Here is a 111,178-nt window from a genome sequence, read left to right as displayed (position 1 = left end):
GCTGGACAGAACAACGCGAAGACAGCCCAGCAGGGCGTCAGTCAGTGCCCGGGTCACGACCACCGGAACCCGAGTATCAGCATCAATGTCAGTGCCTGCTGTCACCATCAGAGGACCCATGACGGTCAGCTTCCATCGGCGACTACGACGCCTGCCGAACAGCAGCACCGGCAGCGCCGATAGACACCGTCAGAACCGCAAGGGTTGCGTTGCTCCAGGCCCAAGGGGACGTGCGAGGCTTTCCCGGATCACGTTGTCACTGGCGCGCAGAGCTGCTGTCAGTTCTCGTCGCGGTTCGTCCGGGAGGATCCCTGCGCCGAGGGCGCAGGCGCGCACCAGCGCCCGACAGTCATGCACTTGCAGGTCCGTGGCGATCTCGGTGAACAGAGGGTGAGCCAAGTTCTCGCGGGCCGCGTAGCCGTCCTCAGCGTCCATCGTCCTGCGATGTAGGTCCTCGACGATGCGGTGCGCGGCGAGTGCCTCGGCGAGTGACGCGTCGGGCTCGAACACGTGGCGGGGTACGGTCCGCAACGCAGTCTCGACGGCGGGTGTGCGGGCGTGTCCGCCCGCGCGGAGCTGGTCGACCAAGGCGTTGCGGAGGCTGTCGGCGTCCGCCGTGGGGGTGGTGATCGTGTCGGTGTTCACCGCGCTGACGCTATCGGCGTCGGCCGTTGCCTCGGTGGACGATGCGGTGTGGTCACTCGTTCCCATGACTACCTCTCCGACGAGATCTCCTGGATCGAGGGGACCGTCGGCGACTTCGCACGCTGGGCCCTGGTGGGGCTGGGCGACCCCCGCGGCCTCCCCGGCCTGGTCGAGTCGCTCTGGGCGCCCTACCGGGAGCAGTTCGGGCGCAGCTGGGTGGCGGGCGATCCGCGTCGGCCGGAGATGCACGAAGTCCTCGCGCCGCTGCGCGAGCACGCGGACGTCCTGCTGGCCGGGCTGCTGGAGGAGGTGCGGCAGGACCACGAACGGCACGGCGACCACGGCGAGATCATGGGCACCTTGCTGCAGGTCGCCGAGGAGTGGGGGCCGGACGCGCTGCCCGTGCTCCCGGTCGCCCTGCCGCTCCTGAAGGACACGCGGTACTCGTTGCGCGTGGTCGACGTGCTGCTGGCCACGGGTCCCGGTGCCGCCTCGACGGCATCCGCCGTGCGCGACGCGGTCGTCCTCGACCACCTGGGCAACCACCACAGGACCGCGTGGGCCGCGTGGCGCATCGCGGGGGGTGACGACGGCACCGCCCTGCGGCTCCTGGGCGAGGCGGTGCACGACGAGCAGGCGTCGCCGTACGGACCGGTTCTCCTCCTGTCCGACTTCGGCCCCGCCGCCGCGGCGCATGCCGGACGGGTGCGTGAGGTCATGGAGAACGCCGAGCATGGGAGGGTGACGGCGGCGGTCGCCCTGTGGGCGATCACCGGCGATCCGGGTGCCACCCTGGCGGTGTTGGAGCAGGTCGTCGTGCGCTTCACCGGGGACGACGACCGCTACGGCGACCTGGCCGAGGCACTCCGCGGGTTTTTGCGCATCGGCACGGTCACGCCGGCCGCATGGCGGGCACTGCGCCTCGTCGGCGCAGTGGATTCGCTATCGATCGACCGTGTCGTAGGCCGTGCGATCCGGCACCTCGTCCTTCCGGCCCAGGAGGGCTTCACAAGCTGCGTCCGCGCTGTCGAATATCTGGCAGGTCATGCCGACCCCGGTCAGGTCGAGCACACGTCGCACCACTTCGCTGGGCGCGGCCAGGGACACGGATCCGTCGATGCTCCGCATTTCGCTGACGGTCCGTACGATGACACGCAGCCCGGAGGAGTCCATGAACGGCACGTCCGCCAGGTCCAGCACGAGGTGACGTCGTCCGTGCACCACCTGACCGGCCAACTGGTGCTGAAGGGCGAGGCCGGTGTCAGTGTCGAGCTCTCCGCAGACGGTGATGACCGCGGCGTCGGAGCTGATCACGGCCACCTCAACACTCAGACCTGCTGGTTCGCTCACAAGTTCTCCTCGGATACGGGGTCTACACGGCCAGCAGCCCAGCTACCCCGTCCTGTGACGTTCATCCGCGCTGGACGCGGTTTCCTTCGGGGTTCCGGCCGGCCCGATCCGGCCGGGGACCCGCCAGTCCCCGGCGGCCGCACGTCCGGCCGTGTCAGGCGTCATCGCCGAGTACTCGCTTGATCACCTCCCGCGTGACCGCCGACGCCACGGCGCCCATCACGGTCAGGGCGCCCTTCTTCACGAACTTCCGGCGCGGGTCGCTCCGCGGGGCAGGCGCCTGGGTCGGCTGGTGCTGTTCGCGCTGCTCGGTGCTCACTGGTCCTCCAGGCCTCGAAAAAAAGTCCTCCCGTCCCGGACAGGGCGGCCGGGTGGTGACGGGGGAGGAGGTACGGTCAAGCCGCGCAAGCCCCTCCACCTCTTGAGGAGGGCTCGACTCGTGACCGACAGGACCGGATGCGAAAAGGGCCCCGTTGGGTAGCACCCAGGACGGGGCGACGAACATTTCGGATACCGCCGACGCAGCCGACGCGCTCGCCTTGACTGCTGAGGAGGGATGCCGGGCTGCTGGAGTCCGCGTCACCGACGCGGGCCGCGACGGGCCCGACCGGAAGAGGGAGCGGTGGACGTCACCGTGCGTACCGTAGGCAGGCTCGTCGTCAAGCTGCTGCCGGGCAAGGGCCGCCACCGCAGCAGCCGGTAGAGCCTGTCGGCTCTAGCCTTGACGCCGGGCGGGGGGCAGCCTCACCGGCTCAGGGTTCTGGACTTGCTGGCCCCCTCTACGCGCGCGAGAGCCTGGCCGGCCGCCCTGTGTTGGCGACTGGCCAGGGCTGGGTGATCAACTACTGAACGGAACCACTGATCACTGCGGTCCAGAGCGCTCTCGCCCCGGCTCACTGAGCTGCGGAAAGGTACAGCGGAGCCGCTACGCGGCACGACCCCATCGAGCCGCGCCGTCACTACGACCGAGCCACGGGCAAGCTCCATCGCGAGCCCAGCTACCGCATGCAGGAAGAACTGGCTAAGGCCACGGAGAGCGCCCGCACCTACCGCCCTGCGCACCGTCCTTGCCGCGACCGTCGATGCGGTCGGACACGGCCAGGGCCCCCACGATCGATCTGTGGGTGAGGGGCGGCATCGACGAGCGGTGGTTCCTGGTGCCGTTCGCCGTCCAGGCCCTTCGAGGCGTGTTTCGCCGGGCGCGGCAACGGCGGCCGGAGGTGCTGTTGCCGGTTTCTTCGTCTGGTCGGTCAGATGACCCGGGGATGCGGCTATCCTGCCGGGTCGAGTGTGACTTCGATGTCGAGCGGAGTGGACCGCCACATCGCGCTGAGGAGGGGGTCCTGGTCGATGTAACGGCGTGTGGCGGCGAGTGCGTCGGCTCTGGGCTTGCCGATGGCAGCGTGATCGAAGCCGCTGTTTCCGCCACCGCCGCTGTGCAGGTCCGCCCAGGCGGGGTCCTCGGTGAAGCATGCTTGGAACTCCACCTTCCAGTACTGGGGCTGCCAGTACGGATCCTGCCGATCGCCGTCCTCGTTGACGGCCAGCAGTCGTCCAAGAGACAGCGCGGGCCGGTTCCCGGTCCAGTCCCAGACGCCCCACTCAACGATGAAGCCGTCCCCGTCGTCCTCGGGCCCCTCGATGCCCTCGACCGGTACCTGCACGAACTCCTCGAAGGCAGCCCACGCCGTCTCCATGGTGCAGGCACCAGCGGCGACGCCATGCCGACCCAGTATCTGCTCGAACGCTACGGCGCTGGACCGCCAGGAGATGGACATGCCGCCAGGCTAGCTGCACCGATCATCTCCTCCAGGCTCAGAACAGGGGTCCCCGCTTCGTGATCCACAGGAAACGCCCTGGGGCACGAGGACACCCGCCACCTGCCGCTATGACCCGCGTGCAGGGAGCTCTGAACCGGTCCTCGAGCTACGGCGTAGCGCTCGCCCTGGCGGCCGCGGTGGAGAGTGCCACCACCTGACCCGCTCCGCTCCGCAGAGGTCCGCCGGCATCGCCGCTGTGCGGGTCTCGCCCCTGCCTCGCCCCTCCCGGTGGCGTCGCACGCACGCCTGAGGCCGCCGGCGCCCTTGTTGTGCGGGTCTTGCTCATGTCGTGCTGCCTCCCTGCGGCGTCGTGTGCAGGTGTGAGGAAGGTCGTCACGGTCGCCTGCAGAGGGAGACACCAGGCCTCCCTCACCCCGAGCACAGGGAGCCCGTTGATCGCCCACCTTCTCCTGGACCAGCTCCACGCCGTCGTCACCTCGTGTGCCTTCCAGGACGCCAAGGAGCCGATGGAGATGCTCGCCGCCGTCACCGGCGTCGGCACGTTCGCCGTCAAGCTGCTGCTGCCGGGCAAGGGCCGCCGCCGCAGCCGGTAGAGCCCGCTGGCCCCCGTCCTAACTCCAGGACGGGGGCCAGCCTCACCGGCCGAGGTGTCTGAACGCACACGCGATGAACCAGCCGCCGTAGGCCCGTGTGATCGGCCTCCCGGCGCCCCAGTGCCCGCGACCGGATGGCCGACAGCCTTGGTGATCGAGTCCAGGCGCCTACGGCTCTCAACAGGCCTTGGCCGTGCCTGTCGGGCAGCCGCCCGGGGAAACATCGTCGCGCGGCGCGGCAGCGCGGTTCGGCGCAGCACGGCCACCGGAGGATCCTGCCGAGGAAGGCGTCGACGGCGCGCACCTACATGCGCAGGCGCTCCCCGGAACGCGGCATCCCGGTGCCCGAAGGCAAGTTGGACGGGAAGACCGTCCGCTCCACCGAGGACGAACTGACGATCTGGCGCACGGCCTGGCGGAAGCAGGCTGGCCCCACGACCGGCCGACCACCCGCGCCGCTGCCCACACCCACCTGCCGCCGGCGTCTTCCCGCCGGCCGCGCCGTCGAGTCAGGCTGTCTCTGGGTGGCCTGAGGCAGGCTGGCGACGGCTGAACAGTTGAGGCCGTGACGTCACACCTCAAAGGCGTGGCCGAAGCCTTTCTCGTAGAGGTGGGCCGTACTCGCGTCCCCCGGTGGCTGTGGGCCGTCTGGAGCAGGACAAGTTGCTGATGCTTGTCCTGCGGGATGCGCTGAGTGGAGGAGACGCGGACGGGACGTACGGCGGGAGCGTCCGGGACCTGCGTGCGCAGTCGCCCGACCGCCTCCCGCACCCCTGCGAGCAGCGCCTCGTGGCCGTCGGCGGCCGTGGCCTCCCCGCCCTGCCGGATCCGGACGCTCACGGCGCCGTGGGCGCCTGCGTCGAGCCAGGTCACCCGCTGGAGGTAGTACTCCCGCAAGGACACCACCGGCTCGGCGGGCACCGGATCCGAAAGCATCCCGGGCAGCGCGAGCTCCTGCCAGAACATGTGCCCGACCAGCCCTCGCACGCTGAAGTCCTTGAGCACGCCCGGCTCGTTCCACGCGGCGGCGACAGCGGGGTCGGCCGCGAGGTCGACGACCGTCCGCACGGCGTCCAGGAAGGCGTCCCGGATCCGCCCGCCCCGCCAGTTCCACGGCTCCGCGATGACGGTCACGGCCTCATCCCACCGGGCGCGCCTCGCGCTTACAAGCCGTTTTCACGAACCGGGGTTCAGGCCCTCGGAGCGCCGCTGCGCATGCCCGGGCGTCGGGTCCAGATACACCCGGCACACCGCCGGGAACGCCTCGTGCAGTCGCTGCTCGGCCCGCTCACAGGCCCACTCGACCTCGGCGGCGGTCGACAGATCACGGAAGTCGACCTTGGCCGCCACCAGGGCCTCTCCCGGCGCCTGCACCAGCGTCGTCAGCTCCAGCACCGCCTCGATGTGCTCCACCTGCAGCAGTTCCGCCCGGATCCGCTCCCGCACCGGCCGGGGCAGCGGCCGCCCGATGAGAAGCTCCACGTTCGACCGGCCGAGCACCCAGGCGACGTACAGCAGCAGCACGCCGATGGACAGGGAGGCGATGCCGTCCCAGACCCCGGATCCCGTGAGCTGCCCGCCCAGCAGGCCGCCCGCCGCCAGCACCAGGCCGATCAGCGCAGCCGAGTCCTCCAGAACCACCGCCTTCACGGCGGTGTCGGGCGTGTGCCGCAGATAGAGCCGGAAGGGCATCCCGCGGCGGTCCGCGTCACCGCGCGCCTGGCGCACCGCGGTCCGCAGCGAGAAGCCCTCCAGCACGAAGGCGACCGCGAGGACGATGTACGACACCCGCGGGTCACCGAGCGTCTCGCCCATCGTCAGGGTGTGGATGCCGTCGTAGAGGGAGAAGACCGCGCCGCCGACGAAGGTGGCGACTGCGGCGAGCAGCGCCCAGACGTAGCGTTCGGGGCCGTATCCGAGGGGATGGTCCTCGTCGGGGGGTTTCCGGCTGCGCTTGAGCGCCGTCAGCAGCAACACCTCGGTGACCGTGTCGGCGACCGAGTGCGCGGCCTCGGAGAGCATGGCGCTGGAGCCGCTGATGAGGCCGGCCGCCACCTTGGCCACCGCGATGCCGAGGTTGGCGAGGGCGGCGACGATGACCGTGAGGGTACTTCCGACGTCGGTATCCCGCCGGTCCGGGTGCAGAGCTTTCGCCATGCCCCTCAGTGTTCCCGCGGAACCCGTACCACGCCCTCCTGGATGACCGAGATGGCCAGGCGCCGGTCCTGCGTGTAGATGCGGGCCTGACCGAGGCCGCGGGCGCCGTATGCCGACGGGGACTTCTGGTCGTACAGCAGCCACTCGTCGGCCCGGAACGGCCGGTGGAACCACATCGCGTCTCGCCGAGCGCGGCAACGCCGGCCGGGTGGTGAGGGGCGGCATCGACGAGCGGGTGGTTCCTGGTGCTGTTCGCTGTCCAGGCTTTCGAGGCGTGTTTCGCCCGGCGCGGCAACCCCGGCCGGAGGTGCTGTTGCCGGTTTCTTCGTCTGGTCGGTCAGTGGCAGATTCGGCAGGTTCTCCAGCTCCTCGACAACGCCGAGGTCCTGGTCATCTCGCCGGCCGCGCACGCCGCCGTCATGGCCGCGGCCGCCACATGCGGTGGCGGATGCGACGCCCGCGAAGCCATGTCCGCAGGTGCGACCTGGCAAGACGGTGACCAGCTCGCTTTCGGGCCGCTCACCGGTGTTCCCCGTTTTTTTCCCGTCGGTCGTCGCCTCTGTGGGCTGGGGAGCCGCGTCGGAGCGCTGAAACGGGCCCCACGCCTCGGTCGCCGCTGGGACGAGAGGCGTGCCGGGGCCCGTTTCTGGTGATCGTTGACCAGGTGAGGGTTGGCCGTGGGGCTAGTTGCACCCGGGTCCGGTCGAGGGGTTGGCGCAGGCATTGCGGCCGGATCCGCCGTCGTTGGTATCGGCGCCGCCATTGAGAGCGTCGTTGCCGTTGCCGCCGGACAGGGAATCGTTGCCGGAGTCGCCGATGAGGCTGGCGTTGCCGTTGCCGCCCTCGATGCTGGAAGATCCTCCGCGACTGCCGCCTCAAAGGCGACGGCGTCCACCACGCCATGCTCGGCATCGCCCGGATGCACAACCTCGCCCTCGCCGGATAGGTCGCAGGTGGCACGATGGCCCGCCATGCCCGAGGCGGCTCCAAGATCTTTACGGAACACCCCTTACGGCACGGTGAAGAGGACCTTGTCCTCGTCCGCGGCGGGGTCCGCCTGCTTGAGCCTGGCCCTGATGCTGGATCCGAGGTGGAGATCCAGGCCGTTGTTCGAGACGACCTTGGCCAGCACGGCGGGGTCGGCCAGGAACACTTTGCCCTCGCGCGGCCTGCCCCGCTCCGCGTCGGTGTCGATGACCGCGGCGTCGAACACCTCGCCCACGCGGTCCTTGAGCACCGCGGCCTCGGCCAGGTCCATGGTCTGCCGGTCCGCCAGGCCGCCCTTCCCCCGTGCCATGTCGCACGGGATGCAGGACAGGGCGTCGAGCACCCAGTTCGGCGGGGCCTTGTCCGCGCACGCCATCACGCACAGCTCACCGGTGTACCGGTCGACCAGGCGCCGCAGCGGAGCCGTGCAATGGGTGTACGGGGCCGCGATCGCTGCGTGCATCGTGTACGCCGGCTTCTGGTTGTCGCGGAAGACGGTGTACTCCGCCTTGAGCATCGTGCTCGTGGCCTCGGTGAGGAAGGCCATGTGCTGCTGGTTCTGGGGATCGAGCTTGCGGACCAGCGTGGCGTACGAGATGCCGGGCCGCCAGACGATGCCCAGGGTCTTCGCGATGTCGTGCAGGCGCTTGATCACGTTCTGATCGGCCTGCTCCTTCTGGGTCCGCAGGATGCCGGTACCCGTGTCGAGCATGATCTGGGCCGCGGACATCCCGGTCATGAGGGAGATCTGCTCGTTCCAGCCCTCGACCGGCAGCGTCGCCACGTAGCGCAGCCGGAACGATCCGTCCTCGAGGGTGACCTCCTGGTCCGGCAGATTCACCGAGATGCCGCCGCGCGCGATTTCGACGGCCTCCCGCAGCTCGCCGATCTCGCGCAGCAGGGCGAGGGACTCCTCCGCCGTGCCGTTCTCGATGGCCTGCTGGGCGCCGGCGTAGTCGAGCTGGGCCCGACTTCGGATCACGGCCCGGCTCACGGACGAGTCGGTCAGATTGCCGTGGGCGTCGAGGTCGTGCTGCCACAACAGGGCGGGGCGGTCCTTGTTCGGCAGCAGGCTGGCCGCGCCCTCGGAGAGGACGGGCGGGTGCAGGGGCACCTTGAGGTCGGGGAAGTACAGCGTTTCGATCCTGTCGTGCGCCTCGATGTCCAGAGGGCTGCCCGCCCTGACGAAGGCCGCCACGTCCGCGATGGCGTAGTACACGCGGTAGCCGCCACCGGGCCGCCGTTCCAGGTGCATGGCCTGGTCGAGGTCCTTGGAGGTCGGCGGATCAATCGTGAAGAACGGCAGGTGGGTGGCGTCCTTGTCGGGCAAGCGCGCCTCACCCGCGGCCTTGTCGGCCGCTTTGAGTACGCGCTTGGGGAAGCTCAGAGGGACCTTCAGCTCCGCGCGGAGTTCCTCCAGCGCGGTGCGCAGAGCGTCCTGAGCCTCGGCAGACATGTGCATCGGGCGGCGTTGCATGCCCCGAGCGTAGGGCGGCGGTCACGAATCGGCGCGGCGAGCGGGGCCGGGCGGCGGAGGGGACCGGGGCGACGGCGGCCGCGCGAGGAGGGGACATCGCCGGAGGGCGCGCGGCGACAGCTACGGCACCTCGCCGCGTTGTCGGATCGCCCGAATACGCCCAGCATGAGGACGACGCTCCGCCTTGCGATGCACCGCATCTGACGCCGCGCGCTTATCCACCGGGGATTACGGGACAGCCCTTGGACACGCAACACAGCCCGCCCGGCCTCGATCGCTAGGCGGACGCGGCGGGTGCGGTTGGCGCCCGGGAACGGGCGGGCGCTGCTGCCGCACCTAGAACGAACGCATTGCGTCTGTCTTCCGTGCGGTGTGCGTACGCCCGAGGCAGTGCCTGCCTTCAACGGGTGCTGGTCCAGCGCGTGAGGAGGGCGAGGGCCTCCGCGCGGTCGTTGGAGTCGAGGCCGGAGATGGTGGCGTGGTGGTTGCTGCCGGGGGCCCATAGGACGCGGGAGTCGCGGGAGCGGGGGTGGAAGGACTCGGCTACGGCGGGATCTTGGGTGCCGTTGACGAACAGCAGCCGGTGGCCGTTACGGCTGACCCAGTGGTCGATGTCCGGCATCGCGGCGGGGTCGAAGCGCATCGGGATGTCGCGCGGGACGAAGGTGCGCGGCTGCATCGCGTCCGGGTGGCGCAGCAGATCGGCGAGGTGGGCGGTGGGGACGTCGAAGTAGCCGAGTCGGGCTCGGACCTGTTTGTGGTGGGCGACTACTTGCTCAACGGCGCGCACCCACCCTTCGCCCTTCCAGCCTGACCGGGAGGGTGACCGGTGCGGGGGCCGACACGACAATGATGGATGATCGCGGCATGCGTATCTCGGCGCGGCCACACCTACGCGGGCGCCGCGCAGACCGTCCTGTCGGCGCTCGGCGGACCGCGTACTGCCCCGTTCGCACTGCCCAACCCCACCGCGCCGGGCGTGACCCGGACCTACACCACCTGAAAGCCACTCTCGGACGAGAACGTCGACGCCCGGGTCTTCTTTAGGATTCATACGAGGTCGGCCGACGAGGCGGGGATCACGCTCGGCACGAACGTGGCGGTACGTCCTGCAGAACACGGGACGCCTCCCGGCCGCACCGCAGGTCCCGGTCACAGCGCCCGCGCCGCATAGGCCCTGACATCCGCGTCCGAGTCCGTCGTCGCGGTGGCCAGGGCGGCTCGGGCGCCCTCGACGACACGGTGCTTAGTCAGGGCCAGTACGGCGGCCTTGCGGACGTCAGCGTTCAGGTCGGTGAGGGCCTTGGCGAGGGCCGGGACGGCCAGGTCGGGGTCTGCGACGGACAGAGCGGTGGCTGCGCCGGCCCGGACCTGCCAGGCCAAGTCTGCCAAGGCCGCCTCGGCGCGTGTGGCTAGGGCTACCGGGCAGCCCGTCGTGCCCAGAGCTTCGTAGGCGGCCCCCCGCACCAGGGCGTCCGGATCGTCGACGAGCGCTGCGAGGGCCGAGCGGGCCATGTCTGAGCCTGTGCCCATGGTGGCCAGGGCCTTGGCGATCGTGACGCGGACCTCGCGGGACGGATCGACGGCCGCCGCGCGGGCCACCTCCACGGAGGCGTCGACCGACACCAGCGCGCGCACGGCCGCGATGCGTACGGCGATGTCGGTGTCCGACAGGGAGTGCGCGAACAATTCGGCGTCGCCGAGCCGCAGAGCACGCAGCACGTCCAGTGCGGCCGCGCGGACGGCGGGGTCGGCCTCGGACAGGGCGGCGGCGAGGCCGTCACGCAGGGCCGGTTCCGGCGACAGCGTCTCGACCAGTTCGCGCAGTGAGGCGACTGCGGCGGCGCGGACGCCGGCGTCGGGATCGGCGAGCGCCGAAGCCAGTGCCGGTCCGGTGCCCGGCGGCACGATCTCCGTCAGGACCGTGACGGCCGTCCGGCGCACGCTGGAATCGGGGTCCGTCAAGTAGTCGGCGAGCAGGGAAAGATCAGGCTCGTCCTCTGTGAGAGAGAGGAGTTCGAGCAGGCGAGGTGTGACTTGTGCGTCCGCGTCGGCCCGGGGGCGGGCGGCTGTGTCGGGCACGGTGGGCTCCTGCCGCAACGCCACCGGCGCCGCTTCCCGAGCCCCTGCCGTCGCCACACGTTCCGGGTGGACCTCGCCGATGTGCCGGGAAAGGCTGGCGGCCGGGGCGAAGCCGTCGACCGGGACCAGGTAGGGAGCCACTGGACGGGACGTGAACTCCATCGCCCCGGAGGGGGACTTGTGCAGGTCGAGGTGGTGGAACCAGGACGCGTCGTCGCGACGCGGGTGGTCGATGCGGTCGTGGTAGAGGCCCCAGCGGGACTCGGTGCGGGCCAGGGAGGCGCGTGCGGCCATCTCCGCGCAGTCGCGGATGAAGGTGACCTCGGCGCAGCGCATGAGTTCGTGCGGGGTTCCGGCGCCCATCGCGGCCAAGTCGTCCCGCATCCGCTCGAAGGCTTCCAGGGCGAGGGAGAGACGGGCGCCGGACTTCGGCGGGGCGACGTAGTCGTTCACGAAGCGGCGCAGCTTGTACTCGACCTGGGGCTGCGGTGGGCCGTCCGGGTTGCGCAGCGGGCGGTAGACCAGCTCGTGCGCCTCGCGCAGCTGGTCCTCCGGCAACTCGCCTTCGTAGGCCCGGTACTGGGACGCGTCCGCTCCGGCCAGGTCACCGAAGACGAATGCGCCGATCATGTAGTTGTGCGGTACGCAGGCCAGGTCGCCGGCGGCGTACAGGCGGGGGACGGTCGTACGGGCGTGGTCGTCGACCCGTACGCCGGAGGCCGAGTGGCCGCCGCACAGGCCGATTTCCGAGATGTGCATCTCGACGTCGTGGGTGCGGTAGTCATGGCCCCGGCCGGCGTGGAAGGTGCCGCGCGTCGGGCGTTCGGTCGAGTGGAGGATCGACTCCAGGGCTGAGATCGACTCCTCTGGCAGGTGGCTCAGCTTCAGGTAGACCGGGCCCCGGTCGCTTTCGATCTCGGCCGCGAACTCGGCCATCATCTGGCCGGACCAGTAGTCGGAGTCGACGAAGCGTTCGCCGTGCCGGTTGACCTGGTAGCCGCCGAAGGGGTTGGCGACGTAGGCGCAGGCGGGGCCGTTGTAGTCCTTGATCAGCGGGTTGATCTGGAAGCACTCGATGCCGGTGAGTTCGGCGCCCGCGTGGTAGGCCATGGCGTAGCCGTCGCCGGCGTTGGTGGGGTTCTCGTAGGTGCCGTAGAGGTAGCCGGAGGCGGGCAGGCCGAGGCGGCCGCAGGCGCCGGTCGCCAGGATCACCGCGCCGGCGCGGACGGTGACGAACGCACCTGTGCGGGTGTGGAAGCCGACCGCGCCCACGGCCCGCCCGGCGGCGGTGAGCACGCGCACCGGCATCACCCGGTTCTCGATGCGGATCCGCTCGCGCATCTCGCGCCGCCGCAGCTGCCGGTACAGGACCTTTTTGACGTCCTTGCCCTCCGGCATCGGCAGCACGTAGGAACCCGAGCGGTGGACCTGGCGGACCGCGTACTCGCCGTGTTCGTCCTTCTCGAACTTCACGCCGTACGACTCCAGCCGCTGCACCATCGCGAAGCCGCGGGTGGCGGTCTGGCGGACGGTGGACTGGTCGACGATGCCGTCGTTGGCGCGGGTGATCTCGGCGACGTAGTCGTCGGGCTCGGCACGGCCCGGGATGACCGCATTGTTGACGCCATCCATGCCCATGGCGAGGGCGCCGGAGTGACGGACGTGCGCCTTCTCCAGGAGGAGGACGTTCGCGCCGTGCTCGGCGGCGGTCAGGGCCGCCATGGTGCCGGCGGTGCCGCCGCCGATGACGAGGACGTCGCAGGTCATTTCCTCGGCGTCGGTGAGAGTGGGGATCCGCAGGGGCTCGGAGTGGGTGTTCGGGCGAGGGTTCACCGGGGTGCCTTTCATGTGCCGAGCGAGGTGAGGACGTCGCGGCGCAGGGCCATGCGGGCCGGGTCGCCGAGGGCCCTACGGTCGCGCGGGCGCGGTACGTCCCGTACGGCGAGCAGGCGGCCGGCGCCGAGGAGGGCCATGCGGTCGCCGAGGAACAGGGCCTCGTCCACGTCGTGGGTGACGAAGACGACGGTCGCGCCGGTGCCTCGCAGCACCTCCACCAGCAGGTCCTGCATGCCGGCCCGGGTCTGGGCGTCGAGGGCGCCGAACGGCTCGTCCATGAGTACGGCACGCGGACGCCCGGCCAGGGCGCGGGCCAACTGGGCGCGCTGGCGCTGCCCGCCGGAGACGCGGTGCGGCAGCTGGCGGGCGTGGTCGGCGAGCCCGACCCGGGCCAGCCACTCCTCGGCCTGGACGCGGCGCTCGGAGCGCGGGGCGCGGCGTATGGCGAGCGGGAGTTCGACATTGGCGCGCAGGGTGCGCCAGGGCAGGAGGGCGTCCTCCTGGAAGATCAGGGCGCGTTCTGCGGAGGGGCCGGCCAGGGGGTGCCCGTCCTGGCCGATCCCTCCGGCCAGCGGGGGCAGCAAACCCGCCAGGCTGCGCAGCAGGGTCGATTTGCCGCACCCGGAGGGGCCGACGACGGTGACGATCTCGCCCCGCGCGATGTCCAGGTCGACGTCGGCCAGGACAGGCGCGTCGGGGCGGCCGAGCGTGGCGGCGTGGAGGGTGAGCCGGGTGCCGCGAACGGACGACGGCGCCTGGTCCACCGTACGGAGTTCGGGCTTCAGGTCAGACGAGGTGCTCATCGTGGGCTTCCTCGGTGTCGGAAGGCTGGTGGGTGCTTACGGCGGCGGGTACCGGCCGGGCGGGCGCGAGCGTGCGCGGCGCCGTCGGCCGGGTTCCGGGGACGTACGACGTGCGGGGCAGCCAGCGGGTCAGGCGTCGGCCCAACAGCTCGACGGTCGTGGAGGTGAGCCAGCCGAGGACGCCGATCGTGACCATGCCGACGAAGACACCGGGGTAGTTGACGATCGTGTAGTCCTGCCAGGTGCGGTAGCCGACGCCGTACTGACCGGAGATCATCTCGGCCGAGATCACGCAGATCCACGAGACGCCGATGCCGACCGACAGGCCGCCGAAAATGCCGGGCAGCGCGCCCGGCAGGACGACCGAGCCGAGGATGCGCCACCGGCCGCCGCCCATGGTGAGCACGGCTTCCTCCCACACGGGGGTCAGCGCCCGGACGGAGTGCCGGGTGGAGACCAGGACCGGGAAGAAGGCCGCGGTGAAGGTGATGAAGACGATGCCCTGTTCGTTGGAGGGGAACAGGAGGATCGCGACGGGCACCAGGGCGATCGCCGGGATCGGGCGGACGACTTCCAGGATCGGGCCCAGCAGGTCCCCAGCCAGCCGGGAGCGGACCACGAGCACGCCGACCGCCACACCCAGCACCGCTGCCAGCAGGAAGCCGGTGACGATACGGGTCAGGCTGTCGGTGAGGTCCGTCCAGTAGTCCGCCCCGGAGAGGCGGTCGGCGAAGGCGTGGGCCACGTCGGTGACAGTGGGGAACTGCGAGAAGCGCAGCCACAGGTCGACGTCCAGGCTGGTCAGGAGCTGCCAGAGGCCGAGGGCGGCTGCGACGGCGCCCATTCGCAGCGCATACCGGCCGATAGGCGGGATTGGCTGCCGGTAGCGGCCCGCTCGCGGCGCGGGCTGGCTCATGCGGCACGCTCCAGGGCGTCGGCGTATGGGATGACGCGGGCGCCAGCGTGCCCGGACGCGTACGCCTGCGCGGTCGCCGGGGCGACGAACGGCAGGAGCTTCTCACCGTCGGCCACCCAGACAGCCTTGTTGGCGAACCACAGGGTGCCGGTGGTGGCGTCGGGCACGTAGGCGGCACGGATGCCGTCCGGGTGCGCGGCCACGTAGGCCAGCAGCTCCGCCGGGGAGTTGAAGGCCTTGGTCTCCTGGGCGCCCTTCGGCCATGCCTCGGTCGTGGCGGCGGCCGGCGTGGCGGCGAGTTGCTTCGCGTACGACGCCCCGAGGGCCTTTTTCACGTAGTGGTCGTCGACGAAGGAGTCCACGTCGATGTCCCCGGTCAGCTTCGCCGCCTTCAGGACCGACACGTCCTGCTTCAGCGCGGAGACGAGCTGCGGCCTGACGGCCGGGTCGAAGGTGGAGATGCCGTGGGCGCCGTTGTAGAGGTAGACGACCTCGGCGGGCAGGCCGGTGGCCTTCGCGACCTTCTCGGCGGCGGCCACGGGATGGGTGTTGAGGTAGTCAGTGGCCTCGGCCTGGGCCTTGAGGAAGGCCCCCAGCACGGCCGGGCTGTTCTTGGCGAAGTCCTGGCGGGCGGTGACGCCGTGGAAGGTGGGCAGGTTCAGCTGGGCGCCGTCGTAGAGGGCCTTCGCCTTGCCCTGGTAGGTGAGCAGGCCGGGCCAGGCGACGAACTGCGACAGCGCGTCCGCGCTGCCCGCGGTCAAGGCCGACGCGCCCACGGCGGGCTGCTGGTTGAGCTTCTGGATGCCGTCGTTCGGGTCGATGCCGGCGCGCTGCAGGGCCCGTACGAGGGTGCCGTCGGCGGCGGAGCCGACGCTGGTGGAGACCTTCTTGCCTTTCAGGTCCTGCAGGGAGGTGAGCTTGGAGGCGGGTGCGGTGACGATGGTGTTGAGGCCGCCGCGGAGGTTGTAGCCGGTGACGGAGACCAGGTGGGTGGGGCGGCCGAGCTGTTTGCCGCGTGCGGCGTTGATGAGCAGCGGGAAGTCGCCCATCGAGCCAATGTCGATCTTCCCGGCGGTCATCTGGGCGGTGATGGGGGCGCCGGTGGCGTAGTCCTGCCAGTCGACGCTGTAGGTGCGGCCGTCGTGGAGGGAGTTCAGCTGCTTCTCGAAGTAGCCGAGGGAGCGCAGGAGGGTTCCCGCGGTGACCGTGTTGATGGTCTTGGACTGGTAGCCGACGGTGACCGTGACGGTGGCTCCGTCACCGCCGGCCGCCGCATTGCCGCCGCAGGCGGTGAGCGGTGCGAGGAGCACGGCACCGGCTGCGACAAGGACTATGCGTTTCATGGAAGTTCGGCCTTTCACCGGAGCAGGTAGGGCATGTTCACCGTCACGGCTCCGGTGGGACAGCGGGCCGCGCACGGGCCGCAGTACCAGCACTCGTCGACATGCATGTACGCCTTGCCGCTGCTGTCGTCGATGGCGAGGGAATCCAGCGGGCACATGTCCACGCAGAGCGTGCAGCCGTCGATGCACTTCGACTCGTCGATGGTCACGGGCACGTCGGCCCGCTGGGGCGCCAAGGGCATGGCTGTCTCCAAAAATGTGGGCGAGCGGGGTGTTCACAGGGACCGGTGCAGCAGCCCGCTCATCGAGATGCGGTCGCCGCGGAAGCGGATGAATTCCAGGTCGACGGGTCGCCCGTCGGCGAGGTACGTGAGGCGTTCCAGCATCAGGACGGCCGCACCGCGCGGTGCCTGCAGTACGGCGGCGGAGTGGGCGTCGGCGCTCACCGCCTCAAGGCTGATTTCAGCGTGACCGAGCGGGGTGCCGGTGAGCGTTTCCAGGAGCCGGAAGATGTCCGTGTTCTCCAGGTCCTCGCCGAGCAGGTCGGTGCCGACGTCGAGCGGGATGTACGTGAGGTCGAGGGACAGGGGTAGGCCGTTCAGCCGGCGAAGACGTTCGATGTAAAGGACGTCGGTGCCGGGTGGGACGTGAAGGCGGTCGGCCACCGGGGACGGGGCGAGGACGGGGCCCACGGTGCGGACCTCGTTGGTGACATGGCCGTGTTCGCGCAGGGTTTCTGCGAGGCCCATCAGGCGGTCGAGTCCGTGGGGGTACTTCTGGGCCACGACGACCGTGCCGACGCCGGGGAGGCGTTCGACCAGACCCTCGCCGCGCAGCAGGTCGAGAGCCTGCCGGACGGTGTTGCGGGAGGCGCTGTAGTCCTTGGCGAGGGCCGTCTCGTGAGGAAGCGTGCCGTCCGGGAACCCCCCGGACAGGAGCTGGTGGCGGAGCAGGTCGGCGAGCTGGCGAGCCCGGTCCGCACGCAGCCGCCGCCGCGCACGGTGGGCGGCGACGGTGGTCGCGCCCTGGCCGGCGTGGTCTCGGACACGGTCGGTGGGTGACATGATTCGGACCATACCTACCTGGTAGGGAAAGCGGTGTTGCCGGAGTGTTGCGCCACCTGACACATGACCGGATGCCCAGCTGAACTGGGGTTTCATCGGACAGCCGGGGAGATCTGCCAGCGCCGGCGTCTACGGCCCACGAGAACCGACGGGTCGCTCAGCCGCGAGATTCCTTCGCAAAGCTGGTTCTCCCTACGCGCCCCAACGCGGGCAGGACCCGCCTCCGGCCGACTCCGCAAGCAGGGCATCACCTGGGCCGCCCAGCGCGTGCAGGAAGCGGTCGTGGTGCTGGGTGAGTTCCGGGAGATACAGGGCGCGCGCCAGTTGTGGTGTCGGTCTGCAGCGTCGATGCAATGCCGGAGCCGTAGTGGACGGCCTTCAGCGTCCTCGACGTCGTTCTGCGGGGACGCAGATCGCAGGACCTGTCACCTGCAGGGCCGAAGGGCCCAGGGCGCTGGAACGACAGACCTGCGGGTCGGGGCTGTCCGGCCCTTGGTCGCAATTCGGGATCGACCGAGAGTCGTGCATGTGGGGGCCACAGCGAGAGCGCGCTCTACCTGGCGCAGTCGGGAGTCCGGAAACATTCTTCGCACCATGCGGCACGCCTCGGACACGCCGCAAATCCACTACGGCGCGGCCATGGGTCTCTCGCGCTTTCTATCGCGTGAGACAGCGGATCGAAAGGCATGATCATGCGAACTCAGCTCACCAAGCGCCTCTTCGCGGTTTCCGCGGCCGGCGTCCTGCTGGCCGGCGGTGCTGCGATCGGCGCGGCCGGGACGACTGCGGCCGCCACCCCGGCTCACCTTTCTTCGTACTCCCACGGAGTCAACCGCGACGACGGTTGCGCTGACTGGTGGGACAACGGCTGCGACTATGGTGGCTTCGGCCACGGTGGGTTGACCACGGCGGTGGGGACCACGGTGGCCGCTGATACCAACCGATGAAAGTGGTGTGCGCCTTCCCCTCTAGGGCACGCCTAGGGCGCACACGCATTTCTCGACGCTCTCCGGCTGGGGTGCGGCTGGCCCGACGTTTGAGCAGACAGCCCGCCCGAGGACGCCATCGAGTGGTTTGAGGCCCTCGCTGCTCTCCGCTGCGAGGTGACCAACCCCAGGGTGGCTCCTTTCCGTGAGCACATCGCCCGTGCCGGGGAGAAGACCGCCGCAGCGTCGCGCCCAGCTGTCAGCGACCGAGTCCATCGCTGCGCTGCATCAGAACATCGGCGCGCCCGGTCAGCTATCCGCGGAGTTCGCCGAAGTCGCCGAGCGCGCAGCCACCGCCCGGCTGACCCGCTTGCTCAGGACGCCCCTGGCGCCGACCGGGCCGCGATGTTCCTGGCCGCCGACGCCTACCCGGCCCTGATCCGCGCGCTCACACTGTGGCGCACGCCGGGGCCGACCTGCCCCGCCTGCTGTGCTGGTTTCGGCTCCTGCATGACGTGCTCGCGCAGACTGCGGGGACTGGAACGAGACCGGCGTGTGGCAGCGGCTGCATGAGGTCCTGCTGGCCGAGCTGAACGCGGCCTCGCGGCTGGACTGCTCTCGCCGTCGATTCCTCGCACGTCGGGCCATTGCCGAGGGGACGACAGGCCCGCACCGAAAAGTTCTTCCATATCACTCGGCCACGGCACGCATCTGCCCTAAGGCCTAACGTGTGATGGCCGGCCTGCGAGGCGGGCCGGCCACGGTCGAGTTGGCCGGGATGCTGGAACCCGTCTACGACGTGGCCGGCGACAGCTCAGGTCAGCGGGTCGAGGAGGGTCAGCACCGAAGCGTCCTCCTCGATCAGCGGGGCGAGGGCGGCGTTGAACGGGCCGCCGTACGGGGCCTTCAGGTGGGCCTGGAAGGCGTCCTCGTCCCGGTACACCTCGAAGATCCAGTAGGCGCGGGGGTTCGACGCCTTGGTGTAGACGTCGAAGGCGAGGTTGCCGTCTTCCTCGCGCACCTTCTTGGCGTAGTCGCGGATCAGGCGGGCGACCTCGTCCTCCGCTCCCTCGCGTGCGGTGAACTCGGCGAGCAGGGTCTTTTTCACGGTGGGGTGTCCTTCATGGTCGGGCGTGATGTGAGGGTCAGTCGCGGTAGGAGTCGAGGGGCCAGACGCTGGCCCGGTCCAGCTTCACCGAGCCGTTCTCGGCGAAGACCTGTACTCCCTGGCTGGCGGGGTCGGGGAAGATCTGGTCGGTGATCACCGCTTCGCCGCTGCCGCCGAACACCTCGACGGACGACCAGTCGACAAGGATCCGCAGCTTCACCTTGCCGTCCTTCGCCTGCAGTGGAGCTCGCTGGACGCCAGGGAAGGAGCTGTTGAAGTCCACGGCGCCGGAGCGGGTGCGGTCGACGTACAGCTCCTGTGTCGTGGTGTCGTAGCCGATGACTGTCTCCTCGCCTCCGGCGCCGGTGCGCACCTTCAGGCCGAAGCGGTCGGCGTCCTCGAGGGAGAAGGCGGCCTCGATATCGAGTGCCCTGCCCTTGGCCGCAGGGCCGATCAGGGACTTTGTGGTGCTCTTGACGGCGACGTCGGCCGCCGTCGTCGGGCGCCCCTGCCGTAGGGACTCCAGGCTGCTCACCGGCTTGCTGGTCAGCCGGATTCGGCCGTTGATGGTGCGCAGGGCCATCTCCCGGGGGGCGCTCTGCGCGCCCCGCCAGGGGGAGGTGGGGATGGCACCGCCGTAGTCCCAGTTGTTCATCCAGCCGATCATGTAGCGCTTGCCGCCCGGCGCGTCTTCCCAGGACACCGCCGCGTAGTAGTCCTTGCCGTAGTCGGCCCAGTCGGCTCGCTGCACGACGGACTTGGCAGGTTGGTCAGCGGCGGTGAACCGGTCGGTCAGGATGTGGCCCCAGCCGGCGGTGTTCATGTCGACGACCTGGATCCGCGCCTTCTTGCCGGCGTAGGGGCGCAGGTCGAAGGAAGCCCAGTCGACGGTCTCGCTGTTGGAGCCGGTGGCGCTGCGGACGACCTGGCCGTCGACGATCAGGTTGACGGACGTCTCCTTGGAGACGGGCTGGGCCCTGGTGTCGGACAGCACGATGTGGTCGACGTTGATGTGGCCCCAGCCGCCGGTGTTTTCGTCGACGATCCTGATCTGCGCCTTCTTGCCAGTGAGGTCGCTGACGTCCCAGGAGGCCCAGTTGAGTGCCTCGGCGTCGTCTCCGGTGGCGCTGCGCACCACTTGGCCGTCGACTAGGAGTTCGAGGGCGGTGGGGTCAGCGGCACTGGTCGGGTGATGGCCGCCGCCGATGAGGAAGTTGATGTGGTTCTTGTCGATGGTGAATTCGGGTGAGGTGAGGGTGCCGGTGGTGGAGTCGCCGTTCAGGTAGGTGTTGACCAGGCCGCTGCCCAGGAATCCGGAGACTTCCTGCTGGTTGGGGAGGGTGCCGGTGGCCGGTGCGGTGCCGAAGGCGTCTCCGGTCTTCGTCCAGTCGCCGTAGGTGCCGCCTTCGAAGTCGGCGAGGACCGCGCCTGCGGGCGGCGGTCCCTGCACCAGGACGGTCCCGGGCTCGTGCGGGTGCCGTCCGCCGCCGACCTTGAAGTTCAGGTAGGGGCTGTCGACGGTGAATGCGGGTGAGGTGAGGGTGCCGGTGGTGCCGTCACCCGAGTGGAAGCTGTTGGCGAGGCCCTTGCCGTCGAAGCCGTCGACGGTCCCCTGCCCGACCAGTGCCCCGGTCGCCGGTCCGTCGCCGAACGCGGTGCCGGTGGTCGTCCACGTACCGAAGTTGGTGCCCTCGAAGTCCTGCACCACCGTTCCGGTGGGCGGGGTGTAGGTGCCCTTGTCCTCGGCGGTGAACTTCTTGCCGTCGAAGTCGCCGATGAAGTACTGGGCGGCCGAACCGCCCGCGATGCCGCCGGGGTTGATGTTGACGACGAGGACCCACTTGATGTTGTGCGGGTCCCCGTCGACCGCGAGGGGGAACAGGTCGGGGCATTCCCACACGCCGCCGGTCGCGCCGGCAGGGCCGAACTCGCTGAGCAGGTCCCAGCCCTTGAGGTTCTTCGACGAGTAGAACCGCACCTTGTGCTCGGTGGACAACGACACCGTCATCAGCCAGCTCTTGGTGGGTGCGTACCACTGGACCTTGGGGTCGCGGAACTCCGTGGAGCCGATGTCGAGTACGGGATTGCCCTGGTACTTGGTCCAGGTGCGGCCGCGGTCTGTGCTGTAGGCGAGCGACTGGGCCTGCTTACCGCCGTTCTTGTAGGCGCTGGTGTAGATCGCCACCATGGGCGGGTTCTCCTCCGTGCCGAACCCGGTGGTGTTGTTCCAGTCGACGATCGCGCTGCCGGAGAACACCATCTCCTCGTCGTCGTGCGAGAGGGCGAGCGGCAGCTCCTTCCAGTGCACGAGGTCCTTGCTCACCGCGTGCCCCCAGGACATGTCACCCCACGAGTTGCCATCCGGGTTGTACTGGTAGAAGAGGTGATACTCGCCCTTGTAGTACAGGAGGCCGTTCGGGTCATTCATCCAGTTCTTCTGCGGGGTGAAGTGGATCTGGGGCCGGTAGGTCTCGAAGTACGGCGGGGTGTCGGCAGCGACGGCCTGGGGGGCGACCGGGGCTGCGGACAGGGCGCAGACGGTTGCCACCGCCGCGATCATCCGTGTGCGGGCATGCCGGGATACACGTCCAGAGCTCATGGTGTCTCCTGTGCTGCGGCTGTTCGGGCAGCGGAGCCTGCTGCCCCGGCGCGGAACCAACAGAAAGTTGACGCCTTGCCAGATGCCGGCGTCCACGGCGCCCGACAAGGAGTGTCATCGTTGACTTGTGTCAGCGATGACAAGTGGCCCGATGATGAGGGCAGTCCGGCCGATGCGTCAACAGTCCGGGCGCGAGGTCACCTCCGGGCGGCTCGCCCGACCGTCATACGCGGCCGACGATGGCGAGCTGCTCCAACTGGCTCTGCCACGGCGGGTTCGGGCCGGCAACCGAGCAGGTCAGGGCCGCAACCCGGACAGCGAACAGGCACGCGTCCGCGACGTGGTCGAGACGGAGTTCTGTCAGCCTGCCACCGAGCAGTCCACGGGTGGCGAGGTGGTGCAGCAGCCCGGCGGTGAAAGAGTCGCCCGCCCCCACCGTGTCGACGACGCTCGTCGGCACGGCAGGCACCTCGATCCGTTCGCCGTCGAGGGAGGCCAGTACGCCGTCGGCACCGCGCGTGATCACGACGAGCCGCGCCCCGGCCGCATGCCAGATGTCGCACGTCTGCTCGGGCGGCGTGCCCGGCAGCAGGACTGCCAGGTCGTCCTCGCTCAGCCGCAACACATCGGCCAGCTCGCACCAGTGCGCCAACCGGACACGGTAGACCTCGGGATCCACCAGCAGCGGCCGGACATTGGGGTCGATGCTGATGGTCGCCCGAGGGGCCGATGCGGCCAGGAAGTCCTCCACCGCCGCCGCGCCGGGTTCCCGGACCAGGGCCAGGGAACCGGTGTGCACGCAGACGGTCTCGGACAGGTCCACCCCCGCCAACTCCTCGGCTGTCCACTGCCAGTCGGCCGTGTTCTGCGCATGGAAGGAGAACGCGGCCTGTCCCCGCTCGTCCAACTCCGCGACGGCCAGCGTGCTGGCCTCCGCGGCCGCGACGGCGCTCGACAGGTCCACCCCGGACGACTCCAGGTGGGCCCGGAACAGGCGGCCGAACACGTCGCCGGACAGCCGTGCGAGGAAGCGGGCCGGGGTGCCGAGACGCGCCAGGGCCACGGCCGTGTTCGCAGGCCCTCCGCCGGGCAGCACCCGCAGCGCGAGTGTGTTCGGGGTGCTCGCCGATTCGGTGAACGCGTCCGCGACGCACTCTCCCAGGACGGTGATCTGACGCGGGCTGCTCATGGGCGGCTCTTCTCTGCGAACGCACGGGCGGAAGCGGGCACGGATCGGGCATCCGTCGCCGCCGTTACGGACTTGTGTCTCGTGCAAGGCATTGACGTTGCCGGGAGCCGGAGTCCATCATCCTCGGCAAGCAGTGTCAACGATGACATAAGTCAACGCTGACATCCCGGGCGGCTTGCTCTGAACCCGCCCTCGTGCCGCTCGCTATCCCTCAGGAGTCGAACATGTCTCGCGCCACTCGCCTGTCCTCCTCCCTCCTCAGAGCCGCCGCTGTGACGGGCGTCGCGGCCCTCACCCTGACGGCCTGCGGTTCTGGCTCCGGATCAGGTTCGTCCAGCGCCGGTTCGGGTGACGTCAAGGTCGGTCTGATCACCAAGACGGACACCAACCCGTTCTTCGTGAAGATGAAGGAGGGCGCGGAGAAGGCGGCCAAAGCCGAGGGCGTGAAGCTCATGACCGCTGCCGGCAAGTTCGACGGGGACAACACCGGTCAGGTCACCGCCATCGAGAACATGGTCGCCTCCGGTGTGAAGGGCATCCTGATCACCCCGAGCGACTCCAAGGCCATCGTGCCGGCGATCGAGAAGGCCAAGGCCAAGGGCGTCCTGGTCATCGCGCTGGACACACCGACCGACCCGCAGAGCGCGGTCGATGCCCTCTTCGCCACCGACAACCTCAAGGCCGGCGAGCTGATCGGCGCGTACGCCAAGGCCGCCATGAAGGGCAAGGACGCGAAGATAGCCACCCTCGACCTCGCGCCGGGCGTCTCCGTCGGCGTCCAGCGGCACAACGGCTTCCTGAAGGGCTTCGGCGTCAAGGAGGGCGACTCCTCCATCCTCTGTTCCCAGGACACCGGTGGCGACCAGGCCAAGGGACAGACGGCGATGGAGAACTGCCTCCAGAAGGAGCCGGACATCAACGTCGTCTACACCATCAACGAGCCTGCTGCGCTGGGCGCGTACACCGCGCTGAAGGCCAAGGGCCGGGAGAAGGACGTGCTGATCGTCTCCGTCGACGGCGGCTGCACCGGGACCCAGGCGGTCAAGGACGGCAAGATCGCCGCGACTTCGCAGCAGTACCCGCTGAAGATGGCCGCCGAGGGCGTCAAGGCCGTCGTGACCTACGCCAAGGACGGCAAGAAGGCGTCGGGTTACACCGACACCGGCGTCACGCTGATCACAGACAAGGCGCAGGACGGGGTCACGTCCAAGGACACCGCCTACGGCCTGGCGAACTGCTGGGGCTGAACCGCCCCGAGGACCGCACGACACCGCATCAGCTCCTCAGCGCGGCGGCCGTCCCTCCTCCCCGACCGGGGACGGCCGCCCCCGTTCCCTTGTCCTCCGACGGTGACGGACAAGGACATCTGTCTTCCGACAAGGACTTCGCATGACAGCCACGACCACGCCCCCGGACACGTCCAAGCCGTACGCCGGGCTCACCGCACCGAGCACGGCCCGCAGACTGCTCACGCAACCGACCACCGGCCCGCTGGTCGCCCTTCTTCTGGCCTGCGCCTTCTTCTCGCTCTCGACCGACCAGTTCCTCACGGGCGGGAACTTCTCACTGATCGTGCAGCAGGTCATGGTCGTAGGCACCCTGGCCATCGGTCAGACCCTGATCATCCTCACCGCGGGCATCGACCTGTCGTGCGGGGCCGTGATGGCGTTCGGCAGCATCATGATCGCCAAGATGGCCGCCGAGGGCTCCCTGCCACCGCTCGCCGCCATCGCACTGGGCCTTGTCGTCTGCGGCGGCTTCGGGCTGCTCAACGGGGCGCTGGTGCAGAAGATCCCGCTGCCGCCGTTCATCGTCACCCTCGGCATGCTGAACGTGGCGTTCGCGCTGACCCACATTTACTCCGAGGAGCAGACGGTCACCAACCTGCCCGGACCGCTGACGGCTCTCGGGCAAACCTTCCCGCTCGGCAACACCGACATCACCTACGGCTCGCTGGTCACCATCGGCCTGTTCCTCCTCCTCGCCTACGCGCTGAGCAGCACCGGATGGGGCCGGCACGTCTACGCGCTGGGCAACAGCCCCGAGGCGGCGCGGCTGAACGGCATCCGCACCTCCCGCCTGACCATCGGCGTCTACACCGTGGCGGGTCTGCTGTACGGCATCGCCGCCCTCCTGCTCATCTCCCGGACCGGAGTCGGCGACCCCCAGGCCGGTCAGACCGACAACCTCGACAGCATCACCGCCGTGGTCCTCGGCGGCACCAGCCTCTTCGGCGGCCGCGGCTCGGTCCTGGGCACCTTCATCGGCGTCCTCATCGTCGGTGTGTTCCGCAACGGCCTGCAGCTGATGGGCGTCGCCTCGATCTACCAGACGCTGATCACCGGAGTCCTGGTGATCCTTGCGGTGACCGTCGACCAGATCTCCCGGAAGAAGACACGATGACCGCGACCCCCACCCCCGTGCTGCAGGCCCGCGGCCTCGTCAAGCGGTACGGACACGTCACCGCCATCGACGGCGCCGACTTCGACCTGATGCCCGGCGAGGTCCTCGCCGTCATCGGTGACAACGGCGCCGGAAAGACCAGCCTGATCAAGGCCCTCACCGGCGCGCTGACCCCCGACGCGGGCGAGATCCGCCTCAACGGCGAACCCATCACCTTCTCCGGACCGCAAAGCGCCCGCGCCCACGGCATCGAGACGGTCTACCAGGACTTGGCCGTGGCCGCCTCCATGGACATCGCCTCGAACATGTTCCTGGGACGCGAACTGCTCCGCCCCGGAGTCCTGGGAAGCGTCTTCCGCATGCTGGACAAGAAGCGCATGCGCCAGGAAGCCGCCGAGCACATGGCCGACCTCAAGATCGGCCTGCGCTCGCTGACCCAGGCGGTCGAAACCCTCTCCGGCGGACAGCGCCAGGCTGTCGCGGTCGCCCGGTCCGTCGCCTGGGCCCGCAGCGTCGTCGTCATGGACGAACCCACCGCCGCCCTCGGCGTCAAGGAGTCCGGACAGGTCCTCGACCTCATCCGCCGCGTCCGGGACAAGGGCATGCCGGTCGTCCTGATCAGCCACAACATGCCGCACGTCTTCGAGATCGCCGACCGCATCCACGTCCACCGCCTCGGCAAGCGCGCGGCCGTGATCAAGCCCTCCGACTACTCCATGGCCGAAGTCGTCGCCATCATGACCGGAGCACTCACCGTCGACGAGGCGGGAGGTACCGTCGTAGCGGATTCCCAGGCGGCGAAGGCCGCAGGAGTTCAGGCCAACTGACCTACGACAGACACTCATGGGTTCCGGCTGCGGGGCGGCACGCCGCGCCCACGCGGCCGGACCCGACGAGCAGGGGAGACTGTTTACTCCATGGCAGCGAACCGCCGCCCCACCCTCGCAGACGTGGCCCGGGAAGTGGGCGTCAGCGCCAAGACGGTCTCCCGCGTCCTCAACGAGGACGGCCCCGCCTCAGCCAAGACCCGGGAGCAGGTGCTCGCCGCCGTGGCCAGGCTCGGCTTCCAGCCGAACCTCATGGCCCGCAACATCCGCGTCGGCGGACCCGACACCACCATCGGGCTGGTCATCCCCGACCTCGGCAACCCCTTCTTCGGCGCCGTGGCCCGCAGCATCGAGGACACCGTCCGCGACCGGGGCCTCACCCTGCTCATGGGCTCCTCCGCAGACGACCCCGACCGCGAACGCGCGCTGACGGACAAGTTCCTCGCCCGCCGCGTCAGCGTCCTGATGGTTGTGCCGTCCGTCGGCGCCGACCACTCCCACCTCAGGCCCCACCGCGCCACCGGCCTGCCCGTCGTCTTCCTCGACCGTCCCGGAGTGGGACTGACCGCGGACAGCGTCGTCAGCTCCAACCGAGCCGGCGCCCAGGCCGGCGTCACCCACCTGATCAACCACGGCCACCGGCGCATCGGCTTCGTCGGCGACCTGCCCACCAAGCTCTACACCCGTCGCGAGCGCCTGGCCGGATACCGTGCGGCCCTGGACGAAGCCGGCCTCCCCTTCGAGCGCTCCCTGCTCACCAACGCGCACGACCAGCGCGGAGCCTCCACCGCCACCGCCCACTTGCTGAGCCTGGCTGATCCCCCCACCGCTCTGTTCGCCGGCAACAACATCGTCGCCCTGGGAGTCGTTACCGAACTCGCCCGCAGCAAACGCAAGGATGTCGCCCTCGTCGCCTTCGACGACGTCGCGCTCGCCGAGGTACTCGAACCGGCCCTGACCGTCGTCGCCCAGGACCCCGAAGAAATCGGCAGAGCAGCCGCCACCACCGCCCTGGCCCGCCTCGACGGCGACCGCTCCCGCGTCCGCACCATCACCGTCCCAACCCGACTGATCGTCCGCGGGTCGGGGGAGCACCAGCCCGCTCCGCAGCTGCTGCGGGAGGCGTAAGCCGGCAGCAGATAATCCTCGCCGCTGTCCCGGGCGGCGGCGGACGCCGACGATGACATCGACTGGACGGTGTCGGTGGGTTCCACGGTCATCCGGGCCCACCGGCACGCCGCCGGGCCACATAAAAGGGGGCGGCGCGATCCGGTGAGCCCGCCGATCACGCACTCGGACGCTCCCGCGGCGGGCTGAGCACAAGGTCCACCTGGCCGCAGCCGGCGAGGCACGGCCTCTAGCTTTCACCATCCCCGCAGGTCAGGCTGGTGTCGCACCCGCCTTCGAGACCGTGATGTTCCGCGTGCCCCGCACCGGCCCCGGAAGACCACGAACCCGGCCCTTTGCCGTGCTGGCCGACCGGGCCTACTCCTCCCGCGCCATCCGCAGCCACCTCCGGCGCCGGGGCATCCGAGCCGTCATCCCGCAGCCGTCCGACCAGATAGGCCACCGCTGAAGCAGTGGCAGCGCCTGGTCCTGTACGCCCTGACCGACGCCCTCGCCCACAACTCTCCTGGTCGGCACCTTGCCGCTCACCTGCAGCGCCAGTCGGTTACTCGTCGGGGTGGACGGCTTGGACGCCGGTGCCGGCGCAGGCCTTGGGGGTGAGGGTGAGCAGGTACCGGCCGGTGGGGTGGGTGGGGGAGGGGCGGGCGGCGTGGATGGCGTGGACGGCGGCCCCGGAGTGTCCGAAGCGGAGCAGTTCGGTGGCGGTGACTGCGGCGTCGGTGTCGAACGCTTCGATGCGGATGAACCGCAGGCCTTTGACGTGGCCGAGCAGGCCGGGCTTTTCGGTGTCGCCGGCCGTCAGGGAGAGCACGGGCGTACAGGTCACCGAGTCCGCCGGAGGCCTGGGCGTAGAACGCGGCGACCGCCTCGTTGAACGGATCCTTCGGGTCGTACAACGCACCCGCGGTCGTGTGGTCCCAGGACGACCGCGATGCCCGCCACTACGCGGCCGCCCGCGGACCGTGCGCGGGGCCGCCGAGGCGCTCCAGCAGCGTCCGAGCCTTCTCCTCCGCCTCCGGGCTCGGCGCGCTGCCGAGGGCGGAGGCGGGCTCGGCGCGGGCCGGCTCGGCCCGCTCGGCGTACTCGGCCTGTGTCGGCGTTATCAACCACTTGGTCGACGATCTTGGCGAACCGCAAGAGATCCTCACCTCCCTGGACCGACTGGCGGCCGCCACCAGTCAGGACGCCGACGATGTCCGCATCGCCCTCACCGAACTCGTGGCCTCCGGCGACGCCCAGGTGCAGCGGGGCCAGGAGCCGGCCGACGCCGAACGCCTCAAGGCGCATCAGCGCTTCCGCCTGGTCATGAACTGGGACCACTTCCACGAGAACCGCGTGCAGCTGAGCATCAAGGGCGACGACGCGTGACGGAAAGCGTGCCCGGCACGGTGGCACAGAAGACACGCGCCTGATCGTGATCCGGGGCAACAGCGCCTCGCGCTACGACGACTTCGTCCACGCCGATGGCACGTTCGCCGAGCTCCTCGCACTCTCCCAGGACCGCTGACGCGGCCGGGGCGACTCCCTCGACCAGCGGGGCGCCGCGGCGACGGCGATGCGGCAACCGGGGCGCGGTCGCCGGCCACCTGCCGGGTCACGGTGAGCGACGGGTGGCCGTGCCCGGGGTGAAGCTGGAGGTGACCGTCGGCCACTTGGAGGAGCCCGTGACCAACGCCCCTAACACGCCCCGGGCTTGGCGCCCCTCCTGCGAGCCGGGCCCGGCCCCTTCTCGCGCTCGGGGTCGCCCGGGACGCCTACGCGGTCGGGTGACTTCAAACCCGGGATCGGGGAACCGGAAGAGATGCCCCGCCCCATAAGGGGAGGGCCGGGTCTCCGGACGCCCGGCTCCCTCACCTGAAGGAGGACCATGATGGCGTACGAAGACGACGGTGGGCAGGCCGTGCCGAACACCCCGGGCAGGTGCTCCGACGGCGACGGCGTCACGCGCCGCCGTCCGCTGCGCGAGCGGCACGTCGAGGAGACGGTCGAGGTCGCGGTGCCGGTCCGCACGGCCTACAACCAGTGGACGCAGTTCAAGACGTTCCCGCGCTTCTCGACCGTGGTGCGCGACGTCGAGCAGATCAGGCCTACCGTCACCGCGTGGACCATCGGCTACGGCCCCCTGCGTCACCGTTTCGCGGTCGAGATCGTGGAACAGGACCCTGACGCCTACCTGGCCTGGCGTGGCCTGGAGCAGCACCCCACCCACCAGGGTGAGGTCGAGTTCAGGCCGACGGAGTCCGGTGGCACCGCGATCACGGTCCGGATGCTCCTCCAACCGCAGGGGGCCGCGAAGGTCCTCACCCGCTCGTCCAGGGTCGTGGGGCTGACCGTGCGACTGGTGCGCGGGGAACTGGTGAGCTTCAAGCACTTCATCGAAGGGCTCGGTCAGGAGGGCGGTGCCTGGCGCGGCACCATCCGCAACGGCCGGGTTCAGCACGACACCCCGGAACCGCCCAGGAGCCGTGTCGCCCAGTGGCCCGTCGGCTGACCCGGTACCGCACACGGCAAGAGAAAGGCCAAGCGATGCAGAACCCGCCCGGTGAGGAGCCGGAGACCTCCCTCTCCGTGACACCGCCGAAGAAGTGGGCGGCCGGGGTTCCCGCCGTCGTGCACGCGCTGGAGTACTCGCTGGAGCAGACCTCCCCGCGCAAGACCGGGGTCGACCTGCTCACCATGAACCAGGTGGGTGGGGTCGACTGCCCCGGCTGCGCGTGGGCGGACCCCGCTCCGGGCCGGCGCCATCGCAATGAGTACTGCGAGAACGGCGCTAAGCACATCAACGACGACGCCACGACGCGCCGGATCACCGCCGACTTCTTCCGCGAGCACAGCGTGTCCGATCTGGCCGCCCGCTCCGACATGTGGCTCAACCAGCAGGGCCGGCTCACCGAGCCGATGATCAAACGGCCCGGGTCGGATCGCTACGAGCCCATTGGCTGGAACGACGCCCTGGGCGTCCTGGCGCAGGAACTCCGGGGGCTGGACTCGCCCGACGAGGCGGTCTTCTACACCTCCGGCCGGGCCAGCAACGAGGCCGCCTTCGTCTTCCAGCTCTTCGCCCGCGCCTACGGCACCAATAACCTGCCCGACTGCAGCAACATGTGCCACGAGTCCAGCGGCTTCGCCCTGAACGAGACGCTGGGCGTCGGCAAGGGCACCGTGAGTCTCGACGACCTCCACCACGCGGACCTGATCTTCCTGGTGGGGCAGAACCCGGGCAGCAATCACCCGCGGCAGCTTTCGGCCCTGGAGGAGGCCAAGCGCAACGGCGGCCGCATCGTGGCGGTGAACCCGTTGCCGGAGGCGGGGCTGCGACGCTTCAAGAACCCGCAGAAGCCGCGTGGGGTCGTGGGGCGGGGCACCCAGATCGCCGACCGCTTTCTGCACATCAAGCCGGGCGGGGACCTCGCCCTGTTCCAGGCACTGAACCTGCTGTTGCTGGAGGCGGAGGACGCGCGTCCCGGCACCGTCCTGGACCACGACTTCATCAACGCCCACACCTCCGGTTTCGAGGAGTTCGCCCGGCACGCCCGCACCGTCGACTGGGACGACGTGCGCGCGGCGACGGGACTAACCCGCGAGGAGATCGAGAAGGTCCGCGACGAGGTCCTGCGGAGCGAACGCGTCACCGTGTGCTGGGCGATGGGCATCACCCAGCACAAGCACGGCGTACCCACCATCCGGGAGATCGTCAACTTCCTGATGCTGCGCGGCAATCTGGGGCGCGCCGGTACGGGCGCCTGCCCGGTGCGCGGCCACAGCAACGTCCAGGGCGACCGCACCATGGGCATCTGGGAGCAGATGCCGGACACCTTCCTGGACGCCCTTCAGGAGGAGTTCGGCTTCGATCCGCCGCGCCCGCACGGCTTGGACTCGGTGAACTCGATCAAGGCGATGCTGGAGGGTCGCGTCAAGGTCTTCCTCGCCCTGGCCGGGAACTTCGTGCGCGCAGCGCCCGACAGCGAGGTCACCGAGAAGGCGATGCGTTCGTGCCGGCTGACCGCCCACATCTCCACCAAGCTCAACCGCTCGCACACCGTCTGCGGCGACACCGCCCTGATCCTGCCGACGCTGGGGCGCACCGAGCGTGATGTCCAGGCCGACGGCGAGCAGTTCGTCACCGTCGAGAACTCCATGAGCGAGGTGCACACTTCCCAGGGACGACTCGAACCGGCCTCGCGCGTGCTGCTGAGCGAGGTCGCCATCCTGTGCCGGCTCGCCCGGCTGAGCCTCGGCGGCGAGGGGGACATCCCCTGGGTCAAATTCGAGGGCGACTACAACACCATCCGCGACAGCATCTCCCGGATCGTGCCGGGCTTCCACGATTTCAACGCCCGGGTGACCCGTCCGGGAGGCTTCCAGCTACCCAACCCGGTCAACGAGGGCGTGTTCAGGACCGAGACCGGCAAGGCCCGGTTCACCTGCAACGAGCGGGTGGTCCCCCGGGCCCCCGAGGGTCACCTGCTGCTGCAGACCTTGCGCTCGCACGACCAGTGGAACACCGTCCCGTACACCAACAACGACCGCTACCGCGGCATCCACGGCAGCCGCCACGTCGTCCTCGTCAACCCGGCCGACCTGTCCGAACTCGGCCTCGCCCAGGGCGATCGCGTGGACCTGGTGAGCGTCTGGGAGGACGGCACCGAGCGCCGGGCCGAGAACTTCGAGGTCGTGTCCTACCCGGCGGCCAAGGGTTCGGCCGCCGCCTACTACCCGGAGACGAACGTCCTGGTGCCGCTCGACAGCGTCGCCGACGTAAGCAACCAGCCCACGTCGAAGGGCATCGTCGTCCGCCTCGAACCCACGGGCGACCGATCCCGGCCGGCACCCGTCTGACCGAAACCGACGATGCCGCGGGCCCCGCTGACAGCAGCGGGGCCCCGCCGTCCGTCCAGGCGGTCTCGGTTGGAGCACCGGGCGGACCAGAGGAAGATGCCTGCGATGTGGAGTCCGGCCAGGTAGATGGTGGCGGTCTTCTCGTAGCGGGTGGCGATGCCGTGCCACTGCTTGAGGCGGTTGATGCACCGCTCGACGGTGTTGCGCCGCTTGTAGGTCGCGCGGTCGAAGGCCGGTGGCCTGCCGCCCCGGCTGCCGCGACGCAGCCGATGGCTCCGCTGGTCCGCTGGGACGGGGATCACTGCCCGGATGCCGCGCTTGCGCAGGTGTTCGCGGATCGCGCGGGAGGAGTGCTCCGTGTCGGCCAGGACCAGGTCCGGCCTGGTGCGGGGCCGTTCTCGCCGACTGGGAACGCGCAGGCGGGCCATGACGTCGGTGAAAGCAGGTGCGTCGCCGGCCTGGCCAGCGGTGAGAACGAATGGAGTCGGTCGGGCCGGGGGCGTCGGGGTTGTGGCGGGCGGGGAGTGGGATGCCGCGAGGTGGGCAGCCGCCCCACGCTCATCGCGCCGGGCCCGGTACCCGTCGAGGAGGCGGTGTGCGACCGGGCCGAAGCGAAGTGGCTCGCCGTGCGCAGCGGTGAGCTGCCCGCCCGGCAGGCGGAGGCGCTTCCGCTGAAGTGACGGGCACGTCGGTGTTCCTCAAGACGCTCGAGGGGCTGCTTAAGCCGCAGCGGCGCTCGGTGAAGGTCGCGGCCGGACCATCGCCCGCCTGCACGAGCACAACCTGTACGAGGTGCGGAAGCAGTTCGGCGCGCTGTTGGGCTCGATGAACCTGTACGACAACATCGCCTTCCCGCTGCGCGAGCACACCCACAATGGCAGTCCTGAAAGCGGGCATCGTGCGGTCTGACGGGCACTACCTGTAGGGGCGGCAGCCAGAGCAGGCCCGCGGCGAGGCCCTCGCGGCCGCGCGGAAGGCGGCGCCGGTCGTGCTGTCGTATGCCTACCGGCACCTGGACCGGGACTTCGCCCGGGCCCGCGCCCTGCTGACCGGCCACGAAACGTGCACATGCGCTGCTCACCAGGGGCGCACGGCCACGTGACCCTCGCCGGTGCGCTCGAAGCTGTCGTGGCACAGAACAAGGCAGATGTCGCCGCGGCTGATGGTGGTGCGCATCGCGGAGACGAGAGTTGTTCGCCGGTCTGGGCAGGTGCAGGGAACTACGCTCGTGATCAATACAACTAGGCCTGTCTGATAAATGATCTTGACGGCTCGTGCGCTGGCTGGGTCCTGTGTCAGGTGGTGGGGCGGGTGCCGGGGGTGTGGCCGAAGGTGCGACGGAAGACGTTGATGAAGGTGCTGGCGGAGGACCAGCCGCAGTGGTGGGCGACGGTGGTGACGGGGGTGTCGTCGGCCAGAAGGATCAGGGCGTGGTGGAGCCTGATCTGGGTGCGCCACTGGGGGTAGGTGAGGCCGAGGTCGTCGCGGAGGCGGCGGGAGAGGGTTCGGGCGCTGGCGCCGATCTGGCGTCCGAGGTCGTCGAGGGAGCGGTTGTCGGCTGGGGCGGTGCGCAGGATGTCGTGCAGTTCGCGGAGCAGGGGGTCGGTGGGGGCCGGCAGGTGCAGGGGCTGTTCGGGGGAGATGGTGAGCTGGTCGAGCATGACGGCGCGCAGGCGGTGGTGGGGTGGGCTGTCGTTGTCGGGGTCGCGGGTGTAGGCGACGATGAGTTCGCGCAGGAGGGGGCTGACGGTAAGGACTGCCGGTTTGTCCAGGCCGAGAGGGTTGTCGGTGGTGGGCAGGCCGACGAGGTGGAGGTCGAGTTCGCCGTGTGCCTGATGCCGGTGGACGGTGCCGGCGGGGATCCAGAGCGCGCGGGTGGCGGGGGCGATCCAGGAGCCGGCGTCGGTGGTAACCGCGATGGTGCCGCGGCTGGCGTAGGCGATCTGGTGGTCGTCGTGGCGGTGCGCGTCGATCTCGCCGCCGGAGGCCAGGCGCTGGGTCCGGGTCGGCGCGACAGGGGTGTGGCGGATTTTCTGCATCGCCTGTCAATCTATCGAAAGCGCGACACCGGGTGCTTCTCCCAGCATGGGAGGGGTGCGAAGGAATACATCGATCTCCCTGCTAGCCGTGGGGCACGCCTGCGTCGACATCTACCAGGGCGCCGTCGCGGCGCTGATCCCGTTCTTCGTGGCCGAACGGGACTACACCTACGCGGTCGCCTCCGGCATCGTGCTGGCCGCGTCCCTGCTGTCGTCGGTGGCCCAGCCGCTGTTCGGGGTGCTCACCGACCGGTGGGCGATGCCGTGGTTGCTGCCGGTCAGCACCCTGCTGGGCGGGGTGGGCATCGCGCTCAGCGGCCTGAGCGGCTCCTACGGGCTCACCCTGTTCTTCGTCGCCATCTCCGGTATCGGCGTGGCCGCCTACCACCCGGAGTCGGCCCGTGTGGCCCGGCTGGCCGGCGAAGGCAGTCACAGCGCGATGGGCTGGTTCTCCCTCGGTGGCAACATCGGCTTCGCGCTCGCCCCACTCATGGTGTCGGCCGCGATCGGACACGGCTCCCTGCACTGGACACCCGTCCTCGTCCTGCCCGCCCTCGCCGGCGCCACCCTGTGCGTGCCCGTCCTGCGGATGCTCGCCCGGCCGCAGGCCGGCACGGCCAGGACGCAGCCGCCCCGCGGCGCGGACGATGTGGCCTCGTTCGTGAAGCTGTCCCTGGCGGTCGTCTTCCGCTCCATCGTGTTCACCGGCCTGAGCACCTTCATCTCCCTCTACGCCCAGCAGCGCATGCAAGGCAGCACCACCGCGGGGACCGTCGCCCTGTTCCTGCTGTTCCTGGGCGGCGCCGTCGGCTCGGTCCTGGGCGGATCCCTGGCCAACCGCTACGACCGCGTTCGCGTGTCGTGCTGGTCCTACCTGCTCTCCATCGCCGCCGTCACCGGAGTGATCTACGCACCAGGCCCGGCCATGTTCCTCTTCGTGGCCCTCACCTCCGCCGGCCTGTACGTCCCCTTCTCCCTCCAGGTCACCCTCGGCCAGGACTACCTGCCTTCCCGCATCGGCACCGCCAGCGGCGTCACCCTCGGCCTCACCGTCAGCATCGGCGGCCTCATCAGTCCCCTGCTGGGGCACCTCGCCGACTCCACCACTCTCCGGACCGCCCTCACCCCCCTGATCGCCATGCCCGCTCTGAGCTGGCTCCTCTTCCGCGCCCTGCCCGAACCCACCGCCCCCGGCACCCGGGCCGCCACACCCGCGCCCGTATCCGCACGACGAGGCGCGTAGGCCCGCACGGACCAGTGATCACACGCATGGCCCGCCGGGCGGACGAGGACGTGTCCGAGCATGGATCCTGCCGTCCGCCGGGGCGAGCTGACGGAAACGGCGTGGGAGCGGATAGCGCCCTTGCTGCCGAGAGTTGACGGCGGGGGCGGCCGTGGTGGAACCACCGGCAGGTCATCAACGGCGTGCTGTGGCGCCTGCGGACCGGCGCGCCCTGGCGGGACGTGCCCGAGCGCTACGGCACGGTGACGGTCTGCGCCGCACTCCGGCGAACGAGCAGCCGAAGGCTACGGCTCGTTGACCGACCTCGCGGCTCCCCCATGATCGACCGGCAGGTCCCGGTACCCGGTGAACGATGGCTGTACGGCCGTGGCCTGTTCGGGGCGGGGGATTGCGGCGGTGAGGTTGTGCGGTGGCATTCACGCTCTTGCCGGGGATCACTGCGGTACGGACTCGATCCGGAGCGGGGCTGGCCCGCTCGGGCAGCTGGCCGGTGCTGATCACGCGCCTTTGTCCAGGTTGACGTGGGCGGGCAGCTCGCGGACCTTCAGCCCTTCGGTGCACATGAGGTCGTTGATCTGCCAGCAGGCTTCGGTGGGCAGGTAGACCGAGCGCAGCCGGACGGGGGGTGCGCATGTCGCCGACGGAGGCGACGGACACGCCCTGGGGCATGGTGCGGTCGGCGGCGGTGATGTCCAGTTCCCGGCGGTGGGGGAGAGGTGCAGGAAGTCCTTGACAGTGTCGACGCGGTGGCAGATCCGGGCGGATAGGTTGGTGCGCACGGCGGTGGAGCACGTCGGCGGAGGGCTTCTGGGTGAGCAGTCAGAGCCGTACGCCGAAACTTGGCGTCCTGGCTGGCGATGGCCAGCAATTCGGCCTCGAAGCGTTCGCGTGCCTTGCGGTCGGGGTGACGGGTGTATGTCCCGCATGAGCGAGGCGTGGGCGAGCAAGGTGTTGACGGTGATCGACTTGCCGGAGCGGGTGACGCCGGCGATAAGGGCGTGGGCGGAGTAGGCGAGGTTGAGCACCACAGGGGTGCCGTTCTCGTCCCAGCCCAGCAGCACGTCATCGGTGGAGACGAACTGCCCCGGCCGGCGCGCTCCACCTTCCCGTCCGGCCCAGGCTTGCGCGGGGCCGATTCAGGGGAGGACGGCTCCTGCGTGTCAGGCGCAGGCTTGTCTCGTCCGGGAAGATGCATTTTTGCCATACCGGCGTGAGTTTCCCGCAGCGGGTCCTTGAAGCACTCCTACACCGGCTCCATTCACGGGGCTGCCCGGACACCAACCGCGGGTCACTTGGGTCGGGGGGCTCGCTCGGGCTCGCCGGCGGCGTCGTCGCCGCGCATGGGAAGTTGTACCGGCCGGCCGTTGCGGTGTGCCCAGATGTCGCGGAGAACGACCTTGAGCATTCCGGCGATGGGAATCGCCAGCAGAGCACCAAGGATGCCGGCGACTTCGACAGCCAACAGGATGGCCAACAGCACGGTAAGAGGATTGAGCTTGACCGTCCGGGACAGGATGACCGGCTGCAGGAGATGATTCTCGACCTGCTGATAGACGATGAAGAACACTACGGCGGCGATGCCGGCCGGTAGGGAGTGGATGAATGCCGCCAGGGAGGCGACGACGGCTCCGAGCGTGGCTCCCACCAGGGGGATGAGGTCGGCGAGAGCGACGAACAGGGCGAGCAGGCCGGCGAACGGTACTCCGGCCAGCAGCAGCATGACGTAGGTGAGCACCCCGCAGATGACGCTGATCAGCAGGTTGCCGGTCAGGTAGCCGTTCACGGTACGTGCGCACGCGGCGCCCACTCGGCGGATACGTGCGGCACGCGCGTCATCCACGAGCGCCAGGGCCCCGTCGATGATCTTGGGCCCCTCAAGCACCATCAGATACGCCAGGACGAACATCGTGACGGCTCCGGCCAAGGTGGTGGCGGCACTGCGGACGAACGCCAGCGCGGGGGTGCCCAGCCCGGTGGCGAAGGAACGGATCTGCTCGTGATGCTGTTGGACGTACCGAAGAGCATGTGTCCGCTCCAGCAGATCCCCCACCGGTCCGCGGCCGGCCCGCGCGTCCGCGATCAGGTGAGGCAGCCGGCCGGCGAGCCGGGTCCCCTCTTGCGCCAGAGGGGTGACGAAAAGGGCGACCAGCGCCCCGACGGCCAGCACCGCCACCAGGAAGACCAACAAGGTCGCCACCGACCGGCGACACCGGGTCAACCGCCGCTGCACTACATCGACTGCGGGGGACAGAGCGACGGCGAAGAACAGTGCGATCACCGCCCAGATCAGAACCCGGCGTGTCTCGATCACCAACTGCAGCCCGATGTAGGTGGCGAGCACCAGACCGATGGTTGCAAGGATGGCCCGTACCGGCACAGGACGCGTCTGCATGCAGCCGGAGTGCCCGGCAGCACATAGGGGAAACGAACAGACCGGAATGCCGGCACTGAGGCCGGAGGTGGTTGGTGGACGGTACCCCCGCCTCGCCAAGCGCTTGTCACGGCCGCTGTCCGCGCCGCCCCACGGAGGATGACGGCACCGCCCCTGTTCTGGCCTCTGCGGCTGCGCATGATGCTCCGCGTCAGAGTCTGCTGAGTGTGCCCGGGCGCTGCCATGCGCTCGGCCCTGTCCATGGCCCGGCGAAAGCATCTGAATGGGAGCAACCGCCGGCGTAACGGCCGGACGGCTGCTGCCCCACCCGAGCGATGGCTGCGCCTTTCGGGTCCCACCGGCTCGGGTCGCGATGCGTAGACGGGCCGCCCGAGTATGGGGCTTGGACAGCCCTCCCCTTTGCCCGTGCGCGGGGCGAGGATTGTCAGGTCGCGTGGCGCCGGAGCAACGATGGTGTGCGCCGCGTCATCCAGGCGCAGGCCAGACCGATAGCGGCGCCACCGGCGACGTCACTGGGGTAGTGGGCGCCGGACTGGATCCGCTCGAGGCCGACCATCGCGGCCGGTATCGCGCACAGGGCTCCGGCTGCGGGCCAGATGGTAGTGATCGTCGCCGTGAAGGCGACCGCGGCAGCGGTATGCCCTGAGGGGAACGATGAGGACTCGGGCCGATCGTGCACTTCCTTGTGGGGGATCCACTCTTTGGGCGGCCGAGGCCGGTCGGCGAGACGCTTGCACAGGCCGTTCGACATGAACTGGGCGAGCGCCAGAGCCGACAGTCCGAAGCCGGCGGCCCCCCAGCCCCGTCGTCCGCCGACCGCGGCCATCACTACGGCCGCGCCCCACCACAGCTTGCTGTTCTCTGCCGCTTCCTCCACCGCCGACAACACCCTCCCCGCATGATTCGGAATGTGGGACGCCGCCCGCTGGATCAGGATCTGATCCACCTTTTCCACGTCAGCACGTATGGTCATAAACTGTGAGTTTCCCGCCGCATCGCGACCACGCGTAGAGCAACTCGCTGAGGAACGAAACGGCACCTCAAGAACCGACGAGACGCGCCGCTGGAGTCATCCAGGCGATGCACCCAGCGGATAAGTGGCGCCTTGATCTTCGCTCACCATGAGTGCTGGCTTGAGCGACTTGACGAGCGGCAGTGGCACCGCGCCCTCCCAGCCCAAGACGCGCGCCGCGGTCACCGCAGGGGAGACACGCACTTCAACTCCGGCCACCACCGTTTTGAGCCAATCCTGCTGCTCTGAAATCACGGACCCGGTGTATCGCCCCATATCCGCTCCGCCACACTGACACACCGTGTACGAGGGGCATCGAATGGTTGTCGGAAAACCGGTCACAAGCGGACAGGATCTGGCTGAGTGCGTCACGGCTGTCTCTTCGCGGCCTCCCACAGCCAAGACGCCGGTCGTTCCGCACCAAGTGATGGTCGTGGTGGTCCGGGATGGCCTGGCGCACTATGGGCAGGCAGGGAAGGAGGGTCCGCTGAGGATCGGCAGTCTTAAAGGAGCGTGATCATATGTCCACGCCCACCCCGAGCGACAACCTCCACCGGGGGCCCAGATCGAGGACGAGGCCCGCCGTACCTTCCGGCGCAACCTGGGCGGCCGCCGGGCCGTGGACGTGACGGGGACCCGACGGAGTCACGCCGGCCGCGGTGGGCACCGGCCACCTCACCGGCATCGACGCTCCCGCGCAGGGGGTCGCCGCGCGACTGCGCCAGGTGCAGCCGCTCGTCGAACTGCGTGTGCCCTTCAAGGTCGGCCGTGACGCGGTGGACGACGTCGAGCGCGGCGCACAGGACTCCGACTGGCAAGCCCGTCAAGGACGCGGCGCGCACGATGGCGTTCGCCGAGGACAGAGCCGTCTTCGAGGGGTACTCGGCGGCGGGCATCGACGGAGTGCGCACGCGCACCTCCCACCCGGTGATCGCTCTGCCGGCGGAGCCGCGCGACTACCCGGACGCCGTCAGTCGCGCTCTGACGACGTTGCGGCTGGCGGGAGTCGCGGGCCCGTACGCGCTGCTGCTGGACGCCGACGCGTACACCGCGGTGAGCGAGACGTCCGACCACGGATACCCCGTCGCCGAACATCTCGGCCGGCTGCTGGACGGGCCGCCGATCTGGGCCCCGGCCCTCGACGGGGCGTTCCCGCTCTCCACCCGGGGCGGCGACTTCGAGCTGCGTCTGGGCGAGGATCTCGCGGCTACACCGCGCACGACGCGAACGACGTCGCGCTGTACTTCCGGCAGACGCTGACCTTCCTGGTGTACACGGACGAGGCCGTGGTGGCACTCACGTTGCGAGGACACCGCCGGACGCCCAGAGCCGGCGAGTCAGCCCGAGGGCGTGCCCGACCGCGCCGGCACGGGTTCCAGGCGGACCACGATCCCCTTGGACGTCGGCTGGTTGCTGATGTCGGCCACGCTGTCCAGGGGCACCAGGACCTGGGTCTCGGGGTAGTAGGCGGCGGCACAGCCCCGGCTGGTCGGGTACGGGACCACCTCGAAGTCCTCGGCGCGGCGTTCGGTGGCGTCGCTCCACACACCGACCAGGTCGACGTGCTGTCCTTCGGCGAGGCCGAGTTCACCCACGTCGTCCGGGTTCACGAGCACCACACGGCGGCTGCCGTGGATGCCCCGGTAGCGGTCGTTGGGCGTGTACGGAATGGTGTTCCACTGGTCGTGCGAGCGCAGCGTCTGCAGCAGCAGGTGCCCCTCGGGCAGGTGCGGCATCTCCCAGGCGTTGCGTGTGAACATCGCCTTGCCCGTGGCGGTGGGGAACACGCCCTCGTTGACCGGGTTCGGCAGTTGGATGCCGCCGGGGCGGGCCACTCGCCGGTTGAAGTCGTAGAGTCCCGGCACGATGCGGGAGATCCGGTCACGGATCGTGCCGTAGTCGGCCTCGAACTGCTCCCAGGGGATGCCGGCTCCGCCGTCGAGGGTGCGACGGGCCAGTCGGCACAGGATGGCGACTTCGCTCAGCAGGAGCTTGGAGGCCGGCCTCAACCGCCCGTGGGAGGTGTGCACCTCGCTCATCGAGTTCTCCACGGTGACGAACTGCTCGCCGCCGGCCTGGATGTCCCGTTCGGTGCGGCCGAGGGTGGGCAGGATGAGCGCGGTCCGTCCGCAGACGGTGTGGGACCGGTTGAGTTTGGTGGAGATGTGGGCGGTCAGGCGGCAGTTGCGCATGGCGGCCTCGGTGACCTCGCTGTCGGGTGCGGCCCGGACGAAGTTGCCGGCCAGCGCGAGGAAGAACTTGATCCGGCCCTCACGCATCGCCCGGATCGAGTTCACCGAGTCCAGTCCGTGGGCGCGCGGCGGGTCGAAGCCGAACTCCCGCTGCAGCGCGTCCATGAAGACGTCGGGCATCTGTTCCCAGATCCCCATGGTGCGGTCGCCCTGCACGTTGCTGTGTCCGCGCACCGGGCAGGCTCCGGTGCCCGCCCTGCCGAGGTTGCCGCGCAGCAGCAGGAAGTTCACGATCTCCCGGATCGTGGGGACACCGTGCTTGTGCTGTGTGACTCCCATGGCCCAGCAGACGACGACCCGATCGCTGCGCAGCACGTCGTCGTGGACCTTCTCGATCTCCTTCCGGGTCAGTCCTGTCGCGGTGAGCATGTCGTCCCAGGACAGCGCACGCGCGTGCGCGGAGAACTCCTCGAAGCCGCTGGTGCTGGAGCGAATGAAGTCGTGGTGCAGCACCTGCCCGGGCCGGTTGTCCTCGGCCTCCAGCAGCAGCCGGTTGAGCGCCTGGAACAGGGCCAGGTCACCGCCGGCGCGGATGTGCAGGAACCGGTCGGCGATCTGCACGCCGCGCCCGACCACGCCGCGCGCCTTCTGCGGGTTCTTGAATCTCAGCAGGCCGGCTTCGGGCAGTGTGTTCACCGCGATGACGCGGGCGCCGTTCAGCTTGGCCTGTTCCAGCGCGGACAGCTGCCGGGGGTGGTTGGTTCCGGGGTTCTGCCCCACCAGGAAGATCAGGTCGGCGTGGTGGAGGTCGTGCAGACTGACCGTTCCCTTGCCCGTGCCCAGTGTCTCATGGAGGGCGAAGCCGCTGGACTCGTGGCACATGTTGCTGCAGTCGGGCAGATTGTTGGTGCCCAGCGCCCTGGCGAAGAGCTGCAGGACGAACGCGGCCTCGTTGCTCGCCCGGCCCGAGGTGTAGAAGACGGCCTCGTCCGGTGTGTCCAGGGAAGTCAGCTCGGCGGAGAGCAGTCCGAAGGCGTCGCTCCAGCTGATCGGCTCGTAGTGGTCGGACTCCGGCCGCTTCACCATCGGTTCGGTGAGCCGTCCTTGCTGGTTCAACCACATGTCGGACCGTCGGCTCAGCTCGGAGACGCTGTGCTCGCGGAAGAAGTCCGCGGTGACGCGTCGCGTCGTGGCCTCGTCGTTGATGTGCTTGGCGCCGTTCTCGCAGTACTCGTTGCGATGGCGGTGCCCCGGAGCGGGGTCCCCCCAGGCGCAGCCAGGACAGTCGATGCCGCCCACCTGGTTCATGGTCAGCAGGTCCACCCCCGTCTTCAGCGGGGACGTCTGCCGCAGGGAGTACTCGAGGGCGTGCACCACCGCGGGCACACCCGCGGCCCATTTCTTGGGCGGTGTCACGGTGAGCTCGTCCTGCGGCTCCTCGCCCGGGGGCTTGTTCATCGGGTCGCCTCTCGCTCGTCGTCGCGCACGCGGTCAGCCCACCGGCCAGCAGGGCACCTGGCTCCTCGGCGGTTCCGGCTCCGCGTGCCGCACGTGTCCGTTGCGGATCGTCCCTCGCCAGGAGCCGCCCGCCTCCCCCAGTCCCTCGATGTACTCCTTGAAGTGTTCGAGCTCCGATCGCACGACTCGCCTGGTCAGCCCGGGTACGACGGTGAGCCGGCCGCCCAGTCCGCGCGGCTCGACCTCCAGCCGCAGGCTGACCGACGTACCTCCCCGCGCGATGGACCGGAACGAGACCTCGCCACGGTGGGAGGGACGCCGTTCCAGGCTCCGCCAGGCCACATGAGAGTCGGGTTCCTGTTCGACGATCTCCGCCTCGAACTCGCGGCGCACCGGTCCCACGCCGATGACCCACGTGGTGACGTTGGGCTTGACCTGCTCCACGCGTTTCACCACGGTCATGAACCGGGGAAAGCTCTTGAACTGCGTCCACTGGTCGTACGCGGTACGCACCGGCACCGCGATCTCGATCGTCTCGTTGACGGTACTCATGGCTCACCCATCTCCCGGGCCCCGATGTCACCCAGTCTCGCCGCCCGGTGCAGGGGCTGCCACACGGCCGCTGAGCCGTTCGGGCCCCCGAGGCGCCGACCGAGCGGTCGGGCGGTCCGAGGCCGGGTGAGGGCGGGCAGCGCCGCGAGGCGGTTCCCGCCATGGCCGGGCGGTCCGAGGACTACGAGGCGACGGATCACCAGCCCGGCTGACGCGCCTTCCGCGGAGCGCTCAAGTAGGTCTCGTAACCCGCTTCCCTCAGCACCGCTTCGACTCGCGTCGTGACCTGCGCGGTGCTCTTCCAGGGCGCCGTGTACGACAGCCGCGGACGGAAGTCGATGATCGCCGCGGCCCTCGGCCACCTCGACGCGCCGCCGCTCAGCGGGCCCCTGCCCGACTATCCGGCTCTGCGCGGCCCCCTCGGCATTGTCCCCGCTTCCTACGCAGCACTGGATGCGCGCCTCGCGCGGCGCGCTCTCGCCGCGGTGCTCGCCGGCGAGCCCCTGCCCGAGGCATGGATGGAGGAGATCACCGCCCCGGGCGAAGGCGACGAGGACGAGCAGCGCGCCTATGAGCGGCCAAGTGCTACCTCAACGCCGGCCAGACCTGCATCGCTCTCACCCGCATGCTCGTCCCCGTGACAAGCTCGCAGGATACGGGTCCGCAGTCCCGCGTACTCCGCCCCGCCCCGCTCCCTCGAGCGGGAAGACGGCGAAGTCCGCGAGGGGCTCGGGGGCCGGGAACCTGTCCGGCTACCCCACCGTGATCCATCACCCGTGATCGTCGAAGCCGGACCTAGAGCAGGATGCGGAGGTCGAGCACGGGCCCGGTGGCGTCGAGCGGGGTCGCATCCAGTTTCCCCAGGACATGGAGCATCGGCTTGTTGCTCGCCACCACCGCGGCGGTCAGCGTGTGGTGTCCCTCGCGGCGGGCTGAGGTCGCCGCATGTTCGGCCAGCGCGGTGCCGAGCCAGCCGCCGCTGGAGAGAGGCCGGATGCCAGGTACTGGTGCTGGCCGCTTGCCGGCACCCGCGTTCTCTGCACCAGCGGGTGGAGTGGTGCACAGCCACTTGGAAGTGGGTCACTTATGCGAAGTGTGGACGTTCATCGGCCTGTCCTGATGGCGAGGGCCGGGCGGCCCTCCGTGTAAATCCTTGAGCGATGACGCAAGCAATGCCCAGCATCGGCGTCGACGAGGACCACGACTCCTCAATGTTTTCGCTTCGTTGCGTAGTTGAACGTATGTGCAGAGCAGTCAACGTGGCGCGAAGTCCTCTTGAGACGGCCTGCAGGCGGCAAAAGACTGCTGCGGTAGCAAGGCCGCGCCTGCATCCCGGGAGCCGCGCCACAGCAGTCACGATCGCAATGAGAGGAGAACGCCGATGCCCGACGCCAGCCGTCGAGACGCCGCACACTCGATCACGCTGACCGACGGCACCGCCACGCGAACCCGTGAGGCGGGCCCCGTCGACCTGGTGCCGGTCCAGGAACTGCACCGCCGCTGCTCGCCGGGCAGCCGAGCCCTGCGGTACCACGCGGGCAAGTCCGGGCTGTCACCTGCCGAATGGGGCCAGTTGTCCAGCCCTGAGCGCGGCACCACGCTGGTGACCGCTCCGGCCGAGCGTACGGACCACATCATCGCCATGACCAACGTCATGCGCACACATCAGCAAGGGGTGGGGGAACTCGCGATCCTGGTCGAGGACGCGTGGCAGGCCAGCCGCGGCCGTCGGCCGGGGAGAACGGCACGTCATCACGGAGACGGGCACTGTCACGTTGACTGACCGGGTGGGATGATCTTCGGGTTGATCATGGTGGAGGAGGGACCGTCCGTGGACAGCGCGCCGCCGTACAAGGGGCACCGGTACCCGGTCGAGATCATCTCCCACTGCGTGTGGCTGTACTTCCGCTTCCCGCTCAGCTTCCGCGAGGTCGAGGAGCTGATGTTTCAGTGCGGCGTGATCGTCTCCTACGAGACCGTCCGCCGCTGGTGCGCGAAGTTCGGACAGGCCTACGCCAACGGACTGCGTTGCCGCCGGCCTCGGCCCGGGGATAAATGACACTTGGACGAGGTCTTCATCAAGTGTCAACGGAGGATTGAAGTACCTGTGGCGGGCCGTCGACCAGGACGGGGACGTGCTCGACATCCTCGCGCAGAGCCGCCGGGACAAGGCCGCGGCCAGGCGTTTCTTCCGCAGGCTGATGAAGAAGACACGTTCGGTGCCCCGGGTGGTCGTCACGGACAAGCTGCGCTCCTACGGCGCCGCCCACCGCGAGGTCATGCCCTCCGTGGAACACCGCTCGCACAAGGGCCTAAACAACCGGGCGGAGAACACCCACCAGCCCACCCGGCAGCGCGAGCGTGCCATGAAGGGCTTCCGCTCCGCCGGCGGAGCCCAGCGGTTCCTGTCCGCGTTCAGCGGCATCTCACCCCACCTCCGACCCCACCGCCACCTGCTCACCGCCCCCGACCACCGAGCCGAAATGACCGTTAGCTTCGCCATCTGGGACCACGTCACCGGAGTCGTCGGCGCGGCCGCAACGGCCTGAACGCGGACCAGAACCGCAAGCCCCCACGCCCCGACACACCGTCAGACGCCCACAAGTCCAACAACGTGACAACGCCATTCGGGCCGCTGGGCGTCCGGCCCACCGCGGGCTCGTGTTGGGCCAAGCAGGGCAAGCCCAACCGCCTGCCGGCGACTTACCACCGAACCCATGGCGTCACCTACTTCCGTGGCTGCTACTCCGTCGGCGATTACTGGTGAAGAGGCAGTATTCCGAGACTGCACTATTCGCAAGCAGACTCACTCTGCGTCGCTGGTCGGTGCGCAGCGCATCGCCGACGGATGTCGGTGCACCCGTAGGACACACTCCGGCGCTCAACCAGAGGCGGTACGAGCACGGGCACGCCACCGAAGGCGACCACGGGGAGAACCACGTTCGGCCTACAGCAGTTGAGCGTCACCCAGGGGTGTCACCTAGCGTCATGTGTGAGTGACTTTTCGCTGCAATCTCGGAGGTGGACTGCGCGCCGGCCTTCGTCGCGTAATGCGAGAACCAGCCGAATACAGCGCGCACAGGGCGGCCCGGTGGCACCAAGGCCACCCTGGCGGGACAGTCGGTGCCTACTAGCGGACACGCATTCGATAGCGAGGCACCGCCATGCCTGATCCGAATCAAGGACGCCAATCTGAGCGCCAGCCTCTCGGCGAACGCCTGGACAACTTTTTCAAGAAGACTCCTGCCCTGGTCTTGGTCCTCTCCGTTTCCGGTCTTGTAACCGCGGTCAGCACCCTGGTTGGAGCCGTCGGCCTGATCGCATTCTGGCTCAAGCATCCAACCTGGCAGTCCGTTGAATACGAAAGACTCTCGAAGTTGCGGGCAGGAGTCACGCTTCAAAAATTCGAAGAGCAACTAGGGCAACCATCTTACCGATCGCTCCATACCGCTCCGGGTATTACAGGTACGACGACCGAGAGCGTCTTTCAAAGAAACGGCTATTGGGTGGACGTGATGAGTGATTCCTCTGATACGGTCCAGGCTTATGCCGTCACCGCCTGCAAGGACGACTTCAACCCTACATTTTCATACTGGGACGGTACGGGAAATTCTCGCATAGTTCTCAACAAAACCCACGTTGGCGAGGTACGCAACGGGGGGGCATGGGCGAAGATATCGATACTCAATACTGCACCTAGTTACGTTTTCGAGGTCCTGCCGGACGACGATGCTACGGACTATAAAGGTCATGCCTTGGGATTGAATGACGTTTGTCATCCGTTTGATAACGCTGCATGGGTAGACTGGATCGACAAGCATCCGCCTCGCGGAAACAATGGAATTGTTGCAAAACAGATTACCGCTCTGGATAAAGTGGGTCGGAACCTCATAGACAGTACGACTATTAACACGTTTGCGGAGACTGCAAACGATACGACCATGGACATCTATTCTGGCCCAATAGGCGTCAGTCGCTCACTCGTGCGATGACACTAGTGATTTCTCACACAACCTCCCTTGTGGCGCGCGCGCAATTCTTCGCGTTTGACCGCTTGTGGGGCGTTACCGCCGCCGCAAGGGCACCACCAACAGCCTGTCCGCGCTGAAGTCGATTCGCGCCGCCCGACCCGACGACGCCCCCATCTACATCATTCTGGACAACCTCTCTGCCCACACCGGAGCAGACATCCGCCGCTGGGCGAAGAAGAACAAGGTCGAGCTGTGCTTCACCCCGACCTGCGCCTCCTGAGCCAACCCGATCGAAGCCCACTTCGGCCCGCTGCGGCAGTTCACCCTGGCCAACTCGAACGATCGCAGCCACCCCGCGCAGACCCAGGCACCGCATCGCTACCTGCGCTGGCGAACCGCCAACGCCCGCCACCCCGACTTGCTCGCCGCCCAGCGCAGGGAATGCGCCCGTATCCGCAGCGAGAAGGGTATCCGCTGGGGCGGACGCCCCCTGAAAACAGCAGTCTGACCAACCGTGGTCGGCAAGCTCCGCTACCGGGTCTATTCGCAGTGCACCGGGCTTCAGCCCGGTGGTGAAGCGAATCTTTAGCCTGCTCTGACCTCAGCTATGGGCGCGGCTCGGCACTGGTCACCTCGGCCGGCGTCAGAGCGGCCGGTTCTGCTGCTCGATGTACTGCTTCACGATGCTGAGCGGCGCACCGCCGACCGGCCCGGCGAAGTACGAGCCGGACCATAGGCGTTGCGCCCGCCAGCAGTGACGGACGAGATCCGGGAAGCGTATCGTGGGCCGCGTGCAGCTTCGGTACAGCTTCCGGCTGTACCCGAACACCGCTCAGCGCACGGCGTTGGCGAAAGCGTTCGGGTGTGCGCGGGTGGTCTACAACGACGCATTCAGGGCTCGGGAGACCGCCCGCAGCGAGGGGCGGCCGTTCCCGAAGACCGGGGACCTTTCGAAGCAGCTCATCACCGACGCCAAGCAGACGCCTGAGCGGGCGTGGCTCGGCGAGGTGTCGGCGGTCGTCCTCCAGCAGTCCCTGAGGGACCTGGACACGGCGTACCGGAACTTCTTCGACGCCCTGAAGGCCAAGCGCCCGCGCATGGGCGCGCCCCGGTACAAGTCCCGCAAGGACACCCGGCAGGCCGTCCGCTTCACCGCGAACGCCCGCTGGTCCACCACCCCCGGGCACAAGCTGCGCCTGCCGAAGATCGGCGACCTCAAGGTGAAGTGGTCCCGCACACTGCCCTCGACGCCGTCCACGGTGAGCGTGGTCAAGGACTCGGCGGGCCGGTACTTCGCGAGCTTCATCGTGCAGACCGGCACGTCGGAGGTGTTGCCGCAGACGAGGCCCGAACTGGGCATCGACCTCGGGCTCGGGCACTTCGCGATCCTCTCTAACGGCCGGAAGGTCGACAGCCCGCGGTTCCTGCGCCGGGCCGAGAAGCGCTTGAAGAAGGCGCAGCGGGCCCTCTCACGCAAGGAGAAAGGCAGCAGGAACAGGGACAAGGCCAGGATCCGCGTCGCCCGGGCACACGCCCGGGTCGCGGACGCGCGCCGCGAGTTCCACCACCAGCTCTCCACGAAGCTGATCCGCGAGAACCAAGCGGTCGCGGTGGAGGACCTGGCGGTGAAAGGGCTCGCCCGCACGCGTCTGGCCAAGTCCGTGCACGACGCCGGATGGGCGGCGTTCGTGGGCATGCTGGAGTACAAGGCCACCCGGTACGGGCGCACCTTCGTGCGCATCGGCCGGTTCGAGCCCACCTCGCAGGTCTGCTCGGCCTGCGGCGTCAAGGACGGCCCCAAGCCCCTGCACGTCCGAGAGTGGACCTGCGGTGCATGCGGGACCATCCTGGACAGAGATATCAACGCGGCGGTCAACGTCGCCAAGGCGGCCGGACTGGCCGTGTCAGCCCGTGGAGCGCAGGTAAGACGGGGACCCGTCCCCACACAGCGCGGCGAAGCGGGAACCCGCCCGGACCCGCACCCGACAACGGTGCGGCAGACGGGAATCGCCCTCCTTTAGGTGGGCGAGGATGTCAATCCACACAATTGTTCCGCGCGCGCGGGTCTGTCCGTGCACGCATGCCTGCTGGTGGGGGAAAGCCCTGTCAGCCTCGGCCTGCAGCGCCGTCGTCCGGAATGGCCCAGGCCGGTCAGGCGGGCGAGGCCGTCTGCCGTTGCCGCCGTGGCAGGCCGGGGCGCGAGCCGGAAACAGGGACGGCGGCGCCCGGACGCGGCGGACTGGGCGCGGGCCCGGGGGTGCGCTGCTGCCCTGCGTTTTGCCGTGTGCCGGCGGTCGCTGTGCCGCGTTGTGGCGTGAAGTGGGTCACTTCGCTTGTGGGGATGCCGAGCAGGCGGGCGGCGTCACCTTGACTGACGTGCAGCTTGTCCACGAGCTCGTGAACAGCGGCGGCGATCGCCTGATCCTCGGAGGCGACCGCGGCCGCCCGGCGGTGCCGTGCTTCGGCCACCGGAGTGAGCACAGGCTCGAGTTCGGGCACCACCATGTTCAGGACGATCAGGTCAGGAGGGGCCCCGACGGCTTCGGCGACCAGGCCGCGCGCCAGCTCCTCCGCACCCTCAAGAGTGCGGCACTGAGTGTGTAGGTCGAGGCGGGGAATGTCGACGGCCCACCACCGGCCGATGCGGCGCAGCAGGACTTGAAATTGGTCGCAGGAACTCATGCGCTCTGCCTCCTCTCCTTCCGGCGGCCGGGGCCGTGACTCACGGGCTGACCGGCCCGCGAGCTTCCGGAACTCGCTCTACCCCGAACGGCTGGATGCAGGCATGGTCAGTTGAGGCACAGTCCGAGTAGGCAGACGTCCGTCGGTGACGTCGGTACCCGTGCGGGACGGGTCTGGGACGTTCCCGCCGTGCCGTTGCTGGGCGCGGGCATCGACGGCTGTTGCGCCGTTGCATCGGAGGAGTTGGGTGCCGTGTCGCTGGTGTTGGGGGCGGTGCTGTGCGGCTGCGGCGTCGGCGTCACGGCCGTGCGCCCAGGCGCGGCGGCTTGTGGCCGGTCGATAGCTGGCGCCGTGCCGGGCGAGACCACGCGGGCCTGCACTCGCAGGGTGTTGGGTGTCGTCGGCGACTGCGGTTGCGAAGGGGCGTGTGACGACCGGTGAGTGTCCTGATCGGTCGCTGGCGCGGAGGCCGGACGGTTCTGCTCGGGTCGGTGATCGTCCACGGTGCCGATGCTCACGTCGTCCGGCGCCGTGGCTGCCTCGGCCCGGTCGGCGGAGGTCCGTTCCATCATGGCGATGGTCAGGCCGCCTCCGACGAGTGTGACGGCGCTGGCGATCGCCGCCCGACGCTTGTTCTTCTTCCAGCGGACCAGTTGGCGCCGGCGTGCCGCACGCCCCTGCTGCGCGGGTGGCGGGTCTTCGACATCGGCGGCAATGGCGGGGGCATCGCCTGTGGAATCGCTGGGCTCCGTCTCGCCGTCGAGGAATGCGTCATGCCGCATGTGGGAGGTTGCAGTGTCCCGGTGAGGCGTTGGGGCCGGTGCGGCGTTCGTCATCGTCGGGGTCGACTTGCTGCGGCCGTCGACGGCGTGCGGGTCGATGTCTGGGGCGTAGGCGCCGCACCCGGGGCACACCAGGGCGCCATTGAGATGTCGACGGCATGCAGTGCAGTAGTCCATCCGTGGTCTTCCGGTCTTCCTGGGTCGACATGCCGTCGGCCTGCCTGGGCCACGACCTGGTCAGGTTCGCACATGTAATCGAGCAGCCAGCAACGCTAACGAGGCTTTCGAAACGCTGCGTGCAGCATGTGTGATGCTCCTGCGTAAATTCTTTGTGCAGACACGGGAGAAGGCGGGCGTATCCGCGCTGAGCCTGCCGTGGCGGTGACCCGCGCCACTCCGGCTGACCAGACGCAGCGGCCCCGACCGAGGGCCGCTTCCTCGGCAGGCATGTCGGTGGGTTTTTTGGTTACAGGCCGCAGGAGCCGCGGTCGAGGTGGAAGTAGCGGGCGTTGGCCCAGCGGCACAGCCTGATGCCGACGGTGACGCCGAGGATGGTGACGAGGGCGGGCAGGTATCCGCCGGCGACCTGGACGATGGGGATGGCCGGGCACCCGCCGGAGATCGCCCAGCCTGTACCGAACAGCACGGCGCCCGGGATCACGCCCGCGTGGATGCGCCCCGGGGTGCGGGGGACCCGCAGCAGGGCGAATGCGCAGATGATGATCACGACGGCGTCGGCGAAGGAGAGGAGCATGCGCAGGTCCTGGAAGGTGAACATGCGGTTCAGTTCGGTGTAGTCGCCGAAGCCGATGTTGGAGACGGTATAGCCGAGGGTGAGGCCGGTGATGATGTTGGCCAGCAGAATTGCGCCCCGGGTACGCATCAGATCACCTTCCACAGCAGGAACGACACCGCGACGGCGGTACCGAAGAACACGGCGGTCGCGATGAGGCTGACCGGTCGTAGACGGCCGCAGCCGTTGAGTCCGTGACCGGAGCTGCATCCGCCGGCCAGCCGGGTGCCGAAGCCGACCAGAACGCCTCCGACGAACAGCAGGACGGTCATGGTGGTCGGGTTCGCGGTGACCACGTTCCGGAATCCCGGTCCCATGTCGAGGCGGAGGTGGAACCGGCCGGAGGTGACCGCGGCGATCAATCCGCCGAGGAAGATCGATACCAGCAGGGCAGCCTGGGTGACCAGCGGGGCCGGGCCTGGGCCGGCGACCGGGGTGTCCTCACGCACCGCCGGCTCGGCGTCCGTTTCGAGCGGTTGTGACGTCCCGTACGGAGCCGGCGGCGCGGTGGGCGCGGTGGGGCTGGTGCGGAAGTGCTCTGCCGTAGCTGCGGCGAGAGCGTCAGCGAGAGCGCGCTCGTCGGTGAACTCCTCGTCCATCTCCTCGAGGTGGCGCTCCCGGCGCCAGTGCAACACGCGGTCCCACGCGGAGGAGACCCCGAACAACCGGTCCGTGGTGAGGGTGTAGTTGATGGTGATCAGAGCGAGCCCGGCAGCGCCGGCCCACCAGGGCCAGTAGCCACTCATGCGGGGCCTCTCATCCATTCGGTGATTCGAGCCCACAAGCCGCGCTTCGGGCTGGGCGCTTGCCGCGCGTGGCGAGAGGGGCGGTGATGAGGTCGGGGCGTATGTAGAGGGGTTGACGGTTGGTCATGCGAGACCGATATCGGCGGAGATGCCGCCGCGAACGGAGCCACTGTCTCCGGTGCCGCGGTCGCGGGTACATGCGGCTGAGGTGGCTGGGCTGGCGCCGGCTGCGGCCAAGACGTGCTCTGCGCCGACCACGGATCGTGCCGTGGAGGCGGGGCCTGCTGGGGTGTCTGCTCCGGGGCCGCGGCGGTTCGGTCCGCGCCGGTGGCCACTGCTTCGAGGTGTCGCGCGCGGGCTCCGTTGGGCAGCAGACTGATCGGCACACGCTCGCCGGTGAGTGACACCTGGTAGCGCGCACAGCCGAGCCACCGATCCTCGCTGTCGCAGTAGTAACTACGCCAACCTTGCAAGCTCCCCCTGAGCAAAGGAAAAAGGGGGCATCCTACGGCGTGCGAGCAACCCACGTTGCTCCCTTCCTAGCGGCCCACACCACCCATTCGGTGAGGGCGGTTGCCGTTCTCGAAACCTTGCCCTCGCCGCGCCCGGTCGACGATCTCAAAGCGACGCGATGACGGCCTGTCACACTACGAAACCATTCCTCCATTCTCCGACCGGCCGTGATGGAACCATTGGTTCAGCGCCCCAAGCAAACCCGAAAGGAGGATTCCAAGCGGGACGACTTGACATCACTAAGTGAGGTATGTCACGCGCCACTTGCGCTCTTTTGTCGCGCATATCGTGATTTTCGCCATCATAGCGGGAACCTACTTGGAGCGTTATTGAATCTCAGAATCAGCCTTCGCGTCGACCGTGTATCAGTTGCTTGTGAAGTCGGCACAAATATGGGCGCCATTGTGGCGGAATTTTGAATTTGATTGTCACGAAACTATCGATTTTGCAGGTCGCAGATGAAGACGCTGGCGAGGGGAATCATGTGCCAACGTGCTGTCTGTCCGTCGTACGGAAAGCTGACCTATGAGGGTTGCGGGAAACATGTCGAGCAAGTGCTCGCTGGCGTCCCAACGCCTCAGCGATGCACGTGCAAGTCGGAGGAGCGCAGCCGTGCACGCGCAGCGGAAGGGAGGAATCGATCGGAAACGGTGGCGGTCAGACGGGGTGAGTCGGCGCGACGCACGCGGCACCCAGACAGTTCACCGGGCCGATCGAGGGATGGCTGGTGGGCCCAGCTCCTCACTTGGGCGAAAACGCCGGCATGAACCGGGATCATCCACGCAGAGCCCAACGAGCGGGACCTCCTGGCAGATCTGACCGCCCCTTGGCTGGCCTGTGCGCCCAGCACGCGGCCACATGTGGCGTAGGCGATCCCGGTTCAGAGGTGATCTTGCAAAGGTGCGCCGCCACCCGTGACGCGCAGGACCTGGAATGCGCTGAACAGAGTGACCCCTGGCGGATCCCGCCGCTTGCAGTCCAAGGGAGTTACGCGGGTGACAGGGGCGGGCCCGCTTACGCCCCCCGTGGCGGGCCCGCCCCCTGTTCACCTTGCAACGTTTCGAGCGGAGTTCACGTGCACCGTTATCCCGTGCCCATGGTTTGGGCGACTGTGACGTTCTCCTCGGCGTGAGCAGCGGCCAACGCCCCAGCCGTCCGTCCATGCCCACCCAGCGAAAGCCCCCCACGTCGTGACCTTCTCCTTGCACAAGGTCCAACCGGCCGGTCGGCACGCTGCCATGCCCACAGGCAGCCTGCTCCGGCAGATCTACGCACCTCGCGTGTGCGATGCCCTTGCCTACTCCATGTCGACCTATGCCATGCCGCTCGTCGTGCTGGCCACCACCGGCTCCGCGTCCCTGACGGGCCTGGCCTTCGCACTGGAGTGGATACCCCGGGTGGCCGCGTTCGGTTTCGCTGGCGCCCTGGTAGACCGTAGCGGCGCGGCGATCGTGTCGTTCCTCGCCTCGCTCGCCCGCGCCCTGCTGGTGGCGGGCGCCGCTGCCACGCTGATCGCACTGACGCCGGGTACGGTCGAGACCGTCACCGTCATGGCACTGGCCGCCGTGACCGGGACACTGACACAGTTCAGCTTCATCGCCAACGAGGCGGTCGGCGCCATCGTCAGCCGCCGCACCGACAGGCAGGCCCACAAGGTGCAGTCGGTGCTGATCGGCATCGACCAGACGGCCACCGTCATCGGCCCGGCTCTGGGCGGCGTTCTGCTGCTCACCGGCCCGACCCTCATGCTGGTGTGCCTGAGCGTGCTGTCTTTCCTGTCCGCCGCACTGGCGCTGCAGACCCCGCCCACCCCCCTGCGTGCCGCACGCCACGGTGAACCCGCGCCGGGTGGTGGCCTGCGGGAAGGATGGCAGACCCTGCGCTCGCTGCCGTCCCTGCGACGGCTGGTGGCCGGACTGGCCTGCTCCAACCTCATGCTCGGACTGCTGCAGTCGGCCAGCCCTGTTCTCGTGGAGGACCGCTTCGGCCAGTCCCCGGCCGCTGCCGGCGCGCTCTGGTCGATCGCCGCTGCCGTCACCTTGGCCGCGGTCGTCTGCTGCCGGGCGGGCCTCGATCGGCTCGGGCTGTGGGGGGTCGGCGTCATGAGCGCGACCGTCGCGGCCACCGCCTGTCTGGCCGTGCCCCAGGCCCCCTCCTATATCGGCTACGTGACCCTCGTGGCCCTCTTCATGGCCGCCGACGGAGGACTTACCGTCGTCCTGCGCACCCTCCGCTCGCAGGTCATCCCACCCGCGGCCTTCAGCACGACCCTCTCCCTGACCATCCTGCTCCTGCTGCTGCCCTTCCCCGTCGCGGGTGTGCTGCTCGCCCTCACCCCGCCGCCGTACCTGGACGCCCTCATCGGCGCGTGCGCCGTTATGCAGGCGCTCGCTCTGCTCGTCACCTTCCTACGCCTGCGCAACGACCCGATCCTCCGAGCCAGGACATCGCCCGCCCCCCACGAGGCCGGCTGACCCGGCCATTCAGCAGCCCCAGCACGTATGGCCGCGCAGTGGCTACGCACCACCCGGCCATGGCCCTGAGGAGGCAGCAAGTCACGGCTTTGCGCTGCGGGCCGACCAAGGCCCGAAGTTGCTGGGCGATCACCGCGATCTGTTCGTCGTCAGCACCAGCACGGGCCGCTGCCCGGCCTGCCGCCCCAGCTGGTAGCCGCTGACCTCGCGGGAGATGTCGCGGCCGTCGAGGACGCCCCTGCCGTTGCCCTGGTCAGCGCTGATGCAGACCTGACGCAGCTGCTCATCCATGCAGATCAGCCTACGGACCGGCGCGGACAGCCCGGCCAGGCCAGCAAGACGCCCTGCAACGGGGGTTGCGGCCCGCTGGAGGCCTGCTGCGTCGTCTCGTCCATCCAGGTGGTGCGCACGACCGCGAGGGTGTTGGCGTCGGAGATGTCCAGGACCCGCCACACGCGGCCCAACAGCCCCGGATCGGCGGTGGCGTTGGTGACGCGCACGCAGTCGTCACGGGAGGCCAGCGGCGCCTCCAGCGGCGTCAGCAGCCGGTACCGGTCGCGGGCATCATCGTGGTACGCCTGACCGGCCGGGGACATCACCATGCCGGGCCCGTCGGCGGCGAACACCGCGCCCGAGCCCTCCCACACGACGACGTCAGGGCCAGCCACGTACTCGCCGGTGTCCTCGCTCAGGACCTGCGGGCCGGGCCGGAAGATTTGAACGGTGTTCACCATGATCCGCTTCATGACCGGTGCGATCGCGGCCAGCGAGATAGGACTGCTCATGGCTTCGAGCGTAGGCGCCTGCTCGGACAGCGCACCGGCCACAAAGTGAGCGCCCCACCCTCACCGGACGGGGGGAGCGGGAGGGTGGGGCTGGCACACCCGTACCCCGGCCACACGGTTGAACACGCAACCGGGTGGGTCGTTACGGATCATCCACAAAGCCGGGCCCGGCTCGGCTACCGTGCTGCCAACCCCACGGAAGGCAGCTGAGGGATGACGCACGGCGAGGCGTTCGCTCAGGACGGCAGGCCAGTGTGTGACATCTGCCCGTCGCTGCGGCACCCAGGCGGCCTGTTCGACGTCGTGGAACGGCCCTCCAGCAACTGCCCGTTTGACCCTGCCACAGGCCACCGGTTCACAGCGGCTGGTGTACCGGTGTGCGTGCACCCTGAGCGGGCCGGTCTGCCTGCTGCCCCGTACGCCTGGGAGGCGGCGCATGTGCGTGCCCGCCTGGCCTGGCGGATGCAGCAGGTGATCAAACCGACCGCGCTGATCGTCGATGACACCGGATTCCTCAAGGACGGGGACGCCTCGGCATGTGTGGCCAGGCAGTACACCGGTACCGTCGGCAAGGTCACCAACTGCCAGGTCGGCGTCTCGCTGCACCTGGCCTCCGACAACGCCTCGGCCGCCGTCGACTGGCGACTGTTCGTGCCTGAGAGCTGGGATCCCGCCTCGCCGAAGGCCGATGAGGCCAAGGTGGCCCGCCGCACCAAGTGCGGCATCCCCGAAGACATCGGCCATGTCGAGAAGTGGCAGCTGGCCCTGGACATGATCGACGAGACGACGTCGTGGGGTATTGATGTCCCGCTCGTCGTCGCCGACGGCGGCTACGGCGATGCGGCAGCCTTCCGGCTGGGCCTGGAAGAACGCGGGCTGAGCTACGCGGTCGGCATCTCCACCACGACCACCGCCCAGCCGGAAGCGGCAGAACCGCACACCCCGCCTTATGGCGGTCGCGGCGCACGGCCCCAGCCCGCATACCCCGAGCCGGCCCAGGCGGTGAAGAAGCTGGTCATCGAGGCCGGCAAGCGGGCCGCCAAGCCGGTGCAGTGGCGGGGAGGCTCGCGCCCGGGCAGTGGTCGCAGCGGCGTCAAGCGCATGTACTCGCGGTTCGTGGCCCTGCGGATCCGGCCCGCCGGACGCGAGATCCGCAAAGTCGCCGGCGGCCCGGAGCTGCCCGAGCGCTGGCTGCTGGCCGAATGGCCCGCCACCGAGCCAGAACCCGTCCAGTTCTGGTTGTCCAACCTGCCCGCCGACACCCCGCTGGCCACCTTGGTGCGCACCGCGAAACTGCGCTGGCGCATCGAGCACGACTACCGCGAGATGAAGCAAGCCCTGGGCCTGAAGGCCGCACCTGGCGGGGCTGGCACCACCACGTCACTCTCGTCTCCGTCGCGCACGCCTTCTGCACCTTCCAGCGCATCGCCCGGTCCCCAAAAGAGACGGCGCCGGCCTGAGCCTCTACCGGGTCACCCGCGAACTGCAGTTACTCCTCGCACTCTGGTCCGGCGCCTGCCCCACCTGTCACCGCAACATGCCAGCACCGATATGTCCCTGACCAAGCAGTTACTAGCTAGCACGCGCAAGCTGCGAGTTTGCATGAGCCGGTCACCAGTGACGCACAAGCGCCTTGGCCAAAGTGGCGCCAATGCGCTGCTGAGAGACGATGGGAGACGGTTGGGCCTGGCCGTCACGACCGAATCTGACGCAGGAGGCACACCGTGGCTACTTCTTCGTTGCTCCCGACGCCGGTCCTGGAGCCTGCGGCCCAGGAACTGGCGGATTCCACCAAGCCGCACCCGCGCCTCTACGAAGTCCCACCGGAGAACGGCCGAGAGATCCTCGATGATCTGCAGGCGGGGCAGGGGGTGGCCAAGCCCGCGGTGGATGAGGAATGGGTGAGCGTCGACGCGGGCCGATACGGCCAGGTCCGAGCCCGAATCATCCGTCCCCGGGGTGCGACGAAAACCCTCCCGGTGGTTTTGTACGACTGGTGTTGCCCTCGCCTCACGTGATCCAGTTCTCAACGACTGGGGAGGGTTGGCAGGTACCACGCCGACGACAAGCCGGTGCCGCGAGGCTGGTCAGGTGCAGCCCGTGCTCGCGGCCCTGCTCAAGGCTGTACGAGAATCTTCCGGGCCTACTTTCGCCTCTTCCGCAGGATTGGCCGGCCGTGCCGCGTAGCGGCTGCGCATCGCGTCGCTGGCTGCGGGGCCCGCGGTGAAGACGTAGGCGGCGCTGTCGTCGAGTCGGCGGCCGGTTTTGGCGTCGACGACCACGGGCTCGACTTCGTCGCCGCTGTGCGCGTCGACGAGGATCATGCTGCGTTGCGTCGGCGTGAGGCGGTGGTTGCCCCACGCGGCCAGGGCGACGATCACCGGGCGCAGGGAGCGCCCGAGTTCGGTCAGGACGTACTCGTGCCTGACGGGGCTGGTCTGGTAGGGCCGACGCTCCAGCAGACCGTCCGCGACCAGGGTCTTCAGCCGGGTGGTGAGCATGCTGGAGGAGATGCCCAGGCTCTCCTGGAACTGGTCGAAGCGTGTGTAGCCGTCGAAGGCGTCGTGGAGGATCAGCAGTGTCCACCACTCGCCGACGTGTTCCACCGTCGTGGACAGCGGGCACTCCCGGTCCTCCAGCCTGATCCGGCTTGCCACGGCGACCATCCCTTCAGTTACTGCTAAAGTCGAAGTTAGTGGCTTCTATTTTAGCAGTCAGGGCAGGAGCGGCGCCTCGTATACCCGCGACCGGGAACGGAGCACAACGTGACCACGTCCATCAGCGAATCCCTCGAGGGCCGACGCGCTCTGGTCACCGGCGGCACCAAGGGCACCGGAGCCGCCATCGCCCGACGCCTGGCCCAGGCCGGTGCGACCGTGCTGGTCACCGCCCGCAGCCGCCCCGACGACGTCGAGGAGAAGACCTTCATCGCCGCCGACCTGTCCACCGCCGGAGGCGCCGCCCACGTCGCCTCCGAGGTGGACGCCCGCATGGGAGGTGTCGACATCCTGGTCAACACCCTCGGCGGATCCGAGGCACCGGCAGGAGGATTCGCCGCGCTCGGCGAGGATGACTGGGCAAAGGAGCTGAACACGAACCTGCTGGCCGCCGTCCGCCTCGACCGCGCACTCCTACCGCACATGCTCGCCAAAGGCAGGGGCGCGATCGTGCACGTCACCTCGATCCAGCGCCGCATGCCGCTGTGGAACGGCACCCTGGCCTACGCCGCTGCCAAAGCCGCCCTCACGACCTACAGCAAAGGACTGGCCAACGAGGTCGCCCCCCACGGCGTCCGCGTCAACACCGTCTCACCCGGCTTCGTCCAGACCTCGGCCGCCGACAACCTCGTCGCCCGGATCGCCCACGACGCCGGTATCACCCAGGAAGCGGCGCTGGGCCGGCTCATGGACTCCCTGGGAGGCATCCCGCTCGGCCGTCCCAACCAGCCCGAGGAAGTTGCCGAGCTCGTCGCCTTCCTCGTTTCCGACCGCGCCTCGGCCATCGTCGGCGCCGAACACGTCATCGACGGCGGCACCACCCCCACCGTCTGAACCCGCCACCACCATCAGGAGCGTCATGCACGACAACCAGCCCCGGACCATCACCCCGGACGACCTGCCCAAGGTGGCCTCAGTAAGGCAGGGCGACGGCTGGCGTCCGGCGCTCGTCTTCGTGCTGACGACCCGGAGGTTCCTGAGCCGCTGCGAGCGGATTGCCCACCCTGCGCTCGCGTCACGAGGTCCGGCATACCGGATCGAGCTCCAGCGGGAGAGGGAGTCCTGCAGATTGATCACCGTTCGATGCATGCCTAGCCGGCTTGCAGACCAGCGAGGAGCCTGCTCCGCAGGAGCTGTGCGGCTGGCGAGTGCTGACCTCGGCGAGTGATAAGCCCGAGCCGGGCGTGCGTGGCCGCGTTGGCGAGTGGGACAGTCTGCAGGCCGGTGCCTTGTGTGGAGGACGGGCTGAGGACGGCGACGCCCGCACCGCGCTCAGCGAGGCGGAGCAGGGCGGCTGGAGAACTGGCGTCGATGTCCACGCGTGGGTCGAGGCCGATCCTGCGACAGGAGTCCTCGTAGGCGCCGCGGATGCCGGTGCCTGGAGAGAGGCAGAGAATCCTCTCGCCCCGTAGGTCGCCGAGGTCCAGGTCCGCCCGGTCGAGTGGATGCCCGGCAGGGACAGCTGCGGTGATCGGCTCGTCGATGACGATGCTCGCCTCCAGACCTGGGGCGACGCTGCCCGCGTAGCCGATCAGGGCAAGGTCGAGAGGGCCGGTGAGGACCTGGGCCTGGAGGTCGTCGGAGTGGCCCTCGTGAAGGCTGACCTCGATGCCGGGGTGGGCGCGGCCGAGGTCGGCGATGGCGTCGAGGAAGGCCGGGATCGAGCAGCCCATGATCATGCCGACACGGACCCGCCCACGGACGGCATCGGCGAACTCGGCGGCGGTGTGCTTGATGGCTTCAAATGCGGCAAGGGCGTTCTTCGCGAGGGGGAGAACGGCTTCGCCTGCCGGGGTGAGGCGGATTTGACGGCCGGAGCGGTCGAGCAGTTGCTGGCCCAGTTCCGACTCCAGCTTTGCCACTTGCGTGCTGATGCCGGACTGGCTGACGTGCAGACGATGAGCGGCAGCGGTGAAGGTGCCTTCGTCCATGATTGCAGCGAAGTAGCGCAGCTGATGCATCTCCATATCCACTAATGATAGAAGCCATCTAATCCATCTGTTGGACGGATGGATCGCACAGCTGAAGGATGGAGGCATGACGACGACAAGGACTGCGCGAGAGCTCGCCGAGGCGTACTTCACCGCCTGGGAGGCGGGCGACTTCGATACCTTGCGGGGGTTGCTGGCCAAGGATGTCGACTTCGCCGGAGCGCTGGGAACGGTGTCGGGGGTAGAGGCGGCGCTCGCCGGGCTGCAGGGGCTCGGTCAGGTGCTGGAGAAGATCGACGTGAAGGTGCGGGTAGCGGAAGGTGATGAAGTGATCACCTGGTTCGACCTGCGCACAAGCGTTGCGCCACCTACCCCGACGGCGAACTGGATGCACGTGGACGACGGCAAGGTCACCCGAATCCGGGTGACCTTCGACCCCCGCGCGCTGCTGGCGGGATTCGAGAGGCAGAGCTGATCGGGGCAAACCCTAGTGATCAACTCGCTACGCGCCCTAGCGCTAGCCCTGCTCGGCGCGGAGCGCCTGAAGGGTTCTCTCGCTGGCGCGGGCGATGTGCTCACGGAAGGGAAACACCCGAGGGTTGGCCACCTCGCGGCATAGGGCGGCGAGCGCCTCGATCGCGGCCGCTGGCGGCACCCTGCGCGGTTTCACCGCGCACGACCCGACCTGCAAGCGGATGAAGTGGAGCGGTGGCCCGAGCCACCGATGTGAGGGGACTGCGCGAAGGCGCTGACAAGGTTCCATCGGTCGCGGGTGTCGTCGGCCGGCCTCGACCCAGACCCGATGCCCTGCTCGCCGACCGCGCCTACGACCACGACAAGTACCGTCGTCTGCTCTGGGATCGCGGCGTCCGCCCCGTCATCGCCGAACGAGGCGTGGAACACGGTCTGGCCTGGGCATCTTCCGCTGGGTGGTCGAGCGCACGATCGCCTGGCTGCACGGCTTTCGACGGCTGCGGATCCGCTGGGAGCGGCGCGACGACATCCACGAAGCCTTCCTCGCCCTCGCCACCTGCCTGATCACCTACCGACACGTCCAACGCCTTTGTTAGGACCTCTAAAGCTTCGTGGCGGCGGGCGCTGTGTAGGCGACACCGGCCAGGGTTGCAGGCAGGGCGACGGCTCCGGTGACCGCCATGGCGACGGCGAGTCCCGTGCGCCAGTTCCTTCGTGGTCTGTCCATGTGGCTGACTCCGTTCAGCTGGGGAACTGGCCCAGCGAGTCGCCGACGTTCGCGACCATGCCGAGTGTTGTCGGGCCGAAGGAGAAGGAACCCGCGGCGGTGGCTCCCGATGAGGTGGTACGGAACACCCACACGGCACCGACGCCGTGGTTCTCCCCGAGCGCCGCCACGACGGGCTCCGCCCGGCCGTCGCTGTCACCGTCGACGAGGTGGACGCCACGGCCGAACAGGTCGACGGACTCGGCGGTGCCGGGGACATTCGCGGTGTTCTGGCTGAAGACCTTGGTGCCGGCACCGGTCGGCCCCTTCGGGCCGCCCGGGACCACGGCGAAGGTGCCCGCCCAGGCCAGCTTGCCGACGGCCTCCTGCCCATTGCCTGCCAGGACGTCCCCGTACCCGTCGCCGTCGACGTCCCCGATGGAGAGCGCGGAGCCGAAACTGTCGTCTTCCTCCTGGGTGCCGGGAACACCGGGGGTGTCCTGGTCGATCACCCGGGTCGTGGTGGTGCCCGGGCCGGTCGCGGTGCCGTAGTTGATGTGGAGCGATGTCCCCCCGACGACGAGGTCGGCTCGGCGGTCGCCGTTGAGGTCTCCGAGGCCCACCTGGGTGCCGGGCGCGAGGAGTCGTCCCTTCGCGTCCTTCAGGGTGATGGGCGGCAGCAGGCCGTCGCGGCTGCCGCGCAGGTAGTTCAGGTGGGACGGGGTGTACTCCTCGTCGTCCGGTGCGATCGCGCTGACGCCGACGACGAGGTCGGTGATCCCGTCGCCGTCCACGTCGCCGGCTGCCGCGGAGTAGAGGGGGTCGTAGCTTCCGGCGACTTTGATCCCCTGGATCGAGGCGGCGCTGCCGTCCCGTCCGAAGGGGCCGTACTCCACGCGGTCGGGCCGGACCAGGTCCTGGTGCCCGTCGCCGTTGAAGTCACCGGTGGCGGACACGCTCTCGTGGTACGCGGCACTGCCGGCAGCCCGCAGGACCGTCCCGGAGACGAAGCCGCCGGGGGCACCCCACAGCACGGTCCTGCTGCCCTCCAGGTCGACGCCGTCCTGCGTCCAGTTCTCGGAATCGGCCGTGACCACCAGGTCGGTGAACCCGTCCCCGTCCAGGTCGGCTGCGTCGAGCCGGGACCCGAAGTGGTCGTTCACCTCGGGCGAACCGGGGACACCGGCGGACGCCTGCGAGTACACCTGCTTCCCACGGGTGCCGAGTCCGCTCGCGGACCCGTACAGCACGGCGACGTATCCGGCCCCGGTCTTGCCGCTCGCCGTACCGGACGAGGCGGCGACGGCCAGATCCGCGTACCCGTCCCCGTTGAAGTCCTCCCGCACCCGGATGGTCGCGGGCGCGGCATGAGCGGCCGGCGCGGGAGCGACGGCGGTGGCGGACAAGAGGGCGAGGGCGACGACGAGGGTACGTCGCATTCTGGGTGCCACAGGCTGGAACACACGAACTCCGGCAATCTGAAGGGAAGTTGACGACGGGGGGATCAAGATCCCCTCCATGCTGCCCAGTACGACTCGCCACGTCGCCGGTTGGTTGCCCTGTTGGGTGCCGGAAGTTTCCCTGGGATTAACCTCGCCATTTCGCTTCAAATGGTTGAGCGGGGGTGATGGCGGAGGACTGGTGCTGTCGGCCCCTGGTCGTTGAGTGGGCATGGCTTGGGCCCGACGCTCGGGCCGGGGTCTCCAACGGGTTCCTTGGTGGTTGGCGGGCAGGGACAGTGCCGCGGGTCAGGTCGCCGGTCGCGGTAGTGCGGTGAGGCGGGCGAAGGCGTTGATGAGTTCGTGCCGCCAGGGCCAGGTCACGGCGATCCGCAGGCGAAGGCGGCGGCCGCCGCGGGTGATGCGGGCGGCTGCGTGCAGCAGCCGGTAGCGCAGCCTCTTCGACTCAGCGGTGGCCAACTCTCCTTCCAGCAGGAGGGTCTGGGTCCAGGCGAGCAGGTCGGTGGCGACCAGGGACAGCTCCAGCCACGGGCTCGCAGGACGGTCAGGCAGACGTGGGCGGCCATGGCCAGAGTCATGTGGCGGTGCCGGCCCGGGTAGCGGCGGAGCTCGTGGCGGCACGGTCATCACTGCCGAGCCGCCGCGGGCTCACGCCGGACGGGAGAATGCCGCACCCTACGAAGGAGCGACCGGCAATGAAGGCCGTTGGCTGATGACGGGCCCCGACCCAGACAGCCGTCGCGATTAGCGCTGTCAGCACTCGTGCGGTGGGGGGGTTGGTGTCCAGCCGCACTACGAATGCTGGCATATACCATTGATTTCACACTCCGGATGCAGTTTCTGTCTCCCTCTGTCGGACGGACGGGTCGATGCAGAGCACTGACCCGGCAGGCGTCGGCTAGTCAGAGTTGAGCATGGTCATGCAGGACACGAGTTCGGGCGGCGGCGCCCCTGCTCCCGGCCGGCCGGCCGTTGGCCGCGCCGGGGTGTTCCAGGAGCTGTTGCCCATGGCGGTATGGGCGGCCGATCACCAGGGGCGTGTGTGGCTGTGGGAGCTGGCGGCACAGGACCTTCTGGGCTGGAGGCCGGAGCAGATCATCGGCCAGGACGGGCTGCCGCTGCTGGTCCCGGAATGCAACCTGGAACTAGCCGGTGAACTGACGGCCCGGTCCCGGGCCGGAGAGGCGGTGGTAGGGGCATACCCAGTGCGGCACCGGGATGGGCACACGGTCGAGATGGAGATGTGGATATCCCCCATCGCCGATCCCGCCGGGCAGCCCGGCACGCTGGTCATTGCCGCCGAGACCTCGTCCGTGGGGCGCATGAGGGATTCGCTGGCCGCCTTGGAGGGGCTGTTCACTCAGTCACCGATCGGCCTGGCCCTGTTCGACCGGGAGCTGCGCTATGTGCGGGTCAACGATGCCCTTGCCGCCATGAACGGCCAGCCCGCCGCCGCGCATGTGGGTAAGCGAATCGGCGAGGTGGCCCCGGGGATAGACCCCTCATTGGTGGAGTCGCTGATGCGGCAGGTGCTCCAGACGAGGCATGCCGTGCTTGACCGCCGCACCGGCCGCACTCCAGCCACCCCCGAGCAGGACCGCGTCTGGTCGTCCTCCTACGCCCCGCTGACGAGCGGCGACGGCGAAGCACTCGGGGTGATCGCCTCAGTCATCGATATCACCGAGGGGCAGGCCGATCACCTGCGGGTCGAGCGGGCACGTCAACGGTTCGCGCTTCTGGCCGAGGCCGGAGCGCGCATCGGCACCACCCTTGACCTGCGGCAGGCTGCCAGCGGCCTGGCACAGATGCTCGTGCCTCAACTCGCCGACACCGCTCAGGTGATGCTGCTGGAGGAAGTGCTCGCCCCGGACGATGTGGGCGCATCCACCCACGACCTGCTGCACTGCCTGGCCACCGCGAGACCCGCCCTCGCCCCGTCGGGGCGCCCTCCTGCGGAGGTGACGTATCGCATCACACCCGGATCGGTGCATGCCACGGTCCTGGCCGAACGGCACTCCCGGACCGTGCCCCTGCCGCTGCCACTCCTGAACGCTGTCACCCCCGATCCACCGGCTGCGGGGCTTTTCGGCCACAGCGCTCCGGGCACCGCGCGGGTCATCCCGCTGACCGCCCGGGGCAAGGTGCTCGGCCTGGTGATCGCCACCCGCACTCGCAGTGAGCAGTTCGACGAACAGGACACCGTGCTCGTCGACGAGCTGGTCGCCCGGGCGGCACTGAACATCGACAACGCCCGCCTCTACGCCGGCCGCCACCAAGCGGCTCTCACCCTGCAACGCAGCCTGATCAAACCGCTTCCCACGGTGCCGGGGCTGGAACTGGCCACCGGCTACCTGCCCGCCAGCAGCGAGAACGAAGTGGGCGGGGACTGGATCGACGTCCTCACCCTTCCCGACGGCAGGACCGGCCTGATCATCGGCGACGTCATGGGACATGGCATCCGGGCCGCAGCCGTCATGGGCCAGCTGCGCACCGTGGCCCGCACCCTGGCCTACCAGAACCTTCCACCAGACCGTTTGCTGCACTACCTGGACATCGCAGTGGCCGACCTGGGCGAGAGTGAACTGGCCACCTGCGTCTACGCCGTCTACGACCGGACCACCTCCAGCTGCCTGATCACCCGCGCCGGGCACCCCCCACCCCTCCTGGCCGACCCGAACGGCACCATCCAGTTCCTCGAGAAAACCTGCGGCGTACCACTGGGCGTACCGCGCGATGCTTCCTTTGAGACCGAACACGTCGTGCTCCCACCTGGCAGCATCCTCGTCCTCTACACCGACGGCCTCATCGAGAGCCACGACCACGACGTGGACCACGGCATGCATCAACTAGCCCACTTCCTAAGCGAGCCCAGCCAGACCCTGCAGGAGACCCGCGACCGCCTCCTCAACCACCTATTGCCCACGTCACCCCAGGACGACGTCGCGGTGCTCCTCGCCCGGCCACGATGATATTTACCGACCGGCTCCCGCCTGCCCGCGAAGCCCTCGAAGACAGCCACGACGATCTCCAACTGCGCAGACGCGGCGCAGCGGGCCCGAAAGATCGGTTCCTGCGGGCCCGCTGCGCTCAGTCCAGGCGCGGTCCCTGAACCATTCGCCACGCAGCAGCACAGCCCCCGGGAGACTCCGGCGATCCCGCTGTCCTGCGTCCAAGAGGGCTCCTGGACGTGGGCGCGGCGGTGTGGTCCGTCGGTTGCCTACCGCCGCATCTTCACAGCCGCAGGGATCGGGGCGATTCACCGGGCCTGGCCCCTGTCGCCGCACAATGCAGGGCTCGAGGAGACTTCGACGGCGCTTCTGGACGAGCGGGCTATGACGCGGAGCGGCGTGCGGCGCCGAAACTTGGGACCCGCAGCCGTCCGGTGCCGGGGCCGCCTGCTGGGTGGAGGGCCGGTCAGGCCGGTGGGGGGAAGCGGACGGCGAGCAGGGCTCGGTCGTCGGGGAACGCCGCCTCGGGCTGGTGGTGAAGGAACCGGTCGCACAGCTCGGCGATGCCCAGACCGCTGGTGGTGCGCGCGCACGTGGTCAGCCGTTGCATTCCTACGGCGAAGTCTTCGCGACGGCGCTCGATCAGCCCGTCCGTGTACAGCAGCAGGGTGTCGTTCTCGGTCACGGTGGTGTCGGCCTGTCGGTAGCAGATGTTCCGGACGGGGCCTAGCGGTGGTGAGGTGGCGTCGTCGAGGTAGGCGCTGGTGCCATCGGCGTGGATGAGCAGCGGTGGCGGATGGCCGGCTCTGGCGTAGGTCAGAGCGCCGGTGCGGCGGTCGAAGACCAGGTAGCAGGCCGTGGCCATGCGGTTCGGATGGTAGCGGCCGATGAAGGTGTTGAGCTCGTCCAGGACGGCGGCGGGGTTGCTGCCGCAGCGCGGCACGATGTTGCGCAGGGCGGCGGTGATCTGGGCCATGACGGTCGCTTCGGGCAGTCCGTGGCCGGCGACGTCGCCGATGCTCAGGCCGATGTGATCGGCGTCCACGTCGTAGACGTCGTACCAGTCGCCGCCGACCGAGAGCAGGTCACTTCCCGGGGCGTAGCAGGTGGCCGTCTCCAGACCGGGCAGGCGTGGCAGCTGCGGCAGCAGGCTGAGCTGCAGGCGCTCAGCGACCCGGTGCTCGTGCTCGTGCAACCCGGCCCGGCGCAGGGCCTGGGCGATCTGCTGGGCCACAGCCTTCACGTGCGCGGGACCGGTAGAGCTGTGTGAGCCGTAGACGATCAGCATGCCCAGCTGGACACCGTCCGCCTCCAGCGACAGCGCGAGCGGAACCGCATCCGCGGCTCCGCCGGAAATCGAGCCGCCCGAGGAAGAAGGCCGGTCCAGGTCGGTCCAGCCCCCCACGTCAGCCGGAAGACCGTTGTCCCCCGGCTGCAGGGGCGGCACCAGCCGCGCCGAGTGCAGATAGAGCGCCGCCTCGGCGGCCCCCAGGGCGGCCGGCGCCACCTCACTGACGACGCGGGAAACCTGCGCGAGGGTGATCGCACCGGCAAGGGCGGCGGTCAGCTCGTACAGGTGCTGCAACTGGGCACGGGCGGCCTGTTCAGCGGCCAGCAACCGCGCCCGGTCCACTTCGGTGGCCCGACGGAAGGCAACCTCCCGGTTCAGCGCCTCCACCTGCTGGCTGAGCACCACGAACTGGTCGGACGCCCCGGCCTCGACAAGATGCAGCTGCAGCGTCGGCTGCGGGCCGTCCCACCACGAGGCCCGTGCCCCGTGACAGCGAAAACGCCGCATGCGACCGTCAGCGTCCTTGATGACCAGCGCGCCGGGCAGCGGGCTGCCGCTGCGCAGCCATACAGCCAGCTGCTGACGCAGCCACGGTGTGTCGTCGGGCCGTAGCTCGAACAGGCTGGCGCCCGGGCGCAGCCGGTCGTCACAGCGACCGGCCGCCGGGTTGGCGGCCAGCACGCGGCCGTCGGCCCCGCACAGCAGCACCGGATGGGGCAGCGGTTTGGTGATGGCCCGGAAGAGGCCAAGGGTCATGGAGCCACAGCCTGATCTGTGAAGTACTCACGGCCACTCACCGTCTCGACGTCCACGTCGGGGACCAGGTGGACCACCACGCGGCAGCCCGCGTCGCCGCGCGCGATGGTCTCCTGAAGCTCCACCCGCGCATAGCCCAGGTTGCGGGCGGCGATGGTGCCGAAGACGTTCGACGTCATCATGCACATCGACTCCCGGCCCACCACCTTCTCGGCGAACGGGCACACCCGGTTGCCCAGCACGATCTTCTTCTCGTCGTGCTCGATGACGTAGAAGTCACCGTTGATGCGGCGCTTGAGATCCACGAGGGCCTCGGCGACCTGCACACCTGTGAGCCGGTCGGCTCCCAGCGCCTTGAGGTACATCTCGTCGATCTGCGTGCCGACGGCCTGCCCCACCAGGCTGACGTAGCCGGACGCCTCCTCCAGCCCCATCACCGACTCCAGCGACGTCGCCAACTCACGCACCAAAGTCCGCAGGAACACATCACGGTCCAGTGGAATCTCCACATCGGAAACCTGTCCCATGCCGACTCTCCCTCGCCCTCAGGCCACGACGGCAGCGCGACCCGCGTGGCCTCATCACCCATGACGGGGCTTGATTCTGCCAGCGCCCTCCAGCCCGCCACCACCAACCCTGTCCCTAGATCGACGAATGACCTTCACAGAAATTGACGGCCCCGGCCGACACAGACGGTTCACCAAGCAGGCATGGGTAACCCGACAGATGGCTGCCGTCGGCTGCGCACCGCGCCTGCCAGCGGCGGCGTTGGGCCACCCTGCTGGAGGAAGCTCGTGAAAGGCGAACCGACCATTCCATCCTGCGAGTCGCGTTTCCCTGCGGTCACGGCGAGCATCGCAGCTGCCCGGCACTGGGTCCGCGACTGCGTGGAAGGCTTCGGCGGACCGCTGCGTCGGCACCCGGTGATCCAGACCGCCGAACTGCTCGTCTCGGAACTGATCACCAACGCCATCCGCCACGGCGCCGGCCCACCCCTTATCCGACTCACCTGGACCGGTCGACTGCTGCGCATCGCGGTCAGCGATTACAGCGATCGCCAGCCCCGCATACGCGCCACTGCGAACACCGAGCCCGGCGGCTTCGGCATGCAGCTCCTCGAACGACTCGCCCTACGTTGGGGCGTCACCCAACGCCACCCCGGCAAAACGGTCTGGGCGGAACTCAGCCTCGGCTCCTGAGCTCGCCTCCACGGCGCCGATCGCCACTACGGGAAACTCCGACGGAACCGGCCCCTGACCCGCCATAGCTCGCCCCACCTGGACCCATGCAGACCCCTGTGGCCTGCTTTTCCAGGTCGAGTCAGGATGCGATCAGCAACCCCCGCACGGATGAAAGGCGCGGGTCACCGTTCGCGCCAGACGCGAGAGGACCCGCAGGCTGCAATCCATCTCTTGGCCAGGCTGGGCGTCCTCGGTGCCTGGCCGGGTATCGTGCCAACTGATCGATAGAGGGGCCGCCGTGCGGCCGAGCCCGGCGAACTGGGGGGAAAGCGTGAGTGTCCCACCTGGCGTGGACGGGTCAGCTGTCGCGCCGCCACGTGGCGCGGTACTGCAGATCGATCCGTTGCCTGACAATGCTGGGCTGGGGGTGATCGGGGAGATCAGCGTGAACACACGGACCATTTGGCAGCAGACTCTGAAACAACTGGTCGAGCGTCACACAGACGTGCTGCATGTGGATCTGTCCCGAGTGAGCTTCGTCGACGTGGCCGGTGTGACGGGCCTGGCGGTCACCGCCCAGCGTCTCCCCGAAGGACAGCGGATCGTGCTTCACCGACCTCCGGCGCAGGTGCCACGCATCCTTGAGCTTTTCTGGCCCGGGCTTGCCGCGATCGAGGTGGCTGCATGATGAGCACAGCCACCTCGCACGAACCGTTCGTTCACCCGGCGCTCTTCTACCGCGGCAGCGACCAGTACATCGCGGGAACGGTTCCCTTCCTGCGAGAAGGGCTGGACGCAGGTGAGCCCGCAGCCGTCGCCGCACCGCCTGATCGCCTGGAGCTGATCCGCGAGGGGCTCGGGGAGCGAGCAGCAGAAATCCGCTTCATCGACATGACCGAGGCCGGCCGCAACCCCGGCCGCATCATCCCGAGTGTGCTGCGCAAGTTCGCCGACGCCCACACGGGAGCCCGCCGGGTCCGCATCATCGGCGAACCAATCTGGCAAAGTCGATCCGCCGTCGAGTACCCGGCGTGCGTCCAGCACGAGGCGCTGATCAACGCCGCTTTCGCCGGGCGCTCGGTAACCATCTTGTGCCCCTACGACGCCAACCGGCTGGAGAAGCAGTCCCTCAGTGACGCCCTGGCGACCCACCCGGTCGTCATCGACGCGGATGGCGCAACGCGGTCTGCCGCCTACAGCCCTGAGCAGATCATCGCCCGCTACAACGAGCCCCTGCTCGCCCCACTCGGCACCGCGGCCTGCCCTTTCGCCTCCCAGACACTGCCCGACGCCCGCGACTTCGCCGTGTCCCAGGCGCGGTCCCTCGGCGTGTCCGGCATGAACCTGGGGGATCTGGAACTCGCGGTGGCGGAGCTGACCACCAACAGCGTCGTCCACGGCGCCGGCTCGGGGACACTGCGGATCTGGGCCGAGAGCGACCGGATCATCTGCGAGGTCCACGACGGCGGACAGATGACCGACCCCCTGGCCGGCCGCCGCCCGCCGAATCCCACACAGCCGGGTGGCCGTGGACTCCTACTCGTCCACCAACTCGCCGACCTCGTCCGCGTCCACACCGGCCCCCACGGCACCACCATTCGCTGCTACCTCCCCGCCTGACCAGCACAACGTGGCGGCCCGCTCACGCGGCGTGCCCCTCGCTCCAAGGCGATCGCCGATGCGGCATCGCCCCCTTCCACCCACAGGCGCGATGTGCCGTGTGGGGCCCGGACCTCAGAGTCTGCCCGGCGCCGGACCCCCACCCCGCCTCCTGAGCCACCGGCGCGCAGCCACAGCACAGCAGGTCCGGGAGATCGGGTCGAGCAGACCCGCTGCACGTCGCCCCCGCGCAATCCCTTGACGCGGTCTGGGACCGCCCCGAGTCCGCCAGCTCCTCGACGCGATCGACCACGCTCGGCGGTACGTTCCCGTCGATCAGGCGGCCGTCGGCATACACCCAGGCGACCTCGTCCAGCGCCTCGCTGTCGTTCTCCGTCAGCACGACACGGCCGCCTTTGGCGGTGACGTTCGCAGCGAGGGCCTCGGCGCGGGTACGCGCCAGATCGTGCGCGTCGGCGTCCGTCACCCCGCTCAGCAGCACGTGCGAGACCACGACCAGTATCGCGACCACGGCGGTGGCGATCAGCACGGTCAGCGCGACGACCCTGCTGCGGAATCCCGTCACTACCATCGGTAGCCCACGCCGCGGACGGTCACCAGACGCTCGGCCACGCCCAGCGGACGGAGCTTGGTCCGCAGCCGGCGCACGAAGGAATCGAGGGTGTTGTCGCTGACCTGCGCTCCGTGCGGCCAGCCGGCGGCGATGAGGGCGTGGCGGCGTACGGCGTCGCCCTGCGAGGCGATCAGGCGGCCCAGCAGCCGGAACTCGGTCGGGGGCAGGCTCTCGCTCACCGAGCTGTAGGTCACCACGTGCTTCGCCGGATCGAGGACGACCTCGCGCGGTGCGGGCGCCACGGTGGCCCGGCGCAGGAGGGCTCGGACGCGGACCAGCAGTTCCGGGATGTCGAAGGGTTTGGTCATGTAGTCGTCGGCGCCGGCCTCGAAGCCGCCCACCTTGTGATGCAGGCCGTCCAAGGCGGTGAGCATCAGCACCGGCGCGTCGACACCGCGAGCCCGAAGGGCCAGGCAGACGTCGCGGCCGTCGGCGTCCGGGAGCCCGAGATCCAGAACGACCAGTTGGGGCGCCGGTGCGAGCTGCCGCAGCAGGCTGTCGGCCGTGGCGGCGACGGAAACGGTGTGGCCGTCGTACTCCAGCGCGCTTGAGGACGCCGCGGACCGCCGCGTCGTCTTCGCACACCAGGATGAAAGCCACGCGCTGACCCTAGACACTCCCGTCCCAGTTCTCCATCTGCCCTGATCAGCCGCCTGACGGTCGTGAGGGGTGCGGGCGCCGCACGCCCGTGCCCTGCCAAGCCGCGACAGTCCGGCGCGACCGTCCGAGCCGCAGGCGGCTGCAGCAGCGGTTCGATCAGGGCCCACTCAGCGTTCGTGGTGTCCGCGGGGTAGCGACGACGGCGCATGCGAATGCTCGAGGACCGGCCGAGGCAGCCCGCCGACGAGAGAGCGACCTGTTCCGTACCTATCGCCACGCCACAACTGACCCACGATGTGCGGCCGGGGGCCGGCGGTGCGGGGCGACCCATGAAATGCGCCCAGCCAACCGTTCGATCGCCGCGCACGCGGCGTCGGGCGGGACGATCGGCTACCGACTGCCCCAGGTGTCCGCGCCGGGGGCCTCCTCCGCCAGAGCCAGACGGGCGGTGAGGCGTTTGCCGACCGGCTCCCGCATCGCCTCGAAACCTTGACAGAGGGCCATCACGATCTCCAGTCCGTGCTGACCCACCCGCCCCGCGTTAGCGGCACGGGCCACCGGCAGGACCGGGTCGGAGTCCCACACCTGGACCTCCACCAGATCCCCAGCGATCCGCAAATCCAGCAGGATCGGACCAGACGCGTACTTCTGGGCGTTGGTGACCAGCTCGCTCACCACCAGCTGCGTCACCTCCACCGCCCGCTGCGAGACCGCAACACCGTGTTCGGCGCGCATCCTGATCAGAAAGCTGGCGGCCATGTGGCGGGCCTCAGCGATGCAGCCCCCCTGTCCGTCCAGCGCCACCGCGGCGCCCAGCGGGGCGTCATGGGAATGGGGCGTCATGATGTCCTCGCCCGTCAGGGCCCGTTGCACACGCGCCGCCTCTACTGCCTCATAGTTTCCAGCGCTGGTACCCGTGGTCGCCTCAGTCAATCATCGTTGACACATCACTGTTGGCTATGCCACACAAGGGCGTCCACTCGTAGGATGCGAGGCATCATTCACGGCAAAATGCCAGGTCACACCGTTGTCGAGGGAGCCGAGGAAAAATTCGTGGTGGAGACCGAGGACGCATATCAGGCGCAACCGCTGGAGGTCACCTGCACCGCCACCGACGGGATCACCGTGGTGACCGTGGCCGGCGAGATCGACCACACCAGCGCCGGGCCCCTCATCGAGGCTCTGGGGCTCGGTGAACTCGGCGACCCGCCGCGTGTGGTCGTCGACATGCGGCAGGTGATCTTCATGGACTCCACCGGCATCAACGTCCTGCTCGCCGCCCACCGCGACGTCACACCCGCCGGCGGCTGGCTGCGCCTGGCCGGTGTACAGCATTCCATCATGCGCACCCTGGAGCTCGTCGGCGTCCACCACATCATTTCCTGCTACCCCAGCCTCCAAGAGGCCCTCGCCGCCTGACCAGGCCAGCAGCCCAGTACCGCCCGAAATGGACGCCGCGTGTTCCCGCTTCACGTCAGGTACTGCGCCTGCCTGGGCGAAGAAACACCTCAACCTCACGATCAAGACCGTCGCCCGCCCGAAGGACACCTCCGGCTCCGTCCTTGTCCCGCGCCGCTGGGTCGTCGAACGCTCCTGGCCTGGATCATGAACGCCCGCCGCACGCGCGAGACTACGAACGGCTCATCCAGCATTCGGAGACCTGATCACCTGGGCGGCGATCACCCTGATGACCCGCCGTCTCACCCGCCGCACCAGGAAACCAACTCTCCTGGACCTGGCCGTCTGACCGCGACAGATCCTGCCGCTCGATGCGGCGAGTTGACCTGCCAGCGCTGGCCGCGCGCCACCGTAGTTGTGGAAGTAGTTGCGCATCTTCACGGTGAGACACCGAGGCATCGCGGCCGTATGGAAGGAGAAGGCACTTACCTTCGCACGACCCTGCCGGAGGTAGCTCACCCGTGGCCATCAGCAAAGCCGCCCCGCCCGGGCCGATTTCCCGGACTCGGCAACCACAGGCCGGCGGGGAGCCCGGCCGACGAGGCCAGGAGGGGTGGCACTTCAACTCCTCCCTCGCCCTGACCGTGCTCCTGCTCGTCGTTGTCCTCATGCAGGGCCCGATCCGCCGGGCGCTGGCCACCCCGGTGATGCAGAGCTGGATGACGGTGTTCGTCGCGATGGTGGTCCAAGCGCTGCCGTTTCTCGTCTTGGGCGCGCTGCTGTCGGCGGCGATCGCCGTTTTCGTACCGCCCTCGTTCTTCGCCCGTGCCCTGCCCGGCCGTACCGCCCTCGCCGTTCCGGTGGCCGGTGTGGCGGGTGCGGTACTGCCTGGCTGTGAGTGCGCGTCCGTGCCGGTGGCCAGCGCACTGGTGAAGCGGGGTGTCACACCGGCCGCGGCCCTCGCGTTCCTGCTGTCCGCCCCGGCGATCAACCCGATCGTCCTGACCGCCACAGCTGTCGCCTTCCCACGCGACCCGCGGATGGTCCTGGCCCGCTTCCTGGCGAGTCTGCTGGTGGCCTGTGTGATGGGCTGGTTGTGGCAGCGCCTCGGCCGCACCGACTGGCTGCGCCTGCCAGCACACACGGAGCACACCGGCCAGAGCAAAGGAGAGAGGTTCTGGGGGTCGGTCCGGCACGACACGATGCACGCGGGCGGCTTCCTGGTACTCGGCGCAATGGCCGCGGCCACGCTGAAGACAGCGGCTCCGGCGAGCTGGCTGCGCACGGCAGCCGGCAATCCGGTACTTGCGGTCCTGGCCCTGGCGGTCCTCTCCGTAGTGCTATCGATCTGCTCGGAGGCTGACGCGTTCGTGGTGGCGTCGCTGACCCAGTTCTCACTGACGGCCAGACTGACGTTCCTGGTGGTCGGCCCGATGATCGACCTGAAGCTGTTCGCGATGCAGGTGGGCACCTTCGGCCGCGGCTTCGCACTGCGCTTCGCCCCCACCACTTTCGCCCTCGCCATCGCGGGCGCGGTGCTGACCGGGACGGTGCTGCTGTGAACCGGCAGGCACAGGCGGCGGTCCTGCTCCTGATCGGCGTGGCCCTGCTGCACGCGGGCCTCACCGACCTGTACCTGCGCTACGTCAAGGGGGGCCTGCGCCCGCTGCTGCTGATGGCCGGGACGCTCCTGGCCATGACTGCGCTGGCGACGGCCTGGTACGAGTGGAAGCGCGCGCGTCGCAAGGAGCGGGGTGCCTGTACTGGTGACGAGACCCGGGAGCACGCTCACCGCGAGCCTCTCACGTCCTGGCTCCTCGTCCTTCCTCTCTTCGCTCTCATCCTCGTAGCCCCGCCGGCCCTGGGCTCCTACAGCGCGATGCGCACCGGTACAGCCCTGCAGCCACCGTACGGCTATGCGAAACTCCCGACCGGTGACCCCGTACCGATCAGCCTGGTCGACTATGCGGGCCGCGCGTTCTACGACCACGGCCATTCCCTGGAAGGCCGCAGCGTGCGGATCACCGGTTTCGTCGCAGTGGCCCGCTCGGGGACCCCCTACCTCGTCCGCATGGCCCTCAACTGCTGTGCCGCTGACGCCCAGCCGGTGAAGATCGGCCTTACCGGGAACATCCCGCCCGTCCTGCAGCCGAACGCATGGCTGGAGGTGACAGGCAGGTATACCGCGCAGCGGACCCGGGACCCTGTGAACAACGGCCCGATCCCCTTCCTCCAGGTCACCGAAGCCAGGCCCGCGTCAACGCCCCACGACCCCTACGACGAAACGTGGAACAACTGAGCGACCATGGGTGAGGTCCTGGCGGGCCACGCGCACGCGGTTGCGCAGCTCCTGCACCCGGCGCGGCACCCTGACGGCCCACGCCCGGTCCCGGAAGTGCCGCTTGACCTCACCGGTGACGGTCGGCACGGCGTAGCTCTCGGAGGCGCCGCGGGAAGGGTCGAAGCGGTCGACAGCCTTCACCAGCCCGAGGGCGGCGACCTGGCGCAGGTCCTCGAGCGCTTCGCCGCGGTCGCGGAAGCGGCCGACGATCCGGTGGGCCATCGGCAGCCAGGCGGTGACGAGTTCATCGCGTACGGCGTCACGCTCAGGACCGTCGCCCAGGTCCGCCAGTCGGGCAAACAACCCGGCGGTGTCGGGGGCGTCGTCATGGCTCTGTCGCCCAGGCGTTGTGCCGAGGGTCCTCGTGCACGTGCCGGGGAGGCTCGTCGATGTGTCGGTCGGCATGCGCAATCGCTCCCGAAACGGTCTAAGGGGCGACGACCCCATAGACGGCATGTTCCGGAGCCAACGACCCCAACGGTGCTGTCAGGGTTCGCCACGCAAGGAAGCACCGTGACCGCTGGACAAGGCCGGCAGCCCGGGACTTCCCGCTGAGCGCGCGCCTCCGGTCCGAAGCACGAAACCCCCGCCTACCCTCCGGTGCCACCCGCAAACCCGCCACTTGTAACACGCAGAGGCCACTGGCACCCTGTTGCGCTCTGCGCGTGCTTCAGTGCCGTGGGTGGAGTCTTACGAGCAAGGCAGCCACCCCAACACAACGTGCCATTCGACGAGATCGCTCCACCTCCGCGCCCTCGCTGACCGGTCTGCTCAACCCCCGAGCGCGCTGTTCGTCATGGTGCCGCTACGCAGCCTCGCCCCGGGCGTGAGCGTTGCGGACGCGTGAGGGGTCCTTTCCTGTTGCCCTGGATCAGGCATGTGGCGGGATCGGCGTGGCGTGGGCGGATCACCGGGTGCGGCGCGGTCACTTCTCGACAGGTCCATCCCGTGCAAGGCCAGAGCGAGCAGGCAGGCCGGAAGGGCCGGCTTCTGGCAGCGGGCGAACGCCTTCTTCGCCGCCCACGGCATCAGCGTCGAACGGGTCCTGACCGACAACGGCTCCTGCTACAAGTCCAAACTGTTCACCCAGACGCTGGCCACGTCCGGCATCACCCACAAGAAGATCCGGCCCTACCGGCCGCAGACCAACGGCAAGGTCGAACGCTTCAACCGCACCCCGCTCGATGAATGGGCCTAATCAGTGACATGATCGCGACGCTACATTTCCCCGGCGCGCCGAACAATCGGAATGCGGCAGTCACTGCCACTCGTCCTGGGCGCACCGCCGACGACGGCTCACCCCTCAGTCAGCGGGTAGATCACGAACCCACACTGGAGTGCTAGGCCAAGTACGCGACTTGCAAGCTGAGTAAACCGAGGGCGCCATCCAGCGGATCACCTCCGAGAACACCACCTGGAAGCAGCGCGTCCGCCAGCTCACCACCGACAACCGCACCCTCGACGAACGCCTCAAGGCCGCCCGCTCCAAACTGGATTTCCAGGACCGTCGCGTCATCGACCTCGAAGCCCGCATCACCGAACCGGGACCAAAGTCCTGATCCGTTCCGCCCAGGCACTGCACGGCCCGTCCACATTCCCGGTGGACGGGCCGTCCCATGGAGTGGTGATCACCTTGTCCGGCCGCGCTGAACGCAGCCACCATCGTCTGCCGCCTCGCCGGAACAGCGGCACAAGTCTGAAACTTCGCCCTGACCGCCGCTCTCTTGTCAGTTCCAACAGCCTTGCGAAGACGGTTAGTTCCCGATGGAGGTGTGACGTTTCGCCCAGCCCATTGACCTGTCGCAGCAGACCGTGACGGCCCCATACTCCAGGACCTGATGAACCGACGGGTGAAGGAACACGATGAGTGCAGCAGCGGCATCAGGGACCTGGAAGCTCGGGGACCTGGAGGTGAATCGCATCGGCTACGGCGCGATGCGGCTGACGGGCAACGGCATGATGGGGAACTCCGACGGCGCGCCGATCGACCGCGATGTCGCCGTCGGCCTGCTGCACAGCGCGTTCGAGCAGGGGGTCAACCACGTCGACACGGCCGCCTTCTACTTCTCGCCGCTGCGGTCCGCGAACGAGCTCATCAACCGCGCCCTCTCGTCCTGGTCCGGCGATGTGGTCGTGGTGACCAAGGTCGGCCCGGGGCGTGATCCCTCCGGCGAGTGGCTCGAAACGGTCCGCCCCGACCAGTTGCGTGGCCAGGTCGAGGAGAACCTGCGCCAGCTCGGCCGGGACTGCCTGGACGTGGTGAACCTGCGCGCCGGCGGCCCTCGCACGGCCTCGATCGCCGAGCACTTCGGCGCCCTCGCTGAGCTGCGCGAGGCCGGCCTGGTTCGGCACCTCGGGCTCTCCGGTGTCCTGCCTGAGCACGTGGCCGAGGCGCAGAAGATCGCGCCCGTGGTCTGCGTGCAGAACTCCTACGGCCTGGACTGGCGCCGCGCTGACGAGAGTGGGTTGGTGGACCAGTGCGGGAAGCAGGGCATCGCCTTCGTCCCGTTCTTCGTGGTCTCCGGCCTGCGGCGCGAGGCAGCCGCAGGCCAGGAGCACGACACGCGCGTCCACTCCGTCGCCCGCGCCCACAATGCGACGCCGGCCCAGATACGGATCGCCTGGACTCTCCACCGCGGTCCGCACGTGCTGGCCATTCCCGGCACCACGAACCCAGCGCACCTGGCAGAGAACATCACCGCTGGAATCCTGCGCCTGACCGAGGAGGAGTTGGCCCTCCTCAACAAGCCGAACCAGGGCACCGCCTGAGTCTCTGCCAGCGATGCACGGTGAGCTTCCCCAGCCTGCTGAGAACCGGACCGAGTGGGTCGAGAAGTGTCCCTAGTCGTTTTCAGGAAACGCTGTCAGTGGACATGTAGTCTATGACTCGTCGCAGTTCAGCACCGGTTCACGAGCTTCTGCGGTCGGTAAAGTCGAGTACAAGCGCGGCACGGATGCCGGCGTGATCAATCAGGGCCTGTTCTACCTGGCCTGGTTGATGGACTACCGAGCCGAGTTCGAGCACCTGGGCCGCGACCGGCTCGGGGTGACGGCCGCGTCCCAGGTCCTGTGGAGCGGCCCGCGCCTCATCTGCATCGTCGGCGACTTCACCCGCTACGACGTGCACGCCGTGCGCGAGCACCGGCGCTCGATCGACCTGGTCGGCTACCGACTCTTCGGCAGCGACCTGCTCGGGCTTGAGACCGTGGTCTCCGTGAGCGGCGGCATGCAGGTAGCTCGCCGGGCACGGCGCCAGTCCGTTGCTCAGGCAGCGGTCGACGTTCAGGGCGCGGCGATGGCGGAGTTGGCGGGCGCGGTCGACGAGGCTCTGCTCGGGCTCGGGGACGGCGTGAACCGAGTGGAGCGCAAGACCTACCGGGCGTATCAGCTGCGCCGCGAGGCCCTCCAACTGATCGGGACAGCTCGGTAGATCGAACAGGAGCTACCCACCAGCGGCCGTAACACCGATCACACGATCGGGTGATCCGCTCGCCTTCCTCGCCAGCCGGCTACTCCCGATGGGCTGCTGCTGGCAGGGCAGTCCCGGCGGATCGGACGCCGGCTCTTCAGCTCCGCGACCCGCTTCGCCTTGGCCGCCCGCTTGCCCCTCGGCAGCTTCTGCCGGTCGGCGACCTCCAGCTCGTCGTGCGACGGGGGCGTCGCGAGCTGGTGCTCGTCGTCGTCAGCGCCGAACCAGCCTTTCAGGGTGTCGACTATCCCCTTTCCGCCACCGTCATCGGCGTCCGATGCCGCGAGTCGGCGCGGGCCCCACTTCGCGGTCTGGACGCTGCCCTGCCGGGCGTACGTATACCGCAAGGAAGATGGACGCAAAGCGTTCGTTCCAGGTACGGCAGCTGCGGCTGCTCGATCTCTGGCCCCGACCGCGCCCGCCGCGTCTCTCCACCTGGTGACCTGTGCTCTCGCCGCCCGGGGATCGGCGCCGCTACGGCGCGCAGCCCAACACTGAGACGCGCCGCAGCCGGCCCGCGTCGGTCAGACGGAGTTGAGGAACGCGCGCACCCGATCCATCAGCAGTCGGGACGCCTCCGGGTCGTACGCGTCGAGCGAGGAGTCGGCGAAGAGGTGCTGGTCGCCGGGATAGACGAACAGCTCGGCGCCCGCCGTGGCGCCGGCGAGCTTGCGTGCGGCCGGCAGGTGCTTGTCATCGGTAGCGGTGTAGCCGGGGTCGGCGACATTGATCCGGATGTCCGGCAGAGCCTTGGCGTATTGGGTGGTCAGCATCGTCAGCGCCGCCTTCGAGGCGGTGTACAGCGGCGCGATGACCTTGGATTCGGGCCGCGCGGGGTTGTGGGTGAGGGCGAGTGAGCCCGTACCGCTGCTGACGTTGACGATGACCGGGTCCGGTGACCGGCGCAGCAGTGGCAGGAACGCGGTCGTCACACGCACCGCACCGATGACATTGACGTCGAAGACTCCGAGGGGCTCAGTGCCGGTGAGGGTGCTGGGGTCGCCGACGGGGCCGGGGATGCCGGCGTTGTTGATCAGTACGTCGATCGCGCCCTCATGCTTGGCGACATCCGCGGCTGCGGCGGCCACCGACGCGTCGTCCCTCACGTCGATCGGACGAACCGCGCTCCGAGCGCGGCAGCGGCCTCCGCGCCCCGTTCCGTGTCGCGGGCGCCGACGAGCACGGTGTGGCCGAGCTCGATGAGGCGGCGGGCGGTCTCGCGACCGAGGCCCTTGTTGGCTCCGGTGATGGGTGATGGTCATGCATCCATGGTTCGGCCAGCTGCGGGTGCCGACCAGCCGGGTGGAGGCTGGCGTCGCTGGCCCTGTGGGAGGAGGCTGGGATGAGGCCGAAAGCGCCAGAGAGGTGGCGTGGCGATCAGCTTGAGCCGGTTGGGATCACCCCGTCTGCGTCCGTATGAGTCGGCGGATGAGGCGGCGGTGCTTGAGTTGCTTGCGGCAGATCGGCTGCCTGGGCAGCCGATCTGCACCGCTTTGATGCTCGCTGACGCGCTGGCCGGCCGCTCAGTAGCTGATCCGGCTGCGTGGGCGGCGCTGGATGGGCTTGTCACTACTGTGCTGTGCACGCCCGATGGCGGCATTGGCGGCATCGTCTGCTGTGCCGGGCGCCCCTGCGACGACGCATCGTTGATCTTGTGGCTGCACTGCCGTGACAGCTTCGAGACGGCCGCGACTTTGATCGCTCTGGCTCTGGAATGGAGCGGCGCCCGTCTCGTGTATGCCTTCCCGCTCGCCTCCGCCCTCACCAGGGGCCTGATAGGTCTGCCGGAGCGCCGTAGCCGGGCTACGCACGAAGCCCTCCTTGCTGTGGGCTTCACCGGTCTGGGGCGGTGCCGGTATCTGCGTGCTGAGCTTCCCGTCGCAGGCTTGCCCCACCTCGGGGACGTGGTGCTGAAAGACACTGTCTCGCCGCCCGGCAAGCGTCTTGAGGTCCGCCGCTGTGGGCGGGTGCTGGCCCAGGCCATCGTGGAGCGTCCTGTCGGCGGGGTCGGCGTGATCCGCAGCCTCACGGTCGCCCCGGATACCTGCGGCCTGGACTTGACCCTGGGTCTGCTGGGCAACGCTATGGACGTGCTCCTCGGGTTCGGTGCTCGCGAGACGATCGTCTACCTGGATGAGTCTCATGATGACCCGGAGTGGGATCTCGCCGCTGCCCTACGCACGTATCTGTTCGCTGACTTCACGGAGGTCGACCGGCTGCTCACTTTCACCAGGCCGCCGACGCCGTCTGGGATGCGGGGTTAGACAGCGTGAGAGCGGAGCGGCGGGCACGACGGCCGGGTACTGATGCGGCGGCAGATGGGAGACGACGACACCGAACAGATCCTGGAACACGTCCAGCAGATGCGCACCCGGCTGGACTGCCTACCGCGGGCCTGGTCGGCGGGCACGGCTGCGCCAGGTCACCTGGGCCCGGATCGGCCTGGCGCTCAGCGTCAGCGAGGACACCGCCCGGCACCCGATCACGCGATCGGGTGGTCTGCTCGCCTTCCGTTCTGGCTGGCTTCTCCCTACGGGTGACGGCATGTCAGTCCTGCTGCGTACCGTCCTGGCTCAGCACGACTCAACCGCGCCCAAGCGGCGCTCGTTGCCCAAGGCGGTGACTTGATGAGCCTGACCTCCGGGATCCAAACGCATCGACTATGTCGCACGCGCCGGGATCCTGCTCATCAGTCCCTACCGAGAGCAATGCTCAGGACTTGTGGATCGGCCCTGGGAGGGACGCAAAGGGCGTACCTTCCCGGAATGATCCTTCGAGGTCTCCGAGTAGGCCCGCATTGCAGTGCGGGTCGAGAAGGCACGCCCTGTGCTCAGCGTAGTCACCGACGACGGCTCCACCCAGTCCGGATCCTTGATCGACGAGATCGTGCGTGAGGGAGCCCGCCGGATGCTCGCCGCCGCGCTGGAGGCAGAAGTCAACCAGTACATAGCCGAGTTGGCGGCCGAGACCGACGCGCAGGGGTGGCGCCTGGTCGTCCGCAACGGCCACCACCGACCCCGGACCGTGGTCACCGCGGCCAGCCCAGTCGAGGTCACCGCGCCCCGCGTGAACGACCGGCGCATCGACCAGGCCGGCGGCGAGCGCCGGCGGTTCTCCTCGAAGATCCTGCCGCCGTGGTGCCGCAAGTCCCCGAAGATCTCCGAGGTGCTCCCGCTGTTCTACCTGCACGGACTGTCGTCCGGCGACTTCGTGCCCGCGCTGGAGCAGTTCCTCGGCGGCACGGCCGGCCTGTCGCCGGCGACCGTGACCCGGCTGACAAAGCAATGGAGCGACGACCACGCCGCCTTCCAGGCCCGGGACCTGTCGGACCGCGACTACGTCTACGTATGGGCGGATGGGGTGCACCCCAAGGTCCGGCTCGGCCAGGCCCACTCGTGCGTCCTGGTCCTGCTCGGCGTCCGCCTGGACGGCACCAAGGAGCTGATCGCGCTGGCCGAGGGCCTGCGCGAGTCCACCGAGTCCTGGGCCGACCTGCTACGCGACTGCCGCCGCCGCGGCATGCGTGACCCGGAGCTGGTCGTCGGCGATGGCGCCATGGGCCTGTGGAAAGCACTGGCCGAGGTGTTCCCCGACGCCCGCCATCGGAGGTGCTGGGTTCACAAATCCCGGAATGTCGCGAACTGTCCGCCGAAATCCGCTCAGCCGGGCGCAACGAAGGCGATGCAGGAGATCTACAACGCCGAGGACCGGACCCACGCCGAGAGGGCCATCGAGGCGTTCGCCAGGACCTACGGTGCCAAGTTCCCCAAGGCCGTAGCGAAGATCACAGACGACCGCGAAGAGCTGCTGGCGTTCTACGACTTCCCGGCGGAGCACTGGATCCACCTGCGGACCACGAACCCCATCGAGTCGACGTTCTCGACCGTCAAGCTGCGGACCAAGGTCACCCGCGGTGCCGGCAGCCCGACCGCGGCACTCGCCATGGTGTTCAAGCTCGTCGAATCCGCCCAGGCCCGCTGGCGCGCGATCACAGGAGCCCACCTGGTCCCGGTCGTCCGCGCGGGCGCCCGCTTCGAGAATGGCCAACTGGTCGAACGGTCCGAGCTCGTGGCTGCCTGAACCGAGGTCAACGCAGTACGAGCAGATCCAAGGAAGACGTCAAGTCCCCCGCCGCGGCCGAATCGTGAGCGTCCGCAGCTATGCGCAACCGCTCCTTGCCACGAGCGAACTCCTCCTCGGTGAGGCTCCGCATGAGCGTGTCGGCGTCTCGGAGAGCCTCTACACGCTGCAGGAGTTCGGTCAGACTCGCAATATCGGTCTGCGGAACCGGCTCCAGGGCGGCCGGGGCGAAGCCCGCGGCGGCGAAAGCCTCGCAGGTTTCTTCGACGGACGGATAGGTATCGAGCAGCCTGGTCGTCTCGGGGAACCAGCGCACGATGCGAAGCCGCTCGTAGCGGCCCGCGAACGCGTTGCGGATGAGTACCGGTGATCCTGGGCGCACCACACGGCGGATCTCCAGCGCGGCCCCAGGAAGGTCGGGGATGTGATGGGTCACCGTGGACAGCCATGCCGCGTCGGCGCTGGCGTCCGGCAGTGGCAAGCATGCGGCGTGACCCGCCAGGACCTGGATGTCAGGGCGATTGGGTATCAGGGCACGCATCGCCTCGGAGGGCTCGACCGCGACCACTCTTGCGGTGAGCCAGTCGCAGAAGGCTGTCGCGAAGGCTCCGGTGCCCGCGCCGATGTCCACGATGGTCATGCCCGGGGACGGATTCAGATGCCGCCGCACGGCGTCCTCCCAGGCCGCCAGCCCGTCGCGCGGGATCTCTCGAACGGCCCTGAACGAAGTCGCTGTTGCGGCGTCATAAGTGATTCTGGCCATGAGTATCCCGTCAGTTCAGGCGTGCTGGGACGTGAGCCGGATCAACAGGCAGTTGCTCGGTCGCCCTGGCGGGATCGACTGAGCGAGAATAGCTTCTGCCCGTGATCAACGAGAGTGCGCCGCTTCTGCCGACCGTGCACGTCTCTCTCCCCCCGACGCCAGCCGTGACGACGGGTGAACAGGGCCAGGAGGTCGTGCCCAGCGTCTCGCGGAAGAGCAGGCCACCGCAGCCTGATCACCCAAGATTGTACTTCTCTCATCAGGGAAGCATCCGAGCCACAGAAGGCGGTAGCACCGTGACCGAGCAGGCACTGGCGATGTTGCAGACGGCCGGAGCCGAGGCGATCGATCATCCGGGCGGCAACCTGCTGGCCCATCTGCAGCGGGTCAGCGCCCTTCTCTCGTCGTGGGGCGCCCGTCCGGCGCTGGTGTCGGCCGGGTTGTGTCACGCCTTCTACGGCACCGACGGATTCCCCGCCGCGCTGCTGCCACTGGACCGGCGGGGCGAACTGGTGCAGGCCATCGGCGAGGAGGCCGAGGCGCTCGTCTACTTCTACGCGTCCTGCAACCGCAAGGCCTCCTACCGCACCCTCGCTGCGGACGATGCCGAGTTCACGGACCGCTTCACCGGCAGGCGGACCCGGCCGACCGGCCACCAGCGCCGGGACTTCGCCGAACTGACGGCGGCCAACGAGCTGGACATCGCCATGGGCAGCCCAGAAATACGCGGCCGCTACGGCCCCGCGCTGCTCGAGCTGTTTACCCGCTGGCGGCACTTGCTGTCCGAGCCTGCCTGGGAACACTGCCGCAACGTACTGGGCTGATCAAGACATCCACAGGATTTGACAATTACTCCCCTGCACCGACGAGACAGAGCGCATGCGGCATGTGGGCGAGGAGCTTGTCACGCGCCTGGGAGAGACGGTTGACCGCCTACAGCTCGACAACCGCGAGCTGCCGATGGACCGGGCCCATGACGAAGAGGAGGACCTGGCTGGCTGCATCCGAGTGCCAGCAGCGCTTCTGGCCTGATGTGCCTGGGGATGTCGGTCAGAACTAGGAACGGCTGGAGGTTCAGACACCGATTCGCCCGACGCGCCCGATCACCTCAGTAGGAGCCGACTCTTCTACCCGCTCCCCAAGGCCGACGTCACTGTCCTGGGCCCCCGCGCGTACGTGGAGGCCAGGCGCACCGTGTGGTCGGAGCTCTCCGACCCACTTGCAGGGGCACGCGGCTGGCTGCTGTCACCGCTGAATCAAGTGAAGCCTCCGCTCCTCCCGTTCCATGGCGCGGATCGGAGGTCAAGATCCTTCCCTGCTCGGTCCCGCACAACGGGATGCAGCAGCTCAAGCCCGTTCTTCAGGCTCTTCCACGTCAAGCATCGGTGCTGGTGGCGCAGGAGGAGCCTCTCTGAGTCTGTGATCGTTCTGCGCTGCCCATCGGATGTGGGGAGTGGTGGACGTGAATCAGTACGGGCGGCGTGCGCAGCAGCACTGGCAGGAATTTAGGCCCGGGCGCATCGCGGAGATCGATGATCCTGAGGCGTTCTTCACCGAGCTGGGCAGTGATGTTCAGGACGAGGTGCGGATCCGCTGGACCGCGGAGCGTGTGAACGCGCCTGCCGTGGCGGGGGAGTCCTTCCTCGAGCGGGCTGGCCGTCTGCAGCAGTCTCGTCGCGATACCGAAGCTGAGGTGCTGCGCGAGTTCGTGCTGCTCCCTGACCAGGACGACGTCGACCTGGTCGACGACCCTCACCTCAGCGAGGCCGAGGTGACCGAGGAGCAGTGGCGCGAGCAGCGCCTGCACGACCTGCTGGCCGGCTGTAGTCGACCGGGGGACTTCAGTGCTGCGGAGCGCGATCGGCTTCGTGCTGACGCTGTTCCCCGTCTGCTGGAGCTCACCGGGCTTTCGGATGAGGCCCTTGCCCGTCAGGGGCTGCTGTAAATGGCCGCCCAGGAGGGGGCGGCATTCCGTCCCGAAAGTCAGAACGATCTCGCTCCGGCTGCGCCGATGGCCCGCCTGGAGGCGAACCTGGCTGCGCTGCGGGTGCTGCGGCGGATCCATGCTGAAGATCGGGAAGCGACCGGTGAGGAACGGCGGGTGCTGGCCCGGTGGTCGTCGTGGGGTGCGCTGCCCAACCTGTCCTGTTCGCGCCATCGCGGGAGCGGACCAGGAGCCGCAGGGAGAAGTATGAGGCTTCGCAGGCGGAGCTGCGGGAGCTGCTGAGCGAGGCCGAGTACCAGGCGGCGCGGCGAACGACGCTGAACGCGCACTACACGGACGCCGCGTTCGTGAAGGTCATCTGGCGGGCGTTGCAGGCGCTCGGTTTCAAGGGTGGCCGGGTGCTGGAGCCGGGCTCCGGGGTGGGCACGTTTATTGGGATGGCTCCCGAGGGGGCGGAGGTGACCGGTGTCGAGCTCGACCCGGTGACCGCGGTGATCAGCCAGGCCCTGTATCCGCAGGCCCGGATCCTGAACGAGGGCTTTGAGAAGTCGCGGGTCAAGACCGGCGAGTACGAGGCGGCGATCGGGAACGTGCCGTTCCACTCGGCCCGCCTCAGCGACCCCCGGCATAACCCGGGGAACTTCCCCATGCACGACCACTTCATCATCAAGGCCCTGGAAGGGGTGCGGGTCGGGGGAGTGGCCGCCTTTATCACCTCCACTGGCACGCTCGACAAGTCCAGCAAGGCCGCCCGGGCGGAGATGGGCGAGCTCGCGGACCTGGTGTGCGCGATCCGGCTGCCCAACGGCGCGCACGCCGCGGCTGCCGGCACCGACGTGGCGACCGATTTGCTGGTGTTCCGTCGCAAGGCGCCCTCGCACAAGAAGCAGGGTGCGGCCTTCGCGAAGACCGAGGAGGTCAAGGCCGCTGACGACAGGCGGATGGACGTCAACGAGTACTTCCAACAGCATCCGCGCAACGTGCTGGGCACCCTGGTGCCAGGACGGGCCCGCGGAGGGAGGCACCGTCCGGAAGTCCTTGCCGGCAGCGGCGATACCGCCACCGCCCTGAGCAAGGCGCTGGAGCGGGAGATCGCGGCCGCCGTCGAGGCCGGGCTGGGGATGACCGAGAATCCTGTTCGGCGTGAGGAGGAGGTTCAGGGCCCTGACGCGCGGGAGTTGTTCGCGGAGAAAGCGGAACGGTTCGACGGGCGGATCATCGAACTGCGTGATGGGAGCTTCTGGGCGGCGCGGCTGGAGGACAGCGAGCCGCATCCCTGCCCGAAGACCCAGCGTGACGAGCTCAGGGCGCTGTTGCTGATACGCGACGCGGTCTCCGAGGTCTTGGACGCCGAGACGTCTTTGGAGGCCGACGAGGCCTGGCTGACCTTTCTGCGCTCGACCCTCAACGCGCACTACGACGCGTACGTCGAGAAGTACGGGCCGGTGAGCCGGTTCACCCGACAGGAACGCACCCGCAAGCTCACCTGGGACGACGTGCCTGAGGAGCTGTCCGAGCAGCTCATGGACGCGGCCTTGGAGGTGACGGGCCGGGTCGGCTCGAAGCAGCAGGCCGCGATCGACAACCTCGGCGACGGCGTGATGACCGAAGCCGACCTCAAGGCCTTCCTCGGCTGGGACGCCACCAAGGCCCCGCCCGCGCTCCGCGAGGCGCTGGCCGACGTGCAGGCGGTGCACAAGGAGCTGCGCGACGCTGGAAAGCTCAAGGTCTGGGCGCGGGTCCCGCCGCCGCAGGGCGGTTTCGCCGATGACCCGCATGCCCCGCTGGTGTATGCGCTCGAGGACTACGACGAGGAAACGGCCACTGCTCGCAAGTCTGAGATCTTCACCCAGCGTGTCGCCTCCCCGCGCACGCTGCCCGAGCGGGCGGAGGGGCCGGAAGAGGCTGTCGCGATCACCCTCGACCTGCACGGACAGATACGCCTCGACGTCGTCGCCGGGCTGCTGGATCTGGACGGGGAGCAGGCTGCGCGGGACGCGCTGATCGGGGTGGTGCTCGAGGAGCCCCACACCGGGCGCCTGGTGCCGGCCGCCGAGTACCTGTCGGGCAACGTCCGCCTCAAGCTCTCGCAGGCCCAGGACACCGCCGCCGTCGATCAGCGGTTTGTCGCGAACGTCGCGGCGCTCACCGAGGTGCAGCCGGAAGACGTGCCGCCGGGGGAGATTCGAGTCAAACTCGGTGCCCCCTGGGTGGATGCCTCCTACGTGCAGGAGTTCCTGCGCGGGCTGCTGCGCGATGAGTCGATCAAGGTGGAGCGGGCCGCCGGGTCCACGTGGACGGTCGACTGCAACATCGAGCAGAACGTGATGACGACCGCGGTGTGGGGCACCGAGGCGATGAACGCGGTCCAGATCGTCCGTGCCCTGCTCAACCAGCGGCCCATTCGGATCGTCCCCTCTTTCCCCGAGGACGCCACCGCCGCGGAGAAGGCCCGGATCCGAGCCGACGCGATGACGGCGACGACCATCGGCGGTGGCCGCGCGGGAGTGGATGATGCCGACCTGGAGCAGGGCCTGTCCGCCTTGTCTCAGGCGGGACGGGGTGTGGCCGCTGTGGTGGCGGCCGGGTATCGCCGCGGTCTGCCCGGTGCATCGGTGTCTGCTGGTCGATGTGTGTCCGCGGTGTGGTGTGCTGCTGCGCGGGAGCGAGCGGGTCCCGCGCGGATTGCTGACCCGTGAGCCGCTCCCGGCGGTGGGAGAGTGCGCCAACCGGCCACCGCGCGGCCCGAAGGGCCGTGCGGGCCTGTGCCGCCAGGTGCTGGCCGACATTCCTGCTCCGGCCGTCCCGGCGGCGTGGGCGGATCTCCAGCGCCGAGTGCTGGCCGTCGCGGAGGGCGCCCCTGTCCGGATCCAGAGCGATGCGGTGAGCGGTGCGGACTGCTTCCAGCCGGTCCCCGAACTGGCCCGGTCGGTGGTCTATCACCTGCTGTGGCACCACGAGCTCGTCTTCGATCCCACCCGCCGCTGCGCGACCACACGCTGGTACGCGCCGCCTGCCGTGAGGGGTAAGGCATAAGCAGTCACCGTCTCTCCACCACCGACTGGGTCGAGTTCGAGAACGAGGTGCACCAGTTGGCGGGCCTGGACGGCCTCACCGTGCGGCTGCGCTCCCAGACCGGCCGGATGCAGACCATCATGCTCACCGTCCTCCTCGCGGACGACAGCTTCCGCGCCAGCGTGGAACCTCCGTCCCGGACGCTGGAGGGAGAACGGGTCGGAGTTGGCTCCGGCCGGCCGGTGTGCTGGAGGGACTGGATGAAGGCGCCAGGAAATCTGCTGGAGTCCGTGACGGGCTACCGCTCCGGCGATGCCCTCACACCGGAGCCGGGCGAGCCCCGCACGCCGTACAACCCCGCCGACCCCGCCCTGACGCAGCGAGCCCGCGGGACGATCACTTGACGTGAGGTAGTTGAACCGTGAAGATTCACCCGCGGCGGCGTGGCCTAGGGGAGGCACCGAGAAGCTGTCGCACTGGGGAGGATTGAGCAAGTGAGCGAGACGGATGAGCTGCCGGTCGAGGGACTGGTGGCGGAGGTGCCGGAGATCGAGGAGAAGCGAGGCGGGGGCAAGCTGAAGTTCCTCGCGGCGGGTGCGGCGGGGGTCGCTGTCCTGGCCATCGCTGCTGCGGTGACCGTGGGGATGTACGGACAGAGCCAGGTCGACGCCGCGCGCAAGGGAGAAAACAAGGCGCAGGCCGAGGCGAAGGCGCTGAAGAACCAGCCGCCGAAGACGGTCACGAAGACGGTGACCAAGAAGGTGCCGACGTTCGGGAAGTCCACGCTGATGGGGATTTTCGCGTCGGGTGCGATCCAGCAGGGCACGTACGACAGCGCGGGCAACGAGGTGTTCACCCCGAACGATTCGACGTGCTCCGACTTCTACACGTCGTTGAGCAACCAGTACACCTCGATCGCGATCGACCGGGGCGAGTTCATGAAGGCGTGCCTGACGAGCGTGACGCAGACGCTGAAGAAGAACACCACTGCGTAATCGCTGCGTGCGGCGTCGTGCGAGGGCGATGACGGCCTGCACGTTTTTGTAGCCCCTCACTGCGTTTCTTGAGGTAGTAGTCCCGGTTGGGGCCGTCGCGGATGATGCTGGTCTGCGCGGAGAGGTAGAAGACTCTGCGCTGGCGGCGGCTGTATCGCTTGGGCCGGTGCAGGTTGCCGGTGCGGCGGCCGGAGTCGCGTGGGACGGGGACCAGTCCGGCGGCTGAGGCGAGGTGGCCGGCGTCGGTTTAGGCGGTCATGTCGCCCGCGGCGACGACGAACTCGGCTCCGAGGATGGGGCCCATGCCGGGCAGTGACCGGAGTTCTTGAGCGCAGGCCCCTCCCTTCAGGGAGGGGTTGGCTCATCCTCGGTGCGAGCCGCGCAGCGGCGGAGTTCGCTGTGTTGTCAGTGGCCGCCGGTACGGTGATCACATCAACTGGAGGGGGTGTATCCATGCTGTCGGGCCGCAAGTACCGGCTTGGTTTGACGGCCGAACAGGCGCAGATGTGTGAGGAGTTCGGAAGCGTCTGCCGGGCGGTGTGGAACACCGGTCTTCACCAGCGCCGCGAGTACCGGCGGCGCGGTGCGTGGATGAACTACGCGCCGCAGTGCGCCGAGCTGGCCGCCGCCAAACCCGATCATCCGTGGTTGAGGGCCGCCCCGTCGCACGCGCTTCAGCAGACCCTGAAGGATCTGGACCGGGCGTGCCGGGAGCATGGAACGTTCAGGGTGCGGTGGCGGTCCAAAGCCCGTTGGTCGCCCTCGTTCAGGTTCCCTGACTCCAAACGAATCCAGGTGGAGCGCCTGGGCCGCACGTGGGGCCGGGTGAAGCTGCCGAAGCTGGGATGGGTCCGCTTCCGGTGGTCGCGCCCGCTGGGCGGCGAGGTCCGCTCGGCCACTGTGTCCCGCAAGGGCGCCCACTGGTTCGTGTCGTTCCTGGTGGACGACCAGGCCGTCATGCCCGAGCGGCATGCGATGCCGGGCACGGTCGTCGGGATCGACCGGGGCGTGAAGACGGCCGCGGTCACCTCTGACGGCGACTTCCACGACCGGCAGTTCATTACTGCCGGCGAATCCGCACGCTACCGTCGGCTTCAGCAACGCCTGGCCCGCTCCAAGCGGGCAAGCGCCAACCGCCGTAGAACAATCACCGCACTGAACGCCATCATGGGCCGGGTCACGGGCCGGCGCGGCGACTTCTGCGCGCAGACCGCCTTGCGGATCGTCGCGAAGAACGCCCTCGTCGTGCTGGAAGACCTGCGGATCAAGAACATGTCCGCCTCGGCATCCGGAACCCTTCAAGCCCCCGGCACCCGCGTGGCCCAGAAACGGGGCTTGAACCGGGCCATCCTCGACAAGGGGTGGCACCGCCTCGAACTCGCCCTCACAGGCGCGGCCCGGTACACGGGCACAACCGTGGTGAAAGTCCATCCCGCGTACACGTCGCAAAGGTGCTCCGCGTGCGGCTTCGTCTCGGAAGGAAACCGTGAAAGCCAAGCGGCCTTCCGATGCAGAGCCGCAGGCTGCGGATACACCGCGCACGCCGACGTCAATGCGGCCATCAACATCAAACACGCGGGCGGGCAGCCCGTGTCAGCCTGTGGAGACCTCGCCGCCAGGCGGTCTGTGAAGCAGGAACCTGTAAGCCGGGCGACCGGCCGAACCCCCTCATAGGGGAATCTCCCTCGTTCACGAGGGGGAGGACGTCAATCGATGTGGAAAGTCACTGCCACTGCCCAATGGCGGGTCACTGAGCCTCGGCGAGCTCCTCCGCGCTCCGCTCCAGGGCACGCTCGACGCTCTCCCGGCGCACCACGGGATAGCCGTCGTAGGGACGTTTAAGTGCCCTCGGAAACGGCCTCTCTGACGCCCACCGCAGGCTCACTCACTGACAGGCAGCGGGGCCCGGCCTCGCAGCCCCCGGCAGTTCGTAACGATCAGGTGAATAACACCAGGTCGAGGCAACCACACAGCAGCTCCACAAGTCACACACTCGCAAGTCACAACGCAAGCCCCAAGGAAGACCATGAGCCAGCAGTACCCGCCCCAGCCCCAGCAGCCCGGCTACGGCGAGCCCCAGCAGCCCGGCAGCAACGGCCTGGCCACCACCGCACTCGTCCTCGGCATCATCGCCGTCGTAGTCAGCTTCATCCCTGTCCTCAACGTTGTCGTCTGGCCGCTCGCGATCCTTGGCATCATCTTCGGCGCCATCGGCCTCTCCAAGGCGGGCAAGGTCCGCAAGGGCAAGGGCGCCGGCATCACCGGCCTCGTCACGTCGGCCGTAGCGATCATCATGTTCTTCGCCATGAACGCCCTGTTCTTCTCCGCCGTCGACAAGGCCAGCGAGGAGCTGGACAAATCGTACGACTCCACCACCGTCGGCGACGGTAAGTCCAAGACCGGCGGCGCCAAGAAGTCCGAGGTCATGAAGGACTTCAAGGTCACTAAGTGCGACGTGGTCACCGGCGACTTCGGTATCAAGGACATGGTCATCCACGTCGACTACGCCAACAACGGCGACCGGCGATACTCGTACTTGGTTGAGGGCGAGGTTCTGGCCGACGGCAAGAAGGTCGACGACTTCATGTCAACCGCCGAGAACCTCGCCCCCGGCCAGAAGTTCACCGACAAGCACGCTGGTGCGCTGGTGACCGCGGACGAGATCAAGGACGCCAAGAAGCTCGAGTGCAAGACCACCAAAGCGTCCCGAACTGACTTCTGATCGCTGACGTCGCACGACGCCGACCACACCCCCGGGCCTCGCCGCGCACCCCGCAGCGGCGGGGCTCGCTGGATCAAGGAGACCATGCATGACCGAGCCGTATCCGCAGACCGGCGCGAGCGACCAGTGGGGACCTGGGCACCCTCCGGTGGCTCCCGCGCAGCCCTCGGGCATCCCCGCGCAGCCCCAGGCGGGCCCCGGCTACGGCTACCCGGCCCAGCCCGCGGGCGCGCCCGGCTACGGCTACCCGGTGCCCGGGCCGCAGGGGTACGGGTTCCCGCAGCAGCAGGCGGCTCCGGGGGCGTTCGCGGCTCCGGGGCCCGTGGGCGGCGGCGTGCTGCTGGCGATCGGCGACATCATGGTGACCGGCGACCAGATCATCACTCCGGCCGGACAGCTGCCGCTGCGCGGCGCGGTGTGGAACGCCACCGACTTGTCGCACACCGAGGAGCGGATCCCAACGCACGCCGTCGTGCTCGCCGTCGTCTTCTTCCTCTTCTGCCTGCTGGGCCTGCTCTTCCTGCTGATGAAGGAGAAGCGGACCACCGGCTACATCCAGGTCAGCGTGACCAGTGCGGGCCGGCACCACTCCACGATGGTCCCGGCGCAGGGTCCCGGCGCGTTCCCGGCGATCATGGGGCAGATCAACTACGCGCGGTCGCTGAGCAGTATGTAGGCGCCCTTCCCCGCGTTTCCGGGAGCCCCGCCGAACGAGTTTCGAACGCGCTGTTTCCCGTCGGCGACCTCGGCGAGGTCGTCGGCTCCGACCGGCAGGCACATCGTCTCCCTCGCCCTGGCCCGCCTGGCCGGGGCCCAGACCTGGGCACACGCTTCACAAGCGCTCGGCGTCCCTACCGGCTCCCGGAGAACCTGCCCCGACGGGGGGCTGCCCCGTCCCTGCCGGCTCAGCGTCCGATGCGGCCGCGGAAGCCGAGCACGCCCAGTCCGAGCATCGCGAATTCGGCGAGCCGGGTGCCCACCTGCCGCGATCACCAAGGCGCCCGGAGGCGGCGAGGTGGCCGGTCGCTCACCGGTCGACCGCGACAAACAGGGCCTGAACCGCTCGGGCATGACGGACGGGTACGGCATTCCACTGGGTCGTGTACTGGCCGGCGCCAACCGCCACGACTCCCCGTTGCTCGCCCCGACCCTGGACCGTCTGGACGACCTGGGGCCGTTACCCGACGACATCACCGTGCACCTGGACGCCGGCTACGACGGTGCCCCGTTCAACGCCGCCCTCACCCCGCTGATCGAGGAGGACGCCTCCGTACTGACGTTCCTCGATCCGTTGACCACGCATCCGTAACGGGCCCTGAACACCGGCGGCGACCTGGAGTTGGAGCGCAGAAAGATCGAACTGCTGCTCCGACTCCGGGTCGACGGGGTTTGTACGCGCACATGTACCACCGGGTCGCGCGGGTGCCGGAGCAGTTGTGGCGGAACGGCCCGCCGGCGCGCTGTGCCTTGCTGGTCAGCCGTGCTCTGCCGCCCCATGTCGGCGCGCCGCCCTGGTCCTGAGCGGGGGCCACCGCACTCGGCCGGCCCGCTTCTGGAGCTACTTCGTCGGTGGCGTGGGCCCGGACCGCGGCAGGTCGGTGCCGCGGGCGAGCAGGCCCGCGGCCACGCTCAGGCCCCCCAACGCCCACCACAGGGCCGCCGACCGCACACCCGGCAGGCTTGTCGCCAGCAGCGGGGCGAGCGCGGAAGCGACTCCGACGAGGACCTGGTTGGAAGCCAGGTAGGTGCCGCGCTCTTCGTCCGGCGGCAGGCCGGTCAGCAGGACCAGGGACGCCTGCGACACCGCCAGCTCCCCGATCGTGTACACCGTCATGCCCGCGGTGAGGGCGGCGAGGGCCATGCTCGGGGAGACGGTCCTCGCCAGGGCCGCGGTGGCGAAGAGCACGACGTAACACAGCCCGCCGACGGCAAGGACGTGACCGGGGCGGAACCGGTCCAGCAGGCGGCTGAGCGGCAGAGACAGCGCGGTGAGAAGCGCGGTGTTGACGGCGAACAGCACGCCCACCGTCCAGGACGGCAGCGCCAGTTCCCGCAGGACGAACACGGGCAGCGCGCTTTCCAGGGCCAGCGCGGCTGCCCACAGCAGGGCGTTCGCGGAGGCGACCCGCACGAAGGCACGGTGCTTCCAGGGCTGGACCCGGGCGTGCGCGGGCCGTGCGCCTTCGGCTGGGGCGACGGGCGGCGTGGCGGGCAGGCCCAGGCACAGGACGGCGGTCAGCACGAAGCTCGCCGCGTTCGTCAGGCCCAGCACCACGAATCCGGAGGAGGTGTCCACGACGAGCACCGCGGCGAGCACCGCCCCGGCCCCCATGCCCGCGTTGAACGTCACCCGCGACAGGGCGAGCCACCGGCTGCGCTGCTCCTCGGGGGCCAGCCGGACCGCGAGCAGTGGAGTGGCCACCTGCTCGGCGCGGTTGCCGAGGGCGAGGGCCGTACCGCCCAGGACGAGGGGCCACAGCCCCGGTACGGAGACGAACGCGACGAAGGCCAGGGCCCGGACGGCGGAGGCCGCGACGAGGACGGTCCGGGGGCCGCATCGGTCGGTGAGCCGGCCGACCATGAACAGCCCCGGCAGCGCCAGGAGCGTCGTGACGGTCAGGGCCACGCCCACCGTGCTCAGGGACCGGCCGGACACCGAGGTGAAGAACAGCAGGGAGAAGGGATAGAAGAAACCGGTGCCCAGCGCGTTGACGAACCCGGACGCGCCGAACCACACCACGCCGCGCCCACGCGGCAGGAACCCGGCGGGCGCGTCCACGCCCTGTACCGGGGCGGCGGGCGGGGTCATGCGCGAGAGCCCGGGCGCAGGACATGGCAGCGCTGCTCGGTCGCCGTGCACCCCCGGGACAGCTTGGTGTCCGTGCTGCCCAGGCCGTAGTGGATGACCGACACACCGGCCGCGGTGGCCTCCTCGACGAGCCGGTAGTACAGCAGCTCGAAGTACAACGGCAGTCCCGTACGCCGCTGGTAGGCGTAGTCGTATCCGGTCTGGCGGGCGTACCAGTGGTCGCCGTGGCGCAGGATCAGGGCGAAGCCGCGGATGTCCCCGTCCGCGCGGGCCACCGCCGCGAACGCGTCGTCGCCGAAGACGTCGCGGGCCTGGCGCAGCACCGGCATCGATTGGTCCGGCGCCCAGTCGATGCCGTACTTCTCGAGGAGTTCGGCCTCCAGGGCGGCGAAGCGGACGAGGTCCGCGTCGGCCAGGGGCTCCAGGACCGTACGGACGTCGGCGGCCCGGACCCGGCGGCGTTCCGCGGCCACGGACACCCGGCGCTTGCGGGGCAGCGTGGCGAGATAGCCCTCATATCCGTCCTTGGGCACCCGCAGCACGCTGTAGTGGCCCGAGACGAAGCTCTCGTATCCGCGCGCGGCCAGCAGCGCGCCCAACCGCCGGTCGGGGTCCGCCGCCTCGCCCAGGTACAGGAAGCACGGCCCGGCCGCTCCCGTGCCGTACGCCTGTGACTCCGCGGCCTCGACGAGCGCCGCCAGATCGTGCTCGGTGGCGGAAGGGCCGCAGAGGATCCGGGTGTTGCCGATGTGGCGGCCACCGGCGAGCAGGGCGGGCAGCAGCTCGGACGTCGGATCGTCCACGAGGTCCGTCAGGAACTCCGCCGCCCCCGGCAGGCCGGCATCCGCGCTGCCCCGCAGGACGGCGTCCGGGCGGCCCAGCATCCAGGGCGCCGACGCAGTGGCCAGGGCGGTCGCCAGCGCCGCGACCGGCTGTCCGTCCCGTTCGGTCCACAGGTACCGCATGGGCACGCCCGCGGTCGCCTCCGCCACATCGAGCCAGCGGCAGGTCAGGAAGAGGTCGCCGGGGCCGGCCAGGGCATCCCAGCCCCGTCGGGGCAGGTCCGCGGCGCGATCGACCGCCCGGACACCCGCCGGCAGGCGGCGGTCCGGGTCCTGGGCTCGGGTGGGCATCGGGGCTCCTCGTGGGGTGTGCTGGGCGCTGGGCGGGCGTGGTCCGGTGGGGTGCGGTGTCACTCGCGGCCGAGGATCCGGCGCATGCGCTGCCGTGGCAGGCCGGTGGCGAAGTCGGCGCGATTGCGCAGCCGGGTGCTGTGCTGCATGGCGCGCAGTTGCTGGGTGTGCGGCAGGCTCAGGGTGTGCTTGGTGGCGGCGAACGCCGGGAGGTCGTACGCGGCGAAGCGCAGCGCGCGTTTCAGCGCCGTACGGGCGAGGTCGCGGTCCGGCACGATCTCGTGCAGCAGCCCGTCGGCCAGGGACGACTCGGGCGACCAGGGCTCGCCGGACATCAACATGTCCTGCATCACGTGGCGCCCGACGGAGCGTTCCAGGAGGTAGCCGCCGAAGGTGCACGCGAGGCCCAGTGCGAAGTGCGGCATCCGCAGCGAGCAGCTCTCCGATCCGAGGCGGTAGTCACAGGCGAGGGCGATCAGCAGGCCGATGCCGATGACATGGCCGTCGAGTGCGGCGACGGTCGGTTTGGGCATCTCAAGGCAGGCGACACACAGATCGGCGGTGGCATCCGTCCAGGCGTCGGTCTCCTCACCCGCCGTGAGGCCGATCATCTCGCGGAAGTCGCCGCCCACCGCGAAGGACTTGCCCTCCTGCGCGCGCAGCACCACCGCTCGGACGGAGTCGTCCTGCGCTAACTCGCGTAGCAGTTCCCGTAGTTCACGCATACGCCGACTGCTCATGGCGTTCCCGTGATGCCGGTCCGCGAACATCACGACCGCCGTCGGTCCGGCGCGCTCGCAGACGAAGGTTCCGTGCGAGGCACGGGGTCTCGGGGAGGGGTCAGCGCCGGACACCGCTGCGGTACTCCCAGTCCTCCACGATCACCGCCAGGTCGCCGAGCGTGAAGCCGGCGGCGGTCATCTCCCGGACCTTCGGCTCGCCCAGCACGGCCTGGAAGGCCGCGAGAGCGTCCGCGCCGTCGTGGAACCGCCCCCACTGTGTGAGCGACAGGGCGTACGGGGACGGCAACGCGAAGGTCAGGCCCTTGAGTTTGTAGCGGAACGGGCCCGGCAGCGACCTGGCGTACTGGCGTGCGCGTTCGTCCAACGACACGGTGCCGTCGTCGGCCACCGCCGTGAGCGGACGAGGCACGGTGGCGGGCGTGTACACGGTGCTCGTCCGCGGGGCTATCGGATCGGTGGCAGGCATACGGGCTCCAGAGAGTGACGGAGGAGGTCGCGGGTCGAGTCGGGTCGGGACGGACCGTAGGCGGATCAGCTCCAGGCGAGCAGCAGGACGCTGCCCACCGCCAGGAGCACCCCGACGTGCTGGATACCGCGGATGCGTTCCCCCAGCACGAAGCGGGCCAGCAGCACCGTGCTGATGGGGTAGAGCGACGCGAGCAGCCCGACGACGGCGAGGCTGCCGTCCCGGACGGCCACGAGGTAGAGGATGCTCGACCCCATGTCGAGCGCCCCGGACAGCAGGGCGAGCTGCCGCGACCGCCCGGACAGCCGCAGCGGGGTGCGCCGGGCCAGGCCGAGGCCCAGCAGCAGGGTCAGCGAGGCACAGCGGGCCCACACCAGCGGCCACAGGCTGGAATCGCTCGGCGTGCGGGCCAGGAAGACGAAGAACAGACCGAAGCCCGCGCCGGCCAGCAGCGCGATGCCCAGCGTGCGCAGCGCCTTGCGGCGGTCGGCGGACTCGGCGGAGCTCTCGCCGTTCAGGGACACCAGCAGCACCGAGGCCAGCGCGCACACCACGCCCACCACGGCCAGGGCGGTGAGCCGGTCGCCCAGCAGCACCCCGGCGATCACCGGGAGCGCGGCCGCCGCGGCGGCTGTGGTGGGCGCGACCAGGCTCATCACGCCGTTGGCCAGCGCGTGGTACAGCAGCATGGCGCCGAGGCTGCCGCACAGTCCGGCCAGCCCGCCCCAGGCCGCCTCCGACCAACTGGTGCCACCGCGTGAGAGGGCGCCGGCGAACGCGAGTGCCGTCAGCAGTCCGGCGGTGTTCGACCAGAGGACGATCACAAAGGCGCTGGCGCGCTTGGTCGCCAGACCGCCGACGAAGTCGGCGGAGCCGAGCACCATCGCCGAGGCGAGGGCCAGGAACAGATGCACCGGGAACAACTCCTTGTGGGGGCAGGACAGGGACGACGGGAGGGCGGCTCCGCGGGGGAGCCGCCCGAAGGGGAGACGAGAGCCATCCGTCCCTTACGGATGACGCGTCAGGTACCCCCCCATGGTGCGGAAGAAATCGATCCCGCGGTATTCCGTGCCGTCGTCCGTCCGGAGCCGCTCGATGACCAGACCCCGCTCCGTCCCCCGCCGCGCGTCGGGCCCGCACACCACGGCCACGCCCTCGCCCTCGGGCCGGAACACCCGGCCGACGGTGCCGCCCAGCCGGGCCCGGGAGACCGAGGCGGACAGAATCCGCACCCGCTGCCCCTTGAAGTAGGCGAACGCGTTGGGGTACGGGTCGACTTGGGCGCGGACCAGGTTGCTGATGTCCTGGGCGGACCAGGTCCAGTCGATCCTGCTGTCCTCGACCGAACGCTTGTGGAAGAAGGTCGCCTCGCTGGGATCCTGCTTGGTCCACTCGGTGCGGCCCGATGCGATGAGGTCGATCGCCTCCAGCGTCACGGGGACGAAGAGCTCCACCGTCTTGTGGAACAGGTCCGTGACGGTGTCCTTGTCCTCCACGGCGACCCGCTTCTGCACCACGATGTCGCCGAGGTCGAAGTCCTCGTTCATGAAGTGGGCGGTGACGCCGACCTCCGACTCGCCGTTGACCAGCGCCCAGTTGAGCGGGGCGAAGCCGCCGTAACGGGGCAGCAGCGCGTCGTGCACGTTGATCGCCCCGTACCTGGCCAGGTCGTAGATGCGGGGCGCGACCCAGGAGCGCCAGTCTGAGGAGACCAGCAGGTCGGGCGCGAGCTCGCGGAGGCGGTCGGCCACCTCGTCGTCGTTGGCGTACTTGCGTTCCAGCACGGGGACGCCGTGCTCACGCGCCAGGTCGACGACCGAGTCGTTCCAGATGGTCTCGTAGACGTGGTCGCTCGTCGGGTGGGTGATGACGAGCGGTACCTCGTGCTCGGAGTTCAGCAGGGCCTCGAGGACCCGGTGTCCCCAGGTCTGGTAGCCCATGAAGACGATGCGCATGTGTTTCACCGGTTCCTTTCCGGTCACGGCCGGGTCAGCGGCAGCGACCATACGTAGGCGAACCCCGCGCCCGCCTTGTGGTCGAAGGTGTCGCCGGCCTCGTAGGTGGCCAGGGCACCGCTGTATCGGGAGTTGGGCGAACGACGGCTGACCACGGTGCAGGATCCCTTGTGGAGCTCCATGGTGATCTCGCCGGTCACCTGCGGCTGGAGCGTGGCGACGAAGCCGTCCAGGGCCCGGCGAAGGTCGGAGAACCAGTAGCCGTAGTAGGCGAGTTCGGCGTAGCGCAGGGCCAGTTGCTGCTTGTGGTGGAGGGTCTCGCGGTCGAGGACGATCGCCTCCAGCTCCTCGTGCGCGGCCATCAGCACCGTCGCGGCGGGCGCCTCGTAGATACCGCGCGTCTTGAAGCCCACGACGCGGCTCTCGACGATGTCGATCCGGCCGACGCCGTGCCGGGCGGCCAGCGAGCCGAGCCGCGACACCAGTTCGGTCAGGCCGAGCTTCTCGCCGTCCAGGGCAACCGGGACGCCGCCCTCGAAGCCGATGGTGACCTGCTCGGCGTTCTCCGGAGCGGACTTGGGGTCCGCGGTGAGCTGCCAGGCGTGGGCCGGCGGCGGCTGGGTGATGTCGTCGAGCTCACCGCACTCGATGCTGGTGCCCCAGATGTTGGTGTCGATGCTGTACGGGTTCTCCTTACTGACCGACACCTCGATGCCGTGCTCGCGGGCGTACGCCAGCTCGCTCTCGCGCGTGGTCAGCTCCCAGTCGATCACCGGGGCGAGCACCTTCAGGTGGGGGTCGAGCGCGGTGACGCTGGTGTGGAACCGCACCTGGTCGTTGCCCTTGCCGGTGGCTCCGTGCGCCACCGCGTCCGCGCCCTCGGCGTGCGCGATCTCCACCATGCGCTGGGCGATCAGGGGCCGCGACAGCGGGGCGGCGACCAGGTACTTGTTCTCGTAGCGGGCATGGGCCTGGAGGGCGGGCAGCGCGAAGTCGGCCAGGAACCGGTCGGCCAGCGGCTCGACGTACACCTTCGACGCGCCGGTGCGCAGCGCGCGCTCCTTGACGGTGTCGAGGGATTCGAGCTGGCCGATGTCCGCGCAGAAGGCGATGATCTCGGCGTCGTAGCGTTCCTTGAGCCAGTGCAGTGCCACGGAGGTGTCCAGGCCTCCGGAGTAGGCGAGCACGATCTTCATGGGGTCTCCGGCGGGTTCCGGGGTGAGCGGCCGGGCGCGGGTCGGCCCGACCGGGGGTGCTGTGCGACGGCGCGGCGTTCAGTGCTGGGCGAGGGCGGGCAGGTCCGCTGTGACGGTGTCGAGGACCTTGGTGAAGTCGGCGCCGGCGGCGATCTCATGGGCCGCCCGGAAGGTGGCGGCCTGTGCGTTCTCCAGCCGCCCGCGGGTCTCCTCCAGCCACCGCCGGTGGCCTTCCAGCGCCGCGCGCAGCTCCGTACGGAGGGCCTGGACGCTCTGCGGCGAGGTGCCGCCGGGGCTGGTGTAGCTGGCCACCGCGGTGCGCGGGGCGAAGATGTGGGCCAGCATCGACTCCTCGACGGGGTGGCCGAGTTCGGCCAGGATCTCGGCGCAGGCCCGGGTGTCACGCAGCGTCGCACCACGCTTGAGCAAGGCACCGACCAGCGAGCCGGTGATGTGGTGGGTCTCCCGGAAGGGCAGCCCGTGCTCGGCCACCAGGTAGTTGGCGAGCTCGGTGGCCGTGGAGAAGTTGTCCCAGCACAGGTCCTCGCCGCGCTCGGTGTTGAAACGCAGCCCCTTGGTCTGGCCGGCCACGATGCGCACCGTGGAGAGGTAGGTGTCGATGGCGTTCCACAGGTACGGCTTGTCGTCCTGCAGGTCGCAGCTGTAGCCGAGGGTCACGCCCTTGGCCATGGTGAGCAGCTGCACGAGGGTGCCCGCGGTGCGCCCCGCCCGGCCCCGGGTCAGCTCGGCCACCACCGGGTTCTTCTTCTGCGGCATGATCGAACTGCCGGTGGCGTACGCGTCCGCGACCTCCACCAGGCTGTACTCGTGCCCGCTCCACATGACGATCTCCTCGGCCATGCGGGACAGGTTGTTGCCGCCGATCGCGAACGCCGAGGCGGTCTCGATGAGGTAGTCACGGGCGCTGGTGGCGTCCAGGGCGTGGCCGAGCACCCCGCCGAAGCCCAGCAGCCGCGCGGTCAGCCGCCGGTCCAGCGGGAAAGACGTACCGGCCAACGCACAGGCGCCCAGGGCCGATTCGTCGGTGCGGTCGAAGGCGCCGCGCAGCCGGCGCACATCGCGCAGCAGCATGCTCGCGTGCGCGGTCTTCCAGAAGCCCACCGACACCGGCTGCGCCGCCTGGCTGTGCGTGTACCCCGGCAGGATCGCGAGGAGTTCCTCGTCCGGGAACGACAGCAGTACGTCGATCAGCGTCAGGTTCGCCGCGACCGCGTCGAGCTGGACCCGGCGCAGGTACATCCGGGTGTCCGTGGAGACCTGGTCGTTGCGGGAGCGGGCGGTGTGCATGTGCCCGCCGACCTCGCGGCCGAGGTCCTCGATCACCATCTGCTCGATGTTGAAGTGGACGTCCTCCAGCTCGGGGCGCAGTACCAGTTCCCCACATTCGTGCCGCTCCCACAGCGCGAGCAGCGAACCGAGGATCGCCCGGGCGTTGTCGGCGGACACAATGCCCTGGCGGCCCAGCATCAGCACATGGGCGATGTCCTGCCACAGGTCGGCGAAGACCAGCCGCACGTCGATGTCCGTGGTGAGCGTGTAGTCGAGGACGTCGGACGTGATGTCCTCGTCGAACCGGCCGCCCCACAACTTGTCAGTCACGTTTGATCCTTCGATCGGGGAAGGGAGAGTCCGGCCGTTCGGGGGCACGTGCCGGGAACCCGGGGAATCGACGGGCTCCTCGCTCGCACGGCCTCGCCTGCCGACGGCTGGTCTCGATCCTCGACGGGCCCGGCGGCGGGTGTCCACCGCACCGTGGTGGCCGTGACCTGCCGTGTCCGGCATCGGACACGGGCGTCCCCGCGGGGGCGGTGACCGGGAGGGGACGCGTCCCCAGGCGGTCACCGGGGCGCGGTGGACGTGATCCGCCGCGGCGGATTGAGTCGATGTACGGGCCGTTCCGCGCCCCCAACTCCTCTGCACGGGAGCTCGTTTACCGTTCCCCGGCGCTCGTGCGCTCGTGCCGTCGTGCGCCCTTAAGCCCCGATCTGAACGCCCCCTTGCGGACAAGCCCTTCGAGGAAGTTCGAGGAAAGAGGTTTTCATGTCCCGTGTGTCGACCGGTCCGTCGGATCACACCACCGCGGCCGCGCTCCTGCTCCAGCGGCTGCGCGCCCACGGCGTGGAGAAAGTCTTCGGTGTCGTCGGCCGGGAAGCCGCGTCGGTCCTGTTCGACGAGGTGGACGGGCTCGACTTCGTGCTGACCCGGCACGAGTTCACCGCCGGGGTCATGGCGGACGTACTGGCCCGGATCACCGGCCGGCCGCAGGCGTGCTTCGCCACGCTCGGCCCCGGCATGACCAACCTGTCCACCGGCGTGGCCACCTCGGCCCTGGACCGCAGCCCCGTCATCGCGCTGGCCGCGCAGTCGGAGTCGTACGACGTCTTCCCGGTGGACACCCACCAGTGCCTCGACAGCGTCTCGGTCATGCGGCCGATGACGAAGTACGCCACCGAGCTGGCGCGTCCGGCCGACATCACCGACCTGGTCGACTCGGCGGTCACCGCGAGCACCGCCGAGCCGGTCGGGCCCAGCTTCATCAGCCTGCCCGTGGATCTGCTGGGCGCGGGCGTGCCGGAGGCCGACGACACCCCGGCGCCGCCCGCCCGCCGGCCCCGCAAGCCGGTGGCCTCGGTGGACGCCGACTGGCCCGAGCGGCTGGCGGAGGTCGCCGACCTGCTGGCCAAGGCCGAGCACCCGGTGCTCGTGGTCGGCGCGTCGGCGATCCGCTCCGGCGCCGTCGACGCCCTGCGTGCCCTGGTGGAGCGGCTGAGCATCCCGGTCATCACCACCTACGTCGCCAAGGGCGCGCTGCCGCACGGGCACCCGCTCGCCTACGGGGCGGTCACCGGCTACATGGACGGCATCCTCGGCTTCCCGGCGCTGCAGACCCTGTTCGGGCCCAGCGACCTGGTGCTCTGCCTCGGCTACGACTACGCCGAGGACCTGCGGCCCTCCATGTGGGCGCACGGCCGGGAGAAGAAGGTCGTGCGGGTCGCCCCGACCACCAACCCCGTGCCGCGGGTGTTCCGCCCCGACGTCGATGTGGTCGCCGACGTGCTGGCCTTCGTCGAGGCCTTGGACGCCGCCACCGCCGAGCTCGCGCCGAAGACCCCGCACGACGTCTCCGCGCTGCGGGCGCGGGTGGCCGAGTTCCTCGCCGATCCGCGCGAGTACGAGGACGGCATGCGCGTCCACCAGGTGATGGACTCCATGAACACCGTCATGGCCGAGGCCGCAGGAGCGGGCCGCGGCACGATCGTCAGCGACATCGGCTTCTTCCGCCACTACGGCGTCCTGTTCGCCCGCGCCGACCAGCCGTACGGCTTCCTGACGTCGGCGGGGTGCAGCAGCTTCGGCTACGGGCTGCCCGCCGCGATGGGCGCCCAGCTGGCCCGGCCCGACGAGCCGGTCTTCCTGATCGCGGGTGACGGCGGCTTCCACTCCAACAGCGCCGACCTGGAGACCATGGCCCGGCTGAACCTGCCGATCGTGACCGTGGTCGTCAACAACGACACCAACGGCCTGATCGAGTTGTACCAGAACCTCGGCCACCACCGCTCCCACGACCCGGCGATCCGCTTCGGCTCCGTGGACTTCGTGCAGCTCGCGCAGGCCAACGGGGTGGATGCGGTCCGGGCCGACGACCGGGACGCGCTGCTGGCCGCGCTGCGCAAGGGGGCCGGGCTGGGCAGGCCGTTCCTCATCGAGACGAAGATCGCGTACGACTTCCAGCCGGGCGGCTTCGACGCCCTGAGCATCTGATCATGCGCGGCTGCATCCCCGGCTCGACGGGGTTCACGCTGACGGCGACCCCGGCCGGGCGGCGGGCCGACCCCCCGGCCGGGAAGCGGCGCATCCCCCGGTTCGCCACGGTAGGTCAGGTCGCGGACGTCGAGGTGCGGGCGGGGGACTGGTGGTGGACCGGGTCCGTGGTCGGCCCGGACACCTCAAGTGCCCTTCACTCGCTTGCCGTTGACGGATCCACCGCAGTCCTGCTCGCCGGAGAGCTCTACAACCAGGACGAGTTGGCCGGGGCACTGGGCGACCCGGGACTGGCGGAAGCGGGCGACGCACAGCTGCTGCTCGCCTGTCTGAAGCGCTATGGCCCGCACGCCTTCCGGCTGTTCAACGGCCGGTTCGCGGCGCTGGCCACGGACGGAGGCGCCCTGGTGGCGGCCACGGACCACTGCGGCGGCGTACCGCTGTACCTGACCGCCGTGGCGGACGGGCGGGTGTCCGTGGCCACCGAGGCCAAGGCCCTCCTGGCGGTGGCGGACGTCGGCGCGGGCGGGCACTCGGTGGCCGGGCTGCGTCCCGTCCGCGGATCCGACGGGGTGCGCCAAGTCCCGGCGGGCGGCGCGGCGGTCGCCGAGGCCGCCGCCGGCCGCCCGCGGACCCGGCTGGTGCGCACCTGGACGCCGCCGCTGCACCGCCGGCACCTGCCGGAGCGTCAGGCGCTGCGGGAGGTGCGGCAGGCGCTGGAACGGGCCGTGCACCGCAGGCTGCGGGACGGGCCGGGGCACACCGCCGTGCTGTCCGGCGGCATCGACTCCAGTGCGGTGGCCGCCCTCGCGGCCTCGGCGGACGGCGCGCTGCACACCGTGTCGATGGGAACCGACCTGCGCGACGAGTTCCGTGAGGCCCGGCTCGTCGCGGACCACCTGGCCCGTACCCGGCCGGGCCCGCCCGGCCCCCGCCACACCGAGATCAGGATCGGCACCGCCGAGTTGCTGGCCGAACTCCCGTGGACGGTATGGGCGTCCGAGTGCACGGACCCGGAGGTCGTCGAGTACCTGCTGCCGCTGGCCGCGCTGTACCGACGGCTGCCGACGAGCCGCCCGCTGCGGATCCTCACCGGCTACGGCGCGGACATCCCGCTCGGCGGCATGCACCGCGAGGTGGACCGGCCGGCCGCGCTGGACGACGCGGTGGCGCACGACATGGACACCTTCGACGGCCTCAACGAGATGTCCCCGGTGCTGTCCGGTGCGGCCGGCCACTGGACCACGCACCCCTACTGGGACCGCGACCTGCTCGAGTCCCTGGTCACCCTGGAAGCGGGGATGAAACGCCGGCACGGCCGCGACAAGTGGGTGCTGCGCGAGGCGGTCGCCGACCTGCTGCCGGCCGAGACGGTACGGCGCCCCAAGCTCGGCGTGCACGAGGGCTCCGGCACGACCAGCTCCTTCACGCTCCTGCTGCGCGAGCACGGCGTCCCGGACGCGCGGATCGCCGCCGCCAAGGGCGCGGTGGTGCGTCGGCTGTACGACGCGGTGGTGGCCGGCGCCGCCCACCCGGACGAGATCGACCTCGCCCACGAGACGAAGACGGCGCTATCCACGAAGGAGACCCGATGACCGGTGCGCACGCTCCCGGTGAGCGCGTCCGGACCACCCGCTCGCCCCGGTACGCGCAGCTCGCCACCTTCATGCGGCTGCCTCATGTGCCGGACCCGGTTGGTCGGGACGTCGTCGTCATCGGCGCCCCCTACGACGGCGGCACCAGCTACCGACCCGGCGCCCGGTTCGGCCCGCGGGCCATCCGCGCCGAGTCCGGGCTGATCCACGGAACCGGCATCGACCGGGGCCCCGGGACCTTCGACCTGATCGACGTCGTCGACGCCGGTGACATCGACCTGTCGCCGTTCTCCATGGAACTCGCCATGGAGACGGCGACCGCCGCGCTCACCGCGCTCCTGCGGGACAACGGGGCGTTGCTGATGCTGGGAGGCGACCATTCGCTGTCACTCGCCGGGCTGCGCGCGGTGCACGCCAACCACGGCCGGGTGGCGGTTCTCCACCTCGACGCGCACAGCGACACCTTCCCACCGGTTTACGGCGGTACGTACCACCACGGCACCCCGTTCCGGCACGCGCTGGAGGAGGGGCTGATCGATCCGGCCGCCTTCGTCCAGATCGGCATTCGCGGCCACAACCCGGCACCCGACTCGCTGGACTACGCGCGCGGGCAGGGGGTCACGGTCGTCACCGCTGACGACTTCGCCGAGCGGGGCCCGGCCGCCACCGCCGCGCTGGTGCGGGAGCGGACCGCGGGGCTGCCGCTGTACGTGTCCGTCGACGTCGACGTCGTCGACCCGGCCTTCGCGCCGGGGACCGGAACGCCGGCCCCGGGCGGGCCCACCTCGCGTGAGGTGCTCGCCCTGCTGCGCACGGTCGGCGACCTCGACCCGGTCGGCTTCGACGTCATGGAGGTCAGCCCGCCCTTCGACCACGGCGGGATCACCTCCCTGCTCGCCACCGAGATCGGCGCCGAACTGCTCCACCAGTACGCCCGCTCCCGCCGGGCCGCCTCCGGTGCCCGCAGCACTGAGCGAGCTGCCGACCGCGACCGGCTCCGTACGGAAGGAAATCCGGTGCCCGCTCCGGCCGTTGAACCGATCGTCGCCTGCGACCAGTGGGCCGACGCGCTGACCGCACTGCGCGGCACACTGCCCAAGGCGCCGCGAGCCGACCTGCCCGCGTTCTTCGCGGCGGCCGGTGAAGCCGCCGGGCAACTCCCCGAGGAGCTCGCGGCCGTGCTCGACACCTTCCGAGAGGACGGCAACGAGCACGGCTACCTGCTGCTGCGCGGACTGCCCCACGACGAGGCGGAGCTCCCCGCCACACCGACCTCGAGCCCGCCGCCCTCCGAGCGTGAACTGCTCGCCATGGAGGCCTGGTTGGCGCTGGTCGGCCGCCGGCTCGGGCTGCCCACCGGCTACCGGGAGCTGCGCGCGGGGGCCGTCTACCACGACGTGTATCCGACGCCGGGCGCGCACGACCTCTCCTCCGAGAGTTCCAAGGTTCTGCTGGACTTCCACACGGAGATGGCCTACCACCGCGACCAGCCGCACCATGTGCTCCTCGCCTGCTCCCGCGCCGATCACGCGGGAAGGGCCGCCACCCTCGTCGGCTCGGTGCGCCGGGCAATCGCGCTGCTCCCGGACGCCGACCGCGCGGAACTCCTCGCCCGCCCCGTGCCCTGCCAGGTCGACATCTCCTTCCGCGGCGAGGCGGCGGACCCGGGCCCGAGCGCACGGGTGCCGGTGCTGTACGGCGATCCCGGCGACCCCTGCCTGGGCTACGACCGCGAACTGCTCGCGCCGGACACCCCGCGGGCCAAGGAGGCCCTCGCCGCGCTGTCCGGTGCGCTGGACGAGGTCACCGAGGCCGTGTACCTGCGCCCGGGCGACCTCCTCGTCGTGGACAACTTCCGCAGCACCCACGCCCGTACGGCGTTCACCCCGCGCTGGGACGGCCGGGACCGTTGGCTGCACCGCATGTACATCCGAACGCCCGGACAGCTGACGGGTCCCGCCGAACCGGGGGACGTCGTCGGGTTCCGGGCCAAATGACCGGCGGCCCCGTGTCCGGAGTGCAAGATTCCCGGTCTCCCCGGCGCCCGGAATGCAAAATTTCCTGCGCCATCCATGTCGGCTGCATCATTTCCACAACCATCCCGGAGTATTTGAAATTCAGTTACCTTTTGTTACGTGGCCGAAATGTGTCATGGCACCTCTCGGACGCGATTGCCGCTTTTCCCGGGCTGATTGAGACGGAAGAATCGTTTTTGCCGGGGCCGGAGTTCCGGTGATATAAGTCACAAGGGGGAAGCAATGCAGACACAGGGCGTCCAGATCTACCGAGACGGCCTGATGGCGGTCCTTATGGGAGTCGCGGCACTCCTGCTCCTGGCCGACGGCACCGCCCGGTCGGCGCAGGTCGCGGCGACGGGGCAGGTCATCGGTACCGACCGACAGGACGACCTGGCCTGGGGCTGACGGATCACAGCATCGGCTGTCGAACGGGCCGTCGCACGGTGCGGGTAACACGCACCGGGCGGCGGCCCGTTGGCGTTGTCCGTCGGCGGGTGGGGGGCTGCCGAAGTGGCAGGGTCATGGAGACCGCATGATTAAACTTGCGGAGCAATGCATGACCATAGAAGAGCGGATCGTTCGTGTACGCGCTGACTGACCTGGCCCACCGGCTGCTTCAAACGACCCTGGCGGACCCGTCCATCACCCTCAGGGACGCCGCGCGGTCGCTCGGCCTGACCGAGGAGGAACTGGCCTTAGGGCTGGACGAGCTCGCCCGGGCCGGCCTGGTACGCCGGCTGGAGGGCCGCGGTGAGCTGGTGACCCTCACCCCCGACGCCGTGTTCGCCCAGCTCGTGGCCCTGCAACAGGAGGCGACCCGGGCGCGCCTCGCCGCCCTGGAGCGCATGGACGCGACGCTCGGTGTCCTCAGCGCCTCGCTGATGCGGCTGCGCGCGGAAGGGGGATCGGTTCCGCAGACCCGGCGGCTGGTCGGCGGGCGCGAGATATCCGGCGCACTCGAAGGCGTCGCCGCGCAGGCCCGTGAAGAGGTGCTGAGCATGCACCCGGGGTCGCCGCTGCCGCAGGCCATGCTCAAGGACAGCATGAAACGCAACCGCGAGGTCATCGACCGCGGCGCCACCATGCGCTGCATGCACCTGAGTTCGATGCTCAAGGTGCCCCACGGCCGCGCCCACCTGGAGGGGCTCCGGGACGCCGGCGCCGAGGTCAGGGTCACCTCGGTGCTGCCGTTCCGGCTGGTCATGGTCGACCGCGTGGTGGCCTACGTACCCGAGGAACCGCAGGACGAGGGCCCCGGTGCCGAGGTGCCGGAGATGACGGCACTGGAGATCCGCGACCCGAGCATGATCGCGTTGTTCCGGGCGGTCTTCGAGTTCTGCTGGATGCACGGCTCGGCCGCGCTGGGGGACGACGTCCCGGGCGTCGACGAGGTGGGGGAGGAACTCGACAGCCGCGAACTGTCCCTGGTGCGCATGCTCGGCCGGGGCATGAAGGACGATGCCATCGCCCGCTCGCTGGGCATCTCCTCCCGCACCCTGCGCCGCATGATGACCGAGGTCATGCGCAAGCTGGACGCCGACTCCCGTTTCCAGGCCGGTGCGCATGCCGCGGCCCGTGGCTGGCTGGATGTCCGCAAGGAGACCTTCTGACGGTCCGTTGTCACATGGGGTGGCCGTGGTCAGGCGCCCGACGTGCCGATCTGCAGGGCGATCTGGCCCAGTGCGGCGTCCGCCATGCGCACCGCCTCGCCGGAGGTGGCGGCCCGGGTGACGACGTGGCCCACCACATCGACGTTGTCCGTGGGCACGCGTGCCTCGTCGCCGGGTGCCGCGTCGACGGCGACGTCCAGGACCCCGGGGACCCGGCGGGCCAGGTCAAGCCCGTGCACGGCCTCGACCCGCCCGGCGGCCGGCGCCGTCACATAACGGGACACCGCCGCGGCGGTGGTGCGGAACGACAACTGCGGAGTGTCCCCGGTGTGCATCCGGATGATCTCGCGCGGCATGTCCAGGCCCGTGCTCTCCCGGACCAGCCGGGTGATCTGGGCCCCGCCCATACGGGCGTTGACCTCGATCAGGCGCGGCCCGTCGGCGGTGAGCCGCACCTCGACGTGGGCGGCGCCGAAGTCGTGGCCGAGCGCGTCCAGCGCCGCCACGCCCACCGCCGCGCACTCCTCGGCCAGTGCCGGCGGCAGCAACGAGGGGAAGGTCTCGCCGAGTTCGACGAAGTACGGGTGCGGTCCCAGCACCTTGTCTGTCACACCGAGGACGACCGTCCGCCCGCCCCAGGTGAGCGACTCGATGCTGACCTCGGGGCCGACCAGGTACTCCTCCACCAGGGCCCCGGGTTCACGCGGCTGCCCCCGGAAGTCGGTGGGCACGTCGGCGATGGCGTGGAAGGCGGTCAGCAGGGCGGCCTCGTCGCGGCACAGCCGTACGCCCAGGCTGCCGGCCTCGGTCATCGGCTTCACGACGCAGGGCAGACCGAACTCCCGTGCCGCGGCCACCGCTTCGCGCTCGGTCAGGGCGACGGTCCAGCGGGGCACCGGCACGCACGCCTTGGCGCACAGCTCACGGGTGCGGCGCTTGTTGCGGGCGTTCAGGGCGGCCTGCGGGTCGAGGCCGGGCAGACCCAGGGCACGGGCCGCGGCGGCCGCGACGGCCATGCTGTAGTCCGTCGAGGAGTACACGCCCCGCAGGTCGACGCTCGCCTGGAGGCGGCGCAGTTCTGCGATGACCCGGTCGGGGTCGGAGGTGTCGGTGAACACGGTCGCGCGGGCGTCGCGCACCGCGTCCAGGACGGCGGGG

92 protein-coding genes and 30 pseudogenes (1 of these 122 running past the window's edge) are annotated in these 111,178 nt (G+C 69.4%); 60 read left to right on the top strand and 62 right to left on the bottom strand.

Translation table 11 applies throughout. The annotated features are described in order from the left end of the window. Window positions 1-189: 189 nt before the first annotated feature. The 5 genes and pseudogenes from AB0924_RS22845 to AB0924_RS22825 all read right to left on the bottom strand — a co-directional run. Window positions 190-486: pseudogene (locus AB0924_RS22845) on the bottom strand (hypothetical protein); the annotation flags it as partial. Next, window positions 478-720: pseudogene (locus tag AB0924_RS22840) on the bottom strand (methyltransferase, FxLD system); the annotation flags it as partial. The pseudogenes AB0924_RS22840 and AB0924_RS22845, both read right to left, overlap by 9 nt. 867 nt (window positions 721-1,587) lie before the next feature. Further along, window positions 1,588-1,959, bottom strand: coding sequence for an STAS domain-containing protein (locus tag AB0924_RS22835; protein ID WP_366912362.1), 372 nt, complete (start codon window positions 1,957-1,959; stop codon window positions 1,588-1,590). A gap of 190 nt (window positions 1,960-2,149) precedes the next feature. Continuing rightward, entirely contained in the window at window positions 2,150-2,314 is a 165-nt protein-coding gene (locus AB0924_RS22830; RefSeq protein WP_366912354.1) for a hypothetical protein, read from the bottom strand. A 952-nt stretch (window positions 2,315-3,266) separates the two neighbouring features. After that, window positions 3,267-3,773, bottom strand: coding sequence for a hypothetical protein (locus AB0924_RS22825; RefSeq protein ID WP_366912353.1), 507 nt, complete (start codon window positions 3,771-3,773; stop codon window positions 3,267-3,269). 434 nt (window positions 3,774-4,207) lie between these two features. Here AB0924_RS22825 and AB0924_RS22820 point away from each other — a divergent pair, with 434 nt between their 5' ends. Continuing rightward, window positions 4,208-4,369 carry a hypothetical protein gene (locus tag AB0924_RS22820; RefSeq protein WP_366912352.1) on the top strand — a complete coding sequence of 54 codons (162 nt, stop codon included), beginning with the start codon at window positions 4,208-4,210 and terminating at the stop codon, window positions 4,367-4,369. Window positions 4,370-4,546: 177 nt separating this feature from the next. Here the strand turns inward: AB0924_RS22820 and AB0924_RS22815 are convergent, their stop codons facing one another. From AB0924_RS22815 to AB0924_RS22800, 4 genes and pseudogenes are all read right to left on the bottom strand, one after another. Then, window positions 4,547-5,437, bottom strand: a complete 891-nt coding sequence (locus AB0924_RS22815) for a maleylpyruvate isomerase N-terminal domain-containing protein (protein WP_366912361.1) — start codon at window positions 5,435-5,437, stop codon at window positions 4,547-4,549. A gap of 108 nt (window positions 5,438-5,545) precedes the next feature. Continuing rightward, window positions 5,546-6,526 carry a cation diffusion facilitator family transporter gene (locus tag AB0924_RS22810; RefSeq protein ID WP_366912351.1) on the bottom strand — a complete coding sequence of 327 codons (981 nt, stop codon included), beginning with the start codon at window positions 6,524-6,526 and terminating at the stop codon, window positions 5,546-5,548. 5 nt (window positions 6,527-6,531) lie between these two features. After that, window positions 6,532-6,705, bottom strand: a pseudogene (locus tag AB0924_RS22805) (acyl-CoA thioesterase II); the annotation flags it as partial. Window positions 6,706-7,209: 504 nt separating this feature from the next. Beyond that, the gene (locus tag AB0924_RS22800) at window positions 7,210-7,344 is read right to left on the bottom strand and encodes a hypothetical protein (RefSeq protein WP_366912360.1); all 135 of its coding nucleotides are present in this window, start codon (window positions 7,342-7,344) and stop codon (window positions 7,210-7,212) included. 32 nt (window positions 7,345-7,376) lie between these two features. Here AB0924_RS22800 and AB0924_RS22795 point away from each other — a divergent pair. After that, a pseudogene (locus AB0924_RS22795) lies at window positions 7,377-7,472 on the top strand (IS5/IS1182 family transposase); the annotation flags it as partial. Between the two features lie 63 nt (window positions 7,473-7,535). Here the strand turns inward: AB0924_RS22795 and AB0924_RS22790 are convergent. Together AB0924_RS22790 and AB0924_RS22785 are read right to left on the bottom strand one after the other, a co-directional pair. Beyond that, entirely contained in the window at window positions 7,536-8,990 is a 1,455-nt protein-coding gene (locus tag AB0924_RS22790; RefSeq protein ID WP_366912350.1) for an RNB domain-containing ribonuclease, read from the bottom strand. A 400-nt stretch (window positions 8,991-9,390) separates the two neighbouring features. After that, window positions 9,391-9,780 carry a hypothetical protein gene (locus AB0924_RS22785; protein WP_366912349.1) on the bottom strand — a complete coding sequence of 130 codons (390 nt, stop codon included), beginning with the start codon at window positions 9,778-9,780 and terminating at the stop codon, window positions 9,391-9,393. Window positions 9,781-9,846: 66 nt separating this feature from the next. Between AB0924_RS22785 and AB0924_RS22780 the strand changes: the two genes are divergently transcribed. Next, window positions 9,847-9,993: a hypothetical protein gene (locus AB0924_RS22780; protein WP_358937718.1), complete on the top strand. Its 147-nt coding sequence runs from the start codon at window positions 9,847-9,849 to the stop codon at window positions 9,991-9,993. A 149-nt stretch (window positions 9,994-10,142) separates the two neighbouring features. Here the strand turns inward: AB0924_RS22780 and AB0924_RS22775 are convergent, their stop codons facing one another. The 6 genes from AB0924_RS22775 to AB0924_RS22750 are packed head-to-tail and all read right to left on the bottom strand — an operon-like array spanning window position 10,143 to window position 17,034. Next, on the bottom strand, window positions 10,143-12,905 hold the full coding sequence (locus AB0924_RS22775; RefSeq protein ID WP_366912348.1) for a fumarate reductase/succinate dehydrogenase flavoprotein subunit: 2,763 nt from the start codon (window positions 12,903-12,905) through the stop codon (window positions 10,143-10,145). An 11-nt stretch (window positions 12,906-12,916) separates the two neighbouring features. After that, window positions 12,917-13,711: an ABC transporter ATP-binding protein gene (locus AB0924_RS22770; RefSeq protein ID WP_366912347.1), complete on the bottom strand. Its 795-nt coding sequence runs from the start codon at window positions 13,709-13,711 to the stop codon at window positions 12,917-12,919. Continuing rightward, on the bottom strand, window positions 13,695-14,627 hold the full coding sequence (locus AB0924_RS22765) for an ABC transporter permease (protein WP_358937712.1): 933 nt from the start codon (window positions 14,625-14,627) through the stop codon (window positions 13,695-13,697). The genes AB0924_RS22770 and AB0924_RS22765 overlap by 17 nt, the downstream gene beginning before the upstream one ends. Continuing rightward, complete coding sequence (locus AB0924_RS22760) at window positions 14,624-15,970, bottom strand: ABC transporter substrate-binding protein (RefSeq protein WP_358937710.1); 1,347 nt, start codon at window positions 15,968-15,970, stop codon at window positions 14,624-14,626. The genes AB0924_RS22765 and AB0924_RS22760 overlap by 4 nt, the downstream gene beginning before the upstream one ends. 14 nt (window positions 15,971-15,984) lie before the next feature. Continuing rightward, complete coding sequence (locus AB0924_RS22755) at window positions 15,985-16,212, bottom strand: ferredoxin family protein (RefSeq protein ID WP_016437651.1); 228 nt, start codon at window positions 16,210-16,212, stop codon at window positions 15,985-15,987. A gap of 33 nt (window positions 16,213-16,245) precedes the next feature. After that, window positions 16,246-17,034, bottom strand: a complete 789-nt coding sequence (locus tag AB0924_RS22750; RefSeq protein WP_358937707.1) for a GntR family transcriptional regulator — start codon at window positions 17,032-17,034, stop codon at window positions 16,246-16,248. Window positions 17,035-17,720: 686 nt separating this feature from the next. Between AB0924_RS22750 and AB0924_RS22745 the strand changes: the two genes are divergently transcribed. Both AB0924_RS22745 and AB0924_RS22740 read left to right on the top strand, forming a co-directional pair. Continuing rightward, on the top strand, window positions 17,721-17,981 hold the full coding sequence (locus AB0924_RS22745; RefSeq protein ID WP_366912346.1) for a hypothetical protein: 261 nt from the start codon (window positions 17,721-17,723) through the stop codon (window positions 17,979-17,981). Window positions 17,982-18,470: 489 nt separating this feature from the next. After that, window positions 18,471-18,582 (top strand): annotated as a pseudogene (locus AB0924_RS22740) (IS5/IS1182 family transposase); the annotation flags it as partial. A gap of 192 nt (window positions 18,583-18,774) precedes the next feature. Here the strand turns inward: AB0924_RS22740 and AB0924_RS22735 are convergent. The 3 genes from AB0924_RS22735 to AB0924_RS22725 form a co-directional block, all read right to left on the bottom strand. Next, window positions 18,775-19,068, bottom strand: coding sequence for an antibiotic biosynthesis monooxygenase family protein (locus AB0924_RS22735; RefSeq protein ID WP_358937703.1), 294 nt, complete (start codon window positions 19,066-19,068; stop codon window positions 18,775-18,777). Between the two features lie 37 nt (window positions 19,069-19,105). After that, entirely contained in the window at window positions 19,106-21,667 is a 2,562-nt protein-coding gene (locus AB0924_RS22730; RefSeq protein WP_366912345.1) for a GH32 C-terminal domain-containing protein, read from the bottom strand. A 223-nt stretch (window positions 21,668-21,890) separates the two neighbouring features. Then, complete coding sequence (locus AB0924_RS22725; RefSeq protein WP_366912344.1) at window positions 21,891-22,856, bottom strand: carbohydrate kinase; 966 nt, start codon at window positions 22,854-22,856, stop codon at window positions 21,891-21,893. A 224-nt stretch (window positions 22,857-23,080) separates the two neighbouring features. Here AB0924_RS22725 and AB0924_RS22720 point away from each other — a divergent pair, with 224 nt between their 5' ends. The 5 genes and pseudogenes from AB0924_RS22720 to AB0924_RS22700 all read left to right on the top strand — a co-directional run. Further along, entirely contained in the window at window positions 23,081-24,103 is a 1,023-nt protein-coding gene (locus tag AB0924_RS22720) for a sugar ABC transporter substrate-binding protein (protein ID WP_366912343.1), read from the top strand. 142 nt (window positions 24,104-24,245) lie between these two features. Beyond that, entirely contained in the window at window positions 24,246-25,259 is a 1,014-nt protein-coding gene (locus AB0924_RS22715; protein ID WP_366912342.1) for an ABC transporter permease, read from the top strand. Next, entirely contained in the window at window positions 25,256-26,086 is an 831-nt protein-coding gene (locus tag AB0924_RS22710) for an ATP-binding cassette domain-containing protein (protein WP_358937693.1), read from the top strand. Before AB0924_RS22715 ends, AB0924_RS22710 begins: the two co-directional genes overlap by 4 nt. Window positions 26,087-26,176: 90 nt before the next feature. After that, the gene (locus AB0924_RS22705; RefSeq protein ID WP_366912341.1) at window positions 26,177-27,214 is read left to right on the top strand and encodes a LacI family DNA-binding transcriptional regulator; all 1,038 of its coding nucleotides are present in this window, start codon (window positions 26,177-26,179) and stop codon (window positions 27,212-27,214) included. Window positions 27,215-27,378: 164 nt separating this feature from the next. After that, window positions 27,379-27,659: pseudogene (locus AB0924_RS22700) on the top strand (transposase); the annotation flags it as partial. A 99-nt stretch (window positions 27,660-27,758) separates the two neighbouring features. On the opposite strand, the gene AB0924_RS22695 reads toward AB0924_RS22700, so the two are convergent. Then, complete coding sequence (locus AB0924_RS22695) at window positions 27,759-28,040, bottom strand: hypothetical protein (RefSeq protein ID WP_366912340.1); 282 nt, start codon at window positions 28,038-28,040, stop codon at window positions 27,759-27,761. Window positions 28,041-28,155: 115 nt separating this feature from the next. Then, a complete protein-coding gene (locus AB0924_RS22690; protein WP_366912339.1) occupies window positions 28,156-28,320 on the bottom strand; it encodes a hypothetical protein in 165 nt (54 codons plus the stop codon). A 4-nt stretch (window positions 28,321-28,324) separates the two neighbouring features. Between AB0924_RS22690 and AB0924_RS22685 the strand changes: the two genes are divergently transcribed. The 3 genes from AB0924_RS22685 (at window position 28,325) to AB0924_RS22675 (ending at window position 32,053) form a co-directional block, all read left to right on the top strand. Continuing rightward, window positions 28,325-28,582 (top strand): DUF6042 family protein, encoded by a 258-nt coding sequence (locus tag AB0924_RS22685; RefSeq protein WP_366912338.1) that lies wholly within the window; start codon window positions 28,325-28,327, stop codon window positions 28,580-28,582. Between the two features lie 502 nt (window positions 28,583-29,084). Next, the gene (locus AB0924_RS22680; protein ID WP_366912337.1) at window positions 29,085-29,705 is read left to right on the top strand and encodes an SRPBCC family protein; all 621 of its coding nucleotides are present in this window, start codon (window positions 29,085-29,087) and stop codon (window positions 29,703-29,705) included. 35 nt (window positions 29,706-29,740) lie between these two features. Continuing rightward, the gene (locus AB0924_RS22675; RefSeq protein WP_366912336.1) at window positions 29,741-32,053 is read left to right on the top strand and encodes an FdhF/YdeP family oxidoreductase; all 2,313 of its coding nucleotides are present in this window, start codon (window positions 29,741-29,743) and stop codon (window positions 32,051-32,053) included. Window positions 32,054-32,139: 86 nt separating this feature from the next. Here AB0924_RS22675 and AB0924_RS22670 read toward each other — a convergent pair. Continuing rightward, window positions 32,140-32,484, bottom strand: a pseudogene (locus AB0924_RS22670) (transposase); the annotation flags it as partial. Between the two features lie 105 nt (window positions 32,485-32,589). On the opposite strand from AB0924_RS22670, the pseudogene AB0924_RS22665 reads away from it, so the two are divergent. Beyond that, a pseudogene (locus tag AB0924_RS22665) lies at window positions 32,590-32,730 on the top strand (RNA polymerase subunit sigma); the annotation flags it as partial. 2 nt (window positions 32,731-32,732) lie between these two features. Further along, window positions 32,733-32,923 (top strand): annotated as a pseudogene (locus AB0924_RS22660) (ABC transporter ATP-binding protein); the annotation flags it as partial. Window positions 32,924-33,348: 425 nt separating this feature from the next. Here AB0924_RS22660 and AB0924_RS22655 read toward each other — a convergent pair. Next, the gene (locus AB0924_RS22655) at window positions 33,349-34,092 is read right to left on the bottom strand and encodes a helix-turn-helix transcriptional regulator (RefSeq protein ID WP_366912335.1); all 744 of its coding nucleotides are present in this window, start codon (window positions 34,090-34,092) and stop codon (window positions 33,349-33,351) included. 55 nt (window positions 34,093-34,147) lie between these two features. On the opposite strand from AB0924_RS22655, the gene AB0924_RS22650 reads away from it, so the two are divergent. Both AB0924_RS22650 and AB0924_RS22645 read left to right on the top strand, forming a co-directional pair. After that, the gene (locus tag AB0924_RS22650; protein WP_366912334.1) at window positions 34,148-35,335 is read left to right on the top strand and encodes an MFS transporter; all 1,188 of its coding nucleotides are present in this window, start codon (window positions 34,148-34,150) and stop codon (window positions 35,333-35,335) included. Between the two features lie 60 nt (window positions 35,336-35,395). Then, window positions 35,396-35,574, top strand: a pseudogene (locus AB0924_RS22645) (transposase); the annotation flags it as partial. Window positions 35,575-35,832: 258 nt separating this feature from the next. Here the strand turns inward: AB0924_RS22645 and AB0924_RS22640 are convergent. The 5 genes and pseudogenes from AB0924_RS22640 to AB0924_RS22620 form a co-directional block, all read right to left on the bottom strand. Continuing rightward, complete coding sequence (locus AB0924_RS22640) at window positions 35,833-36,114, bottom strand: hypothetical protein (protein ID WP_366912363.1); 282 nt, start codon at window positions 36,112-36,114, stop codon at window positions 35,833-35,835. Between the two features lie 159 nt (window positions 36,115-36,273). Continuing rightward, window positions 36,274-36,396, bottom strand: a pseudogene (locus AB0924_RS22635) (FtsK/SpoIIIE domain-containing protein); the annotation flags it as partial. Window positions 36,397-36,623: 227 nt separating this feature from the next. Continuing rightward, complete coding sequence (locus AB0924_RS22630; protein ID WP_366912333.1) at window positions 36,624-37,727, bottom strand: AI-2E family transporter; 1,104 nt, start codon at window positions 37,725-37,727, stop codon at window positions 36,624-36,626. Window positions 37,728-38,151: 424 nt separating this feature from the next. Continuing rightward, a complete protein-coding gene (locus tag AB0924_RS22625; RefSeq protein ID WP_366912332.1) occupies window positions 38,152-38,700 on the bottom strand; it encodes a phosphatase PAP2 family protein in 549 nt (182 codons plus the stop codon). A 96-nt stretch (window positions 38,701-38,796) separates the two neighbouring features. Next, on the bottom strand, window positions 38,797-38,994 hold the full coding sequence (locus AB0924_RS22620) for a hypothetical protein (RefSeq protein WP_366912331.1): 198 nt from the start codon (window positions 38,992-38,994) through the stop codon (window positions 38,797-38,799). A 310-nt stretch (window positions 38,995-39,304) separates the two neighbouring features. Here AB0924_RS22620 and AB0924_RS22615 point away from each other — a divergent pair. After that, a pseudogene (locus AB0924_RS22615) lies at window positions 39,305-40,037 on the top strand (family 1 encapsulin nanocompartment shell protein); the annotation flags it as partial. Window positions 40,038-40,076: 39 nt separating this feature from the next. On the opposite strand, the gene AB0924_RS22610 reads toward AB0924_RS22615, so the two are convergent. Continuing rightward, entirely contained in the window at window positions 40,077-42,389 is a 2,313-nt protein-coding gene (locus AB0924_RS22610; RefSeq protein ID WP_358937669.1) for an FdhF/YdeP family oxidoreductase, read from the bottom strand. A 33-nt stretch (window positions 42,390-42,422) separates the two neighbouring features. Further along, window positions 42,423-42,941 carry an SRPBCC family protein gene (locus AB0924_RS22605; RefSeq protein WP_358937667.1) on the bottom strand — a complete coding sequence of 173 codons (519 nt, stop codon included), beginning with the start codon at window positions 42,939-42,941 and terminating at the stop codon, window positions 42,423-42,425. A 281-nt stretch (window positions 42,942-43,222) separates the two neighbouring features. Between AB0924_RS22605 and AB0924_RS22600 the strand changes: the two genes are divergently transcribed. From AB0924_RS22600 to AB0924_RS22575, 6 genes and pseudogenes are all read left to right on the top strand, one after another. Further along, window positions 43,223-43,582 (top strand): hypothetical protein, encoded by a 360-nt coding sequence (locus tag AB0924_RS22600; protein ID WP_366912330.1) that lies wholly within the window; start codon window positions 43,223-43,225, stop codon window positions 43,580-43,582. 740 nt (window positions 43,583-44,322) lie between these two features. Further along, on the top strand, window positions 44,323-44,724 hold the full coding sequence (locus AB0924_RS22595) for a hypothetical protein (RefSeq protein ID WP_366912329.1): 402 nt from the start codon (window positions 44,323-44,325) through the stop codon (window positions 44,722-44,724). 27 nt (window positions 44,725-44,751) lie between these two features. Next, a pseudogene (locus AB0924_RS22590) lies at window positions 44,752-45,490 on the top strand (IS6 family transposase). A 77-nt stretch (window positions 45,491-45,567) separates the two neighbouring features. Continuing rightward, window positions 45,568-45,699 (top strand): annotated as a pseudogene (locus tag AB0924_RS22585) (IS630 family transposase); the annotation flags it as partial. Window positions 45,700-46,105: 406 nt separating this feature from the next. Continuing rightward, window positions 46,106-46,933: an ETEC_3214 domain-containing protein gene (locus AB0924_RS22580; RefSeq protein ID WP_366912328.1), complete on the top strand. Its 828-nt coding sequence runs from the start codon at window positions 46,106-46,108 to the stop codon at window positions 46,931-46,933. A 76-nt stretch (window positions 46,934-47,009) separates the two neighbouring features. After that, a pseudogene (locus AB0924_RS22575) lies at window positions 47,010-47,420 on the top strand (transposase); the annotation flags it as partial. 135 nt (window positions 47,421-47,555) lie between these two features. Here the strand turns inward: AB0924_RS22575 and AB0924_RS22570 are convergent. Then, window positions 47,556-47,684, bottom strand: a pseudogene (locus AB0924_RS22570) (transposase); the annotation flags it as partial. Window positions 47,685-47,703: 19 nt separating this feature from the next. Between AB0924_RS22570 and AB0924_RS22565 the strand changes: the two are divergent. Then, window positions 47,704-48,933 carry an RNA-guided endonuclease TnpB family protein gene (locus AB0924_RS22565; protein WP_366912327.1) on the top strand — a complete coding sequence of 410 codons (1,230 nt, stop codon included), beginning with the start codon at window positions 47,704-47,706 and terminating at the stop codon, window positions 48,931-48,933. 130 nt (window positions 48,934-49,063) lie between these two features. Here AB0924_RS22565 and AB0924_RS22560 read toward each other — a convergent pair whose 3' ends face one another. The 4 genes from AB0924_RS22560 to AB0924_RS22545 all read right to left on the bottom strand — a co-directional run bounded on the left by AB0924_RS22560 (window position 49,064) and on the right by AB0924_RS22545 (window position 51,915). Continuing rightward, window positions 49,064-49,594 carry a hypothetical protein gene (locus AB0924_RS22560; RefSeq protein ID WP_366912326.1) on the bottom strand — a complete coding sequence of 177 codons (531 nt, stop codon included), beginning with the start codon at window positions 49,592-49,594 and terminating at the stop codon, window positions 49,064-49,066. 107 nt (window positions 49,595-49,701) lie between these two features. Further along, window positions 49,702-50,376: a hypothetical protein gene (locus AB0924_RS22555; RefSeq protein WP_366912325.1), complete on the bottom strand. Its 675-nt coding sequence runs from the start codon at window positions 50,374-50,376 to the stop codon at window positions 49,702-49,704. A 466-nt stretch (window positions 50,377-50,842) separates the two neighbouring features. Next, window positions 50,843-51,259, bottom strand: a complete 417-nt coding sequence (locus tag AB0924_RS22550; RefSeq protein WP_366912324.1) for a YeeE/YedE thiosulfate transporter family protein — start codon at window positions 51,257-51,259, stop codon at window positions 50,843-50,845. Next, window positions 51,259-51,915, bottom strand: a complete 657-nt coding sequence (locus tag AB0924_RS22545; RefSeq protein WP_366912323.1) for a YeeE/YedE thiosulfate transporter family protein — start codon at window positions 51,913-51,915, stop codon at window positions 51,259-51,261. The genes AB0924_RS22550 and AB0924_RS22545 overlap by 1 nt, the downstream gene beginning before the upstream one ends. Window positions 51,916-53,618: 1,703 nt before the next feature. Between AB0924_RS22545 and AB0924_RS22540 the strand changes: the two genes are divergently transcribed. Continuing rightward, window positions 53,619-54,902, top strand: coding sequence for an MFS transporter (locus AB0924_RS22540; protein ID WP_366912322.1), 1,284 nt, complete (start codon window positions 53,619-53,621; stop codon window positions 54,900-54,902). 129 nt (window positions 54,903-55,031) lie between these two features. Here the strand turns inward: AB0924_RS22540 and AB0924_RS22535 are convergent, their stop codons facing one another. Together AB0924_RS22535 and AB0924_RS22530 are read right to left on the bottom strand one after the other, a co-directional pair. Next, on the bottom strand, window positions 55,032-55,193 hold the full coding sequence (locus AB0924_RS22535) for a hypothetical protein (RefSeq protein WP_366912321.1): 162 nt from the start codon (window positions 55,191-55,193) through the stop codon (window positions 55,032-55,034). 5 nt (window positions 55,194-55,198) lie between these two features. Then, the gene (locus AB0924_RS22530) at window positions 55,199-55,687 is read right to left on the bottom strand and encodes a DUF6093 family protein (protein ID WP_366912320.1); all 489 of its coding nucleotides are present in this window, start codon (window positions 55,685-55,687) and stop codon (window positions 55,199-55,201) included. Window positions 55,688-56,098: 411 nt separating this feature from the next. Here AB0924_RS22530 and AB0924_RS22525 point away from each other — a divergent pair. Both AB0924_RS22525 and AB0924_RS22520 read left to right on the top strand, forming a co-directional pair. Then, window positions 56,099-57,147: pseudogene (locus AB0924_RS22525) on the top strand (IS701 family transposase); the annotation flags it as partial. A 264-nt stretch (window positions 57,148-57,411) separates the two neighbouring features. After that, window positions 57,412-57,678, top strand: a pseudogene (locus AB0924_RS22520) (esterase); the annotation flags it as partial. A 96-nt stretch (window positions 57,679-57,774) separates the two neighbouring features. Here AB0924_RS22520 and AB0924_RS22515 read toward each other — a convergent pair. Continuing rightward, window positions 57,775-58,353, bottom strand: coding sequence for a helix-turn-helix domain-containing protein (locus AB0924_RS22515; RefSeq protein ID WP_366912319.1), 579 nt, complete (start codon window positions 58,351-58,353; stop codon window positions 57,775-57,777). Between the two features lie 99 nt (window positions 58,354-58,452). Between AB0924_RS22515 and AB0924_RS22510 the strand changes: the two genes are divergently transcribed. Continuing rightward, window positions 58,453-59,238: an SDR family oxidoreductase gene (locus AB0924_RS22510; protein WP_366912318.1), complete on the top strand. Its 786-nt coding sequence runs from the start codon at window positions 58,453-58,455 to the stop codon at window positions 59,236-59,238. 257 nt (window positions 59,239-59,495) lie between these two features. Here AB0924_RS22510 and AB0924_RS22505 read toward each other — a convergent pair whose 3' ends face one another. Continuing rightward, complete coding sequence (locus tag AB0924_RS22505; RefSeq protein ID WP_366912317.1) at window positions 59,496-60,371, bottom strand: LysR family transcriptional regulator; 876 nt, start codon at window positions 60,369-60,371, stop codon at window positions 59,496-59,498. A gap of 70 nt (window positions 60,372-60,441) precedes the next feature. On the opposite strand from AB0924_RS22505, the gene AB0924_RS22500 reads away from it, so the two are divergent. Further along, window positions 60,442-60,810, top strand: a complete 369-nt coding sequence (locus AB0924_RS22500; protein WP_366912316.1) for a nuclear transport factor 2 family protein — start codon at window positions 60,442-60,444, stop codon at window positions 60,808-60,810. Window positions 60,811-61,085: 275 nt separating this feature from the next. Further along, a pseudogene (locus AB0924_RS22495) lies at window positions 61,086-61,405 on the top strand (transposase); the annotation flags it as partial. A gap of 5 nt (window positions 61,406-61,410) precedes the next feature. Here the strand turns inward: AB0924_RS22495 and AB0924_RS22490 are convergent. From AB0924_RS22490 to AB0924_RS22480, 3 genes and pseudogenes are all read right to left on the bottom strand, one after another. Then, window positions 61,411-61,536 carry a hypothetical protein gene (locus AB0924_RS22490; protein WP_358940358.1) on the bottom strand — a complete coding sequence of 42 codons (126 nt, stop codon included), beginning with the start codon at window positions 61,534-61,536 and terminating at the stop codon, window positions 61,411-61,413. A gap of 14 nt (window positions 61,537-61,550) precedes the next feature. Beyond that, window positions 61,551-62,954: a VCBS repeat-containing protein gene (locus AB0924_RS22485; protein ID WP_366912315.1), complete on the bottom strand. Its 1,404-nt coding sequence runs from the start codon at window positions 62,952-62,954 to the stop codon at window positions 61,551-61,553. Between the two features lie 309 nt (window positions 62,955-63,263). Beyond that, window positions 63,264-63,503, bottom strand: a pseudogene (locus AB0924_RS22480) (transposase); the annotation flags it as partial. 386 nt (window positions 63,504-63,889) lie between these two features. Between AB0924_RS22480 and AB0924_RS22475 the strand changes: the two are divergent. After that, entirely contained in the window at window positions 63,890-65,944 is a 2,055-nt protein-coding gene (locus AB0924_RS22475; protein WP_366912314.1) for a SpoIIE family protein phosphatase, read from the top strand. A 445-nt stretch (window positions 65,945-66,389) separates the two neighbouring features. Here the strand turns inward: AB0924_RS22475 and AB0924_RS22470 are convergent, their stop codons facing one another. Further along, window positions 66,390-67,970, bottom strand: coding sequence for a SpoIIE family protein phosphatase (locus AB0924_RS22470; protein ID WP_358940361.1), 1,581 nt, complete (start codon window positions 67,968-67,970; stop codon window positions 66,390-66,392). Next, window positions 67,967-68,497, bottom strand: coding sequence for a methanogen output domain 1-containing protein (locus tag AB0924_RS22465; protein ID WP_358940362.1), 531 nt, complete (start codon window positions 68,495-68,497; stop codon window positions 67,967-67,969). The genes AB0924_RS22470 and AB0924_RS22465 overlap by 4 nt, the downstream gene beginning before the upstream one ends. Window positions 68,498-68,764: 267 nt before the next feature. Between AB0924_RS22465 and AB0924_RS22460 the strand changes: the two genes are divergently transcribed. From AB0924_RS22460 to AB0924_RS22450, 3 genes are all read left to right on the top strand, one after another. Continuing rightward, window positions 68,765-69,169 (top strand): ATP-binding protein, encoded by a 405-nt coding sequence (locus tag AB0924_RS22460; protein WP_358940363.1) that lies wholly within the window; start codon window positions 68,765-68,767, stop codon window positions 69,167-69,169. Between the two features lie 331 nt (window positions 69,170-69,500). After that, entirely contained in the window at window positions 69,501-69,839 is a 339-nt protein-coding gene (locus tag AB0924_RS22455; RefSeq protein WP_366912313.1) for an STAS domain-containing protein, read from the top strand. Beyond that, complete coding sequence (locus tag AB0924_RS22450) at window positions 69,839-70,771, top strand: anti-sigma factor RsbA family regulatory protein (protein ID WP_366912359.1); 933 nt, start codon at window positions 69,839-69,841, stop codon at window positions 70,769-70,771. Before AB0924_RS22455 ends, AB0924_RS22450 begins: the two co-directional genes overlap by 1 nt. A 22-nt stretch (window positions 70,772-70,793) precedes the next feature. Here the strand turns inward: AB0924_RS22450 and AB0924_RS22445 are convergent, their stop codons facing one another. From AB0924_RS22445 to AB0924_RS22435, 3 genes and pseudogenes are all read right to left on the bottom strand, one after another. After that, a complete protein-coding gene (locus AB0924_RS22445; protein WP_366912312.1) occupies window positions 70,794-71,300 on the bottom strand; it encodes a hypothetical protein in 507 nt (168 codons plus the stop codon). A 35-nt stretch (window positions 71,301-71,335) separates the two neighbouring features. Next, window positions 71,336-71,984: pseudogene (locus AB0924_RS22440) on the bottom strand (response regulator transcription factor). Window positions 71,985-72,374: 390 nt separating this feature from the next. Then, window positions 72,375-72,827, bottom strand: a complete 453-nt coding sequence (locus AB0924_RS22435; protein ID WP_358940367.1) for an ATP-binding protein — start codon at window positions 72,825-72,827, stop codon at window positions 72,375-72,377. Between the two features lie 168 nt (window positions 72,828-72,995). On the opposite strand from AB0924_RS22435, the gene AB0924_RS22430 reads away from it, so the two are divergent. The 4 genes and pseudogenes from AB0924_RS22430 to AB0924_RS22415 all read left to right on the top strand — a co-directional run bounded on the left by AB0924_RS22430 (window position 72,996) and on the right by AB0924_RS22415 (window position 75,681). Further along, entirely contained in the window at window positions 72,996-73,403 is a 408-nt protein-coding gene (locus AB0924_RS22430; RefSeq protein WP_366912311.1) for an STAS domain-containing protein, read from the top strand. A 73-nt stretch (window positions 73,404-73,476) separates the two neighbouring features. Then, window positions 73,477-73,692, top strand: a pseudogene (locus AB0924_RS22425) (transposase); the annotation flags it as partial. A 211-nt stretch (window positions 73,693-73,903) separates the two neighbouring features. Then, the gene (locus AB0924_RS22420; RefSeq protein WP_366912310.1) at window positions 73,904-74,944 is read left to right on the top strand and encodes a permease; all 1,041 of its coding nucleotides are present in this window, start codon (window positions 73,904-73,906) and stop codon (window positions 74,942-74,944) included. Next, window positions 74,941-75,681: a TIGR03943 family protein gene (locus tag AB0924_RS22415; protein ID WP_366912309.1), complete on the top strand. Its 741-nt coding sequence runs from the start codon at window positions 74,941-74,943 to the stop codon at window positions 75,679-75,681. Before AB0924_RS22420 ends, AB0924_RS22415 begins: the two co-directional genes overlap by 4 nt. A gap of 9 nt (window positions 75,682-75,690) precedes the next feature. Here the strand turns inward: AB0924_RS22415 and AB0924_RS22410 are convergent. Continuing rightward, window positions 75,691-76,128: pseudogene (locus AB0924_RS22410) on the bottom strand (sigma-70 family RNA polymerase sigma factor); the annotation flags it as partial. 577 nt (window positions 76,129-76,705) lie between these two features. Between AB0924_RS22410 and AB0924_RS22405 the strand changes: the two are divergent. The 3 genes and pseudogenes from AB0924_RS22405 to AB0924_RS22395 all read left to right on the top strand — a co-directional run. After that, a pseudogene (locus AB0924_RS22405) lies at window positions 76,706-76,918 on the top strand (DDE-type integrase/transposase/recombinase); the annotation flags it as partial. A 668-nt stretch (window positions 76,919-77,586) separates the two neighbouring features. Next, on the top strand, window positions 77,587-78,492 hold the full coding sequence (locus AB0924_RS22400) for an oxidoreductase (RefSeq protein ID WP_366912308.1): 906 nt from the start codon (window positions 77,587-77,589) through the stop codon (window positions 78,490-78,492). Window positions 78,493-78,655: 163 nt separating this feature from the next. Beyond that, window positions 78,656-79,111: pseudogene (locus AB0924_RS22395) on the top strand (transporter); the annotation flags it as partial. A gap of 80 nt (window positions 79,112-79,191) precedes the next feature. Here the strand turns inward: AB0924_RS22395 and AB0924_RS22390 are convergent. Next, complete coding sequence (locus AB0924_RS22390) at window positions 79,192-79,539, bottom strand: hypothetical protein (protein WP_366912307.1); 348 nt, start codon at window positions 79,537-79,539, stop codon at window positions 79,192-79,194. Window positions 79,540-79,887: 348 nt separating this feature from the next. Beyond that, window positions 79,888-80,441 (bottom strand): annotated as a pseudogene (locus tag AB0924_RS22385) (SDR family NAD(P)-dependent oxidoreductase); the annotation flags it as partial. 121 nt (window positions 80,442-80,562) lie between these two features. Here AB0924_RS22385 and AB0924_RS22380 point away from each other — a divergent pair. Then, window positions 80,563-81,456 carry a GNAT family N-acetyltransferase gene (locus AB0924_RS22380; protein WP_366912306.1) on the top strand — a complete coding sequence of 298 codons (894 nt, stop codon included), beginning with the start codon at window positions 80,563-80,565 and terminating at the stop codon, window positions 81,454-81,456. A 562-nt stretch (window positions 81,457-82,018) separates the two neighbouring features. Next, on the top strand, window positions 82,019-83,272 hold the full coding sequence (locus tag AB0924_RS22375) for an IS256 family transposase (protein ID WP_366912305.1): 1,254 nt from the start codon (window positions 82,019-82,021) through the stop codon (window positions 83,270-83,272). A gap of 7 nt (window positions 83,273-83,279) precedes the next feature. On the opposite strand, the gene AB0924_RS22370 is transcribed toward AB0924_RS22375, so the two are convergent. Further along, window positions 83,280-84,035: a class I SAM-dependent methyltransferase gene (locus tag AB0924_RS22370; protein ID WP_366912304.1), complete on the bottom strand. Its 756-nt coding sequence runs from the start codon at window positions 84,033-84,035 to the stop codon at window positions 83,280-83,282. Between the two features lie 317 nt (window positions 84,036-84,352). On the opposite strand from AB0924_RS22370, the gene AB0924_RS22365 reads away from it, so the two are divergent. From AB0924_RS22365 to AB0924_RS22345, 5 genes are all read left to right on the top strand, one after another. Next, window positions 84,353-84,859: a DUF6817 domain-containing protein gene (locus AB0924_RS22365; protein WP_366912358.1), complete on the top strand. Its 507-nt coding sequence runs from the start codon at window positions 84,353-84,355 to the stop codon at window positions 84,857-84,859. Window positions 84,860-85,497: 638 nt separating this feature from the next. Further along, the gene (locus tag AB0924_RS22360; RefSeq protein ID WP_366912303.1) at window positions 85,498-85,980 is read left to right on the top strand and encodes a hypothetical protein; all 483 of its coding nucleotides are present in this window, start codon (window positions 85,498-85,500) and stop codon (window positions 85,978-85,980) included. A gap of 2,511 nt (window positions 85,981-88,491) precedes the next feature. Beyond that, window positions 88,492-89,016: a hypothetical protein gene (locus tag AB0924_RS22355; protein WP_366912302.1), complete on the top strand. Its 525-nt coding sequence runs from the start codon at window positions 88,492-88,494 to the stop codon at window positions 89,014-89,016. 56 nt (window positions 89,017-89,072) lie between these two features. Then, window positions 89,073-89,399 carry a hypothetical protein gene (locus tag AB0924_RS22350; protein ID WP_366912301.1) on the top strand — a complete coding sequence of 109 codons (327 nt, stop codon included), beginning with the start codon at window positions 89,073-89,075 and terminating at the stop codon, window positions 89,397-89,399. 90 nt (window positions 89,400-89,489) lie between these two features. Then, on the top strand, window positions 89,490-89,990 hold the full coding sequence (locus AB0924_RS22345) for a hypothetical protein (protein WP_366912300.1): 501 nt from the start codon (window positions 89,490-89,492) through the stop codon (window positions 89,988-89,990). Window positions 89,991-90,002: 12 nt separating this feature from the next. On the opposite strand, the pseudogene AB0924_RS22340 reads toward AB0924_RS22345, so the two are convergent. Further along, window positions 90,003-90,312 (bottom strand): annotated as a pseudogene (locus AB0924_RS22340) (transposase); the annotation flags it as partial. A gap of 131 nt (window positions 90,313-90,443) precedes the next feature. On the opposite strand from AB0924_RS22340, the gene AB0924_RS22335 reads away from it, so the two are divergent. The 5 genes and pseudogenes from AB0924_RS22335 to AB0924_RS22315 all read left to right on the top strand — a co-directional run. Beyond that, a complete protein-coding gene (locus tag AB0924_RS22335) occupies window positions 90,444-91,664 on the top strand; it encodes a transposase (protein ID WP_366912299.1) in 1,221 nt (406 codons plus the stop codon). A gap of 352 nt (window positions 91,665-92,016) precedes the next feature. Beyond that, window positions 92,017-92,712 carry a DUF4190 domain-containing protein gene (locus AB0924_RS22330; protein ID WP_366912298.1) on the top strand — a complete coding sequence of 232 codons (696 nt, stop codon included), beginning with the start codon at window positions 92,017-92,019 and terminating at the stop codon, window positions 92,710-92,712. 88 nt (window positions 92,713-92,800) lie between these two features. Continuing rightward, window positions 92,801-93,388: a hypothetical protein gene (locus tag AB0924_RS22325; protein ID WP_366912297.1), complete on the top strand. Its 588-nt coding sequence runs from the start codon at window positions 92,801-92,803 to the stop codon at window positions 93,386-93,388. A 312-nt stretch (window positions 93,389-93,700) separates the two neighbouring features. Beyond that, window positions 93,701-93,931 (top strand): annotated as a pseudogene (locus tag AB0924_RS22320) (IS5/IS1182 family transposase); the annotation flags it as partial. Beyond that, window positions 93,911-94,021 (top strand): annotated as a pseudogene (locus AB0924_RS22315) (antibiotic biosynthesis monooxygenase); the annotation flags it as partial. The pseudogenes AB0924_RS22320 and AB0924_RS22315, both read left to right, overlap by 21 nt. A 249-nt stretch (window positions 94,022-94,270) precedes the next feature. Here the strand turns inward: AB0924_RS22315 and AB0924_RS22310 are convergent. From AB0924_RS22310 to argH, 8 genes are all read right to left on the bottom strand, one after another. After that, window positions 94,271-95,521: an MFS transporter gene (locus tag AB0924_RS22310; protein WP_366912296.1), complete on the bottom strand. Its 1,251-nt coding sequence runs from the start codon at window positions 95,519-95,521 to the stop codon at window positions 94,271-94,273. Continuing rightward, window positions 95,518-96,654 (bottom strand): GNAT family N-acetyltransferase, encoded by a 1,137-nt coding sequence (locus AB0924_RS22305; RefSeq protein WP_366912295.1) that lies wholly within the window; start codon window positions 96,652-96,654, stop codon window positions 95,518-95,520. The genes AB0924_RS22310 and AB0924_RS22305 overlap by 4 nt, the downstream gene beginning before the upstream one ends. Before the next feature lie 59 nt (window positions 96,655-96,713). Then, window positions 96,714-97,424 (bottom strand): enoyl-CoA hydratase/isomerase family protein, encoded by a 711-nt coding sequence (locus AB0924_RS22300; RefSeq protein ID WP_358938873.1) that lies wholly within the window; start codon window positions 97,422-97,424, stop codon window positions 96,714-96,716. Between the two features lie 70 nt (window positions 97,425-97,494). Continuing rightward, on the bottom strand, window positions 97,495-97,863 hold the full coding sequence (locus AB0924_RS22295; protein WP_366912294.1) for a hypothetical protein: 369 nt from the start codon (window positions 97,861-97,863) through the stop codon (window positions 97,495-97,497). A gap of 65 nt (window positions 97,864-97,928) precedes the next feature. Further along, entirely contained in the window at window positions 97,929-98,777 is an 849-nt protein-coding gene (locus AB0924_RS22290; protein ID WP_366912293.1) for a DMT family transporter, read from the bottom strand. Between the two features lie 93 nt (window positions 98,778-98,870). Then, on the bottom strand, window positions 98,871-99,818 hold the full coding sequence (locus tag AB0924_RS22285) for a methionyl-tRNA formyltransferase (protein WP_366912292.1): 948 nt from the start codon (window positions 99,816-99,818) through the stop codon (window positions 98,871-98,873). 23 nt (window positions 99,819-99,841) lie between these two features. Next, on the bottom strand, window positions 99,842-101,014 hold the full coding sequence (locus tag AB0924_RS22280) for an argininosuccinate synthase (RefSeq protein ID WP_358938807.1): 1,173 nt from the start codon (window positions 101,012-101,014) through the stop codon (window positions 99,842-99,844). Window positions 101,015-101,092: 78 nt separating this feature from the next. After that, window positions 101,093-102,634 (bottom strand): argininosuccinate lyase, encoded by a 1,542-nt coding sequence (gene argH / locus AB0924_RS22275; RefSeq protein WP_366912291.1) that lies wholly within the window; start codon window positions 102,632-102,634, stop codon window positions 101,093-101,095. A gap of 441 nt (window positions 102,635-103,075) precedes the next feature. Between argH and AB0924_RS22270 the strand changes: the two genes are divergently transcribed. From AB0924_RS22270 to AB0924_RS22245, 6 genes and pseudogenes are all read left to right on the top strand, one after another. Further along, window positions 103,076-104,797: a thiamine pyrophosphate-binding protein gene (locus tag AB0924_RS22270; RefSeq protein ID WP_366912290.1), complete on the top strand. Its 1,722-nt coding sequence runs from the start codon at window positions 103,076-103,078 to the stop codon at window positions 104,795-104,797. Window positions 104,798-104,799: 2 nt separating this feature from the next. Then, window positions 104,800-106,392: an asparagine synthase-related protein gene (locus tag AB0924_RS22265; RefSeq protein WP_366912289.1), complete on the top strand. Its 1,593-nt coding sequence runs from the start codon at window positions 104,800-104,802 to the stop codon at window positions 106,390-106,392. After that, a pseudogene (speB, locus tag AB0924_RS22260) lies at window positions 106,389-107,333 on the top strand (agmatinase); the annotation flags it as partial. The gene AB0924_RS22265 and the pseudogene speB, both read left to right, overlap by 4 nt. A gap of 99 nt (window positions 107,334-107,432) precedes the next feature. Then, window positions 107,433-108,389: a clavaminate synthase Cs1 gene (gene cs1 / locus AB0924_RS22255; RefSeq protein ID WP_366912357.1), complete on the top strand. Its 957-nt coding sequence runs from the start codon at window positions 107,433-107,435 to the stop codon at window positions 108,387-108,389. A 261-nt stretch (window positions 108,390-108,650) separates the two neighbouring features. Then, window positions 108,651-108,815 (top strand): hypothetical protein, encoded by a 165-nt coding sequence (locus AB0924_RS22250; RefSeq protein WP_358938815.1) that lies wholly within the window; start codon window positions 108,651-108,653, stop codon window positions 108,813-108,815. Window positions 108,816-108,991: 176 nt separating this feature from the next. Next, a complete protein-coding gene (locus AB0924_RS22245) occupies window positions 108,992-110,020 on the top strand; it encodes a helix-turn-helix transcriptional regulator (RefSeq protein WP_366912288.1) in 1,029 nt (342 codons plus the stop codon). Between the two features lie 29 nt (window positions 110,021-110,049). On the opposite strand, the gene AB0924_RS22240 is transcribed toward AB0924_RS22245, so the two are convergent. Further along, window positions 110,050-111,178, bottom strand: partial view of an ATP-grasp domain-containing protein gene (locus AB0924_RS22240; protein ID WP_366912287.1) — the 3' portion only. It continues 149 nt past the right edge of the window; the window shows 1,129 of its 1,278 coding nt (coding positions 150-1,278); its start codon lies off the right edge, out of view; it ends in the stop codon at window positions 110,050-110,052.

Source organism: Streptomyces sp. NPDC047869, assembly GCF_040704065.1.
Taxonomy (GTDB): domain Bacteria; phylum Actinomycetota; class Actinomycetes; order Streptomycetales; family Streptomycetaceae; genus Streptomyces.
This window is presented reverse-complemented; position numbering and strand designations above follow the sequence as displayed.

Coding starts and splice junctions, on each gene's coding strand:
- AB0924_RS22825 (WP_366912353.1), bottom strand. CDS start 3,773: ATGTCCATCTCCTGGCGGTCCAGCGCCGTAGCGTTCGAGCAGATACTG.
- AB0924_RS22810 (WP_366912351.1), bottom strand. CDS start 6,526: ATGGCGAAAGCTCTGCACCCGGACCGGCGGGATACCGACGTCGGAAGT.
- AB0924_RS22790 (WP_366912350.1), bottom strand. CDS start 8,990: ATGCAACGCCGCCCGATGCACATGTCTGCCGAGGCTCAGGACGCTCTG.
- AB0924_RS22780 (WP_358937718.1), top strand. CDS start 9,847: ATGATCGCGGCATGCGTATCTCGGCGCGGCCACACCTACGCGGGCGCC.
- AB0924_RS22770 (WP_366912347.1), bottom strand. CDS start 13,711: ATGAGCACCTCGTCTGACCTGAAGCCCGAACTCCGTACGGTGGACCAG.
- AB0924_RS22765 (WP_358937712.1), bottom strand. CDS start 14,627: ATGAGCCAGCCCGCGCCGCGAGCGGGCCGCTACCGGCAGCCAATCCCG.
- AB0924_RS22760 (WP_358937710.1), bottom strand. CDS start 15,970: ATGAAACGCATAGTCCTTGTCGCAGCCGGTGCCGTGCTCCTCGCACCG.
- AB0924_RS22755 (WP_016437651.1), bottom strand. CDS start 16,212: ATGCCCTTGGCGCCCCAGCGGGCCGACGTGCCCGTGACCATCGACGAG.
- AB0924_RS22750 (WP_358937707.1), bottom strand. CDS start 17,034: ATGTCACCCACCGACCGTGTCCGAGACCACGCCGGCCAGGGCGCGACC.
- AB0924_RS22745 (WP_366912346.1), top strand. CDS start 17,721: ATGATCATGCGAACTCAGCTCACCAAGCGCCTCTTCGCGGTTTCCGCG.
- AB0924_RS22730 (WP_366912345.1), bottom strand. CDS start 21,667: ATGAGCTCTGGACGTGTATCCCGGCATGCCCGCACACGGATGATCGCG.
- AB0924_RS22725 (WP_366912344.1), bottom strand. CDS start 22,856: ATGAGCAGCCCGCGTCAGATCACCGTCCTGGGAGAGTGCGTCGCGGAC.
- AB0924_RS22720 (WP_366912343.1), top strand. CDS start 23,081: ATGTCTCGCGCCACTCGCCTGTCCTCCTCCCTCCTCAGAGCCGCCGCT.
- AB0924_RS22715 (WP_366912342.1), top strand. CDS start 24,246: ATGACAGCCACGACCACGCCCCCGGACACGTCCAAGCCGTACGCCGGG.
- AB0924_RS22710 (WP_358937693.1), top strand. CDS start 25,256: ATGACCGCGACCCCCACCCCCGTGCTGCAGGCCCGCGGCCTCGTCAAG.
- AB0924_RS22705 (WP_366912341.1), top strand. CDS start 26,177: ATGGCAGCGAACCGCCGCCCCACCCTCGCAGACGTGGCCCGGGAAGTG.
- AB0924_RS22680 (WP_366912337.1), top strand. CDS start 29,085: ATGGCGTACGAAGACGACGGTGGGCAGGCCGTGCCGAACACCCCGGGC.
- AB0924_RS22675 (WP_366912336.1), top strand. CDS start 29,741: ATGCAGAACCCGCCCGGTGAGGAGCCGGAGACCTCCCTCTCCGTGACA.
- AB0924_RS22655 (WP_366912335.1), bottom strand. CDS start 34,092: ATGCAGAAAATCCGCCACACCCCTGTCGCGCCGACCCGGACCCAGCGC.
- AB0924_RS22630 (WP_366912333.1), bottom strand. CDS start 37,727: ATGCAGACGCGTCCTGTGCCGGTACGGGCCATCCTTGCAACCATCGGT.
- AB0924_RS22625 (WP_366912332.1), bottom strand. CDS start 38,700: ATGACCATACGTGCTGACGTGGAAAAGGTGGATCAGATCCTGATCCAG.
- AB0924_RS22610 (WP_358937669.1), bottom strand. CDS start 42,389: ATGAACAAGCCCCCGGGCGAGGAGCCGCAGGACGAGCTCACCGTGACA.
- AB0924_RS22605 (WP_358937667.1), bottom strand. CDS start 42,941: ATGAGTACCGTCAACGAGACGATCGAGATCGCGGTGCCGGTGCGTACC.
- AB0924_RS22595 (WP_366912329.1), top strand. CDS start 44,323: ATGCCCGACGCCAGCCGTCGAGACGCCGCACACTCGATCACGCTGACC.
- AB0924_RS22580 (WP_366912328.1), top strand. CDS start 46,106: ATGCCTGATCCGAATCAAGGACGCCAATCTGAGCGCCAGCCTCTCGGC.
- AB0924_RS22560 (WP_366912326.1), bottom strand. CDS start 49,594: ATGAGTTCCTGCGACCAATTTCAAGTCCTGCTGCGCCGCATCGGCCGG.
- AB0924_RS22555 (WP_366912325.1), bottom strand. CDS start 50,376: ATGCGGCATGACGCATTCCTCGACGGCGAGACGGAGCCCAGCGATTCC.
- AB0924_RS22550 (WP_366912324.1), bottom strand. CDS start 51,259: ATGCGTACCCGGGGCGCAATTCTGCTGGCCAACATCATCACCGGCCTC.
- AB0924_RS22545 (WP_366912323.1), bottom strand. CDS start 51,915: ATGAGTGGCTACTGGCCCTGGTGGGCCGGCGCTGCCGGGCTCGCTCTG.
- AB0924_RS22535 (WP_366912321.1), bottom strand. CDS start 55,193: ATGGATGAGCAGCTGCGTCAGGTCTGCATCAGCGCTGACCAGGGCAAC.
- AB0924_RS22530 (WP_366912320.1), bottom strand. CDS start 55,687: ATGAGCAGTCCTATCTCGCTGGCCGCGATCGCACCGGTCATGAAGCGG.
- AB0924_RS22515 (WP_366912319.1), bottom strand. CDS start 58,353: ATGGTCGCCGTGGCAAGCCGGATCAGGCTGGAGGACCGGGAGTGCCCG.
- AB0924_RS22505 (WP_366912317.1), bottom strand. CDS start 60,371: ATGGAGATGCATCAGCTGCGCTACTTCGCTGCAATCATGGACGAAGGC.
- AB0924_RS22500 (WP_366912316.1), top strand. CDS start 60,442: ATGACGACGACAAGGACTGCGCGAGAGCTCGCCGAGGCGTACTTCACC.
- AB0924_RS22490 (WP_358940358.1), bottom strand. CDS start 61,536: ATGGACAGACCACGAAGGAACTGGCGCACGGGACTCGCCGTCGCCATG.
- AB0924_RS22485 (WP_366912315.1), bottom strand. CDS start 62,954: ATGCGACGTACCCTCGTCGTCGCCCTCGCCCTCTTGTCCGCCACCGCC.
- AB0924_RS22475 (WP_366912314.1), top strand. CDS start 63,890: ATGGTCATGCAGGACACGAGTTCGGGCGGCGGCGCCCCTGCTCCCGGC.
- AB0924_RS22470 (WP_358940361.1), bottom strand. CDS start 67,970: ATGACCCTTGGCCTCTTCCGGGCCATCACCAAACCGCTGCCCCATCCG.
- AB0924_RS22465 (WP_358940362.1), bottom strand. CDS start 68,497: ATGGGACAGGTTTCCGATGTGGAGATTCCACTGGACCGTGATGTGTTC.
- AB0924_RS22450 (WP_366912359.1), top strand. CDS start 69,839: ATGAGCACAGCCACCTCGCACGAACCGTTCGTTCACCCGGCGCTCTTC.
- AB0924_RS22435 (WP_358940367.1), bottom strand. CDS start 72,827: ATGACGCCCCATTCCCATGACGCCCCGCTGGGCGCCGCGGTGGCGCTG.
- AB0924_RS22430 (WP_366912311.1), top strand. CDS start 72,996: ATGCCAGGTCACACCGTTGTCGAGGGAGCCGAGGAAAAATTCGTGGTG.
- AB0924_RS22400 (WP_366912308.1), top strand. CDS start 77,587: ATGAGTGCAGCAGCGGCATCAGGGACCTGGAAGCTCGGGGACCTGGAG.
- AB0924_RS22370 (WP_366912304.1), bottom strand. CDS start 84,035: ATGGCCAGAATCACTTATGACGCCGCAACAGCGACTTCGTTCAGGGCC.
- AB0924_RS22365 (WP_366912358.1), top strand. CDS start 84,353: ATGTTGCAGACGGCCGGAGCCGAGGCGATCGATCATCCGGGCGGCAAC.
- AB0924_RS22355 (WP_366912302.1), top strand. CDS start 88,492: ATGATGCCGACCTGGAGCAGGGCCTGTCCGCCTTGTCTCAGGCGGGAC.
- AB0924_RS22335 (WP_366912299.1), top strand. CDS start 90,444: ATGCTGTCGGGCCGCAAGTACCGGCTTGGTTTGACGGCCGAACAGGCG.
- AB0924_RS22330 (WP_366912298.1), top strand. CDS start 92,017: ATGAGCCAGCAGTACCCGCCCCAGCCCCAGCAGCCCGGCTACGGCGAG.
- AB0924_RS22325 (WP_366912297.1), top strand. CDS start 92,801: ATGACCGAGCCGTATCCGCAGACCGGCGCGAGCGACCAGTGGGGACCT.
- AB0924_RS22310 (WP_366912296.1), bottom strand. CDS start 95,521: ATGACCCCGCCCGCCGCCCCGGTACAGGGCGTGGACGCGCCCGCCGGG.
- AB0924_RS22305 (WP_366912295.1), bottom strand. CDS start 96,654: ATGCCCACCCGAGCCCAGGACCCGGACCGCCGCCTGCCGGCGGGTGTC.
- AB0924_RS22300 (WP_358938873.1), bottom strand. CDS start 97,424: ATGTTCGCGGACCGGCATCACGGGAACGCCATGAGCAGTCGGCGTATG.
- AB0924_RS22295 (WP_366912294.1), bottom strand. CDS start 97,863: ATGCCTGCCACCGATCCGATAGCCCCGCGGACGAGCACCGTGTACACG.
- AB0924_RS22285 (WP_366912292.1), bottom strand. CDS start 99,818: ATGCGCATCGTCTTCATGGGCTACCAGACCTGGGGACACCGGGTCCTC.
- AB0924_RS22280 (WP_358938807.1), bottom strand. CDS start 101,014: ATGAAGATCGTGCTCGCCTACTCCGGAGGCCTGGACACCTCCGTGGCA.
- AB0924_RS22270 (WP_366912290.1), top strand. CDS start 103,076: ATGTCCCGTGTGTCGACCGGTCCGTCGGATCACACCACCGCGGCCGCG.
- AB0924_RS22265 (WP_366912289.1), top strand. CDS start 104,800: ATGCGCGGCTGCATCCCCGGCTCGACGGGGTTCACGCTGACGGCGACC.
- AB0924_RS22250 (WP_358938815.1), top strand. CDS start 108,651: ATGCAGACACAGGGCGTCCAGATCTACCGAGACGGCCTGATGGCGGTC.